Origin of the sequence: Antarcticibacterium sp. 1MA-6-2, assembly GCF_021535135.1 — a bacterium.
Taxonomy (GTDB): domain Bacteria; phylum Bacteroidota; class Bacteroidia; order Flavobacteriales; family Flavobacteriaceae; genus Gillisia.
The window spans coordinates 3,862,121-3,977,463 of sequence record NZ_CP091036.1 but is presented as its reverse complement, the minus strand read 5'-3'; the positions used below and the strand labels follow the sequence as shown (position 1 = coordinate 3,977,463).

Annotated in this window: 109 protein-coding genes, 1 tRNA gene and 19 pseudogenes (2 of these 129 running past the window's edge); 66 read left to right on the top strand and 63 right to left on the bottom strand. The window is 38.3% G+C overall.

Features of this window, described 5'->3' with window-relative positions:
- The 3 genes and pseudogenes from LZ575_RS20110 to LZ575_RS20100 all read left to right on the top strand — a co-directional run.
- Positions 1 to 964, top strand: the 3' portion of a protein-coding gene (locus LZ575_RS20110; RefSeq protein WP_235326846.1) for an ATP-binding protein. Its footprint begins 26 nt before the window's first position; the window shows 964 of its 990 coding nt (coding positions 27-990); the start codon falls outside the window, past its left edge; the stop codon is at positions 962 to 964.
- 559 nt (positions 965 to 1,523) lie between these two features.
- Positions 1,524 to 2,156, top strand: coding sequence for a Crp/Fnr family transcriptional regulator (locus tag LZ575_RS20105; protein ID WP_235326844.1), 633 nt, complete (start codon positions 1,524 to 1,526; stop codon positions 2,154 to 2,156).
- A gap of 78 nt (positions 2,157 to 2,234) precedes the next feature.
- A pseudogene (locus LZ575_RS20100) lies at positions 2,235 to 2,690 on the top strand (TSUP family transporter); the annotation flags it as partial.
- A gap of 37 nt (positions 2,691 to 2,727) precedes the next feature.
- Here the strand turns inward: LZ575_RS20100 and LZ575_RS20095 are convergent.
- Entirely contained in the window at positions 2,728 to 4,311 is a 1,584-nt protein-coding gene (locus LZ575_RS20095; RefSeq protein ID WP_235326842.1) for an IS1182 family transposase, read from the bottom strand.
- A 43-nt stretch (positions 4,312 to 4,354) separates the two neighbouring features.
- Here LZ575_RS20095 and LZ575_RS20090 point away from each other — a divergent pair.
- Positions 4,355 to 4,727 (top strand): annotated as a pseudogene (locus LZ575_RS20090) (sulfite exporter TauE/SafE family protein); the annotation flags it as partial.
- A 128-nt stretch (positions 4,728 to 4,855) separates the two neighbouring features.
- Positions 4,856 to 6,194, top strand: a pseudogene (locus LZ575_RS20085) (MBL fold metallo-hydrolase).
- 172 nt (positions 6,195 to 6,366) lie between these two features.
- Here LZ575_RS20085 and LZ575_RS20080 read toward each other — a convergent pair.
- From LZ575_RS20080 to LZ575_RS20070, 3 genes are all read right to left on the bottom strand, one after another.
- Positions 6,367 to 6,822: an OsmC family protein gene (locus LZ575_RS20080; protein ID WP_235326841.1), complete on the bottom strand. Its 456-nt coding sequence runs from the start codon at positions 6,820 to 6,822 to the stop codon at positions 6,367 to 6,369.
- A 336-nt stretch (positions 6,823 to 7,158) separates the two neighbouring features.
- Positions 7,159 to 7,548, bottom strand: coding sequence for a DUF302 domain-containing protein (locus LZ575_RS20075; protein ID WP_235326839.1), 390 nt, complete (start codon positions 7,546 to 7,548; stop codon positions 7,159 to 7,161).
- A 97-nt stretch (positions 7,549 to 7,645) separates the two neighbouring features.
- On the bottom strand, positions 7,646 to 8,332 hold the full coding sequence (locus LZ575_RS20070) for an aspartate/glutamate racemase family protein (protein WP_235326837.1): 687 nt from the start codon (positions 8,330 to 8,332) through the stop codon (positions 7,646 to 7,648).
- Positions 8,333 to 8,690: 358 nt separating this feature from the next.
- On the opposite strand from LZ575_RS20070, the pseudogene LZ575_RS20065 reads away from it, so the two are divergent.
- The 4 genes and pseudogenes from LZ575_RS20065 (at position 8,691) to LZ575_RS20050 (ending at position 10,989) form a co-directional block, all read left to right on the top strand.
- Positions 8,691 to 9,253, top strand: a pseudogene (locus LZ575_RS20065) (YeeE/YedE family protein).
- 3 nt (positions 9,254 to 9,256) lie between these two features.
- Positions 9,257 to 9,670, top strand: a complete 414-nt coding sequence (locus LZ575_RS20060) for a YeeE/YedE family protein (protein ID WP_235326835.1) — start codon at positions 9,257 to 9,259, stop codon at positions 9,668 to 9,670.
- A 61-nt stretch (positions 9,671 to 9,731) separates the two neighbouring features.
- On the top strand, positions 9,732 to 9,893 hold the full coding sequence (locus LZ575_RS20055; protein WP_235326833.1) for a hypothetical protein: 162 nt from the start codon (positions 9,732 to 9,734) through the stop codon (positions 9,891 to 9,893).
- Positions 9,894 to 9,984: 91 nt separating this feature from the next.
- Entirely contained in the window at positions 9,985 to 10,989 is a 1,005-nt protein-coding gene (locus LZ575_RS20050) for an APC family permease (RefSeq protein ID WP_235330784.1), read from the top strand.
- 120 nt (positions 10,990 to 11,109) lie between these two features.
- On the opposite strand, the gene LZ575_RS20045 is transcribed toward LZ575_RS20050, so the two are convergent.
- The 3 genes from LZ575_RS20045 to LZ575_RS20035 all read right to left on the bottom strand — a co-directional run bounded on the left by LZ575_RS20045 (position 11,110) and on the right by LZ575_RS20035 (position 13,504).
- Positions 11,110 to 11,829 carry an AraC family transcriptional regulator gene (locus tag LZ575_RS20045; RefSeq protein ID WP_235326831.1) on the bottom strand — a complete coding sequence of 240 codons (720 nt, stop codon included), beginning with the start codon at positions 11,827 to 11,829 and terminating at the stop codon, positions 11,110 to 11,112.
- A 258-nt stretch (positions 11,830 to 12,087) separates the two neighbouring features.
- Positions 12,088 to 12,846 carry an SDR family NAD(P)-dependent oxidoreductase gene (locus LZ575_RS20040; protein WP_235326829.1) on the bottom strand — a complete coding sequence of 253 codons (759 nt, stop codon included), beginning with the start codon at positions 12,844 to 12,846 and terminating at the stop codon, positions 12,088 to 12,090.
- A 505-nt stretch (positions 12,847 to 13,351) separates the two neighbouring features.
- Positions 13,352 to 13,504, bottom strand: coding sequence for an SDR family NAD(P)-dependent oxidoreductase (locus tag LZ575_RS20035; RefSeq protein WP_409187229.1), 153 nt, complete (start codon positions 13,502 to 13,504; stop codon positions 13,352 to 13,354).
- 298 nt (positions 13,505 to 13,802) lie between these two features.
- On the opposite strand from LZ575_RS20035, the gene LZ575_RS20030 reads away from it, so the two are divergent.
- The 8 genes and pseudogenes from LZ575_RS20030 to LZ575_RS22985 all read left to right on the top strand — a co-directional run bounded on the left by LZ575_RS20030 (position 13,803) and on the right by LZ575_RS22985 (position 19,665).
- Entirely contained in the window at positions 13,803 to 14,357 is a 555-nt protein-coding gene (locus LZ575_RS20030; RefSeq protein WP_235326827.1) for a TetR/AcrR family transcriptional regulator, read from the top strand.
- 52 nt (positions 14,358 to 14,409) lie between these two features.
- Positions 14,410 to 15,316, top strand: a pseudogene (locus tag LZ575_RS20025) (NAD(P)/FAD-dependent oxidoreductase).
- Positions 15,317 to 15,327: 11 nt separating this feature from the next.
- Positions 15,328 to 15,573: a hypothetical protein gene (locus LZ575_RS20020; protein WP_235326825.1), complete on the top strand. Its 246-nt coding sequence runs from the start codon at positions 15,328 to 15,330 to the stop codon at positions 15,571 to 15,573.
- 274 nt (positions 15,574 to 15,847) lie between these two features.
- On the top strand, positions 15,848 to 16,582 hold the full coding sequence (locus LZ575_RS20015) for a phage integrase SAM-like domain-containing protein (RefSeq protein ID WP_235326823.1): 735 nt from the start codon (positions 15,848 to 15,850) through the stop codon (positions 16,580 to 16,582).
- 93 nt (positions 16,583 to 16,675) lie between these two features.
- Positions 16,676 to 16,858 carry a hypothetical protein gene (locus LZ575_RS20010; RefSeq protein WP_235326820.1) on the top strand — a complete coding sequence of 61 codons (183 nt, stop codon included), beginning with the start codon at positions 16,676 to 16,678 and terminating at the stop codon, positions 16,856 to 16,858.
- A gap of 383 nt (positions 16,859 to 17,241) precedes the next feature.
- Positions 17,242 to 18,507: an IS256 family transposase gene (locus tag LZ575_RS20005; protein ID WP_409187182.1), complete on the top strand. Its 1,266-nt coding sequence runs from the start codon at positions 17,242 to 17,244 to the stop codon at positions 18,505 to 18,507.
- 103 nt (positions 18,508 to 18,610) lie between these two features.
- On the top strand, positions 18,611 to 18,925 hold the full coding sequence (locus LZ575_RS24445; protein WP_409187228.1) for a low temperature requirement protein A: 315 nt from the start codon (positions 18,611 to 18,613) through the stop codon (positions 18,923 to 18,925).
- Positions 18,926 to 18,990: 65 nt separating this feature from the next.
- Positions 18,991 to 19,665 carry a low temperature requirement protein A gene (locus tag LZ575_RS22985; RefSeq protein WP_255702708.1) on the top strand — a complete coding sequence of 225 codons (675 nt, stop codon included), beginning with the start codon at positions 18,991 to 18,993 and terminating at the stop codon, positions 19,663 to 19,665.
- A 395-nt stretch (positions 19,666 to 20,060) separates the two neighbouring features.
- Here LZ575_RS22985 and LZ575_RS19995 read toward each other — a convergent pair whose 3' ends face one another.
- Together LZ575_RS19995 and LZ575_RS19990 are read right to left on the bottom strand one after the other, a co-directional pair.
- Entirely contained in the window at positions 20,061 to 20,825 is a 765-nt protein-coding gene (locus LZ575_RS19995) for a TrkA C-terminal domain-containing protein (protein WP_235326818.1), read from the bottom strand.
- A gap of 529 nt (positions 20,826 to 21,354) precedes the next feature.
- Positions 21,355 to 21,555 carry a hypothetical protein gene (locus LZ575_RS19990; RefSeq protein ID WP_235326816.1) on the bottom strand — a complete coding sequence of 67 codons (201 nt, stop codon included), beginning with the start codon at positions 21,553 to 21,555 and terminating at the stop codon, positions 21,355 to 21,357.
- Between the two features lie 297 nt (positions 21,556 to 21,852).
- Between LZ575_RS19990 and LZ575_RS19985 the strand changes: the two genes are divergently transcribed.
- Both LZ575_RS19985 and LZ575_RS19980 read left to right on the top strand, forming a co-directional pair.
- Positions 21,853 to 22,572, top strand: a complete 720-nt coding sequence (locus LZ575_RS19985) for a putative quinol monooxygenase (protein ID WP_235326814.1) — start codon at positions 21,853 to 21,855, stop codon at positions 22,570 to 22,572.
- A gap of 952 nt (positions 22,573 to 23,524) precedes the next feature.
- Positions 23,525 to 24,079, top strand: coding sequence for a hypothetical protein (locus LZ575_RS19980; protein ID WP_235326812.1), 555 nt, complete (start codon positions 23,525 to 23,527; stop codon positions 24,077 to 24,079).
- 315 nt (positions 24,080 to 24,394) lie between these two features.
- On the opposite strand, the gene LZ575_RS19975 is transcribed toward LZ575_RS19980, so the two are convergent.
- From LZ575_RS19975 to LZ575_RS19965, 3 genes are all read right to left on the bottom strand, one after another.
- On the bottom strand, positions 24,395 to 24,658 hold the full coding sequence (locus tag LZ575_RS19975; RefSeq protein ID WP_235326810.1) for a hypothetical protein: 264 nt from the start codon (positions 24,656 to 24,658) through the stop codon (positions 24,395 to 24,397).
- Positions 24,659 to 24,789: 131 nt separating this feature from the next.
- Positions 24,790 to 25,494: a hypothetical protein gene (locus tag LZ575_RS19970; protein ID WP_235326808.1), complete on the bottom strand. Its 705-nt coding sequence runs from the start codon at positions 25,492 to 25,494 to the stop codon at positions 24,790 to 24,792.
- Positions 25,495 to 25,698: 204 nt separating this feature from the next.
- A complete protein-coding gene (locus LZ575_RS19965; protein WP_235326806.1) occupies positions 25,699 to 26,160 on the bottom strand; it encodes a hypothetical protein in 462 nt (153 codons plus the stop codon).
- Positions 26,161 to 26,328: 168 nt separating this feature from the next.
- Between LZ575_RS19965 and LZ575_RS19960 the strand changes: the two genes are divergently transcribed.
- Positions 26,329 to 26,583, top strand: coding sequence for a hypothetical protein (locus LZ575_RS19960; protein WP_235326804.1), 255 nt, complete (start codon positions 26,329 to 26,331; stop codon positions 26,581 to 26,583).
- 303 nt (positions 26,584 to 26,886) lie between these two features.
- Here the strand turns inward: LZ575_RS19960 and LZ575_RS19955 are convergent, their stop codons facing one another.
- From LZ575_RS19955 to LZ575_RS19935, 5 genes are all read right to left on the bottom strand, one after another.
- A complete protein-coding gene (locus tag LZ575_RS19955; RefSeq protein WP_235326802.1) occupies positions 26,887 to 27,240 on the bottom strand; it encodes a hypothetical protein in 354 nt (117 codons plus the stop codon).
- Positions 27,241 to 27,326: 86 nt separating this feature from the next.
- Positions 27,327 to 28,154 carry a hypothetical protein gene (locus LZ575_RS19950; RefSeq protein ID WP_235326800.1) on the bottom strand — a complete coding sequence of 276 codons (828 nt, stop codon included), beginning with the start codon at positions 28,152 to 28,154 and terminating at the stop codon, positions 27,327 to 27,329.
- Entirely contained in the window at positions 28,147 to 28,713 is a 567-nt protein-coding gene (locus tag LZ575_RS19945) for a hypothetical protein (protein WP_235326798.1), read from the bottom strand. The genes LZ575_RS19950 and LZ575_RS19945 overlap by 8 nt, the downstream gene beginning before the upstream one ends.
- Before the next feature lie 226 nt (positions 28,714 to 28,939).
- Positions 28,940 to 29,227 carry a hypothetical protein gene (locus LZ575_RS19940; protein ID WP_235326796.1) on the bottom strand — a complete coding sequence of 96 codons (288 nt, stop codon included), beginning with the start codon at positions 29,225 to 29,227 and terminating at the stop codon, positions 28,940 to 28,942.
- A 114-nt stretch (positions 29,228 to 29,341) separates the two neighbouring features.
- Entirely contained in the window at positions 29,342 to 29,752 is a 411-nt protein-coding gene (locus tag LZ575_RS19935; protein ID WP_235326794.1) for a lipocalin family protein, read from the bottom strand.
- 239 nt (positions 29,753 to 29,991) lie between these two features.
- On the opposite strand from LZ575_RS19935, the gene LZ575_RS19930 reads away from it, so the two are divergent.
- The 9 genes from LZ575_RS19930 (at position 29,992) to LZ575_RS24440 (ending at position 36,579) form a co-directional block, all read left to right on the top strand.
- The gene (locus LZ575_RS19930) at positions 29,992 to 30,525 is read left to right on the top strand and encodes a tyrosine-type recombinase/integrase (protein WP_235326792.1); all 534 of its coding nucleotides are present in this window, start codon (positions 29,992 to 29,994) and stop codon (positions 30,523 to 30,525) included.
- A gap of 4 nt (positions 30,526 to 30,529) precedes the next feature.
- Entirely contained in the window at positions 30,530 to 30,949 is a 420-nt protein-coding gene (locus LZ575_RS19925) for a very short patch repair endonuclease (RefSeq protein WP_235326790.1), read from the top strand.
- Between the two features lie 385 nt (positions 30,950 to 31,334).
- Positions 31,335 to 32,507, top strand: coding sequence for a DNA cytosine methyltransferase (locus LZ575_RS19920; RefSeq protein WP_235326789.1), 1,173 nt, complete (start codon positions 31,335 to 31,337; stop codon positions 32,505 to 32,507).
- Positions 32,485 to 33,564, top strand: coding sequence for a hypothetical protein (locus LZ575_RS19915; RefSeq protein ID WP_235326787.1), 1,080 nt, complete (start codon positions 32,485 to 32,487; stop codon positions 33,562 to 33,564). Before LZ575_RS19920 ends, LZ575_RS19915 begins: the two co-directional genes overlap by 23 nt.
- A gap of 581 nt (positions 33,565 to 34,145) precedes the next feature.
- On the top strand, positions 34,146 to 34,484 hold the full coding sequence (locus LZ575_RS19910) for a hypothetical protein (RefSeq protein ID WP_235326785.1): 339 nt from the start codon (positions 34,146 to 34,148) through the stop codon (positions 34,482 to 34,484).
- A gap of 260 nt (positions 34,485 to 34,744) precedes the next feature.
- On the top strand, positions 34,745 to 34,903 hold the full coding sequence (locus LZ575_RS19905; RefSeq protein WP_235326783.1) for a hypothetical protein: 159 nt from the start codon (positions 34,745 to 34,747) through the stop codon (positions 34,901 to 34,903).
- Between the two features lie 17 nt (positions 34,904 to 34,920).
- Positions 34,921 to 35,100 (top strand): hypothetical protein, encoded by a 180-nt coding sequence (locus LZ575_RS19900; RefSeq protein WP_235326781.1) that lies wholly within the window; start codon positions 34,921 to 34,923, stop codon positions 35,098 to 35,100.
- On the top strand, positions 35,043 to 35,582 hold the full coding sequence (locus LZ575_RS19895) for a recombinase family protein (RefSeq protein WP_311196130.1): 540 nt from the start codon (positions 35,043 to 35,045) through the stop codon (positions 35,580 to 35,582). Before LZ575_RS19900 ends, LZ575_RS19895 begins: the two co-directional genes overlap by 58 nt.
- Positions 35,536 to 36,579, top strand: a complete 1,044-nt coding sequence (locus LZ575_RS24440; protein ID WP_409187227.1) for a recombinase family protein — start codon at positions 35,536 to 35,538, stop codon at positions 36,577 to 36,579. The genes LZ575_RS19895 and LZ575_RS24440 overlap by 47 nt, the downstream gene beginning before the upstream one ends.
- On the opposite strand, the gene LZ575_RS19890 is transcribed toward LZ575_RS24440, so the two are convergent.
- From LZ575_RS19890 to LZ575_RS19875, 4 genes are all read right to left on the bottom strand, one after another.
- Positions 36,539 to 36,611, bottom strand: a tRNA-Met gene (locus LZ575_RS19890). The genes LZ575_RS24440 and LZ575_RS19890 overlap by 41 nt on opposite strands.
- A 108-nt stretch (positions 36,612 to 36,719) precedes the next feature.
- The gene (locus LZ575_RS19885) at positions 36,720 to 37,073 is read right to left on the bottom strand and encodes an STAS/SEC14 domain-containing protein (protein WP_235326779.1); all 354 of its coding nucleotides are present in this window, start codon (positions 37,071 to 37,073) and stop codon (positions 36,720 to 36,722) included.
- 64 nt (positions 37,074 to 37,137) lie between these two features.
- Positions 37,138 to 37,320, bottom strand: a complete 183-nt coding sequence (locus LZ575_RS19880; RefSeq protein WP_235326777.1) for a CPXCG motif-containing cysteine-rich protein — start codon at positions 37,318 to 37,320, stop codon at positions 37,138 to 37,140.
- Between the two features lie 92 nt (positions 37,321 to 37,412).
- Positions 37,413 to 39,326, bottom strand: a complete 1,914-nt coding sequence (locus tag LZ575_RS19875) for an ABC-F family ATP-binding cassette domain-containing protein (protein ID WP_235330780.1) — start codon at positions 39,324 to 39,326, stop codon at positions 37,413 to 37,415.
- A 58-nt stretch (positions 39,327 to 39,384) separates the two neighbouring features.
- Between LZ575_RS19875 and LZ575_RS19870 the strand changes: the two are divergent.
- Positions 39,385 to 39,772, top strand: a pseudogene (locus LZ575_RS19870) (DUF983 domain-containing protein).
- Here LZ575_RS19870 and LZ575_RS19865 read toward each other — a convergent pair.
- The 9 genes and pseudogenes from LZ575_RS19865 to LZ575_RS19825 form a co-directional block, all read right to left on the bottom strand.
- The gene (locus LZ575_RS19865) at positions 39,767 to 40,804 is read right to left on the bottom strand and encodes an FAD-binding oxidoreductase (protein WP_235326774.1); all 1,038 of its coding nucleotides are present in this window, start codon (positions 40,802 to 40,804) and stop codon (positions 39,767 to 39,769) included. The pseudogene LZ575_RS19870 and the gene LZ575_RS19865 overlap by 6 nt on opposite strands.
- Positions 40,805 to 41,389: 585 nt before the next feature.
- Positions 41,390 to 42,288 (bottom strand): annotated as a pseudogene (gene gldN, locus LZ575_RS19860) (gliding motility protein GldN).
- Between the two features lie 12 nt (positions 42,289 to 42,300).
- A pseudogene (gldM, locus tag LZ575_RS19855) lies at positions 42,301 to 43,838 on the bottom strand (gliding motility protein GldM).
- 48 nt (positions 43,839 to 43,886) lie between these two features.
- A pseudogene (gene gldL, locus LZ575_RS19850) lies at positions 43,887 to 44,542 on the bottom strand (gliding motility protein GldL).
- A 70-nt stretch (positions 44,543 to 44,612) separates the two neighbouring features.
- A complete protein-coding gene (gldK, locus tag LZ575_RS19845) occupies positions 44,613 to 45,977 on the bottom strand; it encodes a gliding motility lipoprotein GldK (protein ID WP_235326772.1) in 1,365 nt (454 codons plus the stop codon).
- 118 nt (positions 45,978 to 46,095) lie between these two features.
- A complete protein-coding gene (locus LZ575_RS19840; RefSeq protein ID WP_235326770.1) occupies positions 46,096 to 47,259 on the bottom strand; it encodes a formimidoylglutamase in 1,164 nt (387 codons plus the stop codon).
- Between the two features lie 3 nt (positions 47,260 to 47,262).
- Positions 47,263 to 49,794 (bottom strand): annotated as a pseudogene (gene topA / locus LZ575_RS19835) (type I DNA topoisomerase).
- Positions 49,795 to 49,961: 167 nt separating this feature from the next.
- The gene (locus tag LZ575_RS19830) at positions 49,962 to 50,594 is read right to left on the bottom strand and encodes an LVIVD repeat-containing protein (protein ID WP_235326768.1); all 633 of its coding nucleotides are present in this window, start codon (positions 50,592 to 50,594) and stop codon (positions 49,962 to 49,964) included.
- A gap of 29 nt (positions 50,595 to 50,623) precedes the next feature.
- Positions 50,624 to 51,109 carry a hypothetical protein gene (locus LZ575_RS19825; RefSeq protein WP_235326766.1) on the bottom strand — a complete coding sequence of 162 codons (486 nt, stop codon included), beginning with the start codon at positions 51,107 to 51,109 and terminating at the stop codon, positions 50,624 to 50,626.
- A 210-nt stretch (positions 51,110 to 51,319) separates the two neighbouring features.
- Between LZ575_RS19825 and miaB the strand changes: the two are divergent.
- The 7 genes and pseudogenes from miaB (at position 51,320) to groL (ending at position 58,320) form a co-directional block, all read left to right on the top strand.
- A pseudogene (gene miaB / locus LZ575_RS19820) lies at positions 51,320 to 52,763 on the top strand (tRNA (N6-isopentenyl adenosine(37)-C2)-methylthiotransferase MiaB).
- Between the two features lie 338 nt (positions 52,764 to 53,101).
- Complete coding sequence (locus LZ575_RS19815) at positions 53,102 to 54,376, top strand: sigma 54-interacting transcriptional regulator (RefSeq protein WP_235326764.1); 1,275 nt, start codon at positions 53,102 to 53,104, stop codon at positions 54,374 to 54,376.
- Positions 54,377 to 54,397: 21 nt separating this feature from the next.
- On the top strand, positions 54,398 to 54,901 hold the full coding sequence (locus LZ575_RS19810; protein WP_235326762.1) for an LptE family protein: 504 nt from the start codon (positions 54,398 to 54,400) through the stop codon (positions 54,899 to 54,901).
- Positions 54,902 to 55,786, top strand: a complete 885-nt coding sequence (locus LZ575_RS19805; RefSeq protein WP_235326760.1) for a hypothetical protein — start codon at positions 54,902 to 54,904, stop codon at positions 55,784 to 55,786.
- Complete coding sequence (gene secG / locus LZ575_RS19800) at positions 55,783 to 56,112, top strand: preprotein translocase subunit SecG (protein WP_235326758.1); 330 nt, start codon at positions 55,783 to 55,785, stop codon at positions 56,110 to 56,112. Before LZ575_RS19805 ends, secG begins: the two co-directional genes overlap by 4 nt.
- Positions 56,113 to 56,301: 189 nt before the next feature.
- Positions 56,302 to 56,576 (top strand): annotated as a pseudogene (gene groES / locus LZ575_RS19795) (co-chaperone GroES).
- A 101-nt stretch (positions 56,577 to 56,677) separates the two neighbouring features.
- Positions 56,678 to 58,320: pseudogene (groL, locus tag LZ575_RS19790) on the top strand (chaperonin GroEL).
- A 98-nt stretch (positions 58,321 to 58,418) separates the two neighbouring features.
- On the opposite strand, the gene LZ575_RS19785 reads toward groL, so the two are convergent.
- Complete coding sequence (locus LZ575_RS19785; protein ID WP_235326756.1) at positions 58,419 to 58,913, bottom strand: hypothetical protein; 495 nt, start codon at positions 58,911 to 58,913, stop codon at positions 58,419 to 58,421.
- A 188-nt stretch (positions 58,914 to 59,101) separates the two neighbouring features.
- Here LZ575_RS19785 and LZ575_RS19780 point away from each other — a divergent pair, with 188 nt between their 5' ends.
- Complete coding sequence (locus LZ575_RS19780) at positions 59,102 to 60,403, top strand: TIGR02281 family clan AA aspartic protease (RefSeq protein WP_235326754.1); 1,302 nt, start codon at positions 59,102 to 59,104, stop codon at positions 60,401 to 60,403.
- 124 nt (positions 60,404 to 60,527) lie between these two features.
- On the opposite strand, the gene LZ575_RS19775 is transcribed toward LZ575_RS19780, so the two are convergent.
- Positions 60,528 to 60,986, bottom strand: a complete 459-nt coding sequence (locus LZ575_RS19775) for an SRPBCC domain-containing protein (protein WP_235326752.1) — start codon at positions 60,984 to 60,986, stop codon at positions 60,528 to 60,530.
- 162 nt (positions 60,987 to 61,148) lie between these two features.
- Between LZ575_RS19775 and LZ575_RS19770 the strand changes: the two are divergent.
- The 4 genes and pseudogenes from LZ575_RS19770 (at position 61,149) to LZ575_RS19755 (ending at position 64,005) form a co-directional block, all read left to right on the top strand.
- A pseudogene (locus tag LZ575_RS19770) lies at positions 61,149 to 62,619 on the top strand (SLC13 family permease).
- Between the two features lie 219 nt (positions 62,620 to 62,838).
- The gene (locus LZ575_RS19765) at positions 62,839 to 63,012 is read left to right on the top strand and encodes a hypothetical protein (RefSeq protein WP_235326750.1); all 174 of its coding nucleotides are present in this window, start codon (positions 62,839 to 62,841) and stop codon (positions 63,010 to 63,012) included.
- A 137-nt stretch (positions 63,013 to 63,149) separates the two neighbouring features.
- A complete protein-coding gene (locus tag LZ575_RS19760) occupies positions 63,150 to 63,353 on the top strand; it encodes a hypothetical protein (RefSeq protein ID WP_235326749.1) in 204 nt (67 codons plus the stop codon).
- A gap of 106 nt (positions 63,354 to 63,459) precedes the next feature.
- The gene (locus tag LZ575_RS19755) at positions 63,460 to 64,005 is read left to right on the top strand and encodes an SHOCT domain-containing protein (RefSeq protein ID WP_235326747.1); all 546 of its coding nucleotides are present in this window, start codon (positions 63,460 to 63,462) and stop codon (positions 64,003 to 64,005) included.
- An 85-nt stretch (positions 64,006 to 64,090) separates the two neighbouring features.
- Here LZ575_RS19755 and LZ575_RS19750 read toward each other — a convergent pair whose 3' ends face one another.
- Both LZ575_RS19750 and LZ575_RS19745 read right to left on the bottom strand, forming a co-directional pair.
- A complete protein-coding gene (locus tag LZ575_RS19750; protein ID WP_235324925.1) occupies positions 64,091 to 64,576 on the bottom strand; it encodes a transposase in 486 nt (161 codons plus the stop codon).
- A gap of 17 nt (positions 64,577 to 64,593) precedes the next feature.
- Positions 64,594 to 65,673 (bottom strand): transposase, encoded by a 1,080-nt coding sequence (locus LZ575_RS19745; RefSeq protein WP_235324926.1) that lies wholly within the window; start codon positions 65,671 to 65,673, stop codon positions 64,594 to 64,596.
- Between the two features lie 275 nt (positions 65,674 to 65,948).
- Between LZ575_RS19745 and LZ575_RS19740 the strand changes: the two genes are divergently transcribed.
- The 12 genes from LZ575_RS19740 to LZ575_RS19685 all read left to right on the top strand — a co-directional run bounded on the left by LZ575_RS19740 (position 65,949) and on the right by LZ575_RS19685 (position 76,780).
- On the top strand, positions 65,949 to 66,518 hold the full coding sequence (locus LZ575_RS19740) for a hypothetical protein (protein ID WP_235326745.1): 570 nt from the start codon (positions 65,949 to 65,951) through the stop codon (positions 66,516 to 66,518).
- 149 nt (positions 66,519 to 66,667) lie between these two features.
- Positions 66,668 to 66,967, top strand: a complete 300-nt coding sequence (locus tag LZ575_RS19735) for a hypothetical protein (RefSeq protein ID WP_235326743.1) — start codon at positions 66,668 to 66,670, stop codon at positions 66,965 to 66,967.
- A gap of 649 nt (positions 66,968 to 67,616) precedes the next feature.
- Positions 67,617 to 68,099 carry a hypothetical protein gene (locus LZ575_RS19730; protein WP_235326740.1) on the top strand — a complete coding sequence of 161 codons (483 nt, stop codon included), beginning with the start codon at positions 67,617 to 67,619 and terminating at the stop codon, positions 68,097 to 68,099.
- Positions 68,100 to 68,277: 178 nt separating this feature from the next.
- A complete protein-coding gene (locus tag LZ575_RS19725; protein ID WP_235326738.1) occupies positions 68,278 to 68,823 on the top strand; it encodes a hypothetical protein in 546 nt (181 codons plus the stop codon).
- A gap of 185 nt (positions 68,824 to 69,008) precedes the next feature.
- Positions 69,009 to 69,842: a hypothetical protein gene (locus LZ575_RS19720; RefSeq protein ID WP_235326736.1), complete on the top strand. Its 834-nt coding sequence runs from the start codon at positions 69,009 to 69,011 to the stop codon at positions 69,840 to 69,842.
- Positions 69,843 to 70,024: 182 nt separating this feature from the next.
- Positions 70,025 to 70,240, top strand: a complete 216-nt coding sequence (locus LZ575_RS19715; protein WP_235326734.1) for a hypothetical protein — start codon at positions 70,025 to 70,027, stop codon at positions 70,238 to 70,240.
- A 100-nt stretch (positions 70,241 to 70,340) separates the two neighbouring features.
- Positions 70,341 to 71,561 carry an alpha/beta hydrolase-fold protein gene (locus tag LZ575_RS19710; protein WP_235326732.1) on the top strand — a complete coding sequence of 407 codons (1,221 nt, stop codon included), beginning with the start codon at positions 70,341 to 70,343 and terminating at the stop codon, positions 71,559 to 71,561.
- Between the two features lie 133 nt (positions 71,562 to 71,694).
- Entirely contained in the window at positions 71,695 to 72,555 is an 861-nt protein-coding gene (locus LZ575_RS19705) for a hypothetical protein (protein WP_235326730.1), read from the top strand.
- Between the two features lie 202 nt (positions 72,556 to 72,757).
- The gene (locus LZ575_RS19700) at positions 72,758 to 74,914 is read left to right on the top strand and encodes a T9SS type B sorting domain-containing protein (protein WP_235326728.1); all 2,157 of its coding nucleotides are present in this window, start codon (positions 72,758 to 72,760) and stop codon (positions 74,912 to 74,914) included.
- A 404-nt stretch (positions 74,915 to 75,318) separates the two neighbouring features.
- Positions 75,319 to 75,861 (top strand): hypothetical protein, encoded by a 543-nt coding sequence (locus LZ575_RS19695; RefSeq protein WP_235326726.1) that lies wholly within the window; start codon positions 75,319 to 75,321, stop codon positions 75,859 to 75,861.
- Between the two features lie 7 nt (positions 75,862 to 75,868).
- Positions 75,869 to 76,288, top strand: a complete 420-nt coding sequence (locus LZ575_RS19690; RefSeq protein WP_235326724.1) for a DUF2268 domain-containing putative Zn-dependent protease — start codon at positions 75,869 to 75,871, stop codon at positions 76,286 to 76,288.
- 24 nt (positions 76,289 to 76,312) lie between these two features.
- A complete protein-coding gene (locus tag LZ575_RS19685) occupies positions 76,313 to 76,780 on the top strand; it encodes a class I SAM-dependent methyltransferase (RefSeq protein WP_235326722.1) in 468 nt (155 codons plus the stop codon).
- 288 nt (positions 76,781 to 77,068) lie between these two features.
- On the opposite strand, the gene LZ575_RS19680 is transcribed toward LZ575_RS19685, so the two are convergent.
- The 12 genes and pseudogenes from LZ575_RS19680 to LZ575_RS19630 all read right to left on the bottom strand — a co-directional run bounded on the left by LZ575_RS19680 (position 77,069) and on the right by LZ575_RS19630 (position 88,680).
- Positions 77,069 to 77,368 (bottom strand): hypothetical protein, encoded by a 300-nt coding sequence (locus tag LZ575_RS19680; protein WP_235326720.1) that lies wholly within the window; start codon positions 77,366 to 77,368, stop codon positions 77,069 to 77,071.
- A complete protein-coding gene (locus tag LZ575_RS19675; RefSeq protein ID WP_235326718.1) occupies positions 77,343 to 77,612 on the bottom strand; it encodes an HD domain-containing protein in 270 nt (89 codons plus the stop codon). The genes LZ575_RS19680 and LZ575_RS19675 overlap by 26 nt, the downstream gene beginning before the upstream one ends.
- A gap of 179 nt (positions 77,613 to 77,791) precedes the next feature.
- A complete protein-coding gene (katG, locus tag LZ575_RS19670) occupies positions 77,792 to 80,035 on the bottom strand; it encodes a catalase/peroxidase HPI (protein WP_235326716.1) in 2,244 nt (747 codons plus the stop codon).
- Between the two features lie 204 nt (positions 80,036 to 80,239).
- A complete protein-coding gene (clpX, locus tag LZ575_RS19665; RefSeq protein WP_235326714.1) occupies positions 80,240 to 81,469 on the bottom strand; it encodes an ATP-dependent Clp protease ATP-binding subunit ClpX in 1,230 nt (409 codons plus the stop codon).
- 160 nt (positions 81,470 to 81,629) lie between these two features.
- Positions 81,630 to 82,312 (bottom strand): annotated as a pseudogene (gene clpP, locus LZ575_RS19660) (ATP-dependent Clp endopeptidase proteolytic subunit ClpP).
- An 88-nt stretch (positions 82,313 to 82,400) separates the two neighbouring features.
- The gene (gene tig / locus LZ575_RS19655; RefSeq protein WP_235326712.1) at positions 82,401 to 83,723 is read right to left on the bottom strand and encodes a trigger factor; all 1,323 of its coding nucleotides are present in this window, start codon (positions 83,721 to 83,723) and stop codon (positions 82,401 to 82,403) included.
- An 86-nt stretch (positions 83,724 to 83,809) separates the two neighbouring features.
- Complete coding sequence (locus LZ575_RS19650; protein WP_235326710.1) at positions 83,810 to 84,151, bottom strand: phage holin family protein; 342 nt, start codon at positions 84,149 to 84,151, stop codon at positions 83,810 to 83,812.
- A 96-nt stretch (positions 84,152 to 84,247) separates the two neighbouring features.
- Positions 84,248 to 84,772 (bottom strand): hypothetical protein, encoded by a 525-nt coding sequence (locus tag LZ575_RS24435; RefSeq protein ID WP_409187181.1) that lies wholly within the window; start codon positions 84,770 to 84,772, stop codon positions 84,248 to 84,250.
- Positions 84,765 to 85,811, bottom strand: a complete 1,047-nt coding sequence (locus LZ575_RS19645; RefSeq protein WP_409187180.1) for a hypothetical protein — start codon at positions 85,809 to 85,811, stop codon at positions 84,765 to 84,767. Before LZ575_RS19645 ends, LZ575_RS24435 begins: the two co-directional genes overlap by 8 nt.
- A 19-nt stretch (positions 85,812 to 85,830) precedes the next feature.
- Positions 85,831 to 87,082: pseudogene (locus LZ575_RS19640) on the bottom strand (OmpP1/FadL family transporter).
- Between the two features lie 120 nt (positions 87,083 to 87,202).
- Complete coding sequence (locus LZ575_RS19635) at positions 87,203 to 87,964, bottom strand: alpha/beta fold hydrolase (RefSeq protein WP_235330779.1); 762 nt, start codon at positions 87,962 to 87,964, stop codon at positions 87,203 to 87,205.
- Positions 87,964 to 88,680, bottom strand: a complete 717-nt coding sequence (locus LZ575_RS19630) for a pyridoxine 5'-phosphate synthase (protein WP_235326708.1) — start codon at positions 88,678 to 88,680, stop codon at positions 87,964 to 87,966. The genes LZ575_RS19635 and LZ575_RS19630 overlap by 1 nt, the downstream gene beginning before the upstream one ends.
- A 92-nt stretch (positions 88,681 to 88,772) precedes the next feature.
- Here LZ575_RS19630 and LZ575_RS19625 point away from each other — a divergent pair, with 92 nt between their 5' ends.
- The 8 genes and pseudogenes from LZ575_RS19625 to murI all read left to right on the top strand — a co-directional run bounded on the left by LZ575_RS19625 (position 88,773) and on the right by murI (position 96,791).
- Positions 88,773 to 89,357: a CBS domain-containing protein gene (locus LZ575_RS19625; protein WP_311195877.1), complete on the top strand. Its 585-nt coding sequence runs from the start codon at positions 88,773 to 88,775 to the stop codon at positions 89,355 to 89,357.
- A gap of 110 nt (positions 89,358 to 89,467) precedes the next feature.
- The gene (locus LZ575_RS19620) at positions 89,468 to 90,352 is read left to right on the top strand and encodes an NAD kinase (RefSeq protein ID WP_235326706.1); all 885 of its coding nucleotides are present in this window, start codon (positions 89,468 to 89,470) and stop codon (positions 90,350 to 90,352) included.
- Positions 90,353 to 90,511: 159 nt separating this feature from the next.
- Complete coding sequence (locus tag LZ575_RS19615; protein ID WP_235326704.1) at positions 90,512 to 91,159, top strand: DUF6089 family protein; 648 nt, start codon at positions 90,512 to 90,514, stop codon at positions 91,157 to 91,159.
- 7 nt (positions 91,160 to 91,166) lie between these two features.
- Positions 91,167 to 91,904 (top strand): isoprenyl transferase, encoded by a 738-nt coding sequence (locus LZ575_RS19610; RefSeq protein ID WP_235326702.1) that lies wholly within the window; start codon positions 91,167 to 91,169, stop codon positions 91,902 to 91,904.
- A complete protein-coding gene (gene bamA / locus LZ575_RS19605; RefSeq protein WP_235326700.1) occupies positions 91,888 to 94,545 on the top strand; it encodes an outer membrane protein assembly factor BamA in 2,658 nt (885 codons plus the stop codon). Before LZ575_RS19610 ends, bamA begins: the two co-directional genes overlap by 17 nt.
- 30 nt (positions 94,546 to 94,575) lie before the next feature.
- A complete protein-coding gene (locus LZ575_RS19600; RefSeq protein ID WP_235326698.1) occupies positions 94,576 to 95,388 on the top strand; it encodes an OmpH family outer membrane protein in 813 nt (270 codons plus the stop codon).
- Positions 95,389 to 95,424: 36 nt separating this feature from the next.
- Positions 95,425 to 95,934, top strand: a complete 510-nt coding sequence (locus LZ575_RS19595) for an OmpH family outer membrane protein (protein ID WP_235326696.1) — start codon at positions 95,425 to 95,427, stop codon at positions 95,932 to 95,934.
- Between the two features lie 65 nt (positions 95,935 to 95,999).
- Positions 96,000 to 96,791, top strand: a pseudogene (gene murI / locus LZ575_RS19590) (glutamate racemase).
- Here murI and LZ575_RS19585 read toward each other — a convergent pair.
- The gene (locus LZ575_RS19585; RefSeq protein WP_235326694.1) at positions 96,776 to 97,789 is read right to left on the bottom strand and encodes a type IX secretion system membrane protein PorP/SprF; all 1,014 of its coding nucleotides are present in this window, start codon (positions 97,787 to 97,789) and stop codon (positions 96,776 to 96,778) included. The pseudogene murI and the gene LZ575_RS19585 sit on opposite strands and share 16 nt — an antisense overlap.
- A gap of 147 nt (positions 97,790 to 97,936) precedes the next feature.
- Here LZ575_RS19585 and LZ575_RS19580 point away from each other — a divergent pair, with 147 nt between their 5' ends.
- The 3 genes from LZ575_RS19580 (at position 97,937) to LZ575_RS24035 (ending at position 99,845) form a co-directional block, all read left to right on the top strand.
- Positions 97,937 to 98,842 (top strand): NifU family protein, encoded by a 906-nt coding sequence (locus tag LZ575_RS19580; RefSeq protein ID WP_235326692.1) that lies wholly within the window; start codon positions 97,937 to 97,939, stop codon positions 98,840 to 98,842.
- Between the two features lie 174 nt (positions 98,843 to 99,016).
- Positions 99,017 to 99,433, top strand: coding sequence for an alpha/beta hydrolase (locus LZ575_RS24040; RefSeq protein ID WP_311195876.1), 417 nt, complete (start codon positions 99,017 to 99,019; stop codon positions 99,431 to 99,433).
- Positions 99,411 to 99,845, top strand: a complete 435-nt coding sequence (locus LZ575_RS24035; protein WP_311195875.1) for a hypothetical protein — start codon at positions 99,411 to 99,413, stop codon at positions 99,843 to 99,845. Before LZ575_RS24040 ends, LZ575_RS24035 begins: the two co-directional genes overlap by 23 nt.
- Positions 99,846 to 99,911: 66 nt before the next feature.
- Here the strand turns inward: LZ575_RS24035 and LZ575_RS24430 are convergent.
- Positions 99,912 to 102,184 (bottom strand): annotated as a pseudogene (locus tag LZ575_RS24430) (inorganic phosphate transporter).
- Between the two features lie 253 nt (positions 102,185 to 102,437).
- On the opposite strand from LZ575_RS24430, the gene LZ575_RS19565 reads away from it, so the two are divergent.
- The gene (locus LZ575_RS19565; protein ID WP_235326690.1) at positions 102,438 to 103,319 is read left to right on the top strand and encodes a mechanosensitive ion channel family protein; all 882 of its coding nucleotides are present in this window, start codon (positions 102,438 to 102,440) and stop codon (positions 103,317 to 103,319) included.
- Between the two features lie 111 nt (positions 103,320 to 103,430).
- On the opposite strand, the gene tsaB is transcribed toward LZ575_RS19565, so the two are convergent.
- From tsaB to LZ575_RS19495, 15 genes and pseudogenes are all read right to left on the bottom strand, one after another.
- Positions 103,431 to 103,973, bottom strand: coding sequence for a tRNA (adenosine(37)-N6)-threonylcarbamoyltransferase complex dimerization subunit type 1 TsaB (gene tsaB / locus LZ575_RS19560; protein ID WP_311195872.1), 543 nt, complete (start codon positions 103,971 to 103,973; stop codon positions 103,431 to 103,433).
- An 11-nt stretch (positions 103,974 to 103,984) separates the two neighbouring features.
- Complete coding sequence (locus tag LZ575_RS19555) at positions 103,985 to 105,250, bottom strand: efflux RND transporter periplasmic adaptor subunit (protein WP_235326688.1); 1,266 nt, start codon at positions 105,248 to 105,250, stop codon at positions 103,985 to 103,987.
- A gap of 3 nt (positions 105,251 to 105,253) precedes the next feature.
- Positions 105,254 to 106,480, bottom strand: coding sequence for a TolC family protein (locus LZ575_RS19550; protein ID WP_311195871.1), 1,227 nt, complete (start codon positions 106,478 to 106,480; stop codon positions 105,254 to 105,256).
- Positions 106,374 to 106,691 (bottom strand): TolC family protein, encoded by a 318-nt coding sequence (locus LZ575_RS24020; RefSeq protein WP_311195870.1) that lies wholly within the window; start codon positions 106,689 to 106,691, stop codon positions 106,374 to 106,376. Before LZ575_RS24020 ends, LZ575_RS19550 begins: the two co-directional genes overlap by 107 nt.
- A gap of 64 nt (positions 106,692 to 106,755) precedes the next feature.
- Complete coding sequence (locus tag LZ575_RS19545; protein ID WP_235326686.1) at positions 106,756 to 107,871, bottom strand: efflux RND transporter periplasmic adaptor subunit; 1,116 nt, start codon at positions 107,869 to 107,871, stop codon at positions 106,756 to 106,758.
- 26 nt (positions 107,872 to 107,897) lie between these two features.
- Entirely contained in the window at positions 107,898 to 109,163 is a 1,266-nt protein-coding gene (locus tag LZ575_RS19540; RefSeq protein WP_235326684.1) for an ABC transporter permease, read from the bottom strand.
- A 1-nt stretch (position 109,164) separates the two neighbouring features.
- Complete coding sequence (locus LZ575_RS19535) at positions 109,165 to 110,412, bottom strand: ABC transporter permease (RefSeq protein WP_235326682.1); 1,248 nt, start codon at positions 110,410 to 110,412, stop codon at positions 109,165 to 109,167.
- Positions 110,405 to 111,106 (bottom strand): ABC transporter ATP-binding protein, encoded by a 702-nt coding sequence (locus LZ575_RS19530; protein ID WP_235330778.1) that lies wholly within the window; start codon positions 111,104 to 111,106, stop codon positions 110,405 to 110,407. Before LZ575_RS19530 ends, LZ575_RS19535 begins: the two co-directional genes overlap by 8 nt.
- Before the next feature lie 113 nt (positions 111,107 to 111,219).
- On the bottom strand, positions 111,220 to 111,450 hold the full coding sequence (locus LZ575_RS19525) for a hypothetical protein (RefSeq protein ID WP_235326680.1): 231 nt from the start codon (positions 111,448 to 111,450) through the stop codon (positions 111,220 to 111,222).
- Between the two features lie 55 nt (positions 111,451 to 111,505).
- A complete protein-coding gene (locus tag LZ575_RS19520) occupies positions 111,506 to 112,039 on the bottom strand; it encodes a DUF420 domain-containing protein (RefSeq protein WP_235326678.1) in 534 nt (177 codons plus the stop codon).
- Positions 112,040 to 112,041: 2 nt separating this feature from the next.
- A pseudogene (locus tag LZ575_RS19515) lies at positions 112,042 to 112,769 on the bottom strand (SCO family protein).
- A 1-nt stretch (position 112,770) separates the two neighbouring features.
- Positions 112,771 to 113,415: a hypothetical protein gene (locus tag LZ575_RS19510; RefSeq protein ID WP_235326676.1), complete on the bottom strand. Its 645-nt coding sequence runs from the start codon at positions 113,413 to 113,415 to the stop codon at positions 112,771 to 112,773.
- A gap of 84 nt (positions 113,416 to 113,499) precedes the next feature.
- Positions 113,500 to 113,862, bottom strand: a complete 363-nt coding sequence (locus LZ575_RS19505) for a cytochrome C oxidase subunit IV family protein (RefSeq protein WP_235326674.1) — start codon at positions 113,860 to 113,862, stop codon at positions 113,500 to 113,502.
- Between the two features lie 18 nt (positions 113,863 to 113,880).
- Positions 113,881 to 114,861: a cytochrome c oxidase subunit 3 gene (locus LZ575_RS19500; RefSeq protein WP_235326672.1), complete on the bottom strand. Its 981-nt coding sequence runs from the start codon at positions 114,859 to 114,861 to the stop codon at positions 113,881 to 113,883.
- Between the two features lie 45 nt (positions 114,862 to 114,906).
- On the bottom strand, positions 114,907 to 115,343 hold the 3' portion of the coding sequence (locus tag LZ575_RS19495) for a cytochrome c oxidase subunit 3 (RefSeq protein ID WP_235326670.1). Its footprint extends 145 nt past the window's final position; the window shows 437 of its 582 coding nt (coding positions 146-582); its start codon lies beyond the right edge, outside the window; the stop codon is at positions 114,907 to 114,909.

Below are 115,343 nucleotides of genomic sequence, written 5' to 3'. Positions count from 1 at the left end.
CGACATTGGAAGAAATATTGAGGATGTTAAGGATAACATTCGTTATCCTACGATCGTAAAAAACATCCAGGAGGTCATAAGCACTCATCAGGTTTTTGAAAAAGAAATTCAAACAACCGATGGCAACTGGTTTCAAATGAATATTGTTCCTTATGTGAACCACGAGGATGATAGTATTAATGGGGTCATTATGACTTTTGTGGATATTACGAAGCGGTTAAATGTTATAAAAGAACTGGAGAAAATAAATGCTCAACATCAGGTTTTAATGTATGCATTATCTCATGACGTAAAGCAACCTATTTCTACTCTAAAACTTCTTTCCACCGGGCTTCGGGAAACTTATAAAAGACAGGACCAGAAAGGCTTTAACTTAATGTTGGAAAGGCTGGAAGCTACTTCTAATGGAATTGATTCCCTATTGGATGAATTTACTTTTAGCGGGGAAGCAAATCAAAAGAACGAAAACACAGTGGACATTAGAACCATCTGTCAGGATGTTCTGGATGCTCTTCGGGAAGAAATCCAGCATAACAGGATTAGTATTACCAGGGATTTCGAGGCTACCACAATTTTATTTCCTAAAAATAACCTGAGGAGCATAATTTATAACCTATTGCACAATTCTATTAAATATAGGGATCACGAGAGAGCTACACAAATTCATATTAGTACCTTTAAAATAAATGATTTTGTGGTCTTTAAAGTGGAGGATAACGGGATAGGTGTTGCTGAAGAACATCTCGAGACCATTTTTCAAAAATCTTCAAGAATAAATGAAGAGATAGAGGGGACAGGAATGGGATTGTATATCATCAAAAAAATGCTTGAATCTAACCATGGTCGAATTGAAGTAGAGAGCAATTTTGGAAAAGGCTCCAGGTTTGAGGTATTCTTTAGGGATGACCATAAAAACGGCACCTCTTTACCTCTGCACTCCTCCCCGGCTCATCAAAATCTTTAAATGAGGCTTTGGTTGGAAGGGTGATAAAAGAAGTTAATTCTTACCCTTTAAAGGAAACTGAGCCTGCGAATTAAAATACTCATCATTTCTGAAGGTTTTATTTGCGGAATTTTCTCCCTATAACCTTGAGATTTTAGATTTTCTAAATTGCCTTAGCTGGTTTAACACTAAGAATAATCATAAACAGAAAATTGAAGTTTAGGACATTTTATCGACAGAAGAAATACCACCTACCAGCGCACTTAGAGAATTATATAATTAACTGGTATAAACTACCTTACTTTTCCTGATTATAAATCAATTTCATTTTATGTAGAAGTTTCTCTCAACTTAAACCTCACACTAATCCAATTTCCGGAACGAAGATACTTCCACTCTCCCAGGTAGCCTGGTTATCTCTACCACGAACATCCCACTAAGAGGTTCTTCTCATGGGGCAGAATGTAAATTCTGTTATATATTTTTTGACCTAAAAATTATGAAGCCTGAAATGCTTTTATTCCTCGTATTTTTTTCAATTCCTTATATAACTTAACTTAGAGCTGAATAAAAACAGGATATGCTACAGCAACTAAAAGATGCCTACGGATTTATTTTTGAAGAAGAACTAATTTCTGAAATTGAAGAAAAGGGAAGTTTAAGATCAGTAAAGGGAGGTGAAATAATTATGGACATTAATGATTACATTAAAGCCATGCCTTTGCTCTTAGAAGGTGCTATTAAGATCCTGCGTGAGGATAGTGAAGGCAATGAGTTACTATTGTATTTCCTGGAAAGGGGTGACACCTGTGCGCTTACCCTTTCCTGCTGTCTTGGACAAACTAAAAGCGAAATAAGAGCAGTAGCCGAAAGAGACACTACTTTTATTATGATTCCCATTACTAATATTGAAGACTGGACAGCCAAATATAAGAGCTGGCGCAATTTCATCTTTGAAAGTTATCATTCAAGGCTTACCGAAATGCTGGAAACAATAGATACCCTGGCATTTATGAATATGGACGAACGCTTGTTGCGTTACCTTCAGGATAAAGCAAAGATTAACCAATCAGAGAAACTTCAGGTTACCCATCAACAGGTCGCATACGACTTAAATACCTCTCGAGTCGTCATTTCAAGGCTGCTTAAGAAACTTGAAATAGAAGAAAAAATAATACTTCAGCGAAACTATATTATTGTCCAGGACTTGTAAAAACAAAGAAATGTAACTTTTGTTACTGCCCGGCAAGAGGTACCAGATTACTTTTGCTTCAGAAATAAAAAATAAGATTTGGAAGTATTAGATCTTTTAGGATATTTGGGTGCCTTAATAATAGGGATTGTTCTCGGCCTAATTGGAGGTGGAGGCTCAATTTTAACGGTACCCGTTCTTGTTTATCTCTTATCAATTAACCCGGTAACGGCTACCGCATATTCATTATTTGTAGTTGGTGCCTCCTCTTTGGTGGGAGCAGCTAATAACCTGAAAAGAAAATTAGTTGATTTTCGCACTGCTGCCGTATTTTCTATCCCTGCTTTTATTGCTGTTTACAGCACCCGGAAATTCCTGCTACCTGCAATTCCTGAACATTTATTTACCCTATGGGAATTTGAAATAACAAAACCTGTGGGGATAATGTTATTCTTTGCTGTTATTATGATTGTAGCTTCTATTTCTATGATCAGGAATAACGGGAATGAAGAGCTGCAGGAAACAAAGGTAACCGTTGCACAAGCCTATAATTTCCTCTACAAACAAGATTTCCTATTATATTTAAAGCTTTTTAAGCAAGTGATGCTCTATTCACAAACACTTTTTGGGAAGAAAAAAGGAGGATCAAAACAGCTTGAAAAGCCATTAATTCAGCTTTTATAATAGAAGGAGCGGCGTCTTGGCATTTTTGCAGGGCATTTGCCCCGGACTTGACTTTCCTTGTGGTAAACTTCAGGTACTTCTTCAGGTTATACGCAATGGCGGCCAGGTGCATACATTTGTTGGCCTGGCGAATTCCGATGGTATTTACTTTTCTTAGTCCCAGGAATTCTTTAAGGGTACCAAAAACGGGTTCTACCGTGCCTTGTCGTTTGCCTTTCATATAGCGGCCACGCCTGCTTTTTACCCGTTCAATATTTCTTTCGTATTCTTCCCGAAAGGCGGTAATATTGATCCTTTTTTCGTGGCTCTTGCCAATGCAGGCTTTTTTTATTGGGCAGTCTTTACAATCTGCTCTTGTAGTAAAATAGTTATCCTTTAAGTTTCCATTCTCCATTTTCTGCTTCCGGAAGGTTACCTTTTTTCCTTGCGGGCACAGCCAGTAGTTGCCCTCTTTAAAATATTGGAACCCTTCAGGTCCTCCTTTGTAAGTGCCGTGTGGTGGAATATAGGGTGTAAGACCTTTATTTTCCAGGTATGCATAATTCTCCCCACTGCTATAACCTGCATCTGCCAGCAGATTTTCCCAGATCAATCCTTCCCTGCGTAAACGCCTGTTCAATCTTGTAACAGTATCCTTTAAATATTTTGTGTCTTTCTTATCTGCATGGTAGGCCTGTACATCTGTTATTACGTGGGCTTTAGTATCTACGGCTATATTGCAGAGGTAGTTAAGTTTCCTGGCTTTTCCGGGTTTGACACTGATCCTTGCATCAGGATCTGTGGGGCTGTAGTGGGTTTTGTTGCTGGTATATTTACTGCCTTTGTTCTTTGCACCGGGTTTCATATCCTGGTCCTTACTCCATCTTTTATTACGGCTCTTAATTTCCTGTAATTCTTGTTTACTGGCGGTAATTTCCTGTTGTTCTTTAGGGGCTTTGTTCTCTTTGGCTTTTCGGTCCCTGCTGCTTTGCACACGCAGCTTTGAGAGATGCTCTTCAAGATCTTCTGCCGGGACTTTAAGCTCCAGGCTATCCATAGAAGCATTGGCTTTAACAGGAGCTGAATCAATGGCTTGTGTATGCCCGCTTACCAATCCTGCTTCTACACATAGTTTAAAAACCCGGGTGAATACTTCCTCAAAGACATCATCGGTAAAAAGCTTTCGGGTACGGCTTATGGTGCTGTGCCAGGGTAGTTCTTCATCTACATCATACCCAAGGAAATAAAGGATGTCCAGCCGCATTGCACAATGATCCATTACGCCACGATCTGTAGTAATATTCTCAAGATATCCCACCAGGCAGATCTTGAAATACACCACGGGGTCGATACTTTTTTGTCCGCTCTCCCCATAGAACTGGTGGGTGAGTGGATAAAGGAAATCCAGGTTGAGAGCCTCTTTTAACCTGCGATAAAAATTTTCTTTTGGGATTCGATCACTTAACCTAAAGGAAGTGAAGAGTTTTTCCTGATAGTCTTTTTTGCCTTGCATTCCATGAAATTACCTAATTTCGGTAACTTGTGCAACAGGCACAAAGGTTACATACAATTACCCCTTAATTATTGTAGAAGGTATTGTGGTAGGAGTACTAACTGGAATAGTTGGTGCCGGAGGAGGATTTTTAATTATTCCTGCTCTAGTCTTACTTGCCAAATTACCTATGAAAAAAGCAGTCGCAACTTCCCTCCTTATCATAGCAGTGAAGTCTCTCATAGGATTTATAGGTGACGTGGAAAACCTGGAAATTAACTGGATATTTCTTTTAGTCTTTACTCTACTCGTCTATTTTGGGAATTTTCCTTGGAGGCTATCTCAATAAGTTTATAAATGGTGAAAAATTGAAAAAAAGTTTTGGTTGGTTTGTTCTGGTAATGGGAATTTATATTATATGGAAAGAGCTTTTTTAATCGATCAATAACATTTGTAACAATTGTTACTGTATAAATTTAATAAGGAAACTATTTTTGTAGGAAATAAATGGAAATCCAGCTTTTTCAGCCTTTTTCATTTCAATTGATATACAATACAAAGAATTATGAATATAAAACAATTTAAAGACGATCCATTAGCACATTATTCCTATGCTATTGTAAGTGAAGGTAAAATGGCTTTAATTGATCCCAGTCGTAATCCGCTCCAATATTACAGGTTTGCCGAGGAACAGAATGCAAAGATTACAGCAGTTTTTGAAACTCATCCTCACGCCGATTTTGTGAGCGGGCATTTACAAATTCACCAGGAAACCGGAGCAACTATATATGTAAGTGAAAAGGTGGGAGTTAACTATCCTCACGAACCTTTTGATGAAGGAAACTCGGTGAAGATTGGAAAGATTAATATACGCCCCCTTCACACCCCGGGTCATTCCCCGGACAGTTTAACATTTGTTGCCGAAGAAGCTTGGTAAAACTGCTTTGTTCACAGGCGACACGTTGTTTGTTGGCAATGTTGGGAGGCCCGATCTTAGGGAAAAAGCCGGAAATATGACTGCTAAACGAGTAGAACTTGCAAAGGCTATGTATAATACCATGCAAACAAAATTTAATAACCTTCCCGATGAAGCGCTTGTTTTCCCTGCTCATGGCGCCGGATCATTATGCGGAAAAAATATGAGTGATTCTCCTTCCAGTACTTTAGGGGACGAACGAAAGGGAAATTGGGCTTTTAAAGAACAAACAGAAGAAGAATTTGTCGATGAGATCCTTAAGGACCAGCCTTTTATTCCCTCCTATTTTGGATTTAATGTAGATCTAAATAGAGACGGTGCAGGGAATGTACAGCGGGAGAAATATCGGGTGCCGCTAAGATTAAATGTAAATGAGGTGGAAGAGGGAATTACCATCGTAGATGTAAGAGACGGGGATTCCTACAAAAAAGGGCATCTTCCAAATAGTATTAATATTATGTCGCGAACCGAAGGTGACAAATATGAGACCTGGCTGGGAGCCATAATTGAGCCCAATGAACCTTTTTACCTGGCAGTAAACTCTGTAGGCAATATCGATGAGCTGTTGGAAAGAACAGCAAAAATTGGTTATGAAAAGCAAATGAAAGGAGTAATTACTTTAAGTGAGAAAGTTTCTGTAACCTCAGATCATTTTGATCTTCAAAATTTTAAAGATCACAGGGATAAGTACACCATTGTAGATATAAGAAATGAGAGTGAACTGGCAGAAGGTAAGATCTTTGAAAACGCTATTGGAATTCCGCTGAACGAACTTAGAAATCGTGCTGATGAATTACCAGAAGATAAACCTTTTGCTGTACACTGCGCTGGTGGGTACCGATCTGCTGCTGGAAGCAGTATTTTAGAGAACAAATTTAAAGATCAAAAGGTATTTGATCTAAGTGAAACAATTCAGGATTTTAAATAATAAGTAAATAAAAAGAATGGATTAAAAGAGGTTGCTTAGGTATTGGCAGCCTCTTTTTTTACGTAATAATATTGCTAAATACCCTTAAAACCAGAGCGATTAGCAGCAGAAGATCTTGCTGAACCTTTCAATGAAATTACCCGGTTAGTGCAATTGCAGCCGGGTACTAAATTTATAATATAACTGTGTGATTTTCTAAGATAAGCACTTCAGTTTGCAGATGCACTTCAGAAGATATGGAGTTTGAAATTAAACAGGCTTTTTCAGCTTTGATCAGGACCTTTTCGGCTTTTTCACGGTCTTCCTCATTGGGAATTGTGAGAACTGGTTTAAGAAAAATATCTGTCATTGCATATTTTCCATCCTTCCTGTCCAAAATTCCTTCTGCAGGACAGGTCAAGCTGGTAAATACCAGATTGGAATTTGCTGCAATTGCTAAAAAAGTTGTCATAAAACAACTGCTCACTGCAGCGGTAAAAAGATGTTCCGGGGACCAGATATCGGGGATTCCTCCCGGAAATTCCGGTGGAGTTGCCACTTCTATTTTCTGGTTCAAAACAGGGGAAGAAACTTCACCTTTTCTATCTATCGTCCATACCAGGTTTACCAGATATTTATGTGCTTCCATAATAGTTTGTTTTACAATTTAAAGGTAGGATAGCTATTTCTTAAATTTTATGATCTGTATCAGGTCCTACCTACAATAACCGTAAAACGATTTCCTGCAGCGAAGTCCTGACCGGGGATTATTAAGGTTGTTTTGAATCTATCAGCAGGAATTAGGCCCCGTGGGTCATTCAAGCTATTATTCGCTTCAGCAGTACCGGGAAAGTTCCTGTAGCTTGGTTAGATAGATAATACTTTTTAATAAGTAAGATTTTTTTTGGCTGAAGGAGAAAATTAGTTTCAGGAGTAGCAGCGAAAACCTTCAGAAAAATTCATTTGAAAAATGGAAGCTTTCAATTCAGGAGAGTCGTTCAATAACAGTTTGCAGTTTTGCCCGAACCAGTTGTGCAATTCCTTCCAGGTCATCATTGTCTATTGCTGTCATGGAAGCAACAGGATCTACGGCAGAAACTTCTGTTTTACCATTTTTCAATTCCTGAATTATAATATTACAGGGAAGCATTGTGCCTATCTTACTTTCCGCAGAAATCGCTTTGAGGGCCATCTCGGGATTACAGGCACCAAGTATTTTGTACTTCCTGAAATTTATATCCAATTTCTTTTTAAAAGTTTCTTTCAGATCGATTTCAGTAAGAATTCCAAATCCTTCTTCTTTGAGTTCTTTTGTAATAATACCCATTGTCTCTTCAAAGGATTTGTCAAGGACTTTTGAAAAATAGTAGCTCATAATCCGGATTTTTAAATTTCTTTAAATCAGTTTATATCATTCGGGGCAAAAAATGAAATGCTATTCTAAGGTATTTCCACAAGCCGTACAGAACTAGCTAATTCTCCTCTAAGATGAAATTGGCAGCCATTTGTGCATGAAGATTTGTGGTAGCAAGCAAAGGCAGATCAAAATCTTTTTGATCAACAAGCATTGGAAGCTCAGTACAACCCAGGATAATTCCCTCTGCGCCTTTTGTCCGCAGCAATCTCATTTGCTCCAGATAAAACTTCTTTGCCTCTTCAGTAAAAATTCCTTTTGTAAGTTCATTTGAAATAAAATCGTGGTTTCCATCTATGTACTCACTATCCGGAATTATGGTTTCTATATCGTATCTCTTTTTTAAAGGAGAAGAAATAAAATCTCCCGTCATAGTTGGCCGGGTGCCGAGTAATCCAAGGTTTGACAGGCCTTTTTTTCTGGCTTCACCCCCAATAGCATCGGCAATGTGTAGAATTGGAATATTTATTTTCGGTTGTACAAAATCGTACACCAGGTGCGGTGTATTGGCACAGATGAGTATAGCTTTGGCTCCAGCTGTTTGCAGTGTTTTTGCAATTTCCAGATACTTATTATTGATCTTTTCTACATTATGCTCCCTCATAAGCTCCACATTCAGGCTATAAATAAGTAATTCGGGATTTGCCTGCTTTCCCATTTTATCTCCTACCATCTCATTTATGAGACGGTAATAAACTATTGTAGAATGCCAGGAGGTGCCTCCTATTAAACCAATTTTTTTCATACTTATAAAACTTTCTAAATAAGGTCAATAACCAAAAATAATGCATTAGTTAATTCAATTAGGTTTAATTTATTCATTTAACCTATGCTTATAAGTTTTGTTTGTAATTTGTGTCCTGGAACGAAAGTGCCTAAAAGAATAAAATTAAATATCACTTGTGGTGCGGGAAGCTAACTTCAAATTTTTTTCACATTAGTAACTTTATTAACTCACTTACCCTTTAATTTTTGATATCATAATTTCCTGCGCAGAGTTTTTTAAAACCTAAAAAGCCCGGAGATTTGGGCGTCGCACTGTAACATTTGTTACTGTCTCCTTATTAAAATCGTGTTTTCTTTGCAGCCATAAAATAGATATAATGAATTGGATTTTAGAACCCTGGCCCTGGTATATTGGAGGACCCTTAATTGCAGCCATAATGTTCCTGCTTTTGTTTGGAGGTAAAAATTTTGGAATGTCATCAAACCTGCGCACTATGTGTACTATAGCTTAAGTGCCGGAAAGAGATTTGACTTTTTTAATTTTGACTGGAAATCCCAGCGCTGGAACCTGGTAGTCGTTGCTTAAGTGCTATAATAGGCGGATTTATAGCCGCAAATTCCCTGAGCACAGATACTGCCGTAAAAATTAACCCCGATACTGTTTCTACTCTGGAAAGTATGGGCTTTGAAAGTGCAGGAGAAGCCTACCTTCCCACCGAACTTTTTGCAAATGATGCTTTTACCGATCCTAAAGCTCTCTTGATTTTGCTCATTGGTGGCCTTCTTATTGGTTTTGGTGCAAGGTATGCTTAGCGGCTGTACTTCCGGTCACGCCATCTCTGGTCTTAGTAATCTACAGTTGCCTTCCCTAATTGCTGTTATTGGATTTTTTATTGGTGGTCTACTAATGGTTCACCTATTGTTCCCATTAATTTTTTAGATTATGAAGTATATTAAATTCTTAGTTATAGGTATAGTTTTCGGAATTGTGATGTTCAAAAGTGAAGCGGCATCCTGGTTTCGCATATATGAGATGTTTCAATTTCAATCATTTCACATGTACGGCATAATGGGATCTGCCCTTACTTTGGGAGTTATTGGAACCTGGCTTATCAAAAAATATAATCTTAAATCTATAGATGGCGAACCTATAAAGTTCACACCTAAGAATAAAAGCTTTAGTCGCTATATGTATGGTGGTATCCTTTTTGGATTAGGTTGGGCACTTGCAGGTTCTTGTCCGGGTCCAATCTACACCCTTATTGGAGCAGGTTATTTACCAATTCTTGTAACTTTATTAGGTGCATTACTGGGAACCTTTATTTATGGACTCCTCAGGAATAAGTTACCTCACTAGATGGTATTTTTTAATTTTAAACAGGAAGAAATGGGAATACCTCAGCTATATTAAAATTAGTATGGAGGAAAAACTTAAATTTGAATTACTTCGGAATTTAACCCTAAAAGATGCTGTGGCCGTTGGTTTGGGTGCCATAATTGGGGCTGGAATCTTTGTGGTCACTGGTGTGGCAGCAGGGGTATCGGGCCCTGCTTTTATTGTAGGTCTATTGGCTGCTTAGCCTTATTGCGACTTGCAATGCGTTGAATTCTGCTCAACTGGCTGCTATTTAGCCTCAATCGGGTGGAACCTATGAATATGGTTACAGATTAATAAATCCTGCTTTTGGTTTTTCTGCTGGCTGGATGTTTTTAATTAGCAAATTGTCAGCAGCAGGAGTAGTTGCCATTGGGCTCGGCAGTTATTTCTATCAGTTAGTCCCCGTAGCTTCACCATTGGTCCTCTCAATATTTGTATTAATCTTTCTCACCATTGCAAACCTCCTGGGTATTAAAAAGGCAGGAACACTAAATATTGTTATTGTAGCATTCACCCTTCTTTCGCTCTTCTATTTAATTATAAGCGGAATACCAAATATTCAGCCTCAAAATTTTGAACCTTTTGCTCCCTTTGGGATATCGGGAATTGCAGAGGCCGCTGCTCTACTATTTTTCGCCTTCACAGGTTACGCCAGGATAGCAACTCTTGCAGAAGAAGTATTGGAACCTAAAAAAACCATACCCAAAGCAATTATAATTACAATAGTAACTGCTATTATACTTTATGCAGCAGTTTCAGTGGTAGCAGTAGGAGTGATTGGAGTAGAAAAAATGGCAAATAGCACCTCGCCTTTACAATTAGTTGCAGAAGCTTTGACAACCCCCGGTATTAAAGTTATAACCACCATTGGTGCTTCTACTGCAATGCTGGGAGTGTTACTTAGTCAAATTCTGGGGATAAGCAGAATGATGTTGGCGATGGGACGAAGAAAGGACCTGCCCCCATTTCTGAATAACGTACACTCGAAGTATAGAATACCGCACACCGCAATATTTTTAACAGGTGCTGTAATATTAGCCCTTACTCTGCGGGGAAATTTTGAGTTTATAGTAAGGTCGGCCAGCTTTACGATTTTACTTTATTACAGCATTACAAATTTTGCTGCCCTAAAACAGCCTCGCAAGGAAAGGCTGTACGGGAGAATAATTCCATTTTGCGGGTTGGCAGGATGTTTAATATTGTCCGTTTCCCTGCCTTTCAATGTGATCCTTATGGGTATTGAATTACTTGCTACAGGATTCGTTTTTAGAGCTCTTCTGCATAAGTCTTTAAGGTAACCAGAATTTCCTTCAACTTTTGTATACAAGTCTCAGGTTCAGCCTTTTTTAAAATTCTAAAATCAGAATAAAGAAGGTAATTGTAAAAGTTTATTATTTGGTGTAGCCAATTGTGATATTTCAATTAAACATCGCGCGAAATTCCAGCGGCGTCTGTTTGGTCTTAGTCTTAAATAATTTACTGAAAGATTGGGAATGTTCAAAACCTAATTCATAAGCAATTTGACTGACTGATAAATGTGTTGTGGAAAGTTTTTCTTTGGCTTTTTCTATCAATTTGTAGTGTATGTATTGTTTGGCATTTTGACCGATAAGAGATCGTAGTAGATCACTTAAATACCCTGCTGAAATATTTAGCATTTCAGCCAAATAATGAACTGTTGGAATCCCCTGAACCAGGGTTTTTTCACTGTTAAAATAATTGTCCAGAATCAGTTCTGCTTTTTGTAACAAATCGTGATTTACTTGTTTTCGGGTAATAAACTGCCGCTTGTAAAAACGGTCGGAATAATTTAGCAAAAGCTCAACTTGTGAGAGGATTACATTTTGGCTGAATTCGTCTATCCTGTTCGCCATTTCTTCCTCTATAATTTCAAATAGTGAAAGAATGGTTCGTTTTTCAGCATCAGACAAATGCAATGCTTCATTAATGGAATAGTTGAAAAAGTGATACTGCTTGATTTTTTGTACCAGGGAATGGCCTAAAAGGAAGTCAGGGTGCAATAACATAATGTAGCATTCAGGGTTCTCTTCATAAACAACATTTCCTACCAATTGATTAGGGGCAAGAAACATTAAACTCCCTTCGTCAAAATCATAATAACTTTGCCCATACAGCATCCTTCCTGAACGGTCTATTACGAACGTAATTTTGTAAAAACTTAATACATCATAAATTGCCGCATTCTCCGGATTAAAAGGATTTTTTTGCTGAAATGGGTTAGACTCACCAGAGGATGCTGTGGTTTAGGGAGTTTAAATGCCCGGTGTATTTCTGCAATTGAACTAAAGTGAATGATGTTTCTTTCTTTTTTCATTCTATAAATTTAAAAAAATATGCCTTCCAAATCTATTCAGAAAAAGAAGGCATACTATTGTTTACCAGGGAAGAGATTCCTGGTTAGGTCCGGTGAATTGTCCTGAAACCCCACTTCCATCCAGTGCAACACGAATGGGTTCTTTTGAACCTTCTTCCACCGTATCGATTCCCTGGAAATTGTTAAGTGCAGTCGCCGTAAAGCCCGGGCTAACGGCATTTATTTTGATATTCGTCCCCTCAAGTTCAATGGCCAGTGAAACTGTTATGGCATTCATTGCTGCCTTGGAAGCACCGTAAATAACATCAAAATTGTTCCTGTAAGGATTAGAAGGATCCTGATTTAAGGTAAGTGAGCCCAGACCGCTCGATACATTAACAATTCTTGGAGCAGAAGCATTCCGAAGAAGCGGAAGAAAAGCCTGTGTAACTGCTAAAGCACCAAATACATTGGTATCCCATACCATTTTCATTTCTGAAATTGATGCCACACTGGGCATTTGTGCAGTAAGCATTTCCTCCATACTACCTTTTCGGGTTCCCGCGTTAGAAATCCCTGCATTGTTGACTAAAAGATCAAGTTTACCGAATTTCTGTCGAATTTCTTCCGCAGCAGCGTCAATGGTATTTTGTTTAGTAACATCCAATTCAATTATCCTTGCATTATCTCCCAGTTTACTCGCGGCATATTTTCCTTTTTCCACATTTCTCGCGCCCACATAAACTATATAGTTGTTTTCTGCCAGGGCTTTAGCGATTTGAAAGCCGACTCCTGTATTTGCTCCTGTTACCACAGCAATTTTGTTCTGTTCTGTTTGCATAATTTTTTCTTTTACGTTAATTATTCAAATTTCCTTTAAAAATTAAACAGGGTTGTAGTAGAACCAAGGACTTTTGTAGCCATTTTGGGGATAATGTCGTTACCTGTTGTGCCTGAATCAATATAATTTCAGAAGAAGGGATGTAAGACATAACAATATAAGCCTGAAGCTGGCATTGTTACCCCGACAGCATCACTATTTTAGCTGAACCAAATATTGAATATCTATTTTATTCTGATGCTGAATTAAAAAAATCCAGTTTTATAAAATAGCAGCTAATAAAGATTCCTATTCCATTCGGTATATGTAACTTTTAGAAATAATTAATACTGAAAATCAATTTATTTCCCCGGATTTAACTTCTCAAACTGACCTTGTATCGTGGCGTTATTGACCTTACTCTGTTCAGCACTAAGTGCATAACTTAATTCAATATTCCCCCTTTTCATTTGTTCAAAAATCGAATCAAGGAATTGGCTTACCTGCGGCGCATCATCGTGCAGGCCTATCCCAGATCGGTATTCAGTTTTGGCGGAATGATTTCAATAACTTCTATTCCACTATCCTGCAGTTGATGCCTCAATGAAAGTGTAAATGAGCGGAAGAATGCTTTGGTCGCACTATAAACAGGCACTTTCGTTAATGGAACAAATGCCAGCCCCGATGTTACATTGATAATTGTTGTGAGGGATGAAAGTTTAAGAAATAACCCGGTTAGATGAAGTGGTGCCAGAATACCAAAAATTCAACACATATAAAAAATTGTCATTTAGCGCTGTTGCTGTTTGCAGAAACGACGTAGAAAAAATTGCTCCTAATAAAGGAAGTACTATGACAATAGAATCTTCAGAAAACTATTTTCTGAAAAAGAACTTTTCACGAGATCAAGGGAGATATCCGGAATTATTCAGACAAAAAAATGTCACAAATTTGAGAAATGTTTATACCTTTGCCTTATGACTGATACCAAAAAACGGATCATAGAATCTGCTATTAAGATCTTCAATGAGGACCTTTCAGCTCCTTTACAAAAGGTAGCAGATAATGCAGATGTGACCAGAAGAACACTGCATCGTTACTTTAAAGATCGTAATGAACTTGTGGCAGTCTGTAAACAAGCTATCGAGGCAAGTTGCAAGAAAGCCATGATAGCGGCTATTGAGAGTAGCGATGATGCCCTTGTTCAATTAGAAAGGATGCTTTACGCGGGAATTGATTGCGGCGCAAAATATTCAGTTTTTTATAAACTGCACCAAAGTAAAGGTCATAACCATACCCACCAAAATAAGAATTGTGCAGATTACGATCATATCTACAACCAATTCGAACATATTATCGTTGAATTACAGAAAGAAGGAAAAGTGAATCCAAATATGTCTCCGGAATGGATACAGGTTTTACATTCGGGAATTATAGAGAGTACAGTCAACGCAAGAGACACCACAAATAAAAGTTTTGAGGAAATCAAGGATCTCGCCTGGGTATCTTATATCAAAGCCATAGCACCTTAAAAAAATTTACATCAATATGTCTCATTTTTGAGACAATTAAATTTTGAAAATTATGAACACTAAAAATTATGAAGTAATTATTGTTGGCGGAAGTTACGCCGGACTTTCAGCAGCGATGGCCTTAGGGCGTTCCCTGAGAAAAGTTTTGATCATTGATAGCGGTCTACCCTGTAACAGGCAGACGCCGCATTCGCATAATTTTATAACTCAGGATGGAGTACCACCTCAGGAAATTGCGGCAAAAGCCAAAGAACAGGTTTTAAAATACAGGACAGTAGAATTTGCCAATGATTTGGCGGTCTCTGCGGAAAAAAATGAAGATGGTTTCTCTGTTTTCACTGAATCGGGAGAAAAATATTTTACCAAAAAGATCATTTTGGCCACCGGAGTAAAGGATCTAATACCCGAAATAAAAGGGTTCCAGGAATGTTGGGGAATTTCAATGATCCATTGCCCTTATTGTCACGGCTACGAATTTCGAAATAAGAGAACAGGTATTATGGCCAATGGGGAACGTGCTTTTCACCTCGCCTCCCTGGTGAACAACCTAACTGATAATTTAACCATACTGACGACTGGCAAAGCCAATTTCACAGCCGATCAAATAGCAAAACTGGAGTCTCATAAGATAGCTATCGTTGAAACTGAAATTTCAGAAATTGAGCATCAGGATGGGTATCTCCAAAAGGTCCTCTTTAGTAATGGAGAAAAAGCGTCTTTTGATGCGATTTATGCAGGGTTTCCCTTTACTCAACATTCAGACATCCCGATTTCTTTAGGCTGTGAATTAACAGAATATGGCCATATCAAGGTCAATGAACAACAACAAACAACTATTGAGGGTATCTACGCCTGTGGGGACAATTCAACAATGATGCGTTCTGTGGCTACTGTCGTGGCAAATGGAAATCTCGCTTAGCGCCATGGTCAATGCCGCATTAACGAAAGAAAATTTTTAATAATACAGCCCATGATTGAAATATTCACCACCAATATTCCTAACCAAAACCTGGGAAACGAAATAATAAAAATCCTTAAAAGGTCCTTTTTTGATCTAAAGATTGACTTTGATATAGAAGCACCCATAGGAAACTATCCTTGTGATCATAGCATTCTACGGGTGGAAGGTAAGTCTATCGATCCTCAGGGTATCGTCTCCACTTTAAACGATATTGGATATAAGTGCCACATTTTGGAAGACAAAATATGTCATTAAATGAATCATTTAATATTGAAAAATTTTTGATGGTGATGAATCTTAAAGTTCTTCGGCATTGAGAAACCTGAAATTAAAAAACCTGGAAGGATAAAATAGCCCTATGTACCTTTGCGCTGAATTAGGGAAAATGGAAATTTTTATAAACATGCCAGGGTATGTGTGTTTAATCTAAACGTTTAAATAGACTATAAAAAAATCTATTTTCTTTTTGAACCCTTTCTAAATATAAGACCTGTCCACCTTCCGGGTATTAAGATATTTTTTTAAAAGTTTGATCAATTCATTTTTATCTATGGGTTCGTCACCCAAAAAGAAGGTTATTGCAGATATACAACAAAGAAGAAGGAGCAGGGTTAGCAAGACACGTAAAGGCGAATATTCTTTTATGGACGGTATAAATCATTTCAAGAAAAATAAAACTTTGAAATTCCGTGATATCGATCAAGCCTTTCTTGAAAAATACAAAACTTTCTGTTCAGTTTATCTAAATCAGAAAATGCGCACTATTACAAATCAATTAATTTTTATAAGAACCCTTTTTAATATTGCCATAAAAGATGGGATTGTTGCTCCCAAATTTTATCCGTTTTCAGGAGAAAAGGAGAGAATTCGAATTGGCTCTGGAAACAAAATCGGTCTTACAATAAAGGAAATTGAAAAAATAGAATCATTAAGATTTGAACTTCAATTATCAATCTGGCATACGCATAATATATGGCTGATTGCTTTTTACTTTGCTGGAATACGTATCTCTGATGTGGTAAAATTAAAATGGTCAGATTTAAAGAACAATAGACTTTATTATGTTATGAATAAAAATGAAAAGCCCTTAAGTCTTAAAATTCCGGATAAAGCCAATACCATATTAAATTATTACAGAAAGAACCAGGCAGAAAATAACGGATATATCTTTCCTTTTTTAAAGGATGCCAATTATAAAGATGAGGAAGATATTTTTAGAGAGACAAGAAATGCAACAAAGCTATTTAATAAATATTTGAAATGAATTGCCAGCCAATGTGGTATTCACAAGAATTTATCAAATCATATTGCCCGTCATACTTTTGGAAACATTGCCGGAGATAAAATACATCCGTTAATGTTACAAAAATTATATCGCCATAGTGACCTAAAAACCACGCTAAATTACCAGGCCAACTTTATTCATAGAGATGCAGATGATGCACTGGACAGTGTAATTAATTTTTCAATAACGCTGACAAAACTTAATGAGAATAATCTCTTATCATGCCTTAAGCTTAAGATAGCGGTTAAGGAGTAGCCAATCCCGAGCAGATGACGGGGGCAACTTTCGGCTGATAAGGAAGGCATTATCCAATATTAATCTGCAATTAAGTCCCGTGTTAGGCGGGACTTAATTTTATAAAATTGCTAATATTACTTCTAAAGAAGATTAATTAGCAACTAATTATCCTAAGATTTATTATTAACCAGATGCAGAAGCACTTGATTGTTGAAGGTAATTTAGTACATTTGGGCAATAGACTAATGGTAACAAGTATGCAGGCTTTCCAGGAAGGTCAATTGGTTGCTGAAGGAAAAGTCGTTTACAATTTCATTAAAAGTAAATCCTGAAAATTGAAGAGGCTGTAAAGTAAACTCTGTCTGAATTGAATTATTTATTAATTTCATTCAGATAGAATTATGATTACAAAAGAACAACAAGAATTCGAGAAGAAGGTACTTGACCAGTTCATGTCTGGCAAGAGCCTTTTTGGTGCAGACGGTGCTTTTGCACCCATGCTAAAAAATATTATTGAGAAAGCCCTTGAGGCAGAGATGGACTCCCATCTGAATAGTGATGAACGCTCCAAAGGGAATAAGCGCAATGGCAAGGGAAAGAAAAAGCTAAAAAGTGGCTTTGGTTCCTTTGATATTGAAACTCCTGAAGACCGTCAAAGCAGCTTCCAACCGGAACTGGTCAAAAAACGACAGACAATCCTGGCGGATAATTTTTCAGAAAAAATCATCGGTCTTTATGGACTTGGGATGAGCTACCGTGACATCTCGGGGCATATTAAGGAAATGTATGACACCGATATTTCCCATACCGTTTTAAGCCAAATTACCGATCAGATCATTCCTGATATCAAAGCCTGGCAAAGTCGTCCACTAGAGCCGCTCTACTGCATTGTTTGGCTTGATGCCATGCATTATAAAGTTAAAGTGGATGGGAAAATCACCCATAAAGCACTCTATAACATTCTGGGTATTACAAAAGAAGGGAAAAAGGAAATTCTGGGTATGTATATCTCTGAGAGCGAAGGTGCTAATTTTTGGCTACAGGTTTTAACCGATCTTCATAACCGTGGATTACAGGATATTCTAATTGCCTGTACAGATAACCTCAAAGGCTTTACACAGGCCATCTTAAGCGTTTATCCAAAGGCTCAGGTTCAGCTTTGTATTGTACATCAAATTCGTAATTCACTGAAGTATATCGCCTCGAAGGATCAAAAAGAATTTATGAAAGATCTGAAAAAGGTTTATAGGGCCGTCACTAAAGATGTAGCCGAAGATGAGCTATTGAATCTGGAAGAGAAATGGGGAAGTAAATATCCTGTAGTCATTGAAAGCTGGCAGCGTAACTGGGAACAGCTATCTCAATATTTTCAATACACTGAGCCCATTAGAAAGATTATTTATACCACCAATGCCGTAGAAGGCTTCCATCGTCAGATCAGGAAAGTTACCAAGACCAAAGGTGCTTTCACTAATGATATGTCACTACTCAAGCTAGTCTACCTGGCTACAAGAAACATTGAGAAGAATTGGACTGCTCCTTTGCATAATTGGAGCCTTACGATTCAGCAATTTTATATTAAATTTGGAGACCGGATACCGCTGGCCATAAACGCCAATTCCTCTGGGGCTAGCCCCAGAGGAATTGAAATACTAGACAGAGTTTAATTTACAGACCCAAATTGAATATTTGGAATATTTTCTAAAACACCGACATGCTACCTGGCTCGAACTATTCTTCGACCTTGTTTTTGTATCCAGCATTGGAGTAGTGACTCATAATCTGGCGCATACTCATAATAACCATTTAACTCCTGAACAGATTTGGCTATTCCCTTTACAATTTATTATAGTCTGGTGGATCTGGATCGTACATACCTTATTTTCCAATCGATTCAATCATGATAATAGGACTGAAAGAATCTTTAGTCTTACAATTATGTTCTTGATGATAATCATGTCTGCATTTTTTGGAGATGATCTCTTTCAGGATTATCCTGCCTTTGTCGGTTTTTATACGGTTATAAAGTTAATATTGGTGTTTTTATTTTTTAGAGCATCTAATCAAGACTTAAGCACTCTGTAAGTTATGCTAGGAAAAGTGGTTATATAATTCTTTTAGGCACGGGAATTTCAGCTATTTCCATTTCCATGGAAACCCCCTTAAGGGAAATTATTTTGGTTTCCGGAATTCTATTTGAAATGCTCGGTATTTATCTTGTAAGTACACGGAATTTGGAGAAACCAAAACCAGTCCATCGCGAACATATGGTAGAACGAGTAGGATTGCTTTCAATAATCCTTCTAGGAGAATCTATTATAAGTCTTACAGGCACTTTAAGAAGTGTCAATTGGGACATTTTAAGTATTGTGGCAGCAGTTACGGGTTTTATTATGATTGGCCTTATTTGGTGGATATATTATGATAGTTTTCATGTCAATGAACGGATTAAATCTATGACCAACGGGTTTCCTATGTTGTATTCCCACTTGTTTTTAGCTATGGGTTTTGTAATCTTGGCTAATGTGATTCGACATGCTATTTTAAATGATCTAAATATGAATGAGTTTAGAATTCTGGCGATTACGGGAATGAGCTTTTTTTACATCGGAAAACAAACCGTTTATGTTGTTTTTATTCCTCCCTTCCGTAAAAGTATGACAATTAATACACTAGTATGTATTTTTATAACCATAGCATCAACTTATTTGCCAAAAATAGAATATGCGCTTGTTGGAATTACAATGGGTATGCTGTATTACACTTTGGCCAATTTCAAGTTTACCCTAACCAAGGATATATCTGAGTATGTTTCGAAAGAATAAATATATATAGGCGTGCGTACAACGTGCCCGGCTATAAAACGGATTGGAGTTTTTCCGTTGTCCGTTTAGCAGGTTCTGTATTATACAAGGAAATAAATTATTTCTTCCAAAAAAAGCCATTTTTGAATAACTGTTGTTGCAAGCTTTTAGTCAGACTGTGGTTCTCCAAACAGGATTATTGCTCCTTTTCACCAGAATGTTCTGAGTTAAACCCATTTTTCTTGTTGAAAAAGGAAAAATATTGAGGTCCAGGAATATTATAAAAAAAGCCCTCTATTTTACTACAACGTCTGGGTAAGCTAAAAATATGGATGAAGTGATATTTCTTCATTCATTCTCCGAGAGGTACACGAGATAAAAGCATATTTTACAAAAATACTACCTGAAACAGCGTATTAAGTCTTATTCATTCGTTGCACTTGCTGCCGCTGTCCATCAAGATCACGCATATGCTCGGCTTTTGCTTCACGATGGGCTGCTTGATTACCTAACGCCCGGGTAGAAAGTTCAGTCAGGCGATTTTTTCGACCATATAGGACAAGCAGATCTCCAGTCCGAAGGCGGAGTTCCCTTGGTGGAACCCCAATGTAGTCTTCGCCAGACCGCTTGACTCCGAGTACGAGAACACCCTCATCTTCCAGGCTGAGTTCACCTATCGTGCGGTTCGCCAACCAGATATGTTCCCCAATTTCAATCTCAACAATGCGATAATCCTCTCGAAGATGAAGCAAAGCAGCATAATCTCTTAAATCAAGCGTGGTGTAGCGGGCTAATAACCGTTCAATAATAGGCGTAAGAATTCGGTTGAATATCCGGCTTCGCGCCATTCTTAAGATCACAAATATTCCTAACACCAGTACCAGCAAACGCTCCGGTGTTGCCTGTCCGGCTCCAACGAACGAGAGCAGTAGTGTTGCAATGGAAGTCACTACACCTACAGAGCCGAGCCGAATAAGTAAAGAAGCAATCCTGCGTCGTGCTGGATGTTGCACGATGTTCTCTGCTTCGCCAGTTGTGAATCCCGCACCCGAGAAGGCTGAGAGCGCTTGAAATTGTGATACTTCCTCCGATAAACCTGTCATCATAAATGCCACGGCACCTATGCGGATCACCAGCATAGAGAGTGCTAAAACAATGAGAAGGGAAACCACAGAAATCATGGCAACTACTTTTTTTGGAACAAGACCTCAAAATATAACTATAATAGGCTGCAAATTTACAGTCTATCAATCGTTAGGTTTTAAGAATTCATTAAAACAATCTGTTATAAATATAAGAATTTTGTTTGAGCATAACTGCGAATGGCAGAACAACCGGGTCAAAATTTCCTAAAACGTCTTGGGGATTCGTCAGAGTAGAGAACCTGAATTTGTCAGCTTAGTATTGGTTTGTTGGTCAAGTTAATTATTTTCTTACTAACGGAGCCGCTTATTGGCGATGAACCGTTGTGTGTGCCTTGAATGGTAAATATAGTTCTTATAAAAGAATGTCCCAAAGGGTGAAAGTCCCGAATGCACGGTAGTAAAGCACCAAAGCATTAGTAAGTCGCAAGCTTGTTAAGGGTGACCTTAGAAGTGAAGTAAGCGAGACTACAAAAATCTGAACCGACGAACAGGAACAGGATATGAGGCATAGTTGCTTGGGTAAGTAAGCACATCATTACAAAGCCCTAAACTTTAAAAGGAGCACCTATGTAGATTCTGCGGGCTTAGATTGAAGGGTATTTACCTTACCAAGGGAGATCTCTGTAGCTACGTGTAGCAGAACAGAGAAGTCAGCCGAGGTCATAGTACCTATAGCCACGAACTGTGCAAAGCACAGAAGTCTCACAAGTAGGGAAGGACTGAATGTGACCCTTCTTGAAATTAGATTAGGAGCATTGATTTTCATTATTGGGTGATCGATTCCCTAGAAAATTTGTAGCCTAATTATAAAGTAAGGAATAGTTTTAATCGGTGTAAAGAGCGATTAGAAAGATGGGTTACAAACCGCCGTATACGAGACCCGTATGTACGGTGGTGAGAGAGGCGAACTCCGCTCCTATTTTGGGCGTAGCCGTCTACTCGATTATGAGCTTTTTTACATTTTTCATTGTCACTGGAAAATTGTCCATGCTTAGGTCTCTTATATCCATTCCAAGGCCCCTTATTTAGTTCTACATTTGTAGTGTAACAAAAATAAGTCAAAATGAAATTTAAAAGTTTAATCAAATTAAGTAGCTTAGTTCTAATTCTAGGGATAACAATTCAAACATTTTCTCAATCTAAAAAAAGTAATATTATGGACAACACAAAAAATGAAAAAATCGGATTATTAGTAATCATGAAAGCGAAAGAAGGTAAGGAGCAAGAAGTGAAAGAGTTTCTTCTAGGTGGTTTATCATTGGTAAATGCAGAACCAAAAACTGAATCTTGGTTTGCATTTCAAATAGATGAACAAACTTTCGGAATTTATGACACATTTGAAACTGAAGAAGGCAGACAGGCACACTTAAAAGGAGAAGTGGCAAAAGCCTTATTGGCCAATGCTGGAGATCTTTTAGAAGGTTTTGATTCTAGCAGAGACATTAAGACCGTTGATGTTCAAGCAAGTAATCATAAAGAGGGTAATCAGAATAAGGGATTGTTGGTGATAATGAAAGCCAAAGAAGGAAAGACATCTGCAGTGGAGGATTTCTTACAAGCGGGCAAGTCATTGGTAAGTTCTGAGCCTGCAACTTTATCATGGTATGCTTTTAAAATCAATGAAGAAACCTATGCCATTTTCGATACGTTTGCAGATGACGCTGGCAGAGATGCTCATTTGACAGGGAAAGTAGCAGCAGCGTTGATGGAGAATGCGCCTGTAATTTTGGAAGGCTTTGATGCTTCAGCAATTCAAAAAATTAACATTATAGCTTCAAAATAAATATTTGATTTAAGAAAGGAGTGCTTTTGGCACTCCTTTTTTTTTAAATTTGAATGAAAAACTAATAAAGACTTTAATTGGTTAAAGCAGCAAGGTTATGAGATTTCAAAACCGGAATAGAAAATTTTACCTGATCCTAGTCTAAGACTAAGTTCATAAGATTCACGGTTAAATGAGATTAATTAATATCAATTAAAAATTTGTTTTTGAATAAGGCGTTATTCTGTACCTATTCTGTACCCGGTGCAAAAAAGAAAGGCTCCACATTTCTGTGAAGCCTTGTCTTTGCTAGTAGCGGGAAAAATTGAAATGTCGAACGATTTCATAAGAGATTTAAGGACCATCGCTAAACTTTTAAATTATGAATAGAGTTTGTATAGTATTGGACAAAAGATAGGAGAACCATAGATTTTTAATTCCGTACGTCATATCATAAAATTCGTATTCATCCCCTCAATTCCCGAAGTATTAAAAGCTTGATGTCAAACAACTCATTGGTATTTTGGGCTTTCCGATGTACCCAATCTGAAAACCAAGGTAAACAAATGAGTTATGACTTTCCCCTCCCTCCCTGCCGTGGAGGGCCTTCCTCCCGTATCCCCGCTTACGGGGAGGGGTTAGGTACCCAGGATAATGGATATCCAGGTTTATGTCTGAAATTCCGAATCCAATCACTCAAAATCTTTTTGTAGGGGTGCAAATAGAAATTGTGCCTTTCGGAGAAGCTAAGAGGCCGTTCAAAAAAAAATTAATTTTTTTTGTGGTGCAAATTATTCAAGTTCAATTAATTATAAAAAAAATGAAAAAAATGAAAAATAAAAAACTTTCCTTTTTGCATCTCGTGGATATATATGTTTTCACAGGGTGGAGGAATTGGTCCCCTTGTCCTGTGCGTTGCATAAGCCGATGAGGTTTTTGCATTTAATAATAAATTAAATCAAACACGAAGAGTATGACTGAAAAGGAAAATTACGAAAGGCAATTAGAGTATTTTTATGAGAATCTTAAAAATAAGAAGTATTATACTTCAACAGAGGTAATGACAAAGCTGGGAATTTGCCTTAGAACCTTCAGGTATAGAATAGCTAAACTGAGAATAAAGTATGCTAATGTGCCGAGCCTGTTATACAAAAAAGATAACAAATGGTATATACATCGGCAGTTACTTCAGGAGTTTGTTCCTATAAAGCGAAGAACTAAAACGTTATTCAACAAAGACTGGAATACTTTGGTGACATGGATTACCCGTGAAAATTATGACGGGGAATATCATGTACAATTAGCAACGGAAATAAAAGAAGCTTTTCCGAATGGTAACTTTGATTACGTTATTGAGCAGACCAAGGGAGGTATAAATCACACCCATTTGGTGAGTGATTTGTCTGTTCAGGAATTAAAGAAACCAGTAGATGAGATTATCAACAATTATATTCCAAAAACTGACTATCGTCTTCAGGTTGAGAAGGTGAAATCAAGAGCACTAACCCGTAACTATATGGACAAATAAAAACCCACATAGCGGTACCTTTATTGTCCTTTTTGATACCTATAACCTTAGTATATGACAGTGTAAACCCTGGGATGCAAATATTGCAATTTCGGGGTTTTACTATTTTTAGAGCTGTTTTATACCCCGTAAAAGCAGGTATCCATTCGAAGGCCGTTATAAAATCCAGGTTAAATTTAAATTCCCTTTTTTTTAAACAATCTTCACTAGTAATAATTAAGCGACTAAGCCGAATTTTCTGGTTAAATTAGATGTTTAAAGAAACATCGGGCACGTTTGCCCAACTGCTATAATTTCATTCTATGTGCGTTACAATTATGAATAATGAACAGATAACTCTTGGTCAAGGTTTAAAGCTTCTCTCATTCGCTTAAGAGTGTAATTTCGGTTTGAATCCGCTAAGTCCCTCTCTAAGTCATTAATTGTTGATACTATCGTATCATCTTCTGAAAATTTAAACCATAATCCAGAATCTGAATCGGTATCATTAACAGCTTGCTTATGCATATCTTCAATGGTACGTAACCTTTCAATAAATTCGGTAAGTTCTAATTGTCCCTGAAGGTAATCATTAAACAAAATACTTATTCTGTGGCTATATTGATTCGGATTTATCATCACGATACTATAATTAAAATTTCAGCTGATGGTGTTACTTCAGCCATATCAAATCTACAATCCTATCTTTTAATGACATCATTCCTGAGCCTTTATTGTTTAGCCTCATAAGTCAAAATGTCGCTAATATAATTCAATAAAGAAATAACCTTTAATGAATTCATTTGTGAGGCATAATCGAAATCTTCCCCGTGAAGTATTTCGTGTCTGTTGAGTCTTAATGGAAAACTATTTAATTTGGTCCAGTGAGAATTTATTGAAGAAGTTTCCTTCAAAGGCACCAAGAATGGCTTGAAAAATACCTCCTCTTCATTAAATGCTTTTGCGATTTTTGGCTTCCTAATCTTCACCCCCTTAATTTCTTCTGTTGTGAAGAAAATGTTCCCAGTTAACTCTTTACAGACACCATCTACTTGTGTCAGGAATAAAGTTATAGATGAGTAATACCGTTTTTCTCTATGGTTTTGAAATGCTTCTTGTAAGACCATAGTTCTATGCGGATACCTTCCGACCAAACGTCTCTCTATACTTTCCAATTCATCCTCATAATATTTTATTAGAAAATCATCTACCTCCCTTTGATTGCCTTTCTTAATTTCCCTTGCCAATTCTACGGGAGTTTTAGGAAGAGAATCATAGCCGAAGTACCATCCGTACCTGCACAATTGCCAAAAAGCTTCAGGAGATTCTTCTTCCAATATTTTGCCTGCTTCCAACAAACCAGGCATTGATTTACTAATTTTATCAAATACCTCCTTCCAGCGATTTTGCCATTCTTCCAGTCCTTCTTTATCCATACTTTTTTGATATCACCCGTATGTTATATCGGACGGGATAACTAAAGCTTTCAACAGGGTCCAGAGATTTCTTCCGCAGAAGGACTGGTCCGTTTGGTCTTCACCATTCAAATTAAATTTAATAAAATTCCTACACATTAGATACATAGCAAGCTACATTGTCTTTACCGTGATATCACAATTTGAATTAAAATCGGGAGTGTCCTAATTAGATTTAAGATTAGGTTTGTCATACAACTTAGCTGTTTCAGCTTGTACATATCTCACCATTTCTTGCTCTTTAGAGGTAAGGTCTTCCCACTGAGTTTTACGTTTTTTTCTCTCATGCTTCGCTTTTAACTCATTAGCTCTAGTGTAATCCACCCGATAGATATCATTTTTCTTCACCCATCCCGTAGGTTCATCTCCAGGTAGTAATTTGATATTGTAACCGATAACTTCTCTAATAAGCGCAATTGGTATTAAAACAATAAAAATTATGAGACATAAGGGAATGGTTAATACTGCTCCAAAAAAGCCTAAATCACCTGCAAAATTACTTCGGGGTAATCTGCTCTTAGCTTTGTTTACTGAGTTCAGCCATTTAGATGCTTCTAAGTCATACCTGAGATTGGTTATGGGTCCATTGTCATTAGGTCTCCACGAAAATTTGTTTTCTAAAGGCATAGCTCTTATATTTTAATATCAACTACAAGTAACTTAATTTCAGTGCTTTACACCAGTTTAAGTTGCTAAATGTTTATTAAAAAGCTGCCAGATTATCAACAATCTCTTACCTTGAACAGAGTATCAAAACATTGAAATAAAATTCACGCCCTTTTTACCCTGCCTGGTATGGAAGAAAGAAGTTATACCCTTTATGAATTTAAGTTACTTCCCGAAGTGGAGCAGTTCTATTTAGTTTTTAATAGGGGCACTTTTGTTGATTCTGTGTCCAACGGGTCTAAAACTTTTGCCTTGTATGCTATTGACAAATTTTTTGTAGAGCTTGTGTTTGACAAGGCTACCAACTCCATTAAAGAAAAGCGTGAATTTATTGAAGGAAAGCTAATGGATAAATATGTTAGCTTCAAATGGAATGAAAACTAGGTGATCCTGCCGGGTCCGGCAGGATCTCTGAGGTGCTTTGGCATTAATAATAATAGTGAAACAGATAATCAAATTGTAATAAATTTCATTTTACAAACTATTACAACGCCTTCTACATCCTGGAATATTAGGACTATAGTAGAATTCAAAGACAATAAGGTAGATTAAAAATTTATGATTTGGAGAAATGTGTTTGTCCCCTCAGGCCAATATTCTCCTAAATGGAATGAAGGTGCTTTTCACGTAACAAACCCATAGATGATGATAAATGGTAAATAAAGTCACGACCTAAAGGCAAATTTTTTAATCTCCTTTTGGTATCAACCTGTAGTTATAGATTACGCTTTCAGTCCCAATAATAGAGCTTTTAAGTTTATTACCTTTTTCCTGTAAGATAAGTTCAGGAGGAATTTTAACTCTATTTATATTATTTAGAAAATTTTTGGGATAGGTCGTGTTTGGTGAACTTTCAAAGAAGTACTCTATTTGAATGATGTCTTCCTCTGAATTATTTTCATTAATTATCCCGATAAAACCAAATCGTCTAATACTCTTATCCAGTACATCCAGGTTTTTTTCAATGGATTCAATGAAAAGATGACTATCAATTTTTTTTAGCTTGTCTATTACCAGTCTTTTCTTATTGTTAAATGTCATACCCTGTAAATTTAAATTGGCCTATTTAATTTAATATTTATAAAACCAATCAAGTCTTAGTTTCATTTTTTTCCAAATTTCAACTATTAATTTAAAATTGGAATGAGTTTTTCCCTTTCTGACCAATTAATAGCTTCACGACCAATATGTTCCTCAAGCAGGTTGAGCTGTTTGCTAATTTGATTTTGTACATATCCATCTGCAGTGTTATTTACCAAGACTATTTTGTTTTCGATGTATTCATTGTACCTAGATAAGGAAGCTAACTCAAAATTCATATTAGCACTTGCAATACTGTTCCTGAAATTTGAAGGGGTAGAACCAGTAACATAGGTAATTATGCTTAACCTGTTTTTCCTTTCTAACAGGGCACTAAATCGAACGGAGCGGAAATCTTTTTTGTCCAAGGGAGCTCTAAATCTTTTTTGGTACCTTGGAAAATTTGAACTAATATATGATGTGGCTTTGGTCCTGAAGGATTCCCGTTCCTCTTTCTCCTTTTCATCTTCAAATTGCACAGTTGCCGAAGATGCACACACGGAAACAAACTGAGCCAACTCGTATACCAGGTTGGGTACTAATCTCTCTTCGATTGTTAGTTTGTAGTAGTGTTTTATCCCTTGTTTATCTAGTGTCCTCTTGACCTCATAATAGGCTTCGAAGTGGTAAATTATCTTAAGCAAACATTGATTCTCATAATCCAAATGAGATTCATAGGCTTCGGAATTTAAAAGACCTCCATCGGAAACAATGTATTTCCCGCCTCTTTCGGTTACAAATATTGATACAAATTTATTAGTAGTTGTAGAGTACGGGGTACTTATTTCAATTGTATCTTTTCCCCGTAACGTAAACGACCACAACTGACCAAAGCTATCCTGAACATTCAGGGCAATTTTTTCTAATCTAGACATACTCTACCCCATCAGTTGGGTCATCATTATTTAAGTCAAAATCTAATTCTGTAGGTGGAGTTTGTAAAACCTTCAAATAATTTTTAGACATATAGTATGTTTGTGATTCATCACTATAGTGAGCCATACATAAGGTTATATCATTTAATAAAGCTTCACGTTCGGTTTCTTTATTAAGGGCTTCCGTTTTATATGCGATGTTTCTTCCTTCAGCATCGAATTTATGAAAGTGCGGAGTATAAACTTTTTGCTGTGGTAACTCAACACCTGGAATCCTGTTATAATGCGGCTGCCCAGCAGAATCAAATCTGAAAAATGGCTTATTAATATACCCAGGAGCCATTAGTCTAAATTTAAAATCCCTCTTATTACCAATTTTCGATTCCACAACTAATTTCATTTTTTCAGGTATATTAACTGGTAACACATCCACTTCTTTAGTACGGGTATTAGGATGGTTGCTTTTAATTTCATCAAGCATTATTAAAGGTGTGGACGTGTTCTTGGTATCTTTTAATAATTCTTGGTACTTTGTGTAACTCTCCTTGATTTCCTTCATTGTTGGCCTGTTAATGGCAAAATTATAAATAATGAATAGCGGGAATATAGGGATTCCGAAACACTAAAGTATTAAATTTAAGAAGACAATGAGACGTGATTAAGCACTTCATTAATTTCTAAGTTAAAAATCAATACTGCAATAAAATAGAAAAGGAAACTTAAGGGTCCAAAATGAAGAGATTATAGCATAGGTATTATCTGCCGTGGTAAACAAAATACGAAAGTCATTGAACAATATCCAGAATTAAATGTAGTCTTTGTATGTTTCCCTTTTCCAAAGGTTGGTGTACTTCTATATACTGCGGATTGTTTATAGATATATACATTCGAATTGAATGGGATTCATCCATACTAATTAGGTGAAATACCTCGTCTTCATCTTCTTCCCAACGCTTGTATATCTTCCAGGCTTGGTTATCCACATTGGTAGCGTCTACAAAACTCTTGACGAGGATAATATCCTGTCTAATAATTACATCCCGTTGGATTTCTTCTCTTATCTGTTGAGGCAAATAAACTGTGTGAGTGCTCCTATATGTCTGCGCTCCGCAGGTCAGGCTTATAAAAAGAAGGAAGATTGGGAACACATTTTTCATTAGTATGTGGCAATTAACTTTAATTTTCAGCTACTTTGTGTATGTGAAGTCTTCAAACCCATCACTATATGTCTGTCGGAATTTAAGTTTAGTTTGAGTAAGTTCTATGACTGATAAACTATCGGAATGGTCGTCACCAGCATCTGCGTCAGGCCAATTAATGATAATAGTACCATTTTCTATTTTCCAAATACCCGTATCATCAATGCCATCAATAACACAATCGGTGCCTTCCATGTTGTAGTATACGGTTTCTATAAATCTTTTAGATGATGTAAACTGAAGCGAATTTTGTTTTTCGCAGTCATCAACTTCTTGTACTACTCCATCTTCAATCTCTCCTTCTAAAAACCAGGTTCCAATTAGTAAACTCTCCTGAGTGGATTCCGAACCTGAATCATCTTCTGAACAGGAAATGAAATTGATACTAATAATTAGCACACAAATGACTTGTAATATTTTCATGGTGAATTTGGTTAATGTTGTAGGACTACAAGGTATTATTTTCCCAGACAACTTTAAAGCTCTGATTAATTGTATACGAGCTTGTTGTTTCCGCAATGTTCACTAATGCGTTAAATGAACATTGTCATATTTTATATGGGATTAGTAGCTCTTCTTCTGGTGTAATGTTCAGAAATGTTGTATATTAGCTATAGATGAACTTAAAATTTTGTGTCATGACTGGTAGCACGTACATTAATTTTGACAAAGCACAAGGCAAAGGAATGAAGCTTATTAGAACTGGTGAGAATCCTGTTTTCGGTCTTTTAATTATTACGGGAGTAAATTTGGGTTTAAGGATAAGTGATTTGTTGAGCTTAACATTTAATCAATTAAGAAGTGGCACCATCTCCATTACTGAGGGTAAGACAGGTAAGAAAAGAAATTTGAAGGTTAATGAGAACATCCGTGCAGCATTAGAGTATTTTAAGGAGGAGAATGGAGAGTTCTACGCCTTTAGGTCAAGAAAAGGGACGGTATATTCTATTCAGCAGGTCAATCGAGTAATTAAGAAATATTTCAAGGGTACTGACATCACTTCCCATAGCCTTAGAAAAAGTTTCGGCAGACGAGTATGGGATAACCATCAACAATCGGAAAAAGCCTTAGTGTATCTCTCAGAGCTGTTTAATCATACCTCTGTTTCTGTTACAAGAAAGTACTTGGGTATTCGACAGACTGAGTTAGATGATATTTACATGAGTTTATAAGGGTATGGCAGATGTTCACGATAAGAAGACCCGTTCGCACAATATGAGGCAAATCAAAGGGAAGGATACTAAACCTGAACTTTTGGTGCGGAAATACCTGCACAGCAAAGGACTACGGTACCGTCTTCATAAGAAAAATCTTCCAGGGAAACCCGATATTATATTCCCTCGAAGAAAAATAGCCATTTTTGTTAACGGGTGTTTTTGGCATGGTCATGAGAGCTGTAAATATTTTCAATTACCAAAAACCCGTACTGAATGGTGGAAAGAAAAAATTAGCAATACAGTTGCAAGGGATATACGAAAGATTGCTGAACTCCAAGAGAAGGGCTGGCACTGCATAGTTGTTTGGGAATGTGACTTAAAAACCCACAAAAAAGAAAATACCCTCAACAATCTTTTCGAAGAAATAACCTTATCTTGAAGCCACCACACGGAGAGTTTGTTATGACTTTAACTGATATTGTTAAAACGTTACAAGACGGAAAAGAGGTGTTTTACGGAAGCCTTAATTATAAAGTGATTTATAATTATCGAACAGGGTATTTTATCAAATGTATATCCACTGGTCACCTAATTGGATTAACTATGGAGGATAATCACACCCTAAACGGTAATGAGAAGGATTTCTTTGTAAAGGAAGACAGCTAACGGAAATGGCCGAGGCAGTTATTTAAACAGGTATCCATATCAATGCCGGGATCTTTCCCGGCATTGATCAAAAGGCTCTAAATCTGTGGCCATAATTTAAACTAAGGAATATTTTTAATTCATAAGGGAAATAGTAGTTTTGGGAAATGGAGAATAATGTGAATAATCAAGTAAGGGTGGGGCTTTTTTCATTCTTTTCAGGTGCAGGGTTTTTAGACTTGGGTTTTGAAAAAACAAGTGGTTATGAAGTGCTTTTCGTTAACGAATATCATAAACCTTTCCTGGAAATTTACAAATCATCTCGACAGTCATTAAAGCATTCAAGACCACAGATGGGATATAATGATGATGATATATGTTCATTTCTTAAAGGGAAGAAGGCGAACTTTCTCAATGAGAATACACAAGATGCGAAGAGGGTTTATGATTTTGTAGGATATATAGGTGGCCCTCCCTGCCCTGACTTTTCTGTTGGAGGAAAAAACAAAGGGAGTACGGGTGAGAACGGAAAACTCTCAAGAGTCTACTTCGATTTAATCATTAATAATCAACCCGATTTTTTTCTCTTCGAAAACGTGAAGGGTTTGTATCGCACCAAGAAGCACAGAGAGTTTTTTGAAGAAATGAAGCTCAACCTAATTACGGGAGGATATAAACTTACAGAAAAGGTCATAAACGCAATTGAATTTGGTGCTCCCCAAGACAGAGAACGGATTATTTTAATTGGATTTAGAGAGGAAAAATTGCAGGAAGTGGGAGCTGAACTGGGCGAAACGCCTTTCTTAAATGATTTTGATTGGAATTCTAGGATAAAATATTCTGCTGAAGAAATAATCAAGAAGCCGTGGCCCACTCAAGATGCCTTTAAGGAAAATGAATCATTAATGGCACCTCCTGGAATTATAAAAAAGCTAACCGTTGAACACTGGTTCCGAAAAAATGATGTTGATAATCATCCTAATGCTCAACACTATTTTCAACCAAGAGCAGGTTTACCAAAGTTTCAGATAATTGATGAAGGTGACGACCTTAAAAAATCTTATAAGCGACTTCATCGATGGAGGTATTCTCCAACAGCTGCTTACGGCAATAACGAAGTTCACCTTCACCCGTATAAAGCAAGACGACTTTCGGCTGCGGAAGCCCTTGCACTTCAGTCTTTACCTAAAGAATTTGTAATTCCCCCTGATATGACTTTATCGAATATGTTCAAGACAATTGGAAATGGAGTACCATTTTTAGCAGCAAAGGGTTTGGCGGGAACCATTTTTGACTACATCAAGAAGATAAACCAACCACAGCCCATATATGAGAAAACTATCAGCGAGTAATTTAGTTGCCGCTATTAATCAACTGGACAAGAACCGAGCATATAACTATGTTAACCCCCGTACAAAGGGCTTAATAAGGATAGTTGGAATAGAACTTCCTGAAGGGCCAATTCGCATAAAAAGATGGGACCCTTCAAAGAATCAAATCGAGAGTCAACAAAATGTTGAAAACATTTCCTCTGAGATGATTTGGAGGATTGCAAACGCATTTGTTCAAAATCATCCAATCAACTTCGACAGAATACTAGGAGGTAGTTATAATACAAGAAGTGTTTTGGAATCCCTCTTAGCACATACCCCTGAATTTTATTTTTGTTATCCAGGCAGAATCGAAAACAAGGGAGGACAATCCTCTATTAAACACGGGCATAAACATCTAATGTGGCGACCAGAAATGCCGCATCGCATCGGAATATTAGAAGAAGCTAAAACAGATATTACAATTAGTGAAATTCCAGTTCAAGAAGCGTATTATGACTCGTTGGTGCTGCTCGATAATGAGTTCGAGGCGGAAGAGATTGACATTGAGGTTCAAAGGAGACATGCTCAAATTCAGATTGCCCTTTATTTCATAGGTAAGCAGTTAAATTTTCGAACGTGGATTGCGCAGAATGACAAAGGCATTCTGTACCAGAATAAGAGAATAGGAGAGTATGATGGTGTTATTTCCTCCTTAGGAGATGAGAAGTTAATGTCTGGATGGAGTGATGCTGTTCAGGCAGCACTACTTATCGATTGTATTTGGTTCAAGAACGGGAAATTAATGCCAGCTGTAATGGAAATTGAGCATTCAACAGGAGTCACAAGTGGCCTTAGCAGAATGAAAAATTTTAAGGATAAGTTCCCTCCTTATCCCACCCGTTATGTTATTGTAGCTCCCGATGAAATTCGGGATAAAGTAATCAAGGAAGCAAATAAGCCACAATTTAGAGACCTTGATACTAGGTATTTCACTTATTCAGCAGTTGAAGAGCTTTACGCTCTCTGTCAAAGAAGGAAAATACAGGGAATTACAGAAGAGTTTTTGGATTGTTATATGGAGCCAATCCTTAATTGATTCTTTGCAGCACCGTAGCTGTAGTAATAATGGTATCAAATTAAAAGGCCCGATCTCCGGGCCTTTTATATTTCAAAATAGTCTTCTGGACTATCGTTAGGTAAATTACTTCAATTTCTTAACCATTCCATACTTTAAATAAAGTGCTTCCCGACTAAACCCAATCCTCACCTTGATTAGTTTTGGACTTAGGTGATTCAATAGCTTTTTGGAGCAGATTTGCCGTCCAATGTCTCTTTTTTACAATTCTTCGTTATTATCCCTTAATCCTTAACGAAATTTTAACTATTTAAATATTGTGTAATATATTGATTTATAAGGTATTAAAAGAATCAGAAGTGGGTATAATCATGTTACCATCAATTATTTCAAGATTTTTTTAATTTTTTACCCATCTCCAGTCCCTTATTTTTCAAGTGTTTGAATATACAAAAAAAATCCATGTAATAATATTATTCCCTGATTATCAGGTTGTTAGGTTGCGTATATTTCAAAGGGTTACTATCTTGCCCGTCAGAAGTTAATGGGGCCCTAATACTTCAAATCAATATTTTTTTAACAAACATTTTAAATCAAAAAGTATGCAAAAAAGGTTTTCCACGGCAACAAACATGTTGTTGAATGAATACATCAGGGATTTCAAAGAAACACCACTATACATCGATGGTGAGGAAAGAGTAAGGACCTATAAGGAATTAAAGGACCAAGACCAATTACTCCAACTCATCTATAGAGATGGTGAGGTAAATTACACTAATAGATGGGTGGTGAAACTCCTGGAGGATTTCGTTACAGGACACGAGGGGGACTACGGTCATAATCACCATGTCAATCACCTTTCGGTGATATTAGATTTAGCCAAGAGAGGGGAGCTTTATCTCCTTTTTGAGGAACATTACGGTCCTAACGGCTATCTGTAATCCTATCGGCCCTATTCTAAGCAATTGCAAAAGTAGGGTTAAAAGGATGAACTTTCTGGATGAGCTCGATGAGTTTCGGGCTCACTCCATTAAGATAGTTCACTCTGCCATCAAATTAAATAATTAGTTAGATTAGTACATTTCAACTGTCTTGCTACCTTCAATGGAAGAGACATAAAAGGAATAACCCCATCAGCGGGGATGATTTCTCTCCCGCATCTAAAAAAAGATGGAGAAGATTATAGCGGGGAAGATTTAAAATGTCTTACACAGAAAATGCGGATAATCCCAACCAACGGTTATCCTTAAACGAACTAAGAAAAATTCCATCCTATAGTGACGTTAGTGATGAAGAAGGTGAGGCCATCCTTAATGACCTCCTAGCCTTTTCCAGAATGATTCTGGAAGTGATAAATTAGATTAAAAATTGGAGAAAATGAATTTAAAAAAATTTAATAAGTTCAAAAAAACTGGGAAAGCTCAGGTAGTAACCAGGAACAAAGACCTATGGATGTACACCAGGGTAAGTAGTAAAGAGCAGACAAAAAAAAGTATAGCATTGAAGGGCAAATCAATAGTATCAAAAAATATGCTCAGGATAACGGCTACACTATAACAAAAGAACATGGAGGCACCTATGAAAGCGCAAAGGGTGATTTAACTCGGAAAGAATTTAAACAGCTGCTTGAAAGTGTGAAGAAGGCTAAGCGAAAACCTTATGCTATTGCCATAAAATTTATTTCCCGATTCTCACGCTCTGGAGGTGGGGCAATAGGTCTGGTTGAGGAGCTTGTAAACAACGTGGGAATTCACCTCATTGAAACCAGTACGGGTTTATCAACCGAGAATGAGAAAGAAAGACTTGAAATATATGACAAGTTACTTGACTCCAGAAGAGAAAATATGGTAAGGTTGGAGAGAACATTACCTGCCATGAAAGACTTTGTTGAAGAAGGATTTTGGTTAGGTAAAGCCCCCAGAGGTTATACTATGTACGGGGAACGTGTTACTAACTTTGCAAATAGAATTGAGGGGCAAAGGATAGAAATTAATGATGATGGGAAGATTTTTGCAAAAAGCCTGGAACTGGAAAGCTGAAGGAATGCCCGATGTGGATATCCGTTATAAACTTTTGGAAAAATTCAATTTTAAAATCACTAAACAAAACCTATCTAACATGTGGAGAAAGCCTTTCTACGTTGGAGTTAGTACGCATAGCATGTTAGATAAACCTATTAAGGGAAGATGGCCAGCTCTTGTAACAGAAACCACATGGGATAAAGTTCAGGAAATCCTGGATTCCGCCAAACGTAAATCAGGTTATGAAATAATGCCTGTTAACCCAAGCAGACCATTAACAGGATTTCTTTATTGTTTCCAATGCGGGTCTAAGATTACAAGTTATGTTGCTAAGGCGAAACAGGTTCATTACTATAAATGTCAACATGGAAAAGGTGGCAACATGAATGCTGTCACCACACCCAGGAGCTTAAAGCCTGGAGTGAATGATTCCTTTGCACACTTCCTAACCCAATTTGAAGTGAATGGCTGCAATAGAGAACTTGTAAAAGCTCAAATCACCCGTTTGACTCAAGACCATCTTCATGAGAAAGAAACAAGCTCCAAGGCCCTAAAAAAAGAACGTGAAAAACTTCAGGGAAACTTGGAGAGATTAAATGAAAAATTTTTGATGAGTGACCATGCCGATGAAAATACTTATCAAAAATTAAAGACAAAGATGGAGGGGGAAATTGAAGAGATAGAAAGGAAGTTAGCCGATACACCTAAAAATTTATCGAACCATGAAAAAATACTGGACCAAGCTTTAGATTTCTGTGAAAACATCAGTAAATACTGGTCTTCAGGCGACATCCATAAAAAGATTGCAATTCAGAAAAGCTTATTTCATGATGGTTTGGTTATTAACACTGAAACAAGGGATTATCGAACCAAGGAAGTAAACAGGTTTATTTCAGCAATCGCTGATATAGAAAGGGATAAGAAAGAATCTAAAAACAAGAAAGCCACCCAAAAGGGTGGCTTGTCTTCCTCAGTAGCGGGAACTGGACTCGAACCAGTGACCTTCGGGTTATGAGCCCGACGAGCTACCTACTGCTCTATCCCGCGATATATTGTAAAATTATGTTTTCAGAACTTATGATATCGTCATTACTGCGCTATCGGATGGCAAATATACAACCGATTTCTACTTTTGCAAAAGAAAATTTAAAAAATTTAATGAGCTATCCAATTCATTGCCTGCAGTCTTTCTTCCTGCGTAAAAGTTAGCACTTCAGCATCCAGCAGAAGGCCCTTAAGCTTAGACGAATAAGTGAATTTTGTGCTTTCGGTTACAACGGCAATTTTATTAAATTGCCCTGCATGCTTTACTTTAAAATAAAGATCCTTTATAATTATGTGCAAAGGAATATCTGCACCTTTTTCAACTTCAATAAATAAATTCAGCTTTTTGTGGTCTGCGAAGCGAGCTTTAATTTTATTATGGATCTCCTTTAGTTTAGCTTCATCGATATCGGCATTTACCATCATACCCACTACATTCCCTGAAAATTCAAACGTTGAGACCATATTCCTGCTTCTCACTCAATTTACTCTAAAATTTTGATTCAGAAATAATTGGATTCTTAATTTTTTACTGTTCTATACTTTCTGCACTAAATGATATCAACTCCTGATCCTCAAATTGAGCTGAAATTTCTATAGGGTTACAACAGATCTCGCAATCTTCAATATATTTTTGCCCTCTCACTGAAGAGTCCAGCAACATAGAAATGTCTTCCCAACAATAGGGGCATTGAAAAAAGTGTTCCAGCATACACGCTTAGATTTTAAAGCAGGTACGGCACAGATTATTATTCCACGCCATACCGGGAGTTATTTGCGCCTGCTCAATAGTAGAATGAGTTATTAACTGAATGACTCCAGCTCTTCCTGCAGTACTTCCCAGGATTTCATGAGCGCCTGAAGTTCCTTCTTCTTCTTTTGATAATCATCCAAAAAGTGTGGTTTTGAAACAGCTTTATCATAATTAGTCGCCATTTCGTGATCCTTCTCCTTCAGCTCCTTCTCCAGCTTGCTGATCCTGGCTTCGGTGTTGCTCAATTTATTATTTAAAGATTTGAACTTCTTCTGGTCGTTATAGGCCTGTTTACTGTCAGTGTTTCGGTTATCCTCTTTCTGTACCTTATCCCTCTTCTCAATAGCTCTCATGTTTTCTACATTGCGCTGCTCCAGATAGAAATCAATGTCTCCCAAATATTCCTTGATGTGCTTATTCTTAAACTCGTATACGGTCGTAGTAAGGTTCTGCAAAAAATCCCTGTCGTGAGAAACAATTATAAGTGTTCCTTCAAAACTTTTGAGTGCTTCTTTAAGTACATTTTTGGATTTTATATCAAGGTGGTTTGTGGGCTCATCCATTATTAGCACATTAAACGGCTGTAATAGAAGCTTACAAAGGGCAAGCCTGTTGCGCTCACCTCCCGATAATACTTTTACTTTTTTATCTACCTCATCGCCCCGGAAAAGGAATGAACCCAGCATATCCCTTACTCTGGCCCGCGTACTTTCAGTGGCAGCGTCTATCATAGTATCCAGGACCGTCTTCTCTCCATCCAAATAGTCCGCCTGGTTCTGTGCGAAATAGCCTAATTGAACATTATGTCCTAATTTAAGTTTTCCGGTATGAGAAATCTCTCCAATAATGATCTTTGCTAATGTAGATTTACCCTGTCCATTTTGTCCCACATAAGCTGTCTTGCTTCCACGTTCTATAAGCAAATCTATATTCTCAAGCACCTGGTGATTCCCATATGCTTTTCCTATGTTGTGTGCTTCTATAACAACTTTTCCCGGTTGTATAGAAACAGGAAATTTCACATTCATCACCGCATTATCATCTTCATCTACTTCAATACGATCAATCTTATCAAGCTTTTTAATAAGAGATTGAGCCATTGAAGCCTTGGAAGCCTTTGCTCGAAACTTTTCAATTAGTTTTTCTGTTTGCTCGATCTGTTTCTCCTGATTTTTTTGCGAAGCCAGTTGCTGCTCCCTTAGCTCCTCTCTTAAAACCAGATATTTCGAATAAGGTTTCTTGAAATCATATATTTTCCCAAGAGAGATTTCTATGGTCCTGTTAGTCACGTTGTCAAGAAACATTTTATCGTGAGAAACTATAATAACACAGCCGGGATAATTGTTGAGAAATTGTTCCAGCCATATTATAGATTCTATATCCAGGTGGTTAGTAGGCTCATCCAGCAACAGGATATCGTTGTTCTGCAATAAAAGCTTTGCCAGCTCAATACGCATCCTCCATCCTCCCGAGAAAGTATCGGTGATCTTACCAAAATCCTTTCTTTCAAATCCTAACCCAATTAGGACTTTTTCTGTATCTCCCTGATAATTGTAACCTCCAATGATCTCGTACTGGTGGGTGTACTCACTAAGATCCTGAATTAACTGGGAGTAGTTATCGCTTTCATAATCTGTACGGGTCGCCAGTTGTTCATTTATGTGATCGATTTTGGCTTCAATAGCTTTTATTTCTACAAAAGCCTGTTGGGCCTCTTCCACTACTGTCCTTCCCTGTACAAAATCTATATCCTGCTTAAGGAAACCTATTTTGAGCTCCTTATCTTTTGCAATTTGCCCGGTATCGGGTTCCTGTTCTCCTGCCAGGATCTTAAGCATGGTTGATTTTCCGGCACCATTTTTACCAATAAGGCCCACACGGTCACCCGCGCCTAATCTAAAGGTAATTTCATCGAACAAAGTCTCCCCGCCGAATGATATAGATAAATTATGAATGTTAAGCATTGTATTGTTCAAATATTTTTGCAAAGATGCCTATTTTTGCAATGCTAAAAAAATAGAAATGAGTTTCTTAAAAGGTACAAAGATATATAGCATCGTAACGGGCACCTGTCCCGTTTGCCAGGAGGAAAGCATGTACAAAGAGGATAATCCTTATAAGATCAACAGAATTTTTGACATGTATGAGCGCTGTTCTAATTGCGGGACAAAATATAAAATAGAACCCTCCTTCTTTTTTGGTGCCATGTATGTGAGTTATGCTGTGGGAATTGCTTTTTCTGTTGCAGCTTTTATAATTACCTATTTATTTTTTGGCGCAGGTCTACTTACTACCTTTTTTGCCATTACACGGCACCCTCATAGTATTTATGCCCGTAATTATACGAGTTTCAAGAAATATCTGGATCAACCTCTTTCTTAATTACAGGAAGCCCACACAGCGATCATAGAAATCTTTGGAAATTAGTCTCAGGATTTAAAGGAATATTATCCTCCAGGTGATCAATCAACTCCTTTGCCATAGTGGGAGCAATTAATATTCCCCTGCTACCAAAGCCGTTACAACAGAAAAGTTGATTATACTTCGGATGCTTTCCCAGTAAAGGTTTTCGATCTTTTGTTGCAGGTCGTATTCCCGCTACCTGGTCTACCACTTCAAAATTACAGGTGAGGAGGTCTCCTGCTTGTTTTACAAGCTTTTCCCTGGCTTCCTTAGTAGGAGCAGGAGTTTTATCTTCATTGTCATAGGTGGCTCCTATCTTATAGAGATCATCTCCCTGCGGAAGAATAAAAACTGAAGATTTAACCGCTACTCCCAATTTTAGCTCAGGAGCTTTTATGATGATGTATTCACCTTTATTTCCATAAAGTGGTAAAAAGTTGAAGTATGGATTATTCCTCAACCCAAAACCTTCACAGAAGATCACTTTGCGGGCATTTATCTCTCCATACCGCACTCCGTTATCGGTTAATTCAAGTTTTTCGTAATTAAAATCTTCTTCAAAAAGAATTTGCATCTCGGCCAGATGTTGCCTGTATGCTTTTACGAGGAGATCTGTGTCTACCCTTCCGGTTTCTTTTACATGACCAAAAGAGAAATTAGAAGGAATGTTTTCATTGATCTGCGGAACCAGCTCCGGATCTAAAAAAGGAGAAAGAGAAGGTTTGTCCATTGCCTCAAACCAATTGTTCTGTTCCTCAACTGAGCTAAATTTCCGGTAAATTGAAAGCTCCAGTAATAATGTAATTCTTAGCTTTTCCTGAAGGGAGCGATAAAAAGATCTGGCGCGGGTCAATTGTTCTGAAGCATTCCAGGCCAGCGTAAATCTTTTCAGTATTACAGGATTGTAAACACCATAAGCAACTGTGGAAGATGTTTGGGAGTTATTGTCGAAAACAACAACACTCTTCCCTCTTTTTATTAATTCTTCAGTAACTGCAATCCCGCTTAATCCGGCACCAACAACTATATAGTCTATCATACAACCAAAAATAAAAAAACGCTCCGGATAATTACCGCAGCGTTCCAATATTTATTAGAATTGAATAATATCACAGAAACTATCCTCCTGCCGTAAATTTCCGAATAGTTCATATTAATAGTGAGCCGGAAAGGCATTTCAAAATTTTAGTCACACTTTCAACAGGAGACTCAAATAGAATTTAACCTTCAGTAACTACAAATCTTGAAGTTTTGTTTAATATAATTCCGAAGAGATATTTCATATTGATTAAAAAACCAACTACCAAAATTGTCCTTCATTCATTCCTACTTTTCTAACCAAAATGAACTTAAGGAGAGACCAGATGAATATGAAGTATGCTTGTATAAATACTGATGAAATTCTAAAAATAACACGTTTTTAACGAGGGTATTTCCTTCAGAAAAGAAATAGATTACTACGGGGCAAGCTCACGGAGCATTTCACAGGAATACGTTTTCAGATTATAAACACTTACTAACGAACATTTCTCGGGGTATTTCCTTCAGAAAAGAAATTAAAAAAGGCTCCGAAGAGCCTTTTTTATATTTAAATATTATTTCCCGTTTCTAAAAAAGAAGGACGTTAGTAATTCCACATATCCTGTTCGAAATTCCTGATCTGTTCCTTAATCCTCTCAGATTCCAGAAGTCTCATAAATGCGCTTTCAGTAACGTATTCCTCTACACCACGATCTCCCTGTACATTTTCCTCTTTATAGATCACCGCATTAAAACGGCGGGAATTAAGGAGGTGATCAAAAGTGATGGCCTGGGTACTGTTGCCTCCGGTATAAGCCTGGTGTTCAAAAAGAACTTCCCGCGCATCTGGAAACCACACCCAGAATAATTCTCTACAGGTGGCATATCCTCATCATCAAGAAAGTTAACATCTGGCGCCATAGGTGCAATCCCTAATAACCTGTACTTCAATTCAGCTTGTTTCTTATCAAAATACCACATTCCGCGAATACGATATTCCACGATATCTGCTGAAGAAAGGTCTCTTCTGTCAATAAACTGTGCATCAATTTCCTCCCCGGCATTATACTGCTCAATACCAAGATCTGTAGTATCTACTTTTGAGAGAGCAGCACTAATGTCATTAAGAGTTCGTTTTTCAGTAAAATAAGAATCAGCATAGATATTCTTTATCTTCCCGCTTCTTATTGCACCGATAAGCACATCATAAAGGGACCTTCGACCTGTAGCAATATTGACGGTATCTATAGGGTAGTAAAGTGGAAAGTTCACCCTCTCATCAAGATCAATTACTTCCCAAACATTTTTGGACCATAAAATGTCTCTATCTTCTACATAACCGTATTTCAAAGGCTTGCTCTGCTTATTCACCTCGATTTGCACACCAGAAACCTCACCGATTTGATCTGGGGTGCGGGCATTTAAAATATTAGTTTGCCCAAAAGATGGTATTGTGAGCAATACTCCGAAAAATCCGATCAAAAATTGATTCCACTTCCTCATAGTATTGGTATTTTAATTCGTTAACTCCACAAATACAGGGGATACTTTCTTAAGCATGTAACTGCTGTTTCCTGTAAGTGAGGCTTCTATATCAAAAATTTGAACTGTCTCTCCCCTGCCTGCTCTTCTTAAAGCAGCTTTTGCAGCGGCATCCAGTGTATTACCTCTAACCTGAACTGTAGGCTGTCCTGAAACCTGGAATTTAAATCCGGTAACACGAAGGCCAAGTTCAAAATCAAAGTCTGGCAAAGATGCTCCAACAGTTGAAATTTCAAGAGCATTACGTTGCATTTTAACTGCACCATCTTCTCCACGAACTGTACCAACAGTCTTGGAATATCTTTAATCCTGAAAGTCTTACTGTCAGAAACAGTTTCACCACCAGGTAGTTTTCCACTAACATTGATAGTTACTTCCCTTGCCTGTACTGTAGTAACATCCATTACATAGTTTCCTGCACCACCCGCAGATGAAAGACCAGGAGCATTAGCTGTAACAGCACCCACACCAGGAATAGAAATAGTCATAGGGTTTTTTACCCCACGATAAACCACGTTCATTTTATCTGCAGAAATTACAGCTGAATTCGGTTTAGGAATTACTGCATACGAACTGCTAACAGGAATTTTCACAATAGAATCACCTTCTTTAAACTGAAGTTCTCCTGAAATTTGTTGCTCTCCTACATTTCCCGCAGGAAAATCTAAAACAACCTGTCCTGCCTGTGTACTTGTAACTTTGTTGCCGTTGATAGTAACATTGTCAAACTGAAGCGTATTATCAACTCTTCCCAAAACAACTCTACCTTTAAAGTTTTCACCTGTAAAGAAAGCAGTCTTATCTGGGATTACGATCGCCTGATAGTTGGTAAGAGAAACTTCACTTTGTAACTGTCCTGAAAGCATAGCTGAAAGGATTTTACTTTCAGTTTCCTTTACATCAGCCTGCATTTGGGTCAATTTTGTAATGGAAGCAATAAGAGGATATCCCTGATAGTGATACTCCAGCCATGGCACTTCATTACCATCACGATTTACAACAGGTTCTGTAGCAAATTCGTTTTGAACTTCCTGAGCGATACCTTCATAATTCTCTCCTATAACCCCTGCAACACCTTCCCGGTATGCACGAATTTGTTCTAAAAATTCCTCTCCCTGTGGAGATGGTTTACCACTTACAAAAAACTTCTCGTCCAGTTGATCTGCACGGTCCATAGTTTCATAATCGGTAGGATCTTCTTTATCAGCAATCAATTCAGATTTTAAATTCTCCAAATAGCTATTGAAGTTATTCGAAATTTCATCTATCTGTTTTGCTTTCTCCACTAAAGGAGCATATTTAGCAGGTTGTTCACTTACTTTTTCCTCCAAACCTAACATAGCAGCCTGATTTCTCAGGGTTGTAGTTTGATTTGATTCGGTTAATTTTTCATTTAGTAGTCCAAAAGCGGTAAGAACCTCTTTCGACATATTGAGAGCAAGCATAGCGATGAAAACCAGGTACATAAGGTTAATCATCTTCTGCCTAGGGGATTGTTTTCCAGACGCCATTAAAAATTAATTTAGTTTTTTAGAATTATAGTCGTTACAACTAATTAATTAAGATCTACCATTCACGTTCATAGCAGTAAGCATACCGCCATATACTCCGTTAAGAGATGAAAGGTTGGCTGCAAGGGATCCCATTTGCTTGTTCAATTTACTTAGGCGTTTTCAGCAACTTCATTATTGATCTCGGCCTGTCTTGAAGTTGATTCCACCTGTACTTTATATAAGTTATTAAGCGTCTCCATTTGTGCAGCTGCAAGAGTAAGCTCTTCGCTGTATTTTCTCTGTGATGCCATAGCGTCTACAGTTGGTGCGATACCTTTGGCAGCTCCTTCGAAATTACGAATGCTTTGCCCAAGGCTGTCCATAAGTTGCGCATCAATCTTAGCTTCCTTTAAAAAGGTTGTCAAGTTTTTTAGATAAAGCAACATCAGTTTCTTTTTTGTCTTCCACAAAGGCAGCTTCTCTCTGTCCTGCAGGTCCTCCTGCTAATTCGGGATATACTAGTGACCAATCGAGTTCGTCATCAACCTAGGTTCAAAAGCAGAAACCGCAAATACGATTGCTTCAGTTATAAGACCAATGATAAGCATTTCGTTACCAAAGTTCCAGTGCATGATTTTAAATAGGGCTCCAAGGATTACTACAGATGCACCTAAACCGTACACCATGTTCATTATTTTAACTCTGTTTTGTGACTTTGCCATGATTTTTAAAAAATTAGTTTCTTGTTTTTTTTGGGATAAATAGGTTATTTTAACTGCATTGGGTTCTCGTTTATCGAGGGGGTTGGTTTAAGGTAACGTCTGTACCTAAGTAATCCTGAACTGTTCTAAAACCAATGTAGCTTCTTGCAGTATCAGCATATTCGTAATCTCTTGTACTTACCTGAAGGAAATAAGAGACATCCTTCCAGGAACCTCCACGTACCACTTTACGTGGATCATCATCGTTGTTCACGGTTGGATTCATTGAAGACATATATTCATAGGATGCAGGGTCATAAGAAGAATGCACCCACTCTGCTACGTTTCCTGCCATATTGTATAAATTGTAATCATTTGGCTCATAAGACTTGGCCTCAACTGTATATAAAGCCTGATCTGCCGCGTAATCTCCTCTAAGAGGCTTGAAGTTTGCCATAAAACAACCTCTGTCATTTTTAGTATATGGCCCACCCCATGGATATGTTGCAGATTCTAAACCGCCTCTTGCAGCATATTCCCATTCTGCTTCAGTAGGCAGCCTGTAACTTGGTACATCATGAGTTCCTTTCTGCCTTCTGTAAGCATTGTGATGAAGGGTTCTCCATTGAGTAAAAGCTTTAGCCTGTTCCCAGGAAACACCCACTACAGGATAATCATCAAAAGCGGTATGCCAGAAGTAATCGTTGTGCATTGGCTCATTATAGGAATAATTAAAGTCCCTTATCCAAACAGTAGTATCAGGATAAACCATTACTTCTTCTGTTTTTATAAAGTCACTTCTCTTTTGATCTCTGGCGCGGGCAGCCTGCCCAATGTCCATATACCTGTATTTAAATTTTAGTTGCTTTACATCTATAACTCTCTGGCCGTTGTAAGATTCCTCAATTGGCAAATAGATACTATCAACCATTATTCGGGTATAAGCTTCATCGGGATAATCTCTGGTGTCCCAGATAATATCTATATCATTATTTAACTTTCTTCCCTCGTAATTTTCTGAATACTGGGTATAGTTATCATACATATACTTCTCATAAACAGACATGTTATCGGGATCTGCATCAAGAAAAGCGTATTCTCCTATCCCGCCATCACCGGGTGTAGCTCCGGTAAAATCAGCTTCAATGGCAAGTTTCATTCGCACAATAGAGTCTCTTACCCAATTGGTAAACTGCTGGTATTCTGCATTTGTAATTTCTGTTTCATCCATATAGAAAGTACGCACAGTTACGGTCTTTGGTGGTGCATTCTTCATGTCGGCGATGTCATCATCGGCCTTACCCATGATAAAAGCTCCCCCAGGTATTAATGTCATCCCATAAGGTTTCTCCGGGTTCCACTTCTTTCCTTGTGCGCCTACAAGTTGTCCTCGATCTCCCCGGCTACAACTGGCAAGTACAGCAAGAACAGCAATAAGCGAAATAATTTTCTTCATAATTTCTCTCAGGTTATGACATAATGGATTTAAGGCGGTAAACCTATCCAATTATTTTCTAAAAAACAATAGTTTGGGTAAAAATAGAGTAATTCCTCTTATGGACTACCACATATTTTTAAAGTTCATTTTTTCTCTTTGTTTTATACCAGCGTTCGGGAATTACCTGATTACATGCCTCCAGATAATCCTCGTGGTTGCAAGGTAATAACGTGTGCTTTTTTAATTTAGTATTGGAACTTGAAATAAAAGGTATCTCTATCCACCATCTCCCGCTCACTTCACTCTTGTAAAATACAAGAATTTCATCGTCTATAGGCACCTGATATTTTATAAACTCCTTTTTGGCTGAAATAGTATTTTCATTGGTACGATAATTTACGCCTTCTATGAAGTACCAAAGCATTTGTGCGATCAACATATCACCCGCCTTTGGAAAATTAGAAGTGTATTCGTAAATGCCGAAAGAACTCACTTTATCGCTGATTCCGGCATAACGTGCAAGGGCACAAATTTCCTTTCCGTCAAAACCGTTGGGGCTTATCTGGTGGTTACTCCCTATTGCCGCCGCGTTTATTGTGCTAAGGTCAACCGCCACAAGATTTGCATCCCTCATGACAGGTTCTACCGTCTTTATATTACTTGAAACTTCCCCCAGCCTGTAGGCATCAAAGAAAAGGCGCTCCATGAGCTCGATTTCTTCCTGGGAATTAAAATAGGTTTGATATCCAAGATTGGAATAATTGAAGAGATTATATGGCTTGTTTACCACAATTTTCCCTACATACGATTTATTGCTTATTGGTTTTTCGGCATCTCCCAGGTCAAAACGATTATCTATATTTACCAGGTTCACCATTTGCTCTACCCTGTCGTAGGCGCGGTATTGCGCATAGATCAAATCCTGGCTGCCTCCAAGAATAAGAGGAATAATCTTAAGTTTAAGCAGCTGCGTCACTAATGACTGCAAAGCAAAATAAGTATCTTCTACTGTTTCCCCTTTTTCTATGTCTCCAAGATCGGCTAGAGTTAAATACCAGTTACCGGGAAACAAACTGTACAGGCATTTTCTCACTTTGGTAAATTGAAGATATTCATCTTCACCTGCTTCTGCAAGCCTGCTTTCCCTAACCCCAACAACAGCGATATTAACACCCTCCAATTCGGGAATTCCCGCTTCAGCAGTATGAATTCTCATCTGGTTTCCCAGGTTTTGCAAACCTGAAGAAGCTAATTCTTCAGTAATAGTATTATCAACAGGGCTTAAAAATTCAAAATCCATCAATTACTTCTTTTTGGGGGTGGTCTTTTTTGAAGTTGTCTTTTTCTTTGTTGCCGTAGTTTTCTTTGCAGCGGTTTTCTTTTTCGCTAGTTTCTTAGTCTTCTTTTCCAGCATTTCTTTCACCTCATCCAGGGAAAGTTTAGATGCATCAACAGTTTTAGGTAATTCAATTTTTGTCTTACCCTTTAGAATATTAGAGCGCCCCCAACGCGCTTTTTCAATTCTTATTCCTTCATTTTCCCAATGCTGGATAACTTTTTCTTTCTCCTTCTTCTTTTTATCCTCGATCAATTCTTCAATATCGGCTATAGAAAGATTGTCGAAGTCATATTTTTTATTGACATTGATAAAAATGCTATTCCATTTAAGAAATGGGCCAAACCGTCCCACGCCTTTTTGAACTAAGCTCCCCTTCATAAGTATGAATGGGAGCATCTGCCTTTTCTTTGGCCTCAATTAATTCCAGCGCCCGGTCCATGTCAACGCTCATGGGATCCTCTCCTTTATCCAGAGAGACAAACTTCTTGCCGTAGCGTACGTAAGGTCCAAACCTGCCATTATTAACCTCAACAGATTCTCCCTCGTACTCCCCTATTTCCTTCGGAAGTTTAAAAAGATCCATTGCCTCCTCGTAGGTAATTGAATCCAGACTCTGCTCCGGAGTCAAACCTGCAAACCGGGGTTTTTCATCATCCTCCACAGATCCTATTTGCACCATAGGTCCGAATTTTCCCAAACGTACACTTACTGGCTTTCCGGTTTCAGGATCTTCACCTAATATACGTTCCCCTACTTCCCTGTCGGCATTCTTGGCGACATCTTCTACCTGCGGATGAAAATCGGAATAAAAATCCCTCATCATCGTTGTCCATTCCTCATTTCCTTCGGCAATGTCGTCAAAGCTCTGCTCTACTTTAGCCGTGAAATTATAGTCAAGAATATTAGAAAAATGGTTCACCAGGAAATCATTTACTACCATTCCCACTGCAGTGGGAACAAGTTTTCCTTTGTCGCTACCCACGGTTTCCATAAGTTCTTTCTCAGTCACCTTATTATTTTTTAAAGTGAATTGAGAATAACTTCTTTCGGTTCCCTCTATAGAGCCTTTTTCAATATAATTTCGGTTCTGGATTGTAGATATTGTAGGTGCATAAGTAGAGGGTCGCCCAATCCCAAGTTCTTCAAGCTTCTTCACCAAAGACGCTTCGGTATAGCGGTATGGAGGTCTAGTAAACCTTTCGGTGGCGGTTATATAATTATTTTGAAGTCTTTCATTAACTTTTAAGGCAGGTAACATTCCTTCCTGTTCCTCGTCTTCTTCATCACTTCCTTCCAGGTAAACTTTAAGGAATCCGTCAAACTTCAGCACTTCCCCATTAGCAGTAAAATTCTTATCGTGTTTATCTGCTTCAATTTTTACATTTGTACGTTCCAGCAAGGCTTCACTCATTTGAGAAGCAATAGCACGTTTCCATATCAATTCATACAGCCGCTCTTCGTCGCGATCGGCCCTCACGGTATGACTTGCAAAATTGGTAGGCCTTATAGCCTCGTGAGCTTCCTGAGCACCTTTAGACTTACCTTTAAATTGCCTTGACTTCGCATATTTCTCACCGTAAGCCTGGAGAATTTCTTTGTTAGCTCCTTTTCTTGCGTCTTCAGAAAGGTTTACACTATCTGTTCTCATATAAGTAATATGACCGCTCTCGTAAAGACGTTGAGCCATAGTCATTGTTTTACTTACTGAAAAATAAAGCTTTCTTGCCGCCTCCTGCTGTAAAGTGGAAGTTGTAAATGGTGGTGCCGGGGATTTCTTTGTTTGGTAGAAAGGTCGGCAACTTTAAAAGCTGCTCCTATATTCTGCTGAAGAAACTCCTCAGCCTCTTCTTTTGTGTCAAAATTCTTCGGAAGTTTAGCCTTAAAAGTTTTCCCTTCCTCATTGGTAAATTCAGCATCGATCCTGAAAGAAGCTTCAGCCTTAAACTCCTGGATTTCCCTTTCTCTCTCTACAATAAGCCTCACTGAAACTGATTGTACCCTTCCTGCGGAAAGTCCTCCTTTTACCTTTCTCCACAGTACAGGAGAAAGTTCATATCCTACCAGCCTATCCAAGACCCTTCTTGCCTGCTGGGCATTAACAAGGTTATAATCGATAGCCCGAGGATTGTCGATAGCCCGCAATATCGCAGACTTTGTTATCTCGTGAAAGACGATTCGTTTGGTTTTGTTCTTATCAAGATGCAACTCCTCTGCAAGGTGCCAGGCAATAGCTTCTCCCTCCCGGTCCTCATCACTGGCCAGCCACACCATCTCTGCACCCTTTGCAAGTTTCCTCAACTTACTTACAACATCCTTCTTATCTTTATTTACTATATATTTAGGTGTGAAATTCCCTTCGGTATCTACCCCTAATTCTTTGGTAGGAAGATCTGCAATATGCCCGAAACTTGAGGCTACTGTATAATCTTTTCCCAAAAATTTTTCGATGGTTTTAGCCTTGGCAGGAGACTCCACAATCACTAAATTCTTCGTCATAGGTATTCTTTTTCTTAGTGCAAAAGTATATCAATTTTTTTTGAAGTTGATAAAAGCTGTTAAATTCAGAACTTTTCTACTTCAATAAACCCCACTTTAAATTAATGAGATCACCTTGTAAATCCTCTGAGGGCGAAGAATATGAGTTTTCCTGATAGGTGATAAATTTAGTATAAATTAAAAGTGTTCATAAGATTAACCTGGTCGTTTTTGTAGCTGTATTGCCGCAGCACTCCACCTCCTATCAAAAGCAGAACATCCTCCAGGGGAATTACATCATAAGCTTCAAGTTCTTTAAAATGCTCCTCAAGAACAAGATCGGGAGAATTGGCAGCATCAAAAACCTTTAGACCTGAAGCTCCTTCACAAACAAATAATCTGTGATCTCTCACTCCCAGCCCATAAGGGCTTTCCATCTCATAAGTTTGCAGTAACAGGGGATTTCGTTTATCTGAAACATCAATTACCTGAAGCTGGCTCTCCTCCTGCCCGCATAAATTTCCACCTCTTAGCGTAACATAGGCGAGGTCACCTGCGACCACGACGGGGTCACAACCCTGGACGTGTTGGATTTGAGACATATATATAGGTGTAGAAGGATCTTCTATGCTGTAAATAAACATTCCGCGGGCACTACCTAGATAAAGGTATTCGTCCTGATGAAATATGGTTTCGATATCCCATCCCACCTGTTCTTCTCTAATAAAATTCGGCCTGGAAAGATCACTTATATCAAAAACCTGCAGCACACTTCTACCCACAGTATAGAGATGATCTCCGGCAATATTGAAGCGTGCCATGGAACCTCCTGTTCCACTTTCCCCACTGTTTAAATTATTAGCAGTATCATAAAATATTCCCCGCCCAATCTCCCGCTCACGGGTTTCAATCGTGTAATAGTTATTACTTCAGTCTCAGGATTAAATTCTGAAAAGTCTGAAAAGAAAACTCCTTCGGGTAAAGTAGGATAGTGCTGGGATTCGAATACATTATCCAACCGCTCCTTCACCTGGATATCCTGAATATTAGAGATGTCAAAGCTCACCAGATCTTTTCCTGAATTAGCAAACAGTATATTCCCTTTTACGGCCATATCTGTATTCTGCGGAATTTTAATATAGGCAACCTTCTGCGGAGAGAAATAAGTATTATCAATTACCAGGATCCCTTTCATATCGTCATTTATAAAAATATAATTTCCGAAGACATATATTTTTCCCGACTGTTCGATCTCTTTTGGCTCTTCCACTTTTACCTGTGCCCTAAAGTCTGCCATCGACATTTTCACGGGAACAGCTATTTCATAAGTTTCCATTGGAACCTCATTTTTCTTTTCACAAGACCAAAAGCCGAAGCTAAAAATGACTAACAGAAGGCAGCTATAATTTTTCATATTATTAGGTATAAAGAGGTGGGAGGCGGACTTAACAAATTAAAGATAAAAAAACTTCTGTCACTTTGTCATAATTTATCTAAAAACCTATCTTTGCAAGCTAAATTATACATTGGATCGGAGACTTGAATTATGGAGAAGATTATAGACGAAAAGCTACAGGGAAACACACTCGTACTGGAACCTAAGCTGGAAAACAGCCGCAAACTTTTTATTGAAAGTTACGGTTGCCAGATGAACTTTAGCGACAGTGAGATCGTGGCTTCCATTCTTCAAAAAGAAGGTTTTAATACAACTTCCCGGCTGGAGGATGCAGACCTCGTGTTGGTAAACACCTGCTCCATTAGAGACAAAGCAGAACAAACGGTACGCAAAAGACTGGAAAAATACAATGCCGTAAAGAAGATTAACCCGAAGATGAAAGTTGGGGTTTTAGGTTGTATGGCCGAAAGATTAAAAAGTAAATTCCTGGAGGAGGAGAAAATCGTTGATCTTGTTGTAGGACCAGATGCCTATAAAGATTTGCCAAACCTCATCAACGAAGTTGAAGAAGGGCGCAATGCTGTAAATGTGATCCTTTCCAAAGAAGAGACTTATGGAGATATTTCTCCCGTACGGCTTCAAAGCAATGGAGTATCAGCTTTTGTATCCATTACCAGGGGTTGTGATAATATGTGTACTTTTTGTGTAGTACCCTTCACCCGCGGCCGGGAACGCAGCCGGGATCCTCAAAGCATCCTTGAAGAGGTAAACGATCTTGCCGCTAAAGGCTATAAAGAGATCACTTTATTAGGTCAAAATGTAGACAGTTACCTGTGGTACGGTGGTGGTCTCAAAAAAGATTATAAAAATGCCTCGGAAATCCAAAAAGCCACCGCGACAAATTTCGCCACTCTTCTAAGGCTTGTAGCAGAGGCACATCCCAGGATGAGAATTAGATTCTCTACTTCAAATCCCCAGGATATGACGATGGATGTGATCGAGACCATGGCGGCTTATAAAAATATTTGCAACTATATACATTTGCCCGTGCAAAGCGGAAGCAACAGGATCCTGCAGGAGATGAACCTAGTTACATACCCGCGAAGAATATTTCAACCTCATCGATAACATTAAAAAACTTATTCCCAATTGTGCCATTTCCCAGGATATGATCACTGGATTTCCTACTGAAACTGAAGAGGATCACCAGGATACCCTCTCGTTAATGGAATATGTGAAGTACGACTACGGATTCATGTTTGCTTATTCTGAAAGACCGGGAACCATGGCTGCCAGAAAACTGGAAGATGATGTACCCGAAGAAGTGAAGAAAAGAAGGCTTGCTGAAGTAGTAGCCCTGCAAAGAGAACACAGCCTTTACAGAACCCAACAGTTCCTTGGAAAAACAGTAGAGGTCCTCATAGAAAAAGAATCAAAGAAATCTGACCTTGAATGGAGCGGCCGTACAGAACAAAACACCGTAGCAGTGTTTCCTAAAGAGCATTACAAAGTCGGGGATTTCGTAATGGTTGAGATTACTGACTGTACGAGTGCAACTTTGAAAGGGAAAGCGGTTGGATTGAGTAGTGAGTAGTGAGTAAAGATAAAAGTTTAGAGACAAGAATCAAGAATCAAGAGAAGTGGGAAGTTGGAAGTTAGAAGTTGGAAGTTGGAAGTTGGAAGTCCGAAGTTGGAAGTCCGAAGTCCGAAGTCCGAAGTTGGAAGTTAAAAGTTGGAAGTTGGAAGTCGGAAGTCCGAAGTCGGAAGTCCGAAGTCCGAAGTTGGAAGTCGGAAGTTGGAAGTTGGAAGTTGGAAGTCCTGAGATTTAAAATATTTCCGGAAACCTGAAACCTTGAAAATTGGATTTTGGAATTGGAATTTGATATTTTTAAATACTAGTAAAGAAAATATCCCTTTTGGGAAATAATGCCTATGGAATCAGTACAGGCGATAAAACAGCGATTTGAGATTATTGGGAATGACCAAAAGCTTAATCGCGCAGTGGAAAAAGCTATTCAGGTAGCCCCTACAGATATTTCGGTACTTGTAACGGGGGAAAGTGGTGTTGGAAAGGAGAGTATCCCAAAGATCATTCACGCCCTGTCTCACCGCAAACATGGAAAATATATTGCTGTTAACTGCGGGGCAATTCCTGAAGGCACAATAGATTCAGAATTATTTGGTCATGAAAAAGGGGCCTTTCTTAGTGCTACCAATACCCGGAGCGGTTACTTTGAAGTGGCCGATGGCGGAACTATTTTTCTGGATGAAGTGGGAGAACTACCTCTTACCACCCAGGTGAGGTTATTACGGGTTCTGGAGAACGGGGAATTTATAAAAGTGGGTTCCTCTAAAGTCCAAAAAACCAATGTTCGTATCGTAGCAGCAACAAACCTTAATATGTTTGAGGCTATTAAAAAGGACAAATTCCGTGAGGATCTATATTATAGGTTGAGTACCGTAGAAATTAATTTGCCACCACTGCGTGAGCGAAAAGAAGATATTCATCTCTTGTTCCGGAAATTTGCGGCAGATTTTGCCCTTAAATACAAAATGCCAACCATACGGCTGGAGGAGGACGCGGTAGACCTGCTTCAAAAGTATCGCTGGGGAGGAAACATCCGTCAGTTACGAAATGTGGCCGAGCAAATTTCGGTTTTGGAACAGGAACGCAGTATTAATGCCCAGGAACTAAGAGGATATTTGCCCGATATTGGCAGCAATCTTCCGGCGGTAATTTCAGATAAAAAGAAAGACTCCGATTTTAGTAATGAAAGGGAAATTTTGTACAAGGTTCTTTTTGATATGAAAAATGATCTTAACGACCTTAAAAAGCTCACGATGGAATTGATGGAGAGTGGCAATTACCAAAAGGTACAGGAGGAGCACGAGGGCCTTATTGAAAAGATATACGGCAATGGAGACAGTGATACAGATATAGAAGATATAAATGCCGAAAATCTCGAAGTGCTGCAAATTTCACAACAAACCCGGGAAAAGGAACGGGAAAGGGAGCGCGAAATAGAAGATAAATATTATTTTGCTGAAGAAATTCAGGAAGAAGAAACCCTTTCGCTCCAGGATAAAGAACTGGAACTCATTAAAAAGTCTCTTAACAGGCATAACGGAAAACGAAAAAATGCTGCTGAAGAGTTGGGAATAAGCGAACGAACTCTTTATAGAAAGATCAAACAGTATAATTTATAAAAGTCCTTAGAGAGCATTTTAATGAAGAAACTAAAATATTTTGTTTTCCCCATATTTTTATTGATCTTCCAGTCCTGCGGAATTTATTCTTTTACAGGAGCTGATACCGGAGGCGCTTCTACCTTTACAGTAGACTTTTTTGAAAACACAGCCGATATTGTAGAACCGGGCATTGATCGTGCTTTTACAGTGGCACTACAGGACCTTATTCAAAGCCAAACGAATCTTAGCCTTGAAAATTCGGGAGGAGATTTGCTCTACGAAGGTGAGATTGTAGATTTCTATGAAGCCCCAATGACTGCCACTGCAGATAATCGCGCGGCACAAAACCGTTTAACGATTACAGTGATGGTAAGGTTCTTCAACAACCTGGAACCGGATAAGAATTTTGATAGGCGTTTCTCCTTTTATTATGACTATCCTGCCACCGCACCTTTAAATGGAGGAGTATTGGATACGGCCCTGGATGAAATTTTTTCGAGGATCACCCAGGATATTTTTAACGCTTCCCTTACAAACTGGTAAATGAACCCACAGGAATTGATCCAAATACTTGAAAATCCTTCTGCTGTAAATCCACAGCAAACGGAACAATTGGAGAAAATCCTCAAAAAATATCCATTCTTTCAGGCTGCAAGAGCTGTTAACCTTAAAGGTCTTTATGAAGAAAAAAGCTTCAGCTATAATACTGAATTAAAGAAAACTGCCGCTTACACCACAGACAGGAGTGTGCTGTTTGACTATATCACTTCCGAAGAATTTAATCAGGACAAGATCGCGCTTCAAATCAAGTTGCAGGAAGAGCAGCTTAGGAATATTACAGTTTTTGAAGCTGAAGAGGTCTTCGGAAAAAAGAGCATTGCTATAGATGAGGCCATAAAAATGAAAAAAACAGAATCGGACCGTGTCATGGATCCCGATCTTTTTGAAAAACCTCTCCCTAAAACCGAAGCAGTTCCGCCAAAAGAACTGGAAGAAAGAACTGAAAGTTCCAAAGAACCACAATTAGCCAACCCGGGAACTCCTCTGGAATTTGACTCCCGGGAATCTCATTCTTTTTCAGAATGGCTACGTCTCACCAGCGCAAAACCCATTGAGCGTAATGAACCTGAAACTGAAAGATCCAGGGAAAGAAAATTTGAACTAATTGATGACTTTATTTCTAAAAGTCCACGTCTTACTCCTTCAAAACCTTCAAATACCAGCAACCTCGCCCAGGAACGAATTACACCGCCGGAGGCCTTGATGACAGAGACTTTAGCCCGGGTTTACCTCGAACAAAAAAACTATAAAAAAGCTATCCAGGCATACAAAATTTTAATTTTGAAAAATCCCGAAAAAAGTGGTTTCTTTGCAGACCAAATTCGGGCAATAAAGAATTTACAGGAAAATAATACAGGAAAAGAATGAGCACATTCACTATTTTTTTAGCACTAATAATCATCGTAGCCTTTTTACTTATAGTAGTAATAATGGTACAAAATCCTAAAGGTGGCGGGTTATCCTCTTCTTTTGGCGGTGGCGGTGGAGCACAATTAGGAGGAGTAAAGAAAACTACAGACTTTTTAGATAAAAGTACCTGGACCCTGGCAACTTTACTGTTGGTTTTGATCCTTTTATCAAATGTGACCATTCTTGATGGTACTGCTACTGCAGAATCACGGGTAATTGACGGGCAGCAGGAAGTGGAAACAAACGTTCCCCAACCAATACAGGCAACCTGTAGCCAATCCTGAAGAAGAAGGAGTGGTTCCCCAGGCAGATGCTGAGGAAAACCAGTAGTAACACCTAAAGACATTGTAAATGCTTACTTATGACAAGCTGGCATTTTTTTTTGCCTTATGTCAGGAAATGTTCAATGGCATAATTTTGGTCAATTACGACACACATAGAATAAATTAATTAACTTAAAATACATTACACAAATGGCTTTAAACATTAAACCTCTTTCAGACAGGGTTGTTATTGAACCTGCAGCCGCAGAGACTAAAACCGCTTCTGGTATTTACATTCCTGAAACAGCAAAAGAAAAACCACAAAAAGGAACAGTAGTAGCTGTTGGTAAAGGCAGCAAAAAGCACGACATGACCGTGAAAGTCGGGGATGAAGTTCTTTATGGAAAATACGCTGTACCGAGCTAAAACTGGAAGGGAAAGATTATCTAATCATGCGGGAAGACGATATTCTTGCAATTGTGTAAATCCTATCCTGTCCTCACTTCTACAGCGGACAGAAAAACTGACTAAAAATTTTAACTAACATTTCTTCTCCTTAAGAGAAGCAATAAAAAACGAATAAAAAATGGCAAAAGATATTAAGTACAATCTTGAAGCCCGTGATGGAATTAAGCGCGGGGTAGATGCATTGGCAAATGCTGTAAAAGTAACTTTAGGACCTAAAGGTCGTAACGTAATTATTAGCAAATCCTTTGGAGCACCAACTGTAACTAAAGACGGGGTAAGTGTTGCAAAAGAAATCGAGTTGGAAGATGCACTGGAGAACATGGGAGCTCAAATGGTAAAAGAAGTAGCTTCTAAAACCAATGATCTTGCTTAAGTGACGGTACTACCACTGCCACTGTTCTTGCCCAGGCAATAGTAAAAGAAGGTTTGAAAAACGTGGCCGCAGGTGCAAACCCTATGGACCTTAAGCGTGGAATAGACAAAGCTGTACAGGCTATTACCGAAAACCTATCTGAGCAAACTAAAGAAGTAGGAAACTCTTCTGAAAAAATAAAGCAGGTTGCTTCTATTTCTGCTAACAATGATGACCACATTGGGGAATTGATCGCTCAGGCTTTTGAAAAAGTTGGAAAAGATGGTGTAATCACTGTTGAGGAAGCAAAAGGAACTGATACTCACGTTGATGTTGTGGAAGGAATGCAGTTTGACCGCGGATACCTTTCTCCATACTTCGTGACTAACAGCGAAAAAATGACTTCAGATCTTGAAGATCCTTATATCCTTTTATATGACAAGAAGATCTCTTCTATGAAAGACCTTCTTCCTGTACTTGAGCTAAGTAGCTCAAAGCGGAAAACCATTATTGATCATTGCTGAGGATGTTGACGGGGAAGCTCTTGCTACTCTTGTTGTAAACAAACTTCGTGGATCACTTAAGATCGCAGCTGTAAAAGCTCCTGGTTTTGGTGACCGTAGAAAAGCAATGCTTGAAGATATCGCTATCCTTACAGGTGGTACCGTAATTTCTGAAGAAAGAGGTTTCTCTCTTGAGAACGCTACTATAGATATGCTTGGAAGTGCAGAGAAAGTTGCAATAGACAAGGATAACACTACTGTTGTAAACGGATCTGGTGACCAAACCGGAATTAAAGAACGTGTAAACCAAATCAAAGCTCAGATAGAAACTACTACTTCTGACTATGATAAGGAAAAATTACAGGAGCGTCTTGCAAAACTTTCAGGTGGTGTTGCCGTACTTTATGTAGGTGCTGCTTCTGAAGTTGAAATGAAAGAAAAGAAAGACCGTGTAGACGATGCATTGAACGCTACGCGTGCAGCCATTGAAGAAGGTATTGTTGCTTAAGTGGTGGTGTTGCGCTTGTACGTGCCAAGAAAGCATTAGAAAACCTACAGGGTGATAATGCCGATGAAGCTACAGGTATCCAGATAGTTAACAGGGCTATTGAATCTCCATTGCGTACAATTGTAGAAAATGCGGGTGGTGAAGGTTCTGTTGTTATCAACAAAGTACTGGAAGGTAAAGATAACTACGGTTATGACGCTAAAACCAATACTTATGTAGATATGATGACTGCAGGGATTATAGACCCTAAGAAAGTTACAAGAATTGCTCTTGAGAACGCTGCTTCTGTTTCTGGTATGATCCTTACTACAGAGTGTGCTCTTATAGACATCAAAGAAGAATCCGGTGGTGGTGGAATGCCAGGCGGAATGGGCGGTGGAATGCCCGGAATGATGTAGTTTTAGATCTTAGACGTTAGACGTTAGATTTTAGACGTTAGATTATATAATTAACCCGCTTCTTTCGAAGCGGGTTTTTTTATTGAGTTTAATAACTTTTAATTTTTTTCGAATACCAGTTTGTCTGTTCCGCCGTTTCCGCCGCTTATGTCGATCAGGCTTATTTTGTTGGCGGTGTAGTTTTCGATATCCCAGTCATCATTGAGATCATCAAAATCTTCATCCTCTCCTACGTTAAAGTTAAGCACGAAATCTTTATCTGAATCTGTTGAAGGATTGTCATCATCATCGTCATCGTCATCAGAGATCGACCAGGTGCCGTTAATTGTGGATTCAGCATTAACCGCCGTTACTGTTCCGTCTTGTTTAAATGTAAAAGTGTAGTTCGTAAAATGATTGGTTTCATTGTTACCTTCCTCTACATAACTGCTAATTCTCCAGGTACCCGTAGTTGAAATTACTGTTAATTCCTCTACATTTATTGTATCCCCTCCGTTGTTGCTTGCAGCATCATCGTCGCTATTTGTGCAGGCAAAGCAAACTGCTATTAACACTGCCGCAACAAAGCTCCTCATAATCTTGATTTTTGTCATAGTCTTAGGTTTTAGAAGTCATTTTATAACGTAAATTATCTATTTTCAGATATACTGATCTTTAGAATTATTTTTTTCAGATATATTATTCTGAAAAAATTTGCTACTTCTACCAATTTCTGTGGAACCTTAATTTAAATTTTAGAAATTTACTTCTGCCGCAGGATTTCATAAATTTAATTCCTATTATGAAGATTAGTATCAAAAGTTTTACAATAAGTTCTATTATTCTTCTCCTGTTGATTGGCTCCTGTAAGTCTGGTTCGGTACGGGGCGGGCAGGAGAATTTCGTTGTTGCGCAAATTGATTCCCTTCTCGAGCATAAAAACTTCTTCGCTGCCAGGAAGCTCTATCAACAAAATTTTCAAAATCTTTCTGAATTTGAAAAGTTGAAAGCAGGTGTTTTCCTGGATTATGCTTTTAATAGATCTGATTCTTCCGCTTATAAATCAGAAATTTTATTTTCCCGTTTTAAAGATAGGCTCAGGGATTCAATGGAATATGAAATAAAAGCCCTGGCCCACATCAATCACTCCCGGGAGTACGAATACAAAAAGGCCAAAGAATCATTGCAGCAATTACTGGCAAACTATGACAGTTTCATTTCCGAAGAGGAAAAGAAAGATCTTCAAAACACGTTGATAATATGGAAAGCCTTACAGGATCAACCGAAACAGAGGGTTGTAAAAAATGACAGGCTGGAACTTCCTCTTTTTATAGACAAAGCCAGCCTTAAAAATTTGACGGTAACTTCGGGAGATGTAAAGGAAAATTTCATTTTTGATACAGGAGCTAATATTTCTACAATTTCAGAAACCACAGCAGAAAAATTCGGAGTAAAAGTACTGTCTGGAAGTTTTGAGGTAGATGCGATTACCGGGAATAAAATTAACTCACAAATTGGCATTGCACCCCGGCTGGAGATAGGACCCGTAATTATTTATAATGCGGTATGCCTCATCTTTCCCGACGATGCGCTTTCAATCTCACAACTTGATTATCAAATTAATGGTATTCTTGGTTTTCCTGTTTTAGAAGCCCTGGATGAGATCCAGATCACCAGGGATAATATTCTTATTGTACCTGTTGAACAAACCCATTCCCGGGAGGGAAACCTTGCCATTGATTTCCTCACCCCTCTACTTTTCCTCAAAGACAACCAGGGCGCCGGAGTTTATACTTTTGACATAAGTGCTACAGAGAGCATGTTGTACGACACCTATTTTAAAAAACACAGGGCAGAGCTGGAAAATGCGGCGGAAGTGGATTATTCTTTTGGCGGTGCGGGAGGTGTTACTACTAAAAAAGGCCTCTACACCAGCTTTTCTCCCATAGTTAACGGGAGAGCGATAAAGCTGGACCAGGTAATTGTTCTTAAAGAAGCGGTTACCCCTAATAATTATTTCTACGGAAATATTGGCCAGGACCTGATAGACAAGTTTGAAAAGATGATCATCAACTTCGACAAGATGTTCCTCAGCTTTGAGTAAAACTGAAATTTCATCAGAATTCTAAAATCTGAAGCTCAATCCAGCAGTGGAATTCTCCTTACCCCCACCCGACTCATTAATCTTCTTTATTGATAATTAATTTTGCCCCGCTATCTCTTTCAGCTTAAAATTCTCCTTTTTTAAACTCAAACGCTCCCTTTCTCAGGTTGATCCCGTATTCCAGGTAAGCTTTCAGGCAGGCGAGAAAATTTGCCCAGCCTTCAGTATTGCCGCCATACCAGGTGATCCCAGCATCATCGGCTTCCATCTTACCTTCAGTTACTTTGACAAGCGTACTTTTATCGGGCATTTCCATTAAAGTGATCTCCACTTTTAGTTTCTTTCCCTTGGCTCCCTCCCATTTAAAAGCAACAAATTCGTTAGGGATAACTTTGTTTACTTCAATAAGAACATCTCCTTCAAATTCGGGAAATTTCCAGTTTACAGAGGTTCCCTCCACAAGGTTTCCGGTACTTTCTGAAATAAAATAATTGGACATTTTTGCCGGGTCTACTATAGCTTCATAAACTTCCGCCCTCGATTTTGCTATCTGGATCCCTGTTTTTATTTCTAATTTTTCCATTTCTTCTATTGTTTAGTCTCAGCGAATATTAAATATACTAAAATCCTTCGGCTTCATCTTTAGAAGAGCACCAACAATCTACTAAGCAATAAAATGTCTCTCTGCCCTTAATTGCCTCTGATATTTTAATATCTTTCAGGACCATTTATTAAAGTCTGCTGAATGAACGGAGTCTTAAGATCTCTAATCCTGGTCTCCGGACCATTGCTGTTTTTAATCTTACAACTCATTGGTCCTCCCCCATCCATGCCCGAAGCCGCCTGGGATGTACTTGGAGTGACGCTGTGGATGGCGATTTGGTGGGTGACCGAAGTTATTCCAATTGCAGTTACGGCTTTATTACCTATCATTCTTTTCCCTCTCACTGGTGCTTTGTCAATTGATGCAACCACCGCCTCTTACGGGCATAAATATGTTTTCCTGTACCTCGGCGGATTCATAATTGCGGTCGCTATTGAACGATGGAACCTGCACAGGAGGATCGCCCTTATCATTATACAATTTATTGGCAGCAACATTAAGAGGATCATTCTGGGCTTTATGGTGGCCACTGCCTTTCTTTCTATGTGGATTTCAAACACGGCAACATCGGTCATGATGCTTCCTATTGGTGCCGCAATTATAAGTCAGCTACAGGATGATCCCGGCACTACCAAAAATGAGAATGCACTTTTTGGGAAAGCTTTGATGCTGGCGATTGCCTACAGTGCCTCCATAGGAGGAATAGCCACTCTTATTGGCACACCGCCCAACCTGGTCTTTGCCGGGATTGTTGAGGAGATCTATGGAATTAAAATAAGCTTCCTGCAGTGGACGATGCTGGGATTCCCCATTTCGGTCCTGCTGCTATTTATCTGCTGGAAATATCTAACCACCTTTGCCTTTAAATTTGACAAACAGGAATTCCCGGGAGGAAAAGCTGAAATTAACCGCTTAAAAAATGCCCTGGGTAAAACCGGAAAACAGGAGAAGAGAGTACTGGTGGTTTTTAGCCTCACCGCTTTCTTTTGGATAACCCGATCTTTTTTACTTACTCCCTTTATACCTTTTATAGATGACACCATTATTGCCATGGTGGCAGCAGTCTCCTTTTATTATTCCTGCCGGGAAAGGAATGGGGAATTTAATAACCTGGGAGGAAGCTGTAAAGATTCCCTGGGGAATTATTTTGCTCTTTGGAGGCGGTATGGCTCTGGCCAAAGCTTTTGGAGATACCGGGCTGGCAGTATGGATTGGGCAACAACTTGTAAATCTTGAAAACCTGCCGCTGCTGGTTCTTATTCTTGTATTGGTCACAGCTGTAAACTTTTTAACTGAAGTTACTTCAAACCTTGCTACTACCGCCATGTTACTTCCCATACTTGCTACCATGGCCATAGCTCTCAACGTTCACCCTTATATGCTTATGGTGAGCGCAACCCTCGCCGCCTCCTGTGCTTTTATGTTACCCGTTGCCACCCCTCCAAATGCCGTTGTCTTTGGGTCGGGACATTTGCGTATTCCCGACATGATGAAAGCAGGCCTCTGGATGAACCTGCTCTCTATCCTTCTCATTACTCTTTTCATCTATTGGGCCCTGCCATTGCTGTGGGACTTTGACCCCGCCACTATACCTCAAAAGCTCCGGGTGTAACTTCTTTTATTTATTACCTGCTGACTTAAAAAATTTTATTAGATTTACCTTAACAAAATTTTAAGGTTCTTTCCTGTCCCTAAAAGGAAGCCTTTCTAAAGAAAAAATTCCTGTTTTTGGGGACCACTACCGCTATTAATTATTCATTCAGGAACTACTCCTTTTATCACGGGAGCACAGGTTCTGTTTCCATTAATCAATTCTATTTAAACTTTTAAAATGAAGATCATCATCTACAAATTCATTCTTGCATTTATTAGCACCTGCGGAATTTCCCAGGCGCAGGAATTTGAAGTCCCACAGCAGGTAAAACTTGAAACTGCTGACGATTACCGTGAATATCAACCCACTGTTCTTGCTAAGCATCACCTGGCTGGAAAATACTCCTGTTAATGAACAGCCGGAAAAAAGGGAAAAAACCAGTAAGTTCCTAATGAAATATATGAGCGGTGTTCCTGACTTTTCCATAGCCATTTTCCCCTTCCAGATGGATCACACTGAGAAAAACCCTGAGTTGCTAATGGCCTTCCTTGGCGGCTGGACCCGCTTTGCCCTCGAGAATCCTGCTGAAAAAGATAATGCCGTACTCGCCAATAAAGCTTAGCTTTAAAAGTCTGCTCAAGGTTTATGCGATGAATAAAGAAAAAAGACTGAAGAAGGACAAGAAGGTGGAGAAACTATTGAAGATGGATGATGCAGCACTTGAGAAATGGATCACGAAGGAGTTGGGGTAATCACATGGTGATAAGGAGAGGAGATATAATAGAGTTAAATGTGATATTACATTTATGGATATGTTGTAACACATTTAATAACTGTTAAATACTAAAACTAAAAATTATGAAAAAAATTACCTTTTTACTTCTTGCCTTACTGACATTAAATGCAGTCCAAGCCCAGAAAAAAGTTGAAAAATTAGATGAATTTACCGCCTCCAACGGAATTACATATAAAGTTGGAGATGAAATTAAATTGGGACGAGGTTCCGATACGGACGGCAGGTTTGTGTACGTGAATATGGGAGGTTGGGGAACAGTTCTAGCAGCAACTAGTGATGCAAATTATAATGCAGAGCAAAATAGATTAGGTGCTGCAAATTCCGGATTGATTGTTACAATTAAGAAAATTAAGAAGTACGATCAAAAACGCTACAAGGGAGTGTATTTTACTGTTGGAGGAGGAAATATTACAAATTATGTGATTGACATTGAAAACGCAATAGCAACTTGTGAAGTAGAAAACTGTAAGGATAATGAAAATATTGCTCAATCGTCAACTGATAAATATGATCAACTTGAAAAAATAAAGAAATTGTTTGACAATGGAGTCTTGTCAAAAGAAGAATACGAGGCTGAAAAGAAAAAAGTTCTCGAGAAAGGCAACTGATAAAAACGTGTGACAACAACAGTAACCGTTGCACAAGCCTATAATTTCCTCTACAAACAAGATTTCCTATTATATTTAAAGCTTTTTAAGCAAGTGATGCTCTATTCACAAACACTTTTTGGGAAGAAAAAAGGAGGATCAAAACAGCTTGAAAAGCCATTAATTCAGCTTTTATAATAGAAGGAGCGGCGTCTTGGCATTTTTGCAGGGCATTTGCCCCGGACTTGACTTTCCTTGTGGTAAACTTCAGGTACTTCTTCAGGTTATACGCAATGGCGGCCAGGTGCATACATTTGTTGGCCTGGCGAATTCCGATGGTATTTACTTTTCTTAGTCCCAGGAATTCTTTAAGGGTACCAAAAACGGGTTCTACCGTGCCTTGTCGTTTGCCTTTCATATAGCGGCCACGCCTGCTTTTTACCCGTTCAATATTTCTTTCGTATTCTTCCCGAAAGGCGGTAATATTGATCCTTTTTTCGTGGCTCTTGCCAATGCAGGCTTTTTTTATTGGGCAGTCTTTACAATCTGCTCTTGTAGTAAAATAGTTATCCTTTAAGTTTCCATTCTCCATTTTCTGCTTCCGGAAGGTTACCTTTTTCCTTGCGGGCACAGCCAGTAGTTGCCCTCTTTAAAATATTGGAACCCTTCAGGTCCTCCTTTGTAAGTGCCGTGTGGTGGAATATAGGGTGTAAGACCTTTATTTTCCAGGTATGCATAATTCTCCCCACTGCTATAACCTGCATCTGCCAGCAGATTTTCCCAGATCAATCCTTCCCTGCGTAAACGCCTGTTCAATCTTGTAACAGTATCCTTTAAATATTTTGTGTCTTTCTTATCTGCATGGTAGGCCTGTACATCTGTTATTACGTGGGCTTTAGTATCTACGGCTATATTGCAGAGGTAGTTAAGTTTCCTGGCTTTTCCGGGTTTGACACTGATCCTTGCATCAGGATCTGTGGGGCTGTAGTGGGTTTTGTTGCTGGTATATTTACTGCCTTTGTTCTTTGCACCGGGTTTCATATCCTGGTCCTTACTCCATCTTTTATTACGGCTCTTAATTTCCTGTAATTCTTGTTTACTGGCGGTAATTTCCTGTTGTTCTTTAGGGGCTTTGTTCTCTTTGGCTTTTCGGTCCCTGCTGCTTTGCACACGCAGCTTTGAGAGATGCTCTTCAAGATCTTCTGCCGGGACTTTAAGCTCCAGGCTATCCATAGAAGCATTGGCTTTAACAGGAGCTGAATCAATGGCTTGTGTATGCCCGCTTACCAATCCTGCTTCTACACATAGTTTAAAAACCCGGGTGAATACTTCCTCAAAGACATCATCGGTAAAAAGCTTTCGGGTACGGCTTATGGTGCTGTGCCAGGGTAGTTCTTCATCTACATCATACCCAAGGAAATAAAGGATGTCCAGCCGCATTGCACAATGATCCATTACGCCACGATCTGTAGTAATATTCTCAAGATATCCCACCAGGCAGATCTTGAAATACACCACGGGGTCGATACTTTTTTGTCCGCTCTCCCCATAGAACTGGTGGGTGAGTGGATAAAGGAAATCCAGGTTGAGAGCCTCTTTTAACCTGCGATAAAAATTTTCTTTTGGGATTCGATCACTTAACCTAAAGGAAGTGAAGAGTTTTTCCTGATAGTCTTTTTTGCCTTGCATTCCATGAAATTACCTAATTTCGGTAACTTGTGCAACAGGCACAGTATTTAAAAACAATGCTAAACCTAGGTTTTGAATCGAAACTCCGTGCTTGCTTGCAACACGTGATTGTCCTGCGTACAATCATTCTCGCCAACTCGCATTGTTTTTATACGCAACGTTGAGCATCCATTCAATAAAAACAGATGAAGAAGACATTACTGATATTAATCCTGACCATTTCATTTTCTGTCAGTTCCCAAAGTAATACCGAAATTGATTCACTTTCGTTTAAAATGTGTGAGCTTTTAAAGATTCAGGAAGTTCAAATTGATAGTCTGAAGGTTGAGCGCGTATTTGAACAAAGCTTTTATCCTTATTTAGAAAATATTGATCCGGAGAAAATTGATAAAATTTTCAATAAAGTTTACTTCCGCTTCCAGAGAAATTGTCCTGAATTTAGAGCAATTTTAAATAGAATGTATCCTCCTAAAGATGATGTAGCTTTTCAAAAAACTGAACCAGTGTCGGAAATGACAAGCAGCCAATTAGCCGATTTTAAGAAACAGAAAAGGTTTACCTATAAAGAGGTTGATGGTGAGGTAACAGAGGTAGAATTAAAAAATGATCAATGGATAGATCATTTTATAGATCAAACCTTTTCAAAATTGAGGTTGGAATGGATTTCTGATCACAAATTTCAACTAACTTTCATTGACAGTAATAACCTTAGCAGATCCAATTTTAGCTTTCCCGGTGATAAGATTATTTATAAAGTACTCGCAAAAAAAGAAGGATATTATCTTCTGAGCGTAAATATTGAAGGTCAGGAAGAGTTTGAAATATTTAAACTGTACTTTCTGTAAATAAGTATTCTTACCTTGAAAACATAATGCTGTACCGGGGCTTAATTGTAGGATTTGAATAAATGAAAAATATTTCTAATAGGTAGAGTAGAAGAGTTCTAATAATTAAAAAAAACTATCAATAATTTACTTAAAAAAACCATCAAACCATGAAAAAATTATATGTACTATCCGTGGCCTTCCTCCTTTTAAGCTGCAATTCAAATGAAAAAAAATTCCCAGCAGTAACCTCAAAGGTGGCTGCCTCCAATATAGAAATGGCTAAATCTACTGTTGATCAAATGTTTGAAAATGCACATCATTATGAGAATAAAAAAATAATGGCTCCATATGGCTCCAAAGTGAGTACACAATTGGATTCTATAAAACTAAAACTCACCGATCGGGAACTAAAGGAAATTAAGGAATACGCTGAAAAGAAATTTGATGAACAATATCCTCAGTCTTAATTTGGAATCTAAAATAGATTTCAGGAAAACTGCAAAAACTTTGGAGAAAAGCACACCTTAATCTTACTAAGATAAAACTCGATAGAAATCGAGTGATCACTTGCTACGCTATTCCCCCGGGTGGAAATCTTAAGAGGTTGGTTACTCAATTAAGGGAAGAAATTAACTTTTATCTAAAAAACATGAATGACCATATAAAAATTTTAACCAACTAGTTCCATAGTGGTAAATGGGGTTGTACAACTTTTGAATGAAGAAAAACCCTCTAAATTGTCAAAGATAGTGTTGAATCAGGAAGGCTCGGAGGTTTTGGAATTACTCCAAATAATGTAGAGCTGTAGATTAAGAAATACTTTTCAAAAAACATATGATAAAATTAAATCAGAATCAGATCCTGGGAATTGGAATCATATTAGTAGGAACGACTGTTCCCTTTCTAAATGACAGTGAAAGTTTATTATTAGGGGTGCCATCCGGTATAGCGGCCGCTGTAGGTATAGCCCTAATTTTCAAATGGATACCTTTTAAAAAAAGCACATCCTGATTCTTCTGCCGCTGTTCCCTTTGGCCGAAATCTGCAGACAACAACGCCTGACAGACCGCAATGGTTTTATACCATATCTAGTGCAAAAACAACTAAATTAAAAATTTGAGAAAAAAAGAAATATTTTGGCTAATTGGAACAGTAAGTTTCGTTTTGATTTTCACAATAGCAGTTTTCGGAATTGACGGACTTAAATCTGACGCAGTTGTTGATATAAATGTTTACGACACTTATTATGTAATTGCAATTATTCATCTAATTATTCCATTCATATCCCTGACTTTTTTTACTGTTTACCTAATTAGAATGTTAGGTCGTAATTTTAAGAACCTGACCGCGAATCTAATTTTTATGGTTTCGGACATCACTCTGATTATGGTTATCACATTTCTTATTTCTTTAATAAGTTCTATACAAGAAATTCCTGGCTCAACCGAATATCCACCTTTGAGTGGCGGAAGTGTTGAAAATTCCGGAGATATATGGAATAATGTATACAACGTTTTATTAGTTATACAGGTATTTTTAATAATTCTGCTGACAATTAGCGGAATAAAAACTGGATTAAATTACAAACGAGTGAAGTAAAAAACCTTGTGCATACGACAGTATAAGCAGATCTCTAATCGATCCTCCATGCTAGCTTGCAAGCACTGTTCATATGAGACGTTGATTACAAATAAAACTAATTTATATGAAGAATTGAATTATATCAGGTACAGATGTTCAAAGTAAATATTTAATCCCAACTGAAAAATCAGTCTGGTTGACCGATCAAAATAAAAATGTAAATATTCAGGAACTTATTGCAACTAGCAGTCTCGGGACCATAAATAGTATCCGATATGATGATCTTCAGGAAATTATTTTTGATGATACGGACTCTACTATTGAATTTAAATTTAAAAATGATAACGTGCCGGAAGAAAAGTATCAAATCCAAAGATCTGTTTATTCAGAAATAAAAGATTTTTTAAAAAATAACTTAAGAGGAACTGAAGTACAGGACTATTCTATTTTAAAACAGATTCTTCCTCACTTAATAATTTTAGGAATTTCAGTTGTCTTAATTGTTGCCACTTATATTTCTGCTGTGGAATTACAGAAAGGCGAGAGTATAAGGATTTCTGGAAGAAGAGCTTTTTTAAAGGGCATAATAGTTTCAAGTGCGGAAGTATTAGGACTAATAGGAACTATAGTTATTGGAATTTTAATAATATCATCTTTGATATATTTTATTATTAAGAAATATCAAAATCCAAAGAAAGGAGAAATAATAAAAATTAAGAGAGCACCGCAATTAACACTATAAAATACTTCACACAACACTATTGGAATACAGTGATCAAACCTGTCGTGAATCAAAAGTTAGTGCTCGTTTGCTCAGCAGATTGTACTGCCGCTGTTACCTTTGGCCGAAATTTAATGACACTCAAGACCGTCAATTTCCTTGTTTTTTCTAACCACAGCTTAACAGCTTAAACCATATCCATAATTATGAAAAAATTACTTCTACCATTCTTGTTCCTTGCTTTTTCATTAAATGCACAGCAAAAAGAAACTGTGGATTTAAAATGGAAAATATCTGATACCCTTACTTATAACACCGTTATGAGAGACCTAATTTCTGAAGATAAAGAGGAAGCAGAGAATGATTCTGTTCCACATGATATGAGCGGGATGTTGAAAGCAATGCATGCCCGTTTTTCTAATTTAAAATATGAAACAAAGCTGTTTCCCGACAAAAATGGAAATGTTGACATAGCCGTCATGCTTAAAAAAGCTGATGCTGACTCATCTGAAACATTTTTATCTCAGTTGGCAAAACTGAACGGAAATGTGTTCCTTCGGGGAAAAGTTAGTGAGGAGGGAGAATTATTAAGTTTTTACTATAACCGAATCCAAAGCAATTACATTTCATTCTTATTTGAACTTCCCAAAAACCCAGTCAAAGTAGGAGATAATTGGAAATTAAATGTCAATATGATCTCCCTGGACCCAAACTTTAAAGCTGATTCTCTTTACAGGAAAAATAGTGTTCAACTAAAAGACCTAAAAACCGTAAACGGGAATAAAATTGCAGTAATTGAATATGACCTTGAAGAGTTTGTGTCAGGTGATTTTGAAAACAGAATGATGGCAATGTTTTCAAAAGAACAGGCAGGCAAAAAAAGATATATGAAAATGTCTTATAAAGCAATTGGGGAATTTGACATAGAAAATGGGCAATGGATTTTATATGATGGAGCTATGGAAACAGAAACAAATTTCTCACCTATGGGAATTAGTGGAAACAAACGAACTGAATTTAAGCTGACACCTGATAATTAATTGTGAGCACCCCAAATAATTATGTTATATTAAATAATCTTTAAGCCATGATTAATTTCTTACGTGCAACGCCTGAATGATGTTTGCTGCTCCCTACGGTCAAAAGTTGAGGATAATCACGCTGCCAGATCGAACTGTTTTTATACGAGAATTAAAACATTAAACACTGAAATAATTCAAATATGAAAAGCTCAAATTTTATCCTTTTTACTAGCTTTCTTGCAATTTCGATTTGCATGAACGCCCAGACAATTGAAGGAAACTATCAGGTCGAGGATATCCAAATGGCTGTTGCTGATATTGGAATTACATATTCATTTAAACCGGATGGAACTTTTCGAGAAACGATCCACGAGCATCTTGATCATAAAACCTATCAGGAGGAACTTTTGAATTAAAGAAAGTTAAAACTTCCTTCTCTCTATTAACATCTATATATTTTAAAAGTTCGAGCTATCCGGAACATTTCGGCAAGTGAAATAAATTTAAAAACCATCCATGAAATTCAGCCTTCTGTTCACGTTTATTTTATTCAGTTTTTCAAGCTATTCTCAAAAGGACATTAAAATAGGTAAAACCGAAACCATTTATTCAGAATTATTAAAAGAAGACCGGATCCTGGAAATTCACCTACCTAAAAATTATGGGGATTCAGACAAAACTTATCCAGTTCTTTATTTACTCGACAGCTATTATAATTTCTCTCATGCTGTAGGAAGTGTGGAATATCTGCAATTAAACAGGCTTATCCCTGAAAGGATTATTGTAGGGATAAGAAATACCCGTCGTACCCGTGACCTTACCCCTGAATCTCCTGAATTGAGTGCGGAAGAGCGGAAAAGAATGGGAACAACCGGGGGAGCTCTTAACTTTATGGCTTTTCTCGAAAAAGAATTAATTCCTCACGTAGAAAATAATTATAAAGCCGCAACACACCGGATCATCGTTGGACATTCTTTGGGAGGACTTTTCAATGTGTATACCTTTTTTAAAAATCCGCAATTATTTGATGCTTATCTCACCATAAGCCCAAGTTTATGGTTCCCGAATGAATTGATTTCAACAAATTTTGAAGATGTTTTCACTACTCCTTCCAAATTAAGCGGAACCTTCTATATGACCCTGGCAAATGAAAATAAAGGAAACATGCGCGGGAACGTTCTTAAACTAAGTGGAGAATTTAACAATTATATAAATGCTCATAAAGAGGCCGACCTTAGCTTTAAATATGAACCAATGCCCGAAGAATCCCACGGCTCTATTGGCCTGCCTTCCATCTATTTTGGTTTGCGCTATATTTTTGAGCCTATACAATATGAAATTCCCAGGACAAAAGAGGAAATATTGGCGCAGGGAGGTCCTGATGCTGCCATTAGCAAGGCGGTGACTTATTTTGAAGATTTATCAACGAAGTATAGATTTGAAGTGACCAATGAGTACGCTTTAACAGACCTTGGTTATGCCTTTTTAAGATTAGAGGATCTAAAGGAATATTCCGTAAATGCCTTTAAAGCAAATGTTGAAGCACATCCGGAATCTTTCGATGCCTACTCTAATCTAGGAATGGCTTACGAGGAACTCGGTGATTTACAAAAAGCGAAAACCAATTACGAGAAAGTCTTAAGACTCGTCCTTAAAACGGAAGATCCGGAATGGGAATTTTATAAGACAGATTTGGATAATGTGGAAAAGAAGATAGCCGCAAAGGCTGGCAGGTAGATGGCTTGTGTTGCGCTGGTCCTTCGACAGACACCTGTGGAAAATTCTATATACTGTATTCTGTTTTAAGCTAGCATCAAGCAAAATATTTAAAAATGTTTTTATACGATTCAATTCCCCCAACCGCAATTTTATGAAGAATTTTCTGCTAACACTTCTATTTTTTTTTGCAATTTCAAATTTTGCTCAAAATGAAGCCAATATCTGGTATTTTGGATTTAATGCAGGTTTAGATTTTAATAGTGGTACTGCTGTGGTTTTATTAGATGGGGAATTATCAACTAATGAAGGTTGTGCTTCTATTTCTGACAGTGGGGGAAACCTGCTATTTTACACGGACGGAATTACAGTTTACAATAAAAATCATGCTGTTATGCAAAATGGTACAGGATTAAGAGGAGATCCTTCCAGTACTCACTCTGCCATTATAGTACCAAAACCAGGAACAACAAATAACTATTATATTTTCACGCTTGATGCCCTTTCCCTCGGAGGCGCAGGTTCTAATGGTCTACAATATTCAGAGGTAGACATGACCTTAAATGGAGGAATTGGAGCAGTAATAATTAAGAATCAAAGATTACATTCCCGGCTCAACGAAAAAGTTACAGCAGTAAAAAAACCAGATTCAGATGAATATTGGGTGGTTGCTCACAAATATGATAGTTATGAATTCATCACCTTTGATATAACAGCTTCAGGAATAACTACAACACCAATAGTCAGTTCAGTTGGAGCAATCCGTAGCACAAGAACAACAGGACAAATTAAAATATCTCCAAACGGTTCCAAATTGGCTGTTGCCTGGACAGGTATAGGGGTGGAAGTTTTTAACTTTAATATTAATACAGGAAAAGTTGTTAGTCTTATAACAGATTTGTATCCGCCTGGAAATCCTTATGGAATTGAATTTTCTCCCAATAGTAATTTGCTATACGCTTCCTACTATCCTGGGGTGAGCCAGTATAATTTGTTGGCTAAGTTCAGCAGTTGATATTGCGAATTCAGGAGTAGTAATACAAGCTTCAACACGAGAGCCGTTTTCTTCTTTACAGCTGGGGCCTGATGGAAAAATATACGTTGCAAAATCTGATAGGCTATACTTAGATGTTATAGAAAATCCTAATGTTTTAGGACCTGGCTGTAATTACAGGTATAATGAAATATATCTCGATGGAAGAAGTAGCGGCTTAGGGTTGCCTACATTTATTTCCTCATATTTTCAATTTGATGAAATTTCATTTGAAAATACCTGTTTTGGAGATAATACAAAATTTAAACTTTCAGATGCTGTAGATTCTGTAATCTGGAATTTTGGTGACCCTGCTTCCGGAGTCAATAATATATCGACAGATTTAGAACCCATTCATGTCTTTTCAAATCCAGGAACTTATGAAATTAGCCTTAGTGTAACCGTAGGTACAGAATCTGCAACTAAAACCACGACGGTTATTATTTATGATTCTCCAATAGTTGAAGCAGCAGTGGATCTTATCCAATGTGATGATGATTTAGATGGGTTTAGCTCTTTTAATCTGGATGAAGTTATTTCAAAAATAACAACAAATGCAGAAAATGAAACTGTTTCATTTTTTGAATCTCAAATAGATGCAGAAAGCAACGTTAATCCTATTAATATGGGGGAGGTTTACATTAATAAAACTGTAAGTAGAGATCTGGTTTGGGCAAGAGTAGAAAATTTTAATGGTTGTTATAGAACAAGTCAGGTGAACTTAATAGTAAACACTACCCAAATACCTGACACTTTTTCCCATAATTTATACGTTTGTGATGATGACGGGATTTCACTTTTTGATTTAAGTAAGATACAAGCTTCAATAGAAGCCATGTTTCCTGCAGGACAACAATTAATAATCAAATATTACAAAAATGAAGCTGATGCTTTAGCCGAAGAAAATCCAATTATAGATATCTCAAATTACAGGAATATTAACTATCCAAATACCCAGCAGATCTTTATAAGAGTAGAAGATAAACTTACCAATGATTGTGTTGGGTTAGGAGCACATATTAATCTATATGTTGAGTCATTACCTGTAGCAAATCCAGTTACTATTGAGCGACAATGTGATGCCGACCAGGATGGAGAATATCCTTTTAATATATCCCAGGTAGAATCCACGTTAGTTGGAAGGCAGTCAAACGTTACTGTAACCTATTTTGATGAAAATAATAATCCTTTATTAAGCCCTTTACCCAATCCATTTTGGACTAAGAGTCAAATTGTAACTGCAAGAGTAACAAATAATAAAATATTGGATGGAAGTTGCTTTAGTGAAACTGCTTTAGAGTTTATAGTTGAAAAACGCCCCATAGCCAATCCTGTCCCAAATCAAATTTCATGTGATAAAGATAGTGATGATACTGATGGACTTCACGATTTTGATACTTCACAAATTCAGAACCTCGTATTAAATGGGCAAACAGGTTTGGAAGTACAGTACTATGACGAGTCCGGCTTTAATTTACCCAGTCCATTGCCAAATCCATTTGTCTCCGGAACACAAACTATCACAGTTGAAGTTATAAACCCAATAAACTCAACTTGTATTGCAACAACAGAAATAGCATTTATTGTCAACTCATTACCAGATTTTTCAATAGATACACCACAGATGGTGTGTTCTTCTGATCCAACGTTTACAGTAGTTTTAGATCCAGTTGAAACAAATGATTCAGAAATTTTTGACTATGAATGGGTCAAAAAAGATGGTACCTTTTTATCTAATGGATCAACTTTAACAGTTTCTACCCCGGGAACTTACCTGGTAACTCTAACCAAATCAGATGGAACAGGTTGTTCAAGAACAAAAGAGATCTTTGTGAATGCATCAGAATTGCCGACTATTACACCAGATGACATCTCAGTAGTTGATAATTCTAATAATAATACTATCACAGTTAATACTTCATCTCTGGGGCTGGGAGATTATGAGTTTTCTTTAAATAATGAATATTCAAACTTTCAAAATAGTCCAATTTTTGTAAATGTGAGTCCGGGTATCCATACATTGTATGTGCGAGATAAAAAAGGCTGTGGCACCAGCTCTATTAAAGTATCAGTTATAGGTTACTTAAAGTTTTTTACTCCTAACGGAGACGGAATTAATGATTTTTGGCAAATAGAAGGAGTTAACAGTCAATTCCAGACAAATAGCGATATATTTATTTATGACCGTTATGGAAAACTTTTAAAACAATTATCCGCCATTTCTGAGAAATGGGATGGTACTTTTAATGGAAATCAAATGCCCGCAGATGATTATTGGTTTATAGTTTATTTAAGTGATGGAAGATCATTTAAAGGGCATTTTTCCCTGATACGCGAATGATCCCCAACTTATAGAAGATGAAAATGAAGCAAATCTAATCTCTGGAAACAAAAAACTTAATTTAGTCTCCTATTGAAATTAGATAGCTATGGTATATAATAATTAACGACAGGTTCAGGCACGGGTAAATTTTTAACCTAAGAAATTATGATTTGAATTATAATTATTCAGGATTTATTGGACCTGCATTGGGGTTTACAGTGAACCGATAAAAGTAATTTTAAACTGAATCTAAACCTTAAAGCGGGATATGGGATTCAAAGATTTGGGAGACTCTTTTATTACTCATTTTATCGCCATTCAACCTGGTTGGCTGGTTTCAAAATAAATTTATATAGCTTTCACACTTACATTGTAATAATGCGGAAAAATATAAAGATAACATTCGCGCTGAAGAAAAATTTTTGAAAAAAATTAAAGCTCCCATATCGATTGCCCTGTTCCTGATAGTAATTTTCCAGAATTCCTGTGCCGTAATTAATTTTGGTTCTAGAACAGAAGAGAACCCTGCAAATGCAAAACTTATAACTTCTGATATTGATCATTTTTATGAGGCCTTTGATTTAGCAATTCAGGATACTTCCAAAGCCGGGCAAATTTTTAAAAAATTTTACTTCGAAAGAGGTTCTAAAGGATTAAATGATTTCTTCAAAACAAAAATTCAGTCTGTAGAAGAATTTTCAGAGTTTGTATTAGCTTTTAAAGATTACTACCAATCAATCAGAAATGATGTTTCCAACTTAAAGGATCTGGAGAATGAGATAAATTTGGGCTTTCAGAAATTTGAAGATCTTTATCCTCCCGCCAAATTTCCCGATGTCTACTTCTTAATAGGAAAGTACTTAGTCAAATGGTACGATCTCAGGAAACGGATTACTAATTGGGACCGAAATTCTTGCAAGAACTCCTCATTCAGATACTGCTGCCTGGAATCGGGATATTCTTAAAATAAGTATGAGGAGAAATCATATCCCGGTAACTGTAAGTCATGAACTTGTGCATTTTAATCAGGATAACATGAAAAAGGGGAATACACTACTTTGGAAAAGTATAAGAGAAGGCTCAGCAGAATTTATTGCCGAATTAATAAGCGGAGAAACTGATGCAAATTATGAAGAATTTGAAGGTATGGAATTGAAAATCTGGAAAGAGTTTCAAAAAGATAAAAATAAAAAGATCTGGAAATCCTGGCAACAAGAGAGCGATTTAAGGCCGCGAAATGCAGGATATTGGATGGGTTACACAATTTGTAGGGCTTACTACCACAAGGTTGGAGATAAAGAAAAGGCTGTAAAGGATATTCTGAGTATTAAGGATTATTCAGAATTTTTAGAAAAAAGTGAAGTAGAGAAATATCTTCAGAAGAATTTTTAGAATTTTGTAGAATAACACCTAATTATGGATAAATATCAGGAGACTTTTGAGACCTGGAATAAAATTGCAGATTTGTATCAGGATAAATTTATGGATATGGATTTGTACAATGAGAGCTATGGTCTTTTTTGTAATTCTATACCTTCCAACGCAAAAATCTTAGAAATTGGATGTGGACCGGGAAATATTACAAAATACCTATTATCTAAAAGCCCCGATTTTGAAATTATGGGAGTGGATGTGGCTCCAAAGATGGTGGAATTAGCAAGGATCAATAATCCCTCCGCGAGCTTTAAAGTGATGGACGGGAGAAGAATTGCCGATCTAAAAGAAAGATATCACGGAATTATCTGTGGTTTTTTCCTTCCTTTCCTTTCAGAAACAGATACCGAAAAATTTATAACAGACGCTCATAACCTACTACTGAAGAATGGCCTTCTCTACCTTAGTTTTGCAGAAGGCAATCCCGCGGACAGCGGATTCAAAACCTAAGTGCTGATAATAACCGGGTATATTTTTACTTTCATTCCCTTGAGAAAATTACGTCGCAACTATCAAACAATGATTTTGAAGACATTAAAGTTCTTAAAATTTCCTATAAGAAATCGGGCAACCAGAAGGATGTGCATACTATTGTTGTCGCTAGGAAAAAATGAAAAAATAAGTATTATAGCTAATTAGAGGTAATTAATATAGAGAAAGGATCAATCCCGTTACTCGCCTACCATCTATTTTAAACACATAAAGAAGCAGAAAATTGACAATTTTAGAGGTAATCCCTTAAACTGAAATTTTCTTCTCTTCCAGATTAAGTTCAAATTTCCCCCGCTGCACCTCATAACAGGCTCTCATCAACAATTTGAAATTCCCTCCCTGTAATGACTCCACCAGCGATTGCATTTCAGGAATATACCGCCGGGCAAAATTGCGGTCGTTTCGAAGAATATCGGCAGTATTGTCAATAACGTCTGCGAGCTTAATTGTTTTGGCATCTATAGTTATTTTTGCCTGCCGCTCCACTTCTCTTTTTTTCCGTTCCTTGCGGTTAAGGTGCTTAGTAGTCTTCTTTGACGAAAACATCAGTAAGTTCCCCAACCAGATGTGCCACCTTGTCTCCAAATTTTTCACGGATCTCTTCGAGGGTCACCGGAGTATCCTCTACAACATCATGTAAGTAAGCGGCACAAATCATCTCGGCTGTATGAGGAACAGAACGTACAATTTCTGCCACTCTTTTGGGATGTTCAATATACGGTTGAGAGGAATACTTGCGGTACTGCCCGCTATGAGCTTCTGTTGCAAACTTTAATGCTTCTTCTTCCATTTCGAGCTTTTCTATTTAAAGTAAGGCAAATCTCCAAAAGATACAAAGTTCAGGAATAATCAATTAAAGCCTGGCTGGGAAAACCGGAAACTTCTTATAAAAAAGGTGGCCCTCCTGGGACCACCTTTTACAATTTAAATATGATTGCTATTTAGCTTTTATCTTTCTTAAGATCGTACTTAGTCAAGGTTCATCACCTTATCCCAGGCTTTTACAAAGTCTCTTACGAACCTTTCCTTAGCATCATTACAGGCATATACCTCAGAAAGTGCTCTTAACTCCGAATTAGAACCAAAGATAAGATCTACTCTTGTTCCGGTCCATTTTACCTGATTTGAGCTGCGATCGGTTCCTTCGAATATATTCTGGGCATCTGTCCTGGCTTTCCAGGTTGTTCTCATGTCCAAAAGATTAACAAAGAAATCATTGGTGAGCTGTCCCGGGCGTTCAGTAAATACTCCGTGTTTTGAGCCGTCAAAGTTTGTATTTAAAGCTCTCATTCCACCTACAAGAACTGTCATTTCCGGGGGAGTAAGATTTAGAAGCTGGGCTTTATCAACTAACATTTCTTCAGCTGAGGCTTCGATATGATCTTTATTACGCGAATAATTTCTGAATCCGTCAGCATTTGGTTCTAATGGTTCAAAAGCTTCAGCATCCGTTTGTTCTTCTGAAGCATCCATTCTACCCGGTGCAAAAGGAACTCCCACATCATAGCCTGCATCTCTTGCTGCTTTTTTAACAGCAACACAACCACCTAATACTATTAGATCTGCAAGTGAGATCTTTTTATTGTTAGTTTGAGAATTGTTGAATTCCTCCTGAATTTCTTCCAGCTTTGTAATAACCTTTTGCAGTTGTGGCGGATTGTTTACTTCCCAGTGACGTTGCGGCTCTAGCCTGATTCGTGCGCCGTTAGCCCCTCCTCTTTTATCTGAAATTCTAAAAGTTGAAGCTGATGCCCAGGCCGTAGAAACCAATTGAGAAACAGACAATCCTGAATCTAAAATTTTCTTCTCCAGCTTCGCTACGTCATCTTTATCAACTAACTCATGATCTACCTTAGGAATTGGATCCTGCCAGATCAATTCTTCTTCAGGCACTTCAGGTCCTAAATATCGGGAAATGGGCCCCATATCCCGGTGTGTCAATTTGTACCAGGTCCTTGAGAAGGCATCGGCAAATTCTTCAGGATTTTCGTGAAAATGCTTTGAGATTTTTCTATACTCAGGATCTTCCCGCAAGGCTATATCGGAAGTCAGCATAAAAGGAGCATGTTTCTTATTTGGATCATGCGCATCGGGAATAGTTCCCGCTCCGGCATCTCCTTTAGGTTTCCATTGATAAGCACCTCCCGGTCCTTTATGACATTCCCATTCAAAGCCGAATAAATTGTCAAAGAAGCCATTGCTCCATTTGGTAGGAGTACTTGTCCAGGCCCCTTCTATTCCGCTGGTAATGGTATCTCCTGCATTTCCACTTCCAAATTTATTTTTCCATCCCAGTCCCATCTCTTCTATGGGTGCGCCTGCAGGTTCCACCAAAACATTCTCAACAGGATCTGCAGCACCGTGGGTTTTTCCAAAGGTGTGGCCTCCTGCAATGAGGGCAACAGTTTCATAATCATTCATGGCCATGCGACCAAAAGTTTCACGAATATCAATAGCTGAACCCAGGGGATCAGGATTTCCGTTAGGTCCTTCAGGGTTCACATAGATAAGTCCCATATGTGATGCACCAAGAGGTTGCTCCAGTTTGTTCTCATTGGCATAACGCTCTTTATTTCCTAACCATTCCCCTTCAGACCCCCAATAGATATCTTCTTCCGGTTCCCAGATATCTTCACGGCCTCCCGCAAAACCGAAAGGTTTTAAGCCCATAGATTCCAGGGCAACGTTTCCGGTGAGGACCATAAGATCTGCCCAGGAGATCTTCCTTCCGTATTTTTGTTTTATTGGCCATAGAAGCAGGCGTGCCTTATCAAGGTTTGCATTGTCGGGCCAGCTGTTTAAAGGAGCAAAGCGTTGGGATCCGGAACTTGCTCCTCCCCGGCCATCGGTGATTCGATATGTTCCTGCACTGTGCCAGGCCATACGTATAAATAATCCCCCATAGTGTCCATAATCTGCAGGCCACCATTCCTGGGAATCGGTCATAAGTTTATGCAGGTCTTTCTTGACTGCAGCAAGATCGAGACTTTTAAATTCTTCAGCATAAATAAAGCCTTCCTCCATAGGGTCAGACAATTTTGAGTGCTGCCTAAGGATCGTTAGGTTCAACAGGTTGGGCCACCAGTCGCGATTGGAGGTACCACTACCTGCAGTTTTGTTAACCGAGCCGCCAAGAAATGGGCATCGGCTGGATTCGTTTACTTCCCAAACCTTATGGGTGCCGGGAGAATCCCGATGTTCGTTTTTTTCCATGTGGGAGATTTTTTAATTTATATAACTTACTAAAAATATAATAATTTTTATCTATATAATTTTAAAAGCAATCAAATTTATTTATTCAACTCGGAGGAATTTCTATTGCCGTGGCTCCTTAATCCTGTTTTCTTCAATTTACGAAACAAAAAAACCATCCGGAAAAGCCGGATGGTTTAAATTAAAAATTATTTATGTCCTGGCTTAAGAAACTGCCTTTAACTTTTTTAGCGTAGACCTGTTCAATTTATCTTCAGCATATTCCCGGTCTACAACGAGTTTATTCTCATCGCCCTCCGGCATTTCAAACATAGCATCGGTAAGGATGGCCTCACATAGAGAACGTAAACCTCGTGCTCCCAGTTTGTATTCGATAGCCTGGTCTACTATATAATCCAGGGCATCATCGGTAATATCAAAATCAATATCATCCATTTCAAACAGTTTCTGGTACTGTTTTATTATGGCATTTTTAGGTTCAGTAAGAATAGCGCGAAGGGTATCCCTATCCAACGGATTCATATAAGTAAGAGCTGGTAAACGCCCGATAATTTCAGGAATTAGACCGTAATCTTTTAAATCCTTCGGAATAATATACTGTAATAGATTTGTTCTTTCTACTTTATCATCGCCCTTCGATGCACTAAAACCTACCGCCTGCATATTCAACCTTTTGCTGATGTTGCGTTCAATACCGTCAAAGGCACCATAAGCAATAAAAAGAATATTTTCAGTATCTACTTCAATAAATTTTTGATCTGGGTGTTTTCTCCCTCCTTTTGGCGGAACATTCACTGTGGTTCCTTCCAATAGTTTCAGTAGCGCCTGTTGCACTCCTTCCCCTGAAACATCACGGGTAATAGATGGATTGTCACTCTTACGAGCGATTTTATCTATTTCGTCAATAAAAACTATTCCGTGTTGTGCTTTTTCTACATTATAATCGGCTGCCTGAAGAAGTTTGGTAAGGATACCTTCCACATCTTCTCCAACATAACCCGCTTCCGTAAGAACAGTGGCATCAACTATTGCCAGTGGTACATTGAGCATTCTGGAGATAGTCTTGGCCATTAAAGTTTTACTTATAGTCTCCCCTACCATTATAATATTACTCTTCTGGATTTCAATATCGTCCTCACTTTTTGGTTGAAGAAGACGCTTGTAGTGGTTGTATACTGCAACGGACATTACCTTTTTGGTAGGTTCCTGCCCTATAATATATTCATCTAAAAATGCTTTAATTGCCTTAGGTTTACTAAGCATAAGATCTGCAGAAAGTTCTTTCGCCTCTCCCTGCTTGGATTCTTCCAAAACAATTCCATGAGCCTGCTCAATACATTTATCACAAATGTGCGCGTCAAGCCCTGCAATCAATAAATTGGTTTCAGGTTTTTTTCGTCCACAAAAGGAACATTCTAAATCATCTTTCGCCATAATCACTTTGTTACAGGATGCGGGAAAACAGAAAAAATTTTCAGCTTCTTCTATAAGTAGAAAGACTCACTCTTTAGTTACAATAACCCTGGGTCTTTCTTCCCTCATCCCCATATTTGTCGTATATTCTATCCAGGCTTACACCCGGAAAGCTTCTCACCTATTTATTATCTCTTGAAAGAACTTCATCAATCATTCCGTATTCCTTAGCCCTGTCTGCCTTCATCCAGAAATCCCTGTCACTGTCCTCTTCAATTTTATTGTAAGGCTGGCCGGAATGGTTTGCTATAATATTGTATAACTCCTTTTTAAGAGATATGATCTCCCTGGCGGTAATTTCAATATCGCTGGCCTGTCCCTGAGCACCTCCCATAGGTTGGTGTATCATAACTCGTGAATGTGGAAGTCCACTTCGTTTTCCTTTGGCTCCTGCGCAAAGCAATACCGCTCCCATAGAAGCTGCCATTCCTGTGCAAATAGTAGCAACATCAGGCTTTATAAACTGCATGGTATCATATATTCCCAAACTAAGCATATACACTGCCTCCGGGGGAGTTGATGTATATCTGGATGTCCTTGGAAGCATCGGTACTTTCGAGGAACAACATTTGAGCCTGTATAATATTTGCAACCTGGTCATTAACCTGTGTTCCAAGAAATATGATCCTGTCCATCATCAATCTCGAGAAAACGTCCATCGCAACTGCATTCATCTGGCGTTCCTCAATAATATTGGGAGTCATTCCCACTAAGCATCATGCTTGTAATTATCTTATCGTAATAATTGCTATTTATGCCCTGATGTTTGGTGGCATATTTTTCGAATTCTTTTCCGTAATCCATAGCGTTCCTATCTCTGTTTTTAAGTAAAATAAGGCGTTACACCTGTTGGTTTAACGCCCTTAAAGGTATGTATAAAATTTAAGAAAGTCTACTTATAGATCTCTTTAACGAACTCTTCATAAGTTACTTCCTTCTCTTCCAGTTTAATATTCTCCTTGTAAAAACCAAGAAGTTTTTCATTCATTAACTGCTCTGATAATCTCTTAACCTCATCCTGATTTGAAAGAACGCGGGCAGCAATATCATCCAGTTCCTTTTGCTCAGGATCTGTTTGACCAAACTGGGCCATTTGCTCTTTTATCCTGTCGGTAGTAAAAGATTTAAGATCTTCAAATTTCACTTCCAGGTTGTTCTCCCTAATCATTTTTCCTTCAATCAACTGGAAACGAAGCCCCTGTTCACTCTTTTCATATTCTTCCTTTGCTTCTTCCTCGGTCAAAGGTTTTTCCCCTACTGTTTGTATCCACTTCTGAAGGAATTCTTTAGGAAGATCAAATTTGTTGTTTTCTATAAGCGCTTCAGTCACATCATTTAATAATTGCTGATCGCTTTGCTGGCGGAATTGTTTTGCAGCATCCTCCTTGATCTTCTCCTTCAACTCGTCTACGCTTTTTACTTCATCTTTTCCGAAGAGCTTATCAAACAACTCCTGATCAAGATCTGCAAGTTCCTGCCTGTTTACTTCTGAAATAGTGAAGGTAACATCTACACTAAGGCCATGGGCTTTATCGTGCTCTACCTTAAGAAAATCCATCAACTTGTGATCATCTTCAAACAAGCCGTTAGTATTAAGAGTTATAGTATCACCAACCTTCGCCCCTATAAACTTATCCTGATTTTCTTTACCATTCAGAGAATCTAAAGGAAGTGAAGTTTGACTGTCAATTCCTTCTTCTTCATTAGTGAAAGTACCTGCTACCACATCTCCTTCTTCAACTACATCCTTAGAAACCAATTTTCCATATTGCTTTTGAATATGCTTGATCTGGTTATCGATCATTTCCTCATAAGCAACGATCTTATAATGGGTGATAGGCTCCTTTGTTTCTAATGTAACATCAAACTGTGGAGAGAGTCCCAATTCAAATTCAAAGCTGTATGTTTCCTGATCCCAGTCAAAATTTTCCTGTTCCTTTGGAAGCGGATTCCCAAGTACATCCAACTTTTCCTCGATTAAATATTTATTGAGAGCGTCCTGTAATAATTTGTTTACCTCATCTACCAAAACGGCTTTACCGTATTGTTTCTTAACCATTCCCATAGGAACATGGCCTTTCCTGAACCCAGGTATATTGGCATTTTTACGATAATCTTTTAAGATCTTTTCAACCTTGCCGCTATAGTCCTCTTTCGCGATATCAACTTTAACTATCGCATTTAAATCATCTATATTCTCTCTGGTAATATTCATTTTAACTTGTTATAAAAATTGGAGTGCAAAAGTACGTATTTTTTAGTTGCGTACAAAGTTTCAAATTGCTGGATTTCAGCAGTCTTCTAATCTTCAGGAAGAACCGAGAACAGGATTGACTGGACGATTGACAGTAACAGACTGAAAATTAGTGCCACCCAAAACCCATCTACATTAAAACCTGTTATAAAGGCATCTGCCAGAAGAATAATTACGGCATTAATTACAAGCAGGAATAATCCAAAGGTAACGATGGTGACGGGCAAAGTGAACAGCACGAGAATTGGTTTTACAATCAGGTTAAGTATTGCCAGCACAACCGCTACAATTATTGCAGTTAAATATCCTGTTACACCGACTCCCGGAAGGAACCTGGCCAACAAAAAAACTACAATAGCAGTAAGGAGAATGCGAATTAAAAACTTCATAGTAAACTTTTAAAGTTTCACAAAATTGCAAAAAAAAGCGCCGGAAATGTTCCCGGCGCCCTCATTTTATGATTTTATTAATAGAACTACTGCAAACTACTGCAGGTTGTTGCTTAAAGTAACAGTACCGTAATTCCCGATATTAACTTTGGGAACGGTTGAATTATAGACTGTATTTATTTGCTCAATAATTTCATTAGCAATTAAAGCCTGTCCTCGTGGAGTTGGGTGAACCCCATCAAGAGAAAAAGCGCCTCCCGTTACAAAGGTTGATGTCAAAGTACCTGCATCAAAGGCTATCCCTCCTGTGGCTACCTGCGTGAGCAGCGCGTTAGAATTAACATATGCAAGACCATTTGCCTCTGCAAGAGCTTTTATAGTAGCGTTGTAAGCAGTAGTAGCAGCTTTAATATTACCCAGCTCCTCTGTATCTAAGGCATCCTTATCATCTATAGCGTCTACCCCATTAAGTACCAGTTGTGCCTGTTCCTGGGTAGGCTGCCCTCCCTGTTGAAGGATTCCAAGTACCTGCATTACTTCCGGAGTGATCCTTACTGATCCATAACCTTCTGCCAAAGCAGACTGATTTATCGTAAGCACAAGCATTTCTTCCTCAGTCATTTGACGGAAGCCCAAAGGGTTTGTTGACGTAATAAGCACATCTATTAAAAACTAAGTTAGGACTGGCATTAAAAGTGATGGCATATTGGGAAGCCAAAGCCTGAGCCTGCGCCGCAGGTAGTCCCTGCTGCATTAAACCCTGGGTAAGGATTCCTGCAACCGCCTGGAAATATCCTGTTAAACTGGCCGCTGTCTCTGCATCAAGAGCAAGTGCATTATTTGGAACCGTAGTAAAGAACGGAACTGTAGTAACATCGGGGATATTAATAAGTACTCCCTCTGCCCCGGTTCCTGTTAAGGCGGTTACCATTTGGGAATATACAGCTGCAAAAACGTTAGGATCTGTAATATCATTGCTACCATAAGTAGAAGGATCGGGATTCCCTGATTGATCTACTCCCACTCCACCAGAAGTTGCATAACTAAGTACATCATTGTTTCCTATCCACAGGGAGAAAAAAGTAGGATTTTGAGCAATAGCATCTGCAAGTACCGAAGTTTCCGGTGAGGATGCAAAGCGAACAAAATAAGGGTTTGCCATTCCTGTAGATACTCCGGAAAGATTTCCATAACCGGGAGCAAGGAGGTGATAACTTTTTGCTCCGGGTGTTCCCATGTTATTAAAAGGACCCGAAAGTGTATTTACGATGTCTGTTGTGGGTGTACCGCTTAAAACTACAGGAGAAGGATTTCCACCGCTACCTACGGCCAATACACGCCTGTTGGAAGTTATTTGTGTTCCGGCAGCAAGTAGGCCTCCGGTATTGTCTGCCACTAAAGGTTGTAGAAATTCTCCTGTTTCCTGCACCAAAGCAAATTGCCCGGCAAGGATATTTGGATAGCTGTTTTCCTGACCCGTTATGTAAAGAGCACCATCTGCGTAGCCTGCAGTAAGCGAATTACCCAGGGCCACGTAGTTAGAAAAATCTGCTTCTCCATTGCTGTAAAAACCCGGTTCGTCAATTGGATTTTCCAGTTCCGGTTCACAGGCTGTAAAACCCAGAGCCAGGATAGGTAAATATTTTATATAGTTTTTCATTGTTTGATCTTGATTGAAATTATAATTTATAAGTCACCCCAATTCCAGGGACAAAAGCAGAGGATTTGTAAGTTCCTCCAAAAGGCACTGCCTGCCCGTTTTCAAGATAATAGTCATATGAAGCATCTACTTCAGCAAAACGGATGTAGAGGAATGATCCATCAATAGAAAATTTGTCACTTAAATTAAGAGATAATCCACCTGTAAATCCGTGAGAGTCATTTCTTGGAGTTTCCGGGGCGAAATAACCTTCCTGTACGGGAGATTCATCAAAATAATATCCGGCCCGTAAAGTGAATAACTGGCTGGCTTCATACTGTAAACCGAACCTGTATATTGAAGAATCTTTATAATTTCTTGCATTCTGAGAATCAGGGATACCTGGATTGGCAAAGTTGAGATCCAGGGATTCATATACGCTCCACAGGGTTTGATTGTAATCAAAAGCAAACAGCCATTTGTCCTGGAATTCGTAGGAAAGACCTAAACTCAATTCAGCAGGCATAGGTAAGGACGCATCAAAAGTAGTGTTTGCAAAGGGAGTTAAAGGAGAATTGGGAATATTGGAAAAAGTTGCTTCCCCGCCTTCAGCCTCAAGAATAATTTCTGACCTGTAATTAAATCCTATCCTAAAATCTTCTGTTGGTGAAAACAGTGCACTGGCAGACCATCCCCAGGCACTAACTCCGCTGGCATCTACAGTGACATTGCTCCTGTTTCCCTCAAGATCACTTAGTGTTCGGTTTAGATTCCTGTTAAAGTTAACGCCCCCGGTTACATAAATGGGACCACCACCAAAACTTAAGTATTCATTAAACTTTAGAGAAACTACTGATTGCACGTATATTGCCTGAAGGTCAATGTTATTTACCAGGTGAGAACTAAGCCCAATCATCCTCCCAGGATACAGCACTTCCATATGGAGTATAGACACTTAATCCTAATGCCATCCAGTCATTAACTTTATAGGATGCATACAGGTAGAATGGTGTTCCCACCGGGCTGTCTGTACGTGAAGTTTGCCCGAACTCCTCATTTTGCCATACCACATCAGAAAATACGGCACTTACTCCGGCAGAAACATTTAATTTGTTTTCAAGGTAAACAAGACCTGCGGGGTTAAAAAATCCAAGCTCGGCACTGTTAACAACTGCCACCCCTGTGTGTCCCATTGCCAGGGCTCGTTGTCCCTGCAAACTCACACGGTATCCCCCGGCATAACCCACAGCCGTAGCTAAGGCGAAAGCCGTAAGGAAAAATAATTTTTTCATAATAAATTTAGGATTTAATTAAAATGCGAATGATTTCACCTCATCAAAATTAAGATAAAATAAATATTTCGCAAGAAAGTCGCCCTATTTATTATGCATACATAATAAGTTTAAAGTTAACTAAATGAAACTCATAACCTTACTATAAAATTCTTCCATATTTTCTGCATGTACCCAATGTCCTGCACCTGCTACTGTAACTATTTTGGCGTTAGGAAAATGAAGGCGGATAAGATCCTCATCTTCAGCGGTTATATAATCAGATTTAGCTCCTTTTATAAACAGGCTTGGCTTATCATATTTTACACCCGATTGCAAAGCTTTTCCCACTTCTTCTATCTTTTCTTTAAGGACTTTTAAGTTCAGCCTCAAGGCCAGTTTTTCCTTTGTTTTCCAGTAAAGGTTCTTCAGAAGAAATAGTCGGGTTCCTTTATCTTTTATATAATCTGAAAGAAAATCCTCTGCATCCCCCCGGGATGTAATAGTTTCATTATCCAGGGCAGTTAAGCCTTCCAGAATTGTTTGGTGGTGAGGGGAGTAATATTTGGGACTAATATCCACCACTATAAGTTTTTCCACCAGTGAAGGGTTTTCTCCTGCAACCTGCATAGCTACTTTGCCCCCCATAGAATGACCCAGAAGTATAATATTTTCAAGATTTCGGGTTTTACAGTACTGCACCACATCCTCTGCCATTACACTGTAATTCATCTCTTCTGTATGCGGGCTTCTTCCGTGGTTTCGCTGGTCCAGTAAATGTACCTCATAACCTTCCCCGCCAAATTTACTGCCTATAGTTTTCCAATTATCACTCATTCCTAAAAACCCGTGAAGTACTACCAGCGGTTTTCCTTCTCCCACAATTGTTGAATGTAGTTCTATCATGATTGCAATTGATTTAAGTATTTTTCAATTGTTGCCTCAAGACCAAAATAAAGAGCTTCAGTAATCAAAGCGTGGCCTATAGAAACCTCCTGTATTTCCGGCACCTGCTCTATAAAGTATTTTATGTTATCCAGGGAAAGATCGTAGTAAGCATTAACTCCTAATCCCGCAGCGGCTGCAGCCCTGGAGCATTCGGCATATTTTAGTACTGCTTCTTTATTTCCGGCCGCATATTGTGTCGCATAATCTTCAGTATAAAGTTCAATCCTGTTAGTCCCTGTTGCTGCTGCATGTTCTACCTGGGCTGCATCGGGATCAAGGAAAATGGAAGTTCTTATGCCGTTGTTATTGAATTCTGAAATTACCTCTTTTAGAAAATCTTTATGTTTTTTTGTATCCCAGCCTGCATTGGAAGTAATGGCATCTTCAGCATCTGGCACCAGGGTCACCTGCTCCGGCTTTACCTGAAGTACAAGATCTATGAATTTTGGCACCGGGTTTCCTTCGATGTTGAATTCCGTAGTAACAACGGGTTTTAACTCAAAAACATCAGCGTACCTGATATGCCTCTCATCAGGTCTTGGATGAACTGTTATTCCCTGCGCACCAAAACGCTCAATGTTTTTTGTAAACTCTACTAGATTAGGTACATTACCTCCACGGGCATTTCTAAGGGTCGCAATTTTATTGATATTAACACTTAATTTCGTCATTCTCTTTTGGGTTTGAATTAACAAAAATACGAAGTTGAGGATGCCTCAATGAATATTATTTTAATTAATTTGCACTCAAACGGCATGGAAGTATGAGTATTGATTCTTTTATTTTAAACGACATTGAAATTTGTCACCTTGAGGAAAGCATTAAAGACCTACAGGTGGTTTTTAATGAACTCACTTATTCTCACCTTCCCGTTGAAAATGACGGAGTATATTTGGGTTGTATTTCTGAAACTGACATTCGCTGCCTCGATGGAGATAAAACTATTGCCGATTATCAATATACGCTCGATGGATTTTTTGCAAGGCAGGATGATCATTGGCTTGAAACTCTTCAGGTCTTTGCCCTCAACCAAACAAATATTCTTCCTGTTTTAAATACAGAAAATAAATACCTGGGTTACCTTGAGTTGCACGATATCATAAATTCTTTTAACGAGACCCCTTTTCTTAACGAGCGGGGCGGGATCCTTGTCCTGGAAAAAGGAGTGAGGGATTATTCCTTCAGTGAAATAGGCCAGATCGTAGAATCCCACAATGCTGCTTTATTGGGAATGTTCGTTTCATCGAAAGAAGAGGGTCTTACGCAAGTAACCATAAAACTTAGTACAACTGCATTAAATGAAATCCTTCCAAACCTTCCGCAGATATGGTTACACTATAATATCTGATCATCAGGAAGACAGTTTTAGAGAAAACCTCAAAGATCGTTCAGAATATTTGGACAGGTACCTGAACATGTAATTCAAAGCTGCAAAAAATCAGCATTAAAAACAGATAAATGAAAGTAGGGATTTATGGTCAATTCTATCATCAGGACTCGGGTAAGTATATCCAGGAATTGCTGAATGCTCTGGAAAGAGATAATATCCAGATCGTAATAGAGAAAGAATTCCTGCACCTCATTCAAAATAACAAAACGGTTACCAAAGAATATAACCACTTCAGCACATTTGAAGAACTGGACCCATCTTTTGACCTTTTCTTTAGTATTGGAGGAGACGGGACTATTTTAAAATCCATCAATTTTATAAGAGACCTTAATATTCCTATTCTTGGAATTAATACAGGCCGCCTGGGATTTTTGGCCACGATACAAAAGGAAGAAATTGCCAGATCCATCTCAACCTTGCTTCAAAAAAAATATTCTATTTCTGAAAGGACCGTGTTAAGTATTGAAACCGATCCTCCAAGTGAAGAGATTGGGGAAAATAATTTTGCTCTAAACGAAATAGCAGTTAGCCGTAAAAATACCACGTCTATGATTACAGTTGAAACCTGGCTGGACGATAAGTGCCTTACCTCCTATTGGGCTGACGGACTTATAATTTCCACTCCTACTAGTTCAACAGGATATTCTCTTAGCTGTGGCGGACTTATTATTGTACCTAATACCGATGCACTTGTTATTACCCCTATTGCACCGCACAACCTTAATGCACGTCCCCTGGTAATAAAAGATAACACAAAGATTACCTTAAAGGTATCGGGTCGTGAAAACAATTATCTTGTTTCCATGGATTCACGTATTGCAACGCTTAGTAATGAAACTACAATTACTATTAAGACCGCGCCATTTAAAATAAGTATGGTAGAACTACATACAGACAGTTTCCTACAAACCCTCCGGAAAAAATTATTATGGGGGGAAGACCGCAGGAACTAACAATAAATCCATTCAATATTTGTTTATAGACATATACTAATTTGCTCAAATTATTGCAGGGCAAACATAATTGTTATATTTGCAAACTTTTGAAGACCTATGAGGCATACCTTTTTTCTAATTTTCTTGTTTGCCTGCACTCAAGTAGCCTCTGCCCAGATGTTTGAAATAGGAGGTTTTATTGGAGGTGCAAATTATATAGGAGATGTGGGTAGTACAACCTATATCAATCCCAATAGCCTGGTGGCAGGTGGATTGGTAAAATGGAACCGCAGTGACAGGCACAGTTTTAGATTTAGTTTATTATATGCTGATATACAGGCTAATGACGCAAGTTCGAACCAGGTGAGAAGACAACAAAGAGGTTATTCTTTTAGCAACCACGTTGCTGAAGCTTCACTGGGGCTGGAATTTAATTTTTGGTCTTTTGATCTAAGCGAAGCTGAAGAACAGAGTACCCCCTATTTGTACACTGGTATTACTTACTTTAATTCCAAGCATCACTTACTGGACCGGGATAGGCCAGCAAAAGGAATCCTGGAACCCCAGGGTGATAACTGGGAATTTTCAATACCTATGGTTTTTGGATATAAACAAACAATTACCCGAAGAATAATTGCTGCAGTAGAAGTGGGTGCGAGATATACCTTTACCGACAATATGGACGGGAGCAATCCACAAGAGGTACTGGGCCGCCGGAATCCTCCAAGGGAATTTGGAAACACAAATACTACAGATTGGTATGTGTTCTCAGGCGTGAGCCTTACCTTTACCTTTGGAAGAAAACCCTGCTACTCTCATTTTTAAAAAAATAATGTTCAAAGAAAAAATCGACATCCAGCGCCTGCCACAACATGTTTCCGTTATAATGGACGGGAACGGGCGATGGGCAAAACAAAAAGGCCTCCTGCGGGCGTTTGGACATGAAGAAGGCACAAAAGCTGTACGCGATGTAGTAGAAGGATGTGCCGAGTTAGGTGTAAAATTCCTAACCCTTTATGCTTTTTCTACTGAAAACTGGAATAGGCCAAAAAGAGAGGTCGATACTTTGATGCGTCTCCTGGTGAACTCCCTGAAAAAGGAAATTAAGACCTTAACAGAAAACAACATTAAGCTGAATGCAATTGGCAATATAGATAGCCTTCCCAAAAAAGCCCAAAAAGAGCTGAAGGAGGTAATCGATAAAACTGCGGGTAACGAACGAATGGTTCTTACCCTGGCTTTAAGTTATGGATCCCGGGAAGAACTAATCCACGTCGTAAAGGATTTATGTGAAAAAGTAAAAAATGAGGAATTATCCCTTGATGCTATTGATGAATCAATTATAAATCAGCATCTTTACACCCAAAATTTACCCGACGTAGATCTATTGATCCGCACCAGTGGAGAGCAACGAATAAGCAATTTTTTATTGTGGCAAATAGCTTATGCCGAGTTATATTTTACAAACATCTTATGGCCGGATTTCCGAAGGGAAAATCTCTACGAGGCCATTTATAATTATCAAACCAGAGAACGAAGATTTGGAAAAACCAGTGAACAGATTAGTTAGTGCACATTTGCCTAAGAGGATATTTTTCCTTTTAGCGTTTTGTTTTTTATATACCCTCTCATTCCAGGCACAGGATCTCCCATTAGGGCAGGGAATAAAATATACTATTGGAGAGATTAAAGTTACCGGGGCCGATAGCTATAACGACCAAACAGTAATAGCTTTTACAGGCTTAAAAAAGGGAGATGAACTTTTCATTCCCGGCGATCGTTTAAGTAAGGTGCTTAAGAAATTATGGGACCTTAACCTTTTTAGCGATATTAATTTCTACATAACAAATGTTGAAGGAAATGTAGCCGACCTGGAATTAGAAATTACTGAAGTTCCTGAACTGGATGAAATAAGGATCCAGGGAATAAAAAAATCTCCAAGAGAGGAATTGATCAAGGAAAACAATCTTACTCCCGGTGCTAAAGTAACAGAGAACCTTATTACGACTACAAAGAATTATATTGAGAATAAGTATAAAAAAGACGGTTTTCTCAACACCAAAGTTGCAATTAATACTACGCCCGTGGAAGACACTACTAGTATCAACAAAGTGAACATGGTAGTAAATGTTGACCGTGGCGAAAAAGTAAAAATTACCGATATTGAATTTGAAGGGAATGAGGAATTTAGTGATGCTAAACTAAAAAGAGCATTAAAGAAAACTAAAGAGCGAAGTTTTTTCAGATTTTGGAAGCGTTCTAAATTTGTAGAAAATACCTATGAAGAGGACAAGACAAACCTTGTTGATAAGTATAAGGAGAAAGGCTTCAGGGATGCCCGAATTGTTTCTGACACTCTAATAAAAACGGGACCTGAAACCGTGGCCTTAAAAATGCAAATTGAAGAAGGCAGAAAACATTATATTGGAGATATAGAATTTATTGGTAATACTGTCTATACAGATGACTATCTAAGACGTGTAATGGGGATAAGCAAAGGTGACATCTATAATGGAGTTCTTCTAAAAGAAAGAATTGCAGATCCTGCCGATCCAGATGCTCAGGATCTTGCTAACCTGTACAAGAACAGCGGTTATCTATTTTCTCAAATCAATCCGGTTGAAACGAGGGTCTACAATGACACTATTGATTTTGAAATTAGGATAATTGAAGGAAAGGAAGCTTATTTCAACAACATAAGTGTTGTTGGTAATGATAAGACCAAGGACCATGTAATTTACCGGGAACTAAGAACCAAGCCGGGACAAAAATACAGTCAGCAAAACGTGATAAGAACCATTAGGGAACTTGGACAACTTGGATTCTTTGATGCAGAACAAATAAAACCAAATTTCCAGAATGTTAATCCTGACAGCGGAACTTTGGATATGGAATATTCAGTAGTAGAAGCAGGAGCGAGCCAGATTGAACTACAGGGTGGATATGGTGGAGGTGGCTTTATTGGTACACTGGGTTTATCATTTAACAATTTCTCTCTTTCAGGAATTTTTGACAAAGAAGCCTATAAACCTCTTCCAATGGGAGACGGTCAAACGCTATCGCTACGGGCACAGGCGAGTATTTTTTATCAAACCTACAGCCTTAGCTTCGTTGAGCCATGGCTTGGAGGCAGGCGTCCAGTAAGTTTATCAACCTCTTTCTCCTATACAAGGCAGTTCTCTTATGATTATGCCGCAAGAAGGGCAGATAAGTCACGAAGCTTTGATATTCTTGGAGTAAATGTGGGATTGGCAAAAAGGTTACGATGGCCAGATGATTTCTTTACACTTTCACAGGCTGTAGGGTTCCAGAGATATGATTTAAATAATTATAATACCGGGCTCTTTACTTTTGGAGATGGGTATTCAAATAACCTGTCATATACATTAGGTATTTCCAGAAACAGTGAAGGTATTAACCCAATTTTCCCAACCACAGGATCTAACTTTAGCATTACAGCAAAACTTACTCCTCCATATTCTTTAATTAATGGAGTTGATTATGCTGACCTAAAGAATCAGGATGAATACCAGTTAAAAGATGCAAACGGAAACTTAATTAATCTTGATGGTACGAGGTTACGCGAAGGCCAGACCCCGGTGGCAGATCAGGGAAAGATCGATCAGGAAAAATTTAAGTGGCTGGAGTTCTATAAAGTAAAATTTAAAGGTTCCTGGTTTAATACACTTTACAACTTTGGAGGAAATAGTAATCTTGTTCTAAGAACCCATGCGGAATATGGCTTTTTGGGAGCATATAACAATGACAGGGGAATTCCACCTTTTGAAAGGTTCTTCCTTGGAGGAGATGGCTTAGGTGCTTTTAGCCTTGACGGCCGGGAAGTAATTGCATTAAGAGGTTATCCAAACCAGTCAGTTAAACCATTGGACAGACCTGATTTGAGCCAGGCAACCAGAGATGACGGGGCAACTATTTACAATAAGTACTCCCTGGAATTGAGGTTCCCGATTACTCTAAAACCTATGGCCTCTATTTATGCACTGGCATTTGTTGAAGGTGGTGCAACTTTTGACAACTTCAGAGATTATAACCCCTTCCTGTTGAATAGATCTGCAGGTGCGGGATTGAGGATATTTATGCCACAATTTGGATTACTGGGGATAGATTTTGGGTACGGATTTGATCCGGTTCCCGGAAGCGTTGGACCTAATGGATGGGAAACCCATTTCATCATAGGGCAACAATTTTAATTTGGCACGATTATTTCTAACACCATATATATGAAACGCCAACTTCTGTTTTTAATATTGATTATGGCGGGCATTGGGCCTCAGTTGATGGCTCAAAAACCAAACCGCCTGGCATATATTGATATGGAATATATCCTGGCAAATGTACCCGAATATCAGCAGGCTTCGGCACAGCTGGAGGAAAGGGTTCAGCAATGGAAAGCAGAGTTGGAAAAAGATCAGCGTAAAGTAGATCAAATGAAGATTGCCCTGGAACAGGAAAGACCTTTACTTACAAAAGAATTAATAGAGGAAAGAGAAGCTACTATAGGTTTTGAAGAATCAAAGATTGCAGAATATCAGCAAAAGAGATTCGGCTCAAACGGAGACTTTATCCTTCAGAAGAAAAGGTTAATACAGCCTATACAGGATCAGGTCTTTAATGCGATCCAGGAAATAGGGGAACAAAGGAATTACGATATTATTTTTGACAGGACTTCTAATGTTGGTATAGTTTTTATAGCAGAAAAACATAATATAAGTGATCAGGTTCTTAGAACGATCACCAGGGCAGCCGGAAGGGAGCAACTAAGCTCTAAAGAAGAGATAGCCCAGATGGAGAAAGAAGAAAACCGCAGTGTTGAAGAAGATGCCGTTATAGCAGAAAAGCAGGAGGCAGCGGAAAGTGCCAAGAACGAACGGGAAGTATTACTGGAGCAACGAAAGAAGGAAAGAGATTCGATAAGAGCTGTGAAGCAACAGGAATTTGAAGAGAGAAGGGCGAAAATTTTGGAAGAACGCAAGCGAAAAAGAGATTCAATAGAAGCTGCAAGAAAACAGAAGAAAGAAAATAACGAAGATTAATAACTATTAACACTAAACACTAAATTTAATTTTACAATGAAACAATTCAGAACATTTCTTATAGCAGTAGCTTTAACAGTTGGAGCAACAGCTTTTACGAATGCACAGTCTAAAGTTGCACATATCGCCTCTCAGGAACTGGTAGAAACTATGCCTGCTTTTAAAGATGCGATGGCCCAGTTAGAAAAATTACAGAAGACTTATGATACTGAGATCAGAGATATGATGACTGAAGCTCAAAAAACTATGCAGCGTTACGAATCTGAAGCTCCTACAAAGACTGAAGAGGAAAACCAAAAAAGAGCTGCAGAGTTACAAAGCACTCAGCAAAGAATTCGTGAACACGGTCAAAATGCTCAACAGGACCTTCAAAAGAAAGAACTTGATCTTTTAAAGCCTGTATACGAGAAAGCACGTGTTGCTATCCAAAAAGTTGCAAGAGCTCAAGGTTTTGATTATGTTCTTGATTCTACCAATGGATCGGGAGTAATTATGGCAGACGGGACAGATCTTATGCCTGCAGTTAAAAAAGAATTGGGAATCTAATATTTCCCTGAAGAATAAATAGCAAACTGCGCTCTACTTAGGGCGCAGTTTTTACTTTTGTACCTATGAGTAATTCAAATCCTATTGGTTTTTTTGATTCGGGTGTGGGGGGAACATCTATCTGGAAGGAAGTGATCCAACTTCTGCTTAGCTGAGAGCAGTATTTATCTGGCAGACAGTATAAATGCTCCCTATGGTGAAAAACCTGTAGAACAAATAGTAGCTCTAAGCAAAAAAAACACCGAAGCCCTTCTTGAAATGGGCTGTAAACTCATAGTAGTAGCATGTAACACTGCGACCACCAATGCTATAAAAATCCTTAGAGAAAATTATCCGGTTCCATTTATAGGTATTGAACCCGCAATTAAACCTGCCGCTTTAAAATCTAAAACAAAATTTATAGGCATCCTGGCTACAAAAGGTACTCTATCCAGCGAGCTTTTTTCCAGAACTTCAGAATTATATTCCAAGAACATTACAGTTATAGAAGTCGTAGGACAGGGCCTGGTAGATCTTATTGAACAGGGACAGCACAATACTCCCGAAATGGAAATGCTGCTTAGGAACCTTTTAAAACCAATGCTGGTAGCACAAATAGATTATCTTGTGCTGGGATGTAGCCATTACCCTTACCTTATGCCCGCCCTTAGAAAGATTTTCCCTAAAAATGTACAAATTATAGATTCCGGAGAAGCTGTTGCCCGGCAAACAAAAAAGATCCTGGAAGAAAGAGAGCTTCTAAATATTTCAGAAGCAAAAGGAAGCCATAAATTATTCAGCAATATTAATCCTGCAGTTCTGGGCTCTTTAGTTGAAGCAGTAAGAATAAATACCAGGTCTCCTACCTGGAATTTTGATTCACTGCAGGACATTTACAACTATACCTGCCCCGGTTCTCTCCAAAATTGTAACCCAGGGTGATTTGATGAAATCCCTGATTACTTAAAACTACAGAGTTCATTTGATGAGTGTGAGTATATGCAAAGAGAAAGCGTTTATATTCCATCCCCAGGAATGGAGTGAGGTATTGTAAATTTTGACTTTTTATTTCTTCGCCATCGGTTGTATATTCTGCTCCCTCAAAACTTCTTCGGAAAGAGAGTCCTCCAAACAATAATCCCGATTCCAGATTATGGTAGACTTTAAAATTGGCATCTATTGTACGTTCTGCAGTTTGTTCCCTCCACTGGAATAGTATGGAAGGTTCGTAGCTCCAGTCACTATTCCCCGGATTTATCACATATCCTGTTGAAAAAAGATATTTACGCTGGTTACTTGGAACAGCATCAGAAAAAAATAAATCCCTTTTAACCGATAGTAAATTTTTAGCCGTAACGTGCGCAAAGAAATTGAAGAGATAATAAGACATCCCTACATCCATATTTGCGTAGAATTCTGAAGGGTTTCCATCTCCTAATAAAGGATCGGGCTGGGTGAAACTACTCTGGTCAAGACTGTGCTGTATTATTCCGCCGCTTATTCCAAAGGAGAGTTGATTAAGATCGAGTTCACTTCTGGAAAATAATAAATGATAAGCAAAGGAACCATAAAGGCCTCTTCTGGAATAATTCCCGTTTTGATCATTAAAAGCAATAGCACCTAATCCCACCTTCTCCCACACCTTGGCGTGAGCACTTAAGGTTTGTAAGGCAGGTGCATCTTTGACGTCAAACCATTGCTGTCTCGCCGTAAGCCTTATCTTATTAAGATTTGAAGCTCCAGCCATAGACGGATGCAGGAGATAAAGATTATCTGTAAGGTAATCGGAGTAAACCGGGATTACTTCCTGCGCGCTGATTTTGGAAATATTCAGGAATAGGTATAAAAAAATTGTAAGAAAAAATCCAGGTTTCATTTAACTTGTGAAAAGGTTAAAGGCAGATGGCCTGCAAAAGAAACTTCTGCAGAAATAAGGAATGCTTATAGAAACTGCCCCAATATCAATTGTAAATATATAGATTACCGTGTTTGTTTTAGTAAATTTGCTTAAAATATTCAAAAAATGAATTCTTACACAATTAATATACAACCCACTACTAATTCTTCAATAGTAAAATTTGAAACTAATCAATTCCTCACCAGGCATGAAAGTTTTGAATTTGGAAATATTGAGGAAGCCTCTAAATCTCCTTTGGCCAAACAATTGTTTTACCTGCCCTTTGTTAAAACGGTTTTTATAGCACAAAATTTTATAGCTATTGAAAAATACAATATTGTGGAATGGGCAGATGTACAGGAAGAAGTTGCAGTACAGCTTCGGGATTATCTTAACAGCGGTGCAACTATTGTTGAAATTGAAGATAATTCAGCTAAAAAAGTTCCTGTAACAGTATATGCTGAAAGTACACCCAACCCCGGAGTAATGAAATTCGTTGCCAATAAAAAGCTTGTACTTTCAGGAGCGGAATTTAAAAATATCGATGCTACAAAAGATGCCCCATTAGCAAGACAGCTGTTCCATTTCCCTTTTGTGAAGGAAGTTTATATAGATGAAAATTATATTTCGGTACATAAATATGACATAGCAGAGTGGGATGACATTACTCTTGAGCTAAGAGAGTTCATAAGAAACTACCTTCAGGAAGGTAACGAAGTATTATTAAAGGAGCACACACAACAAAAAGAGGAATCTGTTCCGGCTGAAGAACAACAGCCAAGGGAACTGGATGATGTATCCCGGGAGGTAGTAAGTATTCTTGATGAATACATTAAACCTGCAGTGGCAAGTGACGGCGGAAACATTGTTTTTGACTCCTATAATGCTGATACTAAAACAGTGAAAGTGATTTTACAGGGTGCCTGTAGCGGCTGTCCTTCCTCAACCGCCACTCTTAAGAATGGTATTGAAACCATGTTACGCGATATGCTGCAAGGACACGTAAATTATGTAGAGGCCGTAAATGGATAGTTTACTGGTGTAGAAAAAAATAAATTCTAATAAAAGAGAAAAGATCGCCATTGTGCGATCTTTTTTATCTTTAAAAACTAAATTAGAGCCCTGCATTTTATTTGCAGTCTATACTTACAAATAGAAAAAAGCCCACAGCCAGTTAAAGGTAGCAGGCTTAAAAACCAAATAAGAATGAATAAAACCACCGTTGCCCTCATCCTGTTTCTGTTAAGTCTGAATGTAACTGCACAAAAAACAGATTATGTTCTAAAGGAAAATATCAAATATTACCACGACTCCGTTAACAGAGCCAATGAATACATTAACGAGCGAGCTTTACTTGATATTTATTATCCAAAAGAAGAAAAAGGTTTTCCAACCGTGGTTTGGTTTCATGGAGGGGGATTGACATCTGGAAGCAAATTTGTACCACAGGAGCTTAAGGAAAAAGGTATTGCTGTTGTAAGCGTTAATTACAGGTTAAGCCCCAGGGCAAAATCTCCCTCATACATAGAAGACGCGGCAGCCGCAGTGGCCTGGGTTTTTAAAAACATAAAAAGTTTTGGTGGAAATCCTGATTTAATATTTGTTTCCGGACACTCGGCTTAGTGGATATCTGGCCAGTATGGTAGGTTTGGATAAACAATATCTTAAAGCTTTTGGTATTGATGCAAATAAAATTGCAGGATTAATTCCTTTTAGTGGCCACACAATTACCCATTTTACAATTAGAGAGGAAAGGGGAATAGATGGAAAAATACCTGTTGTTGACGAACTTGCACCTTTATATCACGTAAGAGCAGATGCTCCACCCCTACTCCTTATTACAGGTGACCGCGAACTGGAGATGCTGGGGCGCTATGAGGAAAATGCTTACATGATGCGAATGATGAGAGTTGCAGGACACAAAGATACCCAGCTCCTGGAACTTGATGGTTATGGTCACAATATGGCCGAACCAGCTTATCCTTTACTTTTAAATGAAGTAGAGCGTATTAAAAAGATGAGAAATAGTCAGTAATTACTTACTTATAGTTATCAAGGTTAACAGTAGATCAATAACCTCAAAATTGAACGCGCAGTCTTCTTACCTGTAGGTAATTGTTTGCCGGGCTTCCTGATTAAATTCCTGAAACAACTGCAGGAGAGCCATTGTAGAAGTTATAAGATCTTTTGTTTCCAGAAGTAATCCAAAGTAAAGCTTTGTATTTTTAGGACTTGTTTCTGAAGTTCTGATGCGGTTTATCTGTTTCTGAATTAAATCGGACACGTGATCCAGCAATTGCTGTTTTTCAGAAATTACCTCATCAATGTTGCTGAAGCTGTGCGTGTCAAAAATGAGCTGAATATCGTCAAACAGTTTCTGCATCTTATCGTCTATACCTTTTAGATCCCTTATTTGATTAAACTTTAGATTCTTATGATTATTGTGGACGTGGTTATAGCTGTTACGGGTAATATAGCCAATTGACTGGACCATATCCTGCAGGTAATCCAGGATAAGAATATAAAACTTACTGGCCTCTACAGAATCGTCATCAAGGGATTTTATAAAATAAAAAATGTTTCCTTTAAGTTCATCAATTTCTTCCTCCAGTTTATCTATTGCTTTGGAATTCTTCTTCAGCTTTGCTAGGTCATGGTATCCAAGGTTCTCTACCGTTTTAGAGAACATCTTATTAATTCCTTTAATAACACTGGAAATATTTTCTGAAGTTTCAACGGTAATTTCATTGATCGTAACAATATCACTACGATTATAGCGCTTAAGCTTTTTCTCTTCTTTAACCTGCCTGGAGTGGAGGACGGCACTTTTCACTATAAGAACAACTGCCATCAACACTAATATTGCTATGGCTATTATACCTCCAAAATAAATAATGGCTGCAAAGAGGGCTGCACCTAAAAATGCTACCAATGCAGTTACAAACCAGCCTCCTATAACATTTATTACTCCTGCTACTCTATATACAGCACTATCGCGGTCCCACGCCCTGTCGGCTAAGGAAGTTCCCATCGCTACCATAAAGGTTACATAAGTAGTAGAAAGCGGCAATTTAAGATTAGTGGCTATAGAAATAAGAATACTCGCTACTACAAGATTTACTGATGCCCTCACAAGATCAAAAGAAGGTGCATCTAAATTTTTGCCTTTATCGGGAGTTTCTTTTGTTTCAAATTTTGAGCTGAGTTTTTCAGAAATCCTTCCGGGAATAATTCTCTCAATTGTATTTCCAACAAGTATAAAATATCTTACAAGAGCCCTGGAAATGAAATTAGGTGAAAATCTTTCAGCACCGTCTGTTTGCCTGCTCAGGTTTATTTCGGTATCAGTAACCTTCATTGCTTTTTTAGAGAACCAAAGAGTTACCACCATTACAAGACCTGCCAGGAGAAGTAAAAAAACAGGGGTTGGCACTTCCTGGGATAAACCATCCATAAGAAGTTCATTAGGCAAAACATAGTGGCTTCGTGAGCAGTTTGCCAGATTACAAAAGATTGCCAGGCTGCTATAGGCACCCCTATAAAGTTCACCAGGTCATTTCCTGCAAAGGCCAACGCCAGCGCAAAGGTGCCAACGAGGATAATAATTTTTAGAATATTGATCTTAAAAAAGGTAATTATTGCCTGTGAAATCGCAGAAAAAACGATAAAACTAATTACCACAATAAGTAAAGAATGCTCGTTCACATAATTCAGCATTTCCTCAGGAACAATTGCTATACTCTTTAAACCTTTCATCAGGATAAAATAGAGAATGGCAGTAAAGGACAATCCACCAAAAACTGCTCCCACGTATTTTAATTTTCTCTCATACTGAAAGGAAAAGACGAGCCGGGATAAATATTGGATAATGGCACCAACAGTAAAAGCAATAACCACAGAAAGCAGAATTCCTATAACAATTTCAGTCGCTTTGGTAGTATTTATATAAGTGTACAGGCTGGAGTAATCACCTGAAGAATGATAGATCTTTAAAAGAGATACACATACTGCTGCTCCCAGTAATTCAAAAACAATGGAAACAGTTGTAGAAGTTGGAAGGCCCAAAGAATTAAAGAAATCCAGCAGAAGAATATCTGCTATCATAACAGCCATAAATATGACCATGATCTCTTCAAAATAAAATTTACCAGGAACAAAAATTCCTTCCCTTGCAACTTCCATTAGGCCACTGGAAAATACTGCTCCCACTGCCACCCCAATACTTGCAACGATTAAAATTGTACGTAAAGGAACTGCTTTTGAACCAATGGCCGAATTTAAAAAATTAACGGCATCGTTACTTACTCCCACCACCAGGTCTGTAATGGCCAGTGCAAAGAGAGCCACCAGCATCACAAGATAAACATCTTCCATACAGGACAATTTCTTGACCTACAAAATTCCGGTATTTTTAATTAAAAAAAACTATTCCAAGGTTACTAAAACTTTAAGCTTCAAGTTTCTTTCCTATATGAAGAATTTTTCTTCAGCACCTTAAAAATGATAAATCTTCACGGCATGAATAGCCCCTGATCTTCTGTAATAAAACCAAGGTTTTAACAAAATTTAAACAATTGAGAATCAATAATTCTTGGCAAAATTCCTTCCCTTTGCAAAAATTATTAGAATGGAATATTTTCAGGACATAGAGTACTATGTCAAAGAATTTACATCACAACTAATTGATTACCTGCCAAATTTCCTGGCTGCAATTTTTCTACTTGTATTTGGAATCTGGTTTATTAAGATCCTCACCGGATATATTCGTAAACTTATACATAAGAAAGGCTATGATAAAACTATAGAGAATTTTGTTATTAGCCTTGTAGGTGTAGGCCTGAAGATCCTTCTTGTTATTCTTGTAATCACCCAGCTGGGGTTTGAAACGACCTCACTTGTAGCTGTTATTGGTGCTGCCAGTTTGGCAATTGGTTTAGCACTACAGGGATCTTTATCAAACTTTGCAGGTGGGGTTCTTATTCTTATTCTTAAACCCTTTAGAGTGGGTGACTGGATCGAGGCCAAAGGTGTTTCGGGAAGTGTGAAAGAAACTTCCCTTTTTTATACTAAGCTTGTAACTTTTGGAAACCAGTTGGCCATCATTCCCAACGGGCAGTTAACGAATGACAATATTATAAATTATACTGTTGAAGGAAAAAGAAGAGATGCCATTACTATAGGAATCTCGTATGAAAGCAATATCAAACTTGCCAAAGAGATATTGCTTAACCTTATGATGGAACAGGAGGGAATACTTAAAGATCCCGAACCTGTTGTAATGGTAACCGATCTTGCAGATAGCTCAGTAAACCTATCCCTGAGGTTTTTTGCTTTAAATGATAATTTCTGGAATTGCCACTGGTATACTATAGAAGAAGCAAAAATGAGACTTGAAGCGGCCGGGATAAGTATTCCCTTCCCACAAAGAGATGTTCATTTCTTCGACCATTCCGAAGGATCAAAAAATGGGAAGAAATCTAAAAATGAGATACAGGACCAAAGGAATTAACCTGCAATAAAATCTTTAAGGTAAAAAGGTTCAAAATAAGCGACATCTTCAAAGTCGCTTTTTTTGTACTTACTAATGGCAACCTTTACCATTTCTCGTGCTGAAGGGAGTTTACCTTCTATATAAACAGCATTTTCGTGCTAAGCAAATGTTTCTGAATTTTTCAACTCCACTACCAATAAAATACACTTTCCCTTTTTCAAGAAGATGACTATAAGAATCGGCTTCAAGAATTTTTGCTGAAGTTTTCTCTACCTGTTCCTGCTGTTCATTAAAAACAGCAGTATAGACTTCCATTCTACGGGCATCCATCATAGGTACAACGACTACCTTTTCTTTCACCTGGTGGGATAAAGAAGCCAGGGTAGGAACTGCAATAAGTGGAATATCTAAAGAGAAACAAAGACCTTTTGCTGCAGAAACTCCAATCCTGAGTCCTGTATAAGAACCGGGGCCTTCACTTATTGCAATAGCATCCAAATTTGAAAGAGCGAGATTATTTTCCCTGAGGATCTCCTGAATAAAAATGTGTAATCGCTCGGCATGCGAAAAATTCAGGCTGTAGTCTTCTTTGACTGCAACAACCCCTTCCCCATTGCTTAATGCTACAGAGCAATTAGTAGAAGCCGTTTCAATACACAAAATTTTTTGCACGTAAGTATTTTTTATTCCGAAGCGATAGGTTGATTTGGAACTGTTACTTCATCGCCGTCCTTTAAAGTTCGGGTAACTAAATTATAAGGACCAATGATCACAGTTTCACCTTCTTCCAGTCCTGAAACAATTTCAATATTTCTATCGTCCTGGATCCCTGTTTTTACAACCCGCAATTTAGCATGATTTCCATCTTTCACAAAAACAGTTTCAAATTTTTGAGATCCCGGGGTAGCTGCTGCCGCTCCACCTTTTGATGTAGTATCGTTTTTAATAACAATGGCGCTAATTGGCACTCCCAACACATCTACTTTTCTTCTGGTAATGATATCTACTGTAGCAGTCATTCCCGGCCTGAAAGGAGAATAATTCTCTGGTTTGCCTTCCAGAAGATCTTTATAGGAACTTTCCAGGATCTGGACCTTAACCTTAAAGTTAGTAACCTGATCGGCTGTTAATCCTTCTATGGCAGAATTGGAAATTTCAGTAACCACACCTTTAAACTCTCTCTTAAGATAGGCATCTACCTCAACAATCGTGGAATCTCCAACACTTACTTTTACAATATCATTTTCATTTACATCTACCACCACTTCCATATTTGACAAGTCTGCTACTCGCACGATCTCGGTACCTGCCATTTGTTGTGTTCCCACTACTCTTTCTCCAAGTTCTACATCAAGCCGTGAGATAGTACCCCGCATAGGAGCAAAAATGCTGGTTCTGGAAAGGTTATCTGTAGCTTCAGTCACTGTAGCTGCGGCGCTTTGCATGCTATAGTATGCAGCATTCTTGGAAGCTTCAGCCATTTCATAAGAGGCAACGATCTTATCCCATTCTGCTTTAGAAATCACTCCTCTTTCAAAAAGGATCTTATTCCTGTCATAATTTGCTTTAGCCTCTTTTAAGCTGGCTTCAGATTGTGCAAAGTTTGCGCGCACATTTTGTAATCCCGCCTGCGACCTTTGTAAACTGGATTGATATAAATCAGGATTAATACGCACGAGTAAATCTCCTTTTTCCACCAGTTGACCTTCTACAATAGGAAGTTCAATTATTTCCCCGGAAACTTCCGAAGACAACTTAACCTCAATGGTAGGTTGTATCTTACCTGTGGCAGCTACGGTTTCTACTATTTCCATTGGCTGGATCTGGGTAATTTCTACTTCTTTCAGGTTTCCGGAATTACCGAACCATCCCGCTTTTTTCCCGACAACCAGAACCACTATAAGCAGTACTACAACAACACTAATTATGATGAGCGTTTTTTTCTTCATTTTCTAGAATTTAAGATCGGTTACTGGAATACCAAAATATAACTCGATCACTTTTAATTTGAATATATAATCATATTTTGCCCGGATCACTTCGGTTTGAGCATTTTCAAGCCTTAATTTAGACTGGCTGAAATCAAATGCATTGGTTAATCCCACATCAAATCTTTCAGTTGCATACGTATTTGCACGTTCCTGTGCATTTAGCGCAACCAGGGCTGCTTCATAAGCTTCATAAGCCCCCTGTGCATCAACATAAGCCTGGTACACATCTGCTTCCAGGTCTAATTCGGCCTGCTCCAATTGAAAGGTCGCTCTTTCAACGTTTATTTTATTTCGTTTAACCTGATTCCTGGTAGAAAATCCATTCAATACTGGAATGCTTAACTGCACTCCATAAGTTATACCGTCATTTAAATATAATTGCCTGAAGAACGGGAGGGGGTTTCCAAGTTGTGCAATAGTATTGGGAGCAACAACCACATCTCCTGAAGATTCAACAAATCCTATGGGCCTGTTTGGCTGATCAGGATCCTGGATAGCACCAACTATTCTTCCCGCTCCGGATTCCCTGGTATTGTAGTTAAAAAATGCCCCAAGGGATGGATAGTAAGCACCTTTAGCTAATTCAACATCAGCTTCTGCCAATTCGAGGTTCGCTTCGGCAACTTTAATTTCATTTCTTTCCTCCTTGGCGTTTGCCACTAATTCTTCCGGCGTGCGGGCGAGGATCTCACTTCCTAATACGTCGTATTCTCTATCGGCTATATCAAAATTCTCATAATCTTTTATCAGCAATGTTTGTGCAAGGCTAATAAGGGAAATTCGAATATTATTTTGAGCAACAATTATTCGCTGCATCTCATCAGCATAGGTTGCCTGTATCTCCAGAAGATCTCCTTCGGGAAGAACTCCTGCTTCAACCAGATCCTCTGTCCTCTCCAGTTGAGCTTTTGTGACTTCCAGTTGTGATTCCAGGATCTCCAGGCTTTGCTTGTTAAAAAGCACCTGTAAATAGGAGTTTGCTACAAAGAGAGCTATATCGTCCCGCATAAGATCCAGGGAATACTGGCTTGCCAGTTGAGACAATTTTGCTCTTTGTAACTGGCGGAAGTTGCGCAGGCCATCAAACAATAATAAACTGGCCGAAGCACCCGCAGAAAAGTTCCTGGTAGTTTGGGTTTGGAGAATTCCTGTTGTTACATTTTGAGTAAGACCTGGTATTCCAGGCATTCGTCGCATTTAAATTAATGCTGGGTATAAAATTTCCAATAGCGTCAAGCCTGTCTATATCTGAAGATTCTAAATCCAGCTGTGACTGCTTAATAGAAATATTGTTTTCCAGGGCATAAGCAATACACTCCTGAAGGGTCCATTCTTTTTCCTGAGAATAAATATTAGTGATTGCAAAAAGTGCAAAAACAACTAAGATTGATTTTTTCATAGATGAGGTTGTAAAAGATAAGTCTACCAAAACTTTGAGATGTTACAAATAATTTTAAAACTAGTTAATTAGACAGTGCCTGTGCGGGTTTAACCTGGTTCCAGATCTTTATTTTATCATTATTCTCAAGCCCGCTTACCACCTGAACATAGATCCCGTCACTCACCCCAAGCTGAATATCCTTCCTTTTAAATTGCTGATCTCCTGTTTCCACCTCCACATAAGGTTGTTGAGTTTTTGGATCAAATTGCACCAGCGCCTCTTTTACTGCAAGAGTACTGTCTACCCTGGCAAGGATAATAGAGGCATTTGCACTTAATCCGGCCCTAATAAAAGTTGTGTCTGCTTTATTCAGGGTTCCTTTGATGTCAAATTGTATTGCTCCATTTTCACTCACACCTTTTGGGGCTATATAATCCAGTACTGCATCAAATGTTTTGTTCTCAATGGCACCTACGGTAATTTCAAGTGGAAGATTTTCTTTTATTTTACCAACTTCACTCTCGTCTACTTTTCCTTCAAAGATCATCTTATTTACATCGGCAAGAGTAGCAATTGTGGTCCCGTCGTTAAAGTTGTTACTTTCAATCACCTGGTTTCCTGCTTTAACAGGAACGTCCAGGACCATACCGTCAATTGTAGATCTAATTAAAGTATTAGCGGCACTTCCTATTCCACTGGTTGTTCCTGTTCTTACAATTTCGAAGTTTTGCTGAGCCGATCGATAAGTTTGTTGAGCGCGCTTAAATGATACTTCGGCATTATCAAAATCATTTGCAGAAATTACTCCCTTATCAAATAAGGACTTTTGCCTGTCATATAATTTTTGCTCTGTATCCAGATTAATTTTCGCAGTTGTGACTGCGTCTTTAGCACTTTGTAAAGAAGAGACATTCGGGATTACCCGTATTCTTGCTATAAGATCTCCGGCCTTTACTCGTTCGCCTGCCTCTATATAGATTTCATCAATAATCCCTGAAATATTTGGTTTAATAAGAACTTCTTCCCGGGGCACAATACTTCCCGTAGCTACTGTTCTCTTAATAATAGTTTGTTTTGAAGGACTTTCGGTTTCATAAACTACAGGATCTTCCTGATTCTTTTGGTACAGGTAATATAACGCGCCAACAAAAGTCACAGCTATAAGTACGAGGATGATGATGGTGAATATTCTTTTCATTTTTGATTATTGATAAATTGATTTTTTTATTCTGTTCTTAGGGCATCTACCGGTTTGATCCTAATGGCATTTTGTGCCGGGATCAATCCTGCAAGCAAACCTGAAATAATTAAAATAGACAGAGCTATAAAGACTACCCCAAGGTCCACACTGGGATTGAGGAACATCATATCTGTAGTGTCCACCCCTTTTAGCTGAAGGTTCACCAGCGCAATCACACCTATTGCCAATACTATACCTGCCATACCTGAAATTATAGTTAAAAAAATTGATTCCAGAAGTATTTGACCTCTTATAGACCAGGGAGTGGCACCAAGGGCCCGTCGAATTCCTATCTCATTTGTACGTTCCTTAACTACAATAAGCATAATATTACTTATCCCAATAATACCCGACAGCAATACTAAGGTGCCCACGAAATAAGCAACTGCTTTAAGAGCCACAAATAATCCATTAACCTTACTAAATTCCTCATAAAGGTCAAAATTCCCTATAGCCCGGTCATCTTCTGGATGAATAGAGTGTCTTGATTTTATTATATCAAAAACCTGGGATTTAAGATTGGTTATAGACGCATCATCTACAGCGGTAATAGCCATCCATCCTACTGTTTCTCCCATATTAAAGGCCTGGGAGAATGCTGTAAAGGGAACATAAATCTCCTTTTGATCTTCTTCAGAATTTCCACCGTTACCTCCTTTTTTCTTATATGTACCTATAACCATGAAGTTAACGCCGTTTATCTTTATGTAACTTCCCACTACTTCCTCGCCGGGTTCATACATTTCTTTTCTAACTCCTTCCCCAATGATTGCCACCTTGCGATTATCATTAATATCAGAATAATTAATGAACCGCCCTGAGGTGATGTCCATTGGCATTTGCAGGATGACCTCGGGATAATCACCATAAACATTAAAAGCACTAGTTTTTAAACCCCTCACCACATTGTTGGCTCCTCCAAATCCACCCAGTTGATTTCTGGGAGAAACAAATCTTAGATCTGGCACATTTTGTTTAATTGCCAGCACGTCTCCGGTTTTGAAATTATATCTTCTCCCTTTAGGTAAACCTTTATAAGGTTTAGACGGAGTTTGCGTCCACATAAACATAGTATTTGTGGCGGTACCCCCAAAACCCTGCATTACCCCATTTTCCAATCCCTTTCCTGCTGCAAGAAGAATTACCAGAATAAATATCCCCCATAATACCCCAAAGGCAGTAAGTAAGGTCCTAAACCAATTTGAAGTCAAAGCTTCGATAATTTCGCTCCAATTGTCTCTGCTAAACATATTATTCGTCTCTTAAAGCAATTATCGGTTTAATACTGGCGGCTCTGTAGGCAGGGAAAAAACCAGCTATTGCACCCGCTATAATCAGGATAAAAACTGTAGAAATGGCAATTCCAAAATCTATTGAAGGATTAGAAATATATTGTGTTTCTATAAAGGGTCCGGCAAATTCCAGCAATGCGAGACTGGTAATTAAACCTATAAAACCTGCAATGGTAGTCACAAAGATTGATTCCTGTAGCACCATTACAATAATAGAAAGGGGTTGCGCGCCCAATGCTTTTCTCACCCCTATTTCCCGCGTTCTTTCTTTAACGATTATCAGCATTATATTGCTTACACCTACAACTCCGGCAATAATTGTACATATTCCCACTCCCCAAAAGAAGTACTTTATCATATCCATAAGATCGTAGAATCTTTTGGCGTTCTCAAGGGAGTTATTTATTGTCATGGCACTGGTATCATCTGGCGCGATACTATGCCGCTCTTTTATGGTGCTTTCGAGATCTGCGGAAAACTTTTCAGAAGCTGCGAGTGCCTCTTCAAAACTTTCCTCCGGCTGAAGGGTAAATGCCATATTCCGAATGGTATTAGCTCCATTAAATACTCTTTGAGAAGTTGAAATAGGCAAAAAGACCCTTGACTCTTCCCTTTCTCCTCCCGGATCTGTAAAAACTCCGATTACCTTGAAATTTATATCAGAGATCTGAACATACTCCCCCACCGCATTTTCAGCATCTTTAAAAAGATCGTTCTTAACTTTATTACCTATGACCACTACCTTTTCAAAATTGTCATTGTCTTTGTAGTTGATATACCTGCCTTCGGTCATAGAGGCATTCTCAAGAAATTGATAGTCCGGCCAAACACCTTCTACCCTATAAGAACCAGATTCATTTCCGAAGTTCACTATGCCATTCCAAATCCTGTAAATAGAAGAACGATACTCGAGCTCATCTTCAAATTTTGAAGTCGCATAATTATAATCGTCATTCTTAAGGGTGATCATGCGGCCCGGGTTCATGCCTTTGTATTCTTTAGAAGTAATCCCGGTCCAAACGTAGAGAATATTGGCAGCATCCTGTTGAAATTCCTTAGAGATCCCATTTCGCATACCCTGTCCAATCCCCAGAAGGATCACCAAAATAAAAATTCCCGAGGCCACAGAAAGCCCCGTTAAAAAAGTACGCAATTTGTTTTTGCTGATGGTCTCAAAGATCTCCTGCCATCTCTCTATATCAAACATGACTTAGGGCCCTTACCTGGTTGACTTTGGTATCATCTATTATAAGCCCGTCCTTCAAATTCACTATCCGTTTAGTCATTTGAGCAATGTCAGGTTCATGAGTAACAATGAGAATAGTACGACCTTCATCATTTATTCCCTGTATCAGGTCCATTACTTCGTAGGAAGTTTGTGAGTCCAGTGCACCCGTAGGTTCATCGGCAAGTAAGACTTTTGGATTGGACGCAAGAGCACGGGCAATAGCCACTCTTTGTTTTTGTCCTCCGGAAAGTTCATTAGGTAAATGAGACGCCCAATTAGCAAGACCCACCTTTTCCAGGTAACTCATAGCCGTGTCAATTCTTTCTTTTCGGCTGATTCCCTGGTAGTATAAAGGAAGTGCAACATTATCTAATGCACTTTTATAATTTATAAGATTAAAGGACTGAAAAATGAATCCGAGGAATTTATTTCTGTACCTCGCTGCAATTTTTTCATTAAGGTTTTTAATAGGGACTCCATCCAAAGTATAACTCCCTTCATCAGCTTCATCCAGCATTCCAAGAATATTTAACAAGGTAGATTTTCCTGATCCCGATGATCCCATGATCGAGACCAATTCGCCTTCAGCTACATTAAAATCGATCCCCTTTAATACGTGAAGGGAATTTTTCCCCATCACATAAGACTTGTGTAAATTCTTGATCTCAATCATAACATAAATAAATGTGCATCCCATGTGTTGACACAGAAGCTACACATAAGACCACTAATGGAAAAATATGTTACAACCTAAAATGTTAGAAAAATGTTAAATTTAACGGAAAGTTAAGAAGTAGCCTGTTTTTTACCTCTAAGGCTGCGATAGATAAAATAAGCAATTCCTCCTATTAAGATATAGGGAAAGATCATTAGATATAGTATCCCATTATTGATCCCTTTAGCCGCAGCCTGTGAATCCTCGCTTTCAAGAACTGCCCGGCACATAGCACATTGGGCTTCAGAGAAAGAAGGAATGAGCATCAATACCATTAAAACAATCCAAAATTTATTCTTCATTAAAATTCCTCTTCCAGTCATTCGTATCATTTTAAAAGGATAATTTGCACCTAGCCTAATAGTACGGAGCCATAAAAATATACACTAATACTCCTGTTATTGCAACATAGAACCATATTGGAAATGTCCACCGTGCAACTTTTGCATGACGGCTATATTCTCCTGTTAAGCCCCGATACATGGTGAATAATACCAACGGAATAATAATCGCAGATAAAACAATATGCGTAATAAGAACAAAGAAATAGATGTACCTCAAAGTTCCTTCACCTCCATAAGGAACAGGATCATTACTTATTTTTGATATTACATAACTCACCAAAAAAACACAGGAAAGCGCAAAGGCAGCAATCATAAAATTGCGGTGCCATTTATATTCTTTAACCGACATGAAGAAGTAACCCGTCAAGAGAAATAACGCCGTACAGCCGTTAAGAACCGCGTGAAACAATGGAAATGATCCCGAACTGGCACCAAATAAATTATACCTCTCCGGCAGGTACATAAGGATTAACACAACTACGGGCACAATTACCGACAATGCTATAATTGTTGGTACTACAACTCTATCTTTTACAGCTATGGCCATTTCTACAACAGATTATTTATATCTTCAATTAAAATATCAATTTGTGGTTCCTCACCTTCCTCTACGATTGACTGAGCCCGTTCAATATATCCACGGTAATAGATAATGGGGTTTCCAAATTCATCGGTTCGGGAACGTACGTACCCTTCTTTATCAACCAGTGCAAACAATCCTGAATGGGCGAAACCTCCCGGAACGGTTTCATCTTCATTGGCATAAATCCCAAAACCTGTGTTCGCTACCTCATATATTTCATTTCTATCACCTAGGTTAAAAAGTTCCAGTTTGGATTATTTATTCCATAATTTTTAGCATATTCCTTCAGCACTTGTGGCGTATCGTGGACGGGATCTATTGTAAAGGATGCTATCCCAAAATCTCCTTCACCTTTAAACTCGTCCTGCACTTCTACAAGATTTTTATTCATAATAGGACAAATAGAAGGGCAGGTTGTAAAGAAAAATTCAATTACATAAACTTTACCCAGGTAATCTTCATTTGTGATAGTATCGCCGTCCTGATTTACAAATGAAAAAGCGGGAACCTTTTTCTTTTTTCCGTACTGTTCAATATAAGCCATCTTACCGGGTTCTTTTGTCTTTTTTTGAACACTTAGTCTGTCAGACTTTACTACTTCCTTATCACTAACCCTGTCGATTATCTTCGGAATAAAAATGATTCCAAAAATCAGGATAATAAAAGAGATGCCTATGTAGGAGCCGTTTTTCATATTAGTTTGTTGATCTGGTATTATTTTTCTTTAAGGCCAGCCTGTATTCAGCAAGGATTATCTTCATATCATCCTTCATTTTACTGTTCAATATAAACACTGAACGCGAATCGTAGCCAAACATTTTGCCAACATCTTCATCTTCCAGTCTTCCTCTAAGATTCAAATCCTTATCAATTATAAAAACATAAGGTGTCTGGAGATTATCATCCAGCTCAAGATTTGTATCAAAGCTTTCAAAAATTGTTTTTACTTCCTCTCTGGTTCCAAAGGCAAATTTCCAATGAGAAGGATCTGTAATTTCATCAAACTCATCAACAAATTTTGCAGCTTCCTCTTTGGCTTCTTCAGGAAGAATTATTAAAAACTGAAAATCGTGAAACCCGTAAAAGTTCCTCAGGATCTTTTGGTCAAGATTAAAAGTATTTCCCTGTAGATCTTCAGGATCTGTACCAAAAAATGCTACAACACTAATATTACCTTCCAGCGAAACTGTAGAATCTGCATAGGTAGTAAGGTTTTCAATGTTTTTAACCCCACTGGTTAATACGGGAAGCTTAGCAAAGTTATTTACCCCCGAAGCAAAGAAAAGGTAGGCCGTTATTGGCAACAGGAACAGGACTGCAAGAACAAAAAACTTCTTCATGAAAACAACCTTTCTTAGGGAGTACAAAAATAAAAAGACGGTTTTAATAAACCGTCTTTAATTGCTTTTTTAACTTAAGATCACTTAAAAGTCCCAGGCTACTTTATTGGTCCTGTAGACTTCATAAATATAATCCCCCTCTATTAAAAGAATAAAAATTAAATATCCTACTAGAAATAGAGAAGTCCAGACGATGGATCGTCTTAAACCTTTTGACTCCCCTTCCAGGTGCATGAATGCCCAGGCAATGTAATATGCTTTGTATATTGTAAGAATTATGAATATCCAGTTAAGTAATTTCATACTTAAAAAGGTGGTATCAACAAGGAAATCAGGTTTAATAATACCAAGTACTACTTCAACAAGAGTAACTACAGAAAGTATAATAAATACTTTCCAGATTCGCCCGGTATTAGATTCATGATGATGTGTAGAGCTATGTGCCATTTTTTTTAAATTTCAGAATTATACCAAATAGAAGAAGGTAAAGACGAATACCCAAACAAGGTCAACAAAGTGCCAGTATAGTCCCACTTTTTCAACCATCTCGTAACTTCCCCTGCGCTCATAAGTTCCAAGAAGCACGTTGAAGAAAATAATAATATTTATAAGTACTCCTGTAAATACGTGGAAACCATGGAATCCTGTAATGAAGAAAAAGAAATCTGCAAACAAAGGAACTCCATATTCATTTTGAGAAAGATTCGCACCCTGCACGATTCCTGCACCTTCTTTTTCAAGCTTTAATTCAGATTCTGCACGGGTAAGCACAGTTTTCTCCCCGTCTTCATTTAACGACTGAGTCCGGATCAGTAAATCGGGGTGCGCCTGGAAACCTGCCTGTACATCCTGAATTGTATATGCAGGTAAAGTTGGTTCATCTGTAAACCATAAGGCATTATCTCTGGTACGCTGAACTCTCTCTGTAGGTGCAGCCACAACAAATTCATCAAGTGCTACACGATGACCATCCTGGTCTACGAACTGAAGGATATTACCACCGTTTGTAGTCACTGCACCATACTCACCTTTAATAAAGTTTTTCCATTCCCAGGCCTGTGAACCAAGAAATATGACCCCTCCAATAATAGTAAGGAACATATAAAAAACCACCTTCCCTTTTTTCATCTGGTGTCCTGCATCTACCGCTAAAACCATAGTTACAGAGGAGAAAATAAGAATGAATGTCATTAATGCAACATAATACATAGGAGCATCTACGCCATGCAGAAAGGGGAAGTGATTAAAAACCTCATCGGCAATTGGCCAGGAATCAATGAATTTAAACCTGGAGAAACCATAAGCTGCGAGGAATCCGGAAAAAGTAAGAGCATCAGAAAGGATGAAAAACCACATCATCATTTTACCGTAGCTTGCTCTCAGGGGTTCGTTTCCACCACCCCAGGTCTTACCCTCGGTGCCTGTTCTGGTAACAGTAGCTTCCATATGGAGATATTGAATTTAAGTTATGGGCAAAAATACGCAAATTTCTTATCTGAAGAAATATAAAAACAGAAACAGGTAGACCCACAGGGCATCAAGGAAGTGCCAAAAGGTCGCACCAAGCTCGAATCCAAGCATTTGACCCGGATAATACCTTTGTTTAAAATGGTTATAAATTACCACTAAAAGCACTATAAGGCCTGCTGTAAGGTGGGCAAGATGGGCTAAAACCACTATGTAAATGAACGAGGTGGTAATATTACTTTCACTTCCGGTAAAGTAGTATCCTGCAGATATAATTTCAGAAAAACTTTGAAACTGTAAAACCACGAAGGCGATCCCAAGGCCAAGTGTAGCCATTAACCAGGCTGTTCCTGCCTTCCGGTTATTTGAAGCTATACTTCTCTTTGCCAGAATGATCGTAATACTGCTAACAATGATCACTAGAGTACTCCAATATAGAGAGCCGGGAATTTCAAAACCTT

Bases quoted from the DNA above. Each gene is read 5' to 3' on its own strand.
- LZ575_RS20105 (WP_235326844.1), top strand. From the start codon at position 1,524: ATGCTACAGCAACTAAAAGATGCCTACGGATTTATTTTTGAAGAAGAA.
- LZ575_RS20095 (WP_235326842.1), bottom strand. From the start codon at position 4,311: ATGCAAGGCAAAAAAGACTATCAGGAAAAACTCTTCACTTCCTTTAGG.
- LZ575_RS20080 (WP_235326841.1), bottom strand. From the start codon at position 6,822: ATGGAAGCACATAAATATCTGGTAAACCTGGTATGGACGATAGATAGA.
- LZ575_RS20075 (WP_235326839.1), bottom strand. From the start codon at position 7,548: ATGAGCTACTATTTTTCAAAAGTCCTTGACAAATCCTTTGAAGAGACA.
- LZ575_RS20070 (WP_235326837.1), bottom strand. From the start codon at position 8,332: ATGAAAAAAATTGGTTTAATAGGAGGCACCTCCTGGCATTCTACAATA.
- LZ575_RS20060 (WP_235326835.1), top strand. From the start codon at position 9,257: ATGAAGTATATTAAATTCTTAGTTATAGGTATAGTTTTCGGAATTGTG.
- LZ575_RS20055 (WP_235326833.1), top strand. From the start codon at position 9,732: ATGGAGGAAAAACTTAAATTTGAATTACTTCGGAATTTAACCCTAAAA.
- LZ575_RS20045 (WP_235326831.1), bottom strand. From the start codon at position 11,829: ATGCTGTATGGGCAAAGTTATTATGATTTTGACGAAGGGAGTTTAATG.
- LZ575_RS20040 (WP_235326829.1), bottom strand. From the start codon at position 12,846: ATGCAAACAGAACAGAACAAAATTGCTGTGGTAACAGGAGCAAATACA.
- LZ575_RS20030 (WP_235326827.1), top strand. From the start codon at position 13,803: ATGACTGATACCAAAAAACGGATCATAGAATCTGCTATTAAGATCTTC.
- LZ575_RS20020 (WP_235326825.1), top strand. From the start codon at position 15,328: ATGATTGAAATATTCACCACCAATATTCCTAACCAAAACCTGGGAAAC.
- LZ575_RS20010 (WP_235326820.1), top strand. From the start codon at position 16,676: ATGTTACAAAAATTATATCGCCATAGTGACCTAAAAACCACGCTAAAT.
- LZ575_RS20005 (WP_409187182.1), top strand. From the start codon at position 17,242: ATGATTACAAAAGAACAACAAGAATTCGAGAAGAAGGTACTTGACCAG.
- LZ575_RS22985 (WP_255702708.1), top strand. From the start codon at position 18,991: ATGGAAACCCCCTTAAGGGAAATTATTTTGGTTTCCGGAATTCTATTT.
- LZ575_RS19995 (WP_235326818.1), bottom strand. From the start codon at position 20,825: ATGATTTCTGTGGTTTCCCTTCTCATTGTTTTAGCACTCTCTATGCTG.
- LZ575_RS19990 (WP_235326816.1), bottom strand. From the start codon at position 21,555: ATGAAAATCAATGCTCCTAATCTAATTTCAAGAAGGGTCACATTCAGT.
- LZ575_RS19985 (WP_235326814.1), top strand. From the start codon at position 21,853: ATGAAATTTAAAAGTTTAATCAAATTAAGTAGCTTAGTTCTAATTCTA.
- LZ575_RS19980 (WP_235326812.1), top strand. From the start codon at position 23,525: ATGACTGAAAAGGAAAATTACGAAAGGCAATTAGAGTATTTTTATGAG.
- LZ575_RS19970 (WP_235326808.1), bottom strand. From the start codon at position 25,494: ATGGATAAAGAAGGACTGGAAGAATGGCAAAATCGCTGGAAGGAGGTA.
- LZ575_RS19965 (WP_235326806.1), bottom strand. From the start codon at position 26,160: ATGCCTTTAGAAAACAAATTTTCGTGGAGACCTAATGACAATGGACCC.
- LZ575_RS19960 (WP_235326804.1), top strand. From the start codon at position 26,329: ATGGAAGAAAGAAGTTATACCCTTTATGAATTTAAGTTACTTCCCGAA.
- LZ575_RS19955 (WP_235326802.1), bottom strand. From the start codon at position 27,240: ATGACATTTAACAATAAGAAAAGACTGGTAATAGACAAGCTAAAAAAA.
- LZ575_RS19950 (WP_235326800.1), bottom strand. From the start codon at position 28,154: ATGTCTAGATTAGAAAAAATTGCCCTGAATGTTCAGGATAGCTTTGGT.
- LZ575_RS19945 (WP_235326798.1), bottom strand. From the start codon at position 28,713: ATGAAGGAAATCAAGGAGAGTTACACAAAGTACCAAGAATTATTAAAA.
- LZ575_RS19930 (WP_235326792.1), top strand. From the start codon at position 29,992: ATGACTGGTAGCACGTACATTAATTTTGACAAAGCACAAGGCAAAGGA.
- LZ575_RS19925 (WP_235326790.1), top strand. From the start codon at position 30,530: ATGGCAGATGTTCACGATAAGAAGACCCGTTCGCACAATATGAGGCAA.
- LZ575_RS19915 (WP_235326787.1), top strand. From the start codon at position 32,485: ATGAGAAAACTATCAGCGAGTAATTTAGTTGCCGCTATTAATCAACTG.
- LZ575_RS19910 (WP_235326785.1), top strand. From the start codon at position 34,146: ATGCAAAAAAGGTTTTCCACGGCAACAAACATGTTGTTGAATGAATAC.
- LZ575_RS19905 (WP_235326783.1), top strand. From the start codon at position 34,745: ATGTCTTACACAGAAAATGCGGATAATCCCAACCAACGGTTATCCTTA.
- LZ575_RS19900 (WP_235326781.1), top strand. From the start codon at position 34,921: ATGAATTTAAAAAAATTTAATAAGTTCAAAAAAACTGGGAAAGCTCAG.
- LZ575_RS24440 (WP_409187227.1), top strand. From the start codon at position 35,536: ATGATGATGGGAAGATTTTTGCAAAAAGCCTGGAACTGGAAAGCTGAA.
- LZ575_RS19885 (WP_235326779.1), bottom strand. From the start codon at position 37,073: ATGGTCTCAACGTTTGAATTTTCAGGGAATGTAGTGGGTATGATGGTA.
- LZ575_RS19880 (WP_235326777.1), bottom strand. From the start codon at position 37,320: ATGCTGGAACACTTTTTTCAATGCCCCTATTGTTGGGAAGACATTTCT.
- LZ575_RS19875 (WP_235330780.1), bottom strand. From the start codon at position 39,326: ATGCTTAACATTCATAATTTATCTATATCATTCGGCGGGGAGACTTTG.
- LZ575_RS19865 (WP_235326774.1), bottom strand. From the start codon at position 40,804: ATGATAGACTATATAGTTGTTGGTGCCGGATTAAGCGGGATTGCAGTT.
- gldK (WP_235326772.1), bottom strand. From the start codon at position 45,977: ATGAAGAAAATTATTTCGCTTATTGCTGTTCTTGCTGTACTTGCCAGT.
- LZ575_RS19840 (WP_235326770.1), bottom strand. From the start codon at position 47,259: ATGGATTTTGAATTTTTAAGCCCTGTTGATAATACTATTACTGAAGAA.
- LZ575_RS19830 (WP_235326768.1), bottom strand. From the start codon at position 50,594: ATGGCACGCTTCAATATTGCCGGAGATCATCTCTATACTGTGGGTAGA.
- LZ575_RS19825 (WP_235326766.1), bottom strand. From the start codon at position 51,109: ATGGAAACTTATGAAATAGCTGTTCCCGTGAAAATGTCGATGGCAGAC.
- LZ575_RS19815 (WP_235326764.1), top strand. From the start codon at position 53,102: ATGGAATCAGTACAGGCGATAAAACAGCGATTTGAGATTATTGGGAAT.
- LZ575_RS19810 (WP_235326762.1), top strand. From the start codon at position 54,398: ATGAAGAAACTAAAATATTTTGTTTTCCCCATATTTTTATTGATCTTC.
- LZ575_RS19805 (WP_235326760.1), top strand. From the start codon at position 54,902: ATGAACCCACAGGAATTGATCCAAATACTTGAAAATCCTTCTGCTGTA.
- secG (WP_235326758.1), top strand. From the start codon at position 55,783: ATGAGCACATTCACTATTTTTTTAGCACTAATAATCATCGTAGCCTTT.
- LZ575_RS19785 (WP_235326756.1), bottom strand. From the start codon at position 58,913: ATGACAAAAATCAAGATTATGAGGAGCTTTGTTGCGGCAGTGTTAATA.
- LZ575_RS19780 (WP_235326754.1), top strand. From the start codon at position 59,102: ATGAAGATTAGTATCAAAAGTTTTACAATAAGTTCTATTATTCTTCTC.
- LZ575_RS19775 (WP_235326752.1), bottom strand. From the start codon at position 60,986: ATGGAAAAATTAGAAATAAAAACAGGGATCCAGATAGCAAAATCGAGG.
- LZ575_RS19765 (WP_235326750.1), top strand. From the start codon at position 62,839: ATGAAGATCATCATCTACAAATTCATTCTTGCATTTATTAGCACCTGC.
- LZ575_RS19755 (WP_235326747.1), top strand. From the start codon at position 63,460: ATGAAAAAAATTACCTTTTTACTTCTTGCCTTACTGACATTAAATGCA.
- LZ575_RS19750 (WP_235324925.1), bottom strand. From the start codon at position 64,576: ATGGAGAATGGAAACTTAAAGGATAACTATTTTACTACAAGAGCAGAT.
- LZ575_RS19745 (WP_235324926.1), bottom strand. From the start codon at position 65,673: ATGCAAGGCAAAAAAGACTATCAGGAAAAACTCTTCACTTCCTTTAGG.
- LZ575_RS19740 (WP_235326745.1), top strand. From the start codon at position 65,949: ATGTGTGAGCTTTTAAAGATTCAGGAAGTTCAAATTGATAGTCTGAAG.
- LZ575_RS19735 (WP_235326743.1), top strand. From the start codon at position 66,668: ATGAAAAAATTATATGTACTATCCGTGGCCTTCCTCCTTTTAAGCTGC.
- LZ575_RS19720 (WP_235326736.1), top strand. From the start codon at position 69,009: ATGAAAAAATTACTTCTACCATTCTTGTTCCTTGCTTTTTCATTAAAT.
- LZ575_RS19715 (WP_235326734.1), top strand. From the start codon at position 70,025: ATGAAAAGCTCAAATTTTATCCTTTTTACTAGCTTTCTTGCAATTTCG.
- LZ575_RS19710 (WP_235326732.1), top strand. From the start codon at position 70,341: ATGAAATTCAGCCTTCTGTTCACGTTTATTTTATTCAGTTTTTCAAGC.
- LZ575_RS19705 (WP_235326730.1), top strand. From the start codon at position 71,695: ATGAAGAATTTTCTGCTAACACTTCTATTTTTTTTTGCAATTTCAAAT.
- LZ575_RS19690 (WP_235326724.1), top strand. From the start codon at position 75,869: ATGAGGAGAAATCATATCCCGGTAACTGTAAGTCATGAACTTGTGCAT.
- LZ575_RS19685 (WP_235326722.1), top strand. From the start codon at position 76,313: ATGGATAAATATCAGGAGACTTTTGAGACCTGGAATAAAATTGCAGAT.
- LZ575_RS19680 (WP_235326720.1), bottom strand. From the start codon at position 77,368: ATGTTTTCGTCAAAGAAGACTACTAAGCACCTTAACCGCAAGGAACGG.
- LZ575_RS19675 (WP_235326718.1), bottom strand. From the start codon at position 77,612: ATGGAAGAAGAAGCATTAAAGTTTGCAACAGAAGCTCATAGCGGGCAG.
- katG (WP_235326716.1), bottom strand. From the start codon at position 80,035: ATGGAAAAAAACGAACATCGGGATTCTCCCGGCACCCATAAGGTTTGG.
- clpX (WP_235326714.1), bottom strand. From the start codon at position 81,469: ATGGCGAAAGATGATTTAGAATGTTCCTTTTGTGGACGAAAAAAACCT.
- tig (WP_235326712.1), bottom strand. From the start codon at position 83,723: ATGAATATTACCAGAGAGAATATAGATGATTTAAATGCGATAGTTAAA.
- LZ575_RS19650 (WP_235326710.1), bottom strand. From the start codon at position 84,151: ATGAAGTTTTTAATTCGCATTCTCCTTACTGCTATTGTAGTTTTTTTG.
- LZ575_RS24435 (WP_409187181.1), bottom strand. From the start codon at position 84,772: ATGACTGAGGAAGAAATGCTTGTGCTTACGATAAATCAGTCTGCTTTG.
- LZ575_RS19645 (WP_409187180.1), bottom strand. From the start codon at position 85,811: ATGAAAAACTATATAAAATATTTACCTATCCTGGCTCTGGGTTTTACA.
- LZ575_RS19630 (WP_235326708.1), bottom strand. From the start codon at position 88,680: ATGACGAAATTAAGTGTTAATATCAATAAAATTGCGACCCTTAGAAAT.
- LZ575_RS19625 (WP_311195877.1), top strand. From the start codon at position 88,773: ATGAGTATTGATTCTTTTATTTTAAACGACATTGAAATTTGTCACCTT.
- LZ575_RS19620 (WP_235326706.1), top strand. From the start codon at position 89,468: ATGAAAGTAGGGATTTATGGTCAATTCTATCATCAGGACTCGGGTAAG.
- LZ575_RS19615 (WP_235326704.1), top strand. From the start codon at position 90,512: ATGTTTGAAATAGGAGGTTTTATTGGAGGTGCAAATTATATAGGAGAT.
- LZ575_RS19610 (WP_235326702.1), top strand. From the start codon at position 91,167: ATGTTCAAAGAAAAAATCGACATCCAGCGCCTGCCACAACATGTTTCC.
- LZ575_RS19600 (WP_235326698.1), top strand. From the start codon at position 94,576: ATGAAACGCCAACTTCTGTTTTTAATATTGATTATGGCGGGCATTGGG.
- LZ575_RS19595 (WP_235326696.1), top strand. From the start codon at position 95,425: ATGAAACAATTCAGAACATTTCTTATAGCAGTAGCTTTAACAGTTGGA.
- LZ575_RS19585 (WP_235326694.1), bottom strand. From the start codon at position 97,789: ATGAAACCTGGATTTTTTCTTACAATTTTTTTATACCTATTCCTGAAT.
- LZ575_RS19580 (WP_235326692.1), top strand. From the start codon at position 97,937: ATGAATTCTTACACAATTAATATACAACCCACTACTAATTCTTCAATA.
- LZ575_RS24040 (WP_311195876.1), top strand. From the start codon at position 99,017: ATGAATAAAACCACCGTTGCCCTCATCCTGTTTCTGTTAAGTCTGAAT.
- LZ575_RS19565 (WP_235326690.1), top strand. From the start codon at position 102,438: ATGGAATATTTTCAGGACATAGAGTACTATGTCAAAGAATTTACATCA.
- LZ575_RS19555 (WP_235326688.1), bottom strand. From the start codon at position 105,250: ATGAAGAAAAAAACGCTCATCATAATTAGTGTTGTTGTAGTACTGCTT.
- LZ575_RS19550 (WP_311195871.1), bottom strand. From the start codon at position 106,480: ATGCCTGGAATACCAGGTCTTACTCAAAATGTAACAACAGGAATTCTC.
- LZ575_RS24020 (WP_311195870.1), bottom strand. From the start codon at position 106,691: ATGAAAAAATCAATCTTAGTTGTTTTTGCACTTTTTGCAATCACTAAT.
- LZ575_RS19545 (WP_235326686.1), bottom strand. From the start codon at position 107,871: ATGAAAAGAATATTCACCATCATCATCCTCGTACTTATAGCTGTGACT.
- LZ575_RS19540 (WP_235326684.1), bottom strand. From the start codon at position 109,163: ATGTTTAGCAGAGACAATTGGAGCGAAATTATCGAAGCTTTGACTTCA.
- LZ575_RS19535 (WP_235326682.1), bottom strand. From the start codon at position 110,412: ATGTTTGATATAGAGAGATGGCAGGAGATCTTTGAGACCATCAGCAAA.
- LZ575_RS19530 (WP_235330778.1), bottom strand. From the start codon at position 111,106: ATGATTGAGATCAAGAATTTACACAAGTCTTATGTGATGGGGAAAAAT.
- LZ575_RS19525 (WP_235326680.1), bottom strand. From the start codon at position 111,450: ATGAAGAATAAATTTTGGATTGTTTTAATGGTATTGATGCTCATTCCT.
- LZ575_RS19520 (WP_235326678.1), bottom strand. From the start codon at position 112,039: ATGGCCATAGCTGTAAAAGATAGAGTTGTAGTACCAACAATTATAGCA.
- LZ575_RS19510 (WP_235326676.1), bottom strand. From the start codon at position 113,415: ATGAAGAAGTTTTTTGTTCTTGCAGTCCTGTTCCTGTTGCCAATAACG.
- LZ575_RS19505 (WP_235326674.1), bottom strand. From the start codon at position 113,862: ATGGCACATAGCTCTACACATCATCATGAATCTAATACCGGGCGAATC.
- LZ575_RS19500 (WP_235326672.1), bottom strand. From the start codon at position 114,861: ATGGAAGCTACTGTTACCAGAACAGGCACCGAGGGTAAGACCTGGGGT.